The sequence below is a fragment of the Mesorhizobium sp. Pch-S genome (genome assembly GCF_004136315.1).
In the GTDB taxonomy this organism is placed as follows: Bacteria; Pseudomonadota; Alphaproteobacteria; order Rhizobiales; family Rhizobiaceae; genus Mesorhizobium.
On record NZ_CP029562.1, the window covers coordinates 2,386,747 to 2,501,753 of the forward strand.

Below are 115,007 nucleotides of genomic sequence, written 5' to 3' on the forward strand. Positions count from 1 at the left end.
CTCGAAACGACCTACGATCGCAAGTTCGCCATCCTCTTTGCCAGCCTGAGCGTGCTTGTCCTTGCCGGTACGACAATCGTACTGACAGGCGCCTGGTGGCCCTGGGTGTGGATCGCCGCCGAACTTGTGTTGCTGGCTGTGCGGTTCATGTTGATCATACGCTGCGAGCTTGCGCGGCTGCATGGTGAAAACCCGCCTCTCGGTGCACTCATGACGGCGGGAGGTGCCTGGTCAGCCGTCTTTGGCCTCGGCTGCTTCGGCTGCATCGCAAGCGAGAACCTGGTTCTTTCGGTGCTGGCCGGGCTGAACGTTGCCGGCGTTGTCGGTGTCGTCTCCTCACGCAATGCCGCGACACCGCGTTATGCAATCCTTGTCATGCTGCTGGTCAGCCTGCCCTTCATGGTGGGCGCGCTGCTTTCACCGCAACCCGGCATGTGGGTGGTCGGCCTGCAGATGCCATTCTATGTCGCCGGCATCATCGGCGTCCTCGTGCACAACCACGCCATCAGCGTGCGCATGATCCGGGCGGAACTCGACAACCGGGATCTTGCGGTGAGAGACGCCCTGACGGGTCTGCCCAACCGCATCCTCATGCAGGAGGAGCTGCATCGGATGTGCAATCAGCTGGCCGTACAGGCAGCCAATGGCGGCAAGCCGTTCGTCGTGCTCAGCATGGATCTCGACGGCTTCAAATACGTCAACGACAACCATGGCCACACCGCTGGCGACCGGCTGCTGCGCCTCGTTGGAGACAGGCTGAGAAAGACCTTCCGTTCCACCGACATGGTGTTCCGCATCGGTGGCGATGAATTCGTCGTACTCTTGCCCGCAACATCGGAAATCGAAGCCGCCCATCTCGCCAAACGGGCGATCGACACGATTTCCGAGCCTTTCGACATCGATGTTGCTGCCGCGGCCTATATCGGCCTCAGCGTCGGCAGCGCGCGTGCACCCGTGGATGGCGACACAGCGGAGCAGCTGCTGACCTGTTCCGATCTGGCGCTCTACGAAGCCAAGCGCGCCGGAAAAGGCCGGCACCGGGCACATCTGCCCAGCGCATCCTGAAAGAGCGGCTAGGCCTGCTCGATCGTGCTGGCCGCCAATTTCGGCGACCCCTGGCCCCGCTCTTCCGCTTCCCTCACCAGAGCGGCTATGCGCTCGACCAAGGGCGCCCGCACGCCGCTTCTTGCGGCAAGCCGCAGGATCGCGCCCTGCAACTCGTCGATTTCGGTCCTGCGACCCTGCTGCAGATCCTCCCACATCGACGAGCGCGCCTGCGGATCGATCGCCAGCATCCGCCTGGCCAGACGCAGGAAAACGAAGTTCGGCAATCTCAGGATCGTCGGCAGCAGCGCTGACGGTGGACCGGCAACGCGACCCGGCCTGATGCCCGCTGCCTTCATCGCCGTGAGCGCCTCATCGATCTGCCTGGCCAGAAGCAAGCGCCATCGACGGTCCGCAAGTTCGGTCGACAGAGGCAGATCGGACAGTGCCACAAGCGCGTTGTTGAGATTGAAGAGCAGCTTGCCCCATTGCACCGAGCGCATGTCGGCATGCGTGGCCGTTGCGAAGCCTTCAACATCCAGCAGGGTCGAAATTCCCGGTGCACCGCTCTCGACCAGGACGGTTCCCTCGCTGGCGCGGTGCACCCGGAATGGGGTCTCACCCTCCTGCTGCACGACATTGAAAGGCACCATGCCCGCCAACACCCGTCGGCCGTCCACGGTCGCGGCCAGGCGGGCGGCATTGTCGACACCGTTCTGCAGGCTGACAACGATCGCGTGGGTGGGTGCGTACGCCGCAATCTGCCTGCCGATCTCTTCCGTCGCGCCGCTCTTGGTGGTGACGAGCACGATGTCCGCACCGTTGAGGGCCGCTTCGGCACGCGTCTCGACGGCGAAAGCTGCCTGGCTGAGCCGCCTGTCGCGCTTTTCGAGATCAGTGACACGCAGGCCGCCGCGCAACAGGGCCTGCTCTATTCGCGGCCGGACCAGCAGCGTCACCTTGCGTCCCGCCAGTGCCAGGCACCCACCGGCGTAGCAGCCAATGCTGCCGGCGCCGGCGACAACAACGGACGCGTCACGCAATGTCATCGCAATCTCCGAGCAAGGCACAACAGCTAGGTGGCTATCGGCCTATTGTTGACCAGATCAAGCAGGCTTGCCAAGAACCGCAGGCCCTGCCGCTTCAAGGGCCGTGACACGATCCCATCTTTCGAATAACGCTGCGCACATGACCCTGCCGACCGATCCTGCCCAGAATCTCGCCGCCCTCATTCGTTGCCCGTCGGTGACGCCGGCAGAGGGTGGCGCCTTGTCGTCTCTGGAAGCCATGCTGAAGCCGCTCGGCTTCGCCATCGAGCGCCCGGTTTTCAAGGAAGACGGCACGCCCGACGTCGAGAACCTCTATGCACGGCGTTCCGGCAATGGCCCGCATCTGATGTTCGCCGGTCACACCGATGTGGTGCCCGTCGGTGACGAGGCGGCGTGGACACATCCGCCCTTTTCGGCGGCGATCGCCAACGGTGAGATGTATGGCCGCGGTGCGGTCGACATGAAGGGCGGCATCGCCTGTTTCATTGCCGCGCTCGCCCGCCATATCGCGGAGAAAGGCGCTCCCAAGGGCTCGGTTTCGTTGCTGATCACCGGCGATGAGGAAGGCCCCTCGATCAATGGCACGGTGAAGCTTCTGGAATGGGCCGCCGCCAAAGGCGAAACCTGGGATGCCTCGATCGTTGGCGAGCCCACCAACCCGGACGTGCTCGGCGACATGATCAAGATCGGTCGCCGCGGCTCGCTGTCGGGAACAGTGACCGTCAACGGCCGCCAGGGCCACGTCGCTTATCCACACCTCGCGGACAATCCGGTGCGCGGCCTGATGACGCTCACCGACGCGCTGCTGAATCCCGTCTTTGACAAGGGCACGAAGGATTTCCAGCCGACCAATCTCGAAGTCACGTCGATCGACGTCGGCAACCCTGCCACCAACGTCATCCCGGCCAAGGCAAGCGCCACCTTCAACATTCGTTTCAATGACACCTGGGATGCGGAAACGGTGCAGGCCGAAATCCACAACAGGCTCGACACCGCCAGCGGTCGCAAGAAGTACCGCAAGGGTCGCAAGGAACCGATCGAGTTCGAACTCGTGTGGAAGGATCGGCCGAGCCATGTCTTCCTGACACGCGACGACAAGCTGATCGACACACTGAGCGGCTCGATTGCCGCCGTCACCGGCCGCAAGCCGCAGCTGTCGACGTCAGGGGGCACATCCGATGCCCGCTTCATCAAGGACTATTGCCCGGTGGTCGAATTCGGCCTGGTCGGCCAGACCATGCATATGGTGGACGAGCGCGTGGCACTGGACGATCTCGAAACGCTGACCGTGATCTATCAGCGTTTCATCGAGGACTGGTTCGGGTAGGCAGGCCGAGCATGCTTTCAGCCGATGAAATCCAATCGTCGCTGAACGGAGCCTGGCGTATGATGCTGGGCAAGGCCGACGGGCTGCGCCTGCTCGACCTGTCAGCGGACGGGTTCTGGAATTCCTTCTTTGCCATTGCGGTGGCCATGCCCGCCTTGATCGTAGGCTGGGTCGGCGTTTCCAATGCGATCGGGGAAACCGCCGCCGACCGGTTCGAATTGTTGCTTAAACTGGCGCTCGTCGACATTGGCACCTGGGTACTGCCTCTGCTGGCGCTGGCCGCTGTAGCGCCGCGCGCAGGGCTGAGCAGTCGCTTCGTGCATTATGTGGTGGCAGGCAACTGGACTGGCGCCATCATCGCCTGGCTGATGTTGCCGGGTGCACTTTTGCGCATGCTTTTTCCTGCGGCGGACCAGGCGAGCGGCCTGCTTTCATTGCTGCTCTTCCTGGTTTCGCTGGTGTTCAGCTGGCGCATGACCAACATCGCGATCGGCAAAGGCGCCGCAATGGCCACCGCGGTATTTGCCGGCATGTTCGCCGTCTCGCTGATCCTGCTGTTCATGCTGGAGAAGCTGCTCGACATACCCAGGCTTGGGGCCTAGGGCCTTCTCCGAGTTCTTCGAACGCGGGACCGCTTCAGTCTTTTGTTTCTACCGGTGCGGTCCGCCAACTTCCGCCCGCCACGGCTATCAACATCAGAACAAGTGCCGCGAAAGCAGCAAACGCAAATCCCCGTGACGCATAGAGCGGACCAAAGCCGGTCGTTCCGGCAAACACGGCAAGATAAGTGACGGCGCTGTTCAGGCCCATGATGGTACCGCGGCGTGAAGGGTCGATCGCTGCCAGCCGCATGATCAGCACATTCAAGCCGAAGTGATTGGTAAGGCCCCACAGGAAGGTGAGCCCCAGCACCGCAAGGAAGCTGTCGCCCGCCAGCGCGAAACCGAGGTAGACCGCACCGACTGCCAGGAAAGCAAACGGCATCACGCGCCGAGGGCCCAACCGGTCGACGATGCCGTCGAGAAGAGCTGCCGCACCAAAACCGATGCCGTAGACCAGCGCCACGATGCCATTGGCGCTGACCGGCTCGCCGAGACCGTTGTGCAGATGATCGCCCAGATAGCCATAGATCCCGTAGAAGGCGCTCATGAACGCCGCGCAGGCGACGAGCAGCGGCTTGACACCGGCGATGCGCAGCGCAGCCAGCGGCTGAGGTACGGGACCGGTCGCAGGCACGTCGCGTAGCGACTGACCTTCAAGGTGAGCGACGCGACAAGTGCAAGCATTGCCACGACCGCATAGACGGCACGCCAGTGCACATAGTCGGCCACCACCGCCGACAGCGAAACACCGGCGACCATGCTCAACGTCCAGCCAGTCAGGACCAGGCCGATGGTGCGGCTCTCGCGTCCGGGCGGCGCCACCGCTGCGGCGCTGGCATAGATTGCCGGCAAAGCGATGCCGGAGGCGATGCCAGCCACCAGTTGCGCACCGACCAGCGCCGGCACGACGGGTGAAAGCGCGCTCAAGGCCAGTGCCAGCGCCAGTCCGAGAAGCGCCCACAGCAGCATGCGCCTTGCACCAAACCTGTCGACATGGCGCGCCATCAGAAGTGCACTCGCGGCCGTACCCAGCCCGAAGGCAGCCGACGCCGACATGACCAGCGCAACGCTCGAGCCGAATGTCCGCGCCACCTCCGGTGCGATCGGCCCAAGCACCAGCGAATTGGATCCAATGACCGCAATGCAGAAAGTCAGCACATAGGCGACAGCCGGCAACCGCTCGACAGGTTCAGCAAACAAGGGTGATGATTGATCGGTCTTCGTCATGGATGCATGATGACGGAATGACATTCCGCAACAAGAGGAATTTCGACGATGAAGCAAGAAACAGATGACGTTCGGCAAAACAGCGTTCCGGAGCGGGACCTGGACGATATGGACCGAAAGCTATTAGGCGCGCTCTGCGAGGATGCCACCGTCAGCTATGCCGAACTCGGCGAGAAGGTCGGGCTTTCGGCACCGGCCGCGCATGAACGCGTGAAGCGGCTGCGGCGCAGCCGCGCGATCCGCAGCACTTCGGTGCTGATCGATCCCGTAGCCGTCAACAAGCCGTTGCTCGCCTTCGTCCATGTCGACACGCGCGGCTGGGGCAAGACGCCGGAGTTGATGGCGATCTCCGCCTATCCGGAAGTGGAAGAGATCCACTCGGTCGCCGGCGACGCCTGCATGCTGCTGAAGGTTCGCGCCAGGGATACGCGCGCGCTGGAGGGGTTGCTGGCCAGGCTCTATGACACGCCGGGTGTCGTGACCACACGCAGTTATGTGGTCTTGTCGACTTACCTGGAACGACCGGTGCAACCCGGCTCGACCAGTGTCTGGCCGATGCCGAGCCACATGGCACAACCGATCGAGCACCGGCGCAGCATCGATGCGATAGCCAGGAGCGAGTAGAGACGGATCAGGATGCGGGGTAGTCGACGCCAGTGAGGAACAGACCGTCGGGCGGAGCGACCTGGCCACAGGCCGCACGGTCCCGCGCTTCCAGGGCAGCCTTGAGATCGCCGGCGGTCCATGCGCCTTCGCCGACGCGCTTCAGCGAACCGACCATCGAGCGGACCTGATTGTGCAGGAACGAGCGCGCCGAGGTGCGGACTTCGATCGTCTCGTCCTGCCGCGTGACATCGAGCCGCTCCAGCGTGCGCAACGGGCTGTTGGCCTGACATTGCGTGGAACGGAAGGTGGTGAAATCGTGCCGGCCCAGCAGAACCTTCGCCGCCTCATGCATGGCTTCGGCATCGAGCCGCTTCGGCACCCACCATACCTTGCCCATGTCCAGCGCCGGCGGGGCGCGACGATTGGCTATGCGGTAGAGATAGTGCCGGCCGACTGCCGAGAAACGCGCATCGAAATCATCCGACACCGCAGTCGCGCCCAATATGGCGACCCGCTCCCCGGCTCGCTGCAGATAGGCGTTGACGGCGTCGCGCACCGTATCGGCCGGCCATGCCTTGCTCAGATCCGCATGCGCGACCTGCGCCGTGGCGTGCACGCCAGCATCGGTACGGCCAGCGCCCCGGATGGAGATCGCATCGCCGCAGAAACGTTCGATCGCCTGTTCGATCGCGGCCTGCACCGAATGCTGGCCGGCAGCCTGCCGCTGCCAGCCTGAATAGGGCCCGCCGTCATACTCGATGTCGAGGCGATAGCGGGGCACGTCTTGACGCTACGCTGCCAGCGCGGTGCCGAAAGCCGAAGCGTAGACCAGCTCGCCGTTCCGGGGCGCCTCGCCCCAGGCCTGGGCCTGCAGCGCTTCGCCCTGATACTCGCTGGCAAAGCCGGCCGCACGCTCGTGGCTGTAACCGAAGCGGCCGTAATAAGCCGGGTCACCCAGCACGATGGCCAGATTCTCGCCGGCATCCTTCAGGCGGATATGGGCCTCGCGCACCAGCGCGCCGCCGATACCCGTGCCGTGGAAATCGGGCTCAACGGCGAGCGGCGCCAGCGCAACCGCCGGGAACTGCCTGCCTGCGTTCTCGACATAGAGGCGCGAGAACAGGATATGGCCGACAACCTGGCCCTCTTCTTCAGCGACCAGTTCCAGGACCGCGTCGCCTTGCGCGACGATCGCATCGACGAGACCGGCTTCGGTCTGCTGGCCGAAAGCATGTTCTTCGACGAGGCGGATGGCCTCGCGATCCCGCGGCGTCGCCGCGCGTATCGACATCATGCTCATGACAGTTTCATTCCTTCTTCCAACTTTGCCCCGCGCAGGAACTCCTGTGCGGTAGCGGGCTTGCCGCCCGCACGCTGCACTTCGACCAGCCTGACCGCGCCTGACCCACAGGCGACCGTCAGCCGGTCGTCGAGAATTCCTCCCGGTTCCCCCATGCCATCGGCTACAGTCGAACGAAGCAACTTCAGTCGTTCGATACGGCCGCCGATCGTGGCCTCGCACCATCCGCCGGGGAAAGGCGAAAGGCCGCGAACATGATTGTGGACCACATCCGCTGGACGGGCCCAGTCGATCCGGGTCTCCGTCTTATCGATCTTCGCGGCATAGGTCACGCCCTCGGCGGCCTGTTCCACAAAGCTCAGTGTGCCGGCCTCAAGCCTCGACAAGGCTTCGACCATCAGTCCGGCGCCCGCCACCATCAGCCGGTCATGCAGATCGCCGGCCGTCATATCGGGATCGACCGCCAGTTTTTCAACCAGTCCGACCGGACCTGTATCCAGCCCCTGCTCCATCTTCATGACCATCATGCCGGTTTCGGCATCACCGGCCATGATGGCGCGCTGGATCGGTGCTGCACCACGCCAACGTGGCAAAAGCGAGGCGTGACCGTTGAGGCAGCCAAGACGCGGCGCATCGAGAACCGGCTTTGGCAGCAGAAGACCATAGGCGACAACAACCGCGACATCGGCGTCCAGAGCCCGAAACGCAGCCTGTTCGGCCTCACCCTTCAACGAGACCGGCGTATGCACGACGATGCCGAGCCGCTCAGCCTCGCGCTGCACTGGCGAAGGTGTCAGTTCCAGGCCGCGCCGGCCGGCCGCCCGCGGCGGCTGGGTATAGACGGCAACAACATCATGCCCGGCCCCGGCCAGCGCGCGCAGCGTCGCGACCGAGAAATCGGGCGTGCCCATGAAGACCACGCGAAGCGTCATGAATGTGTCCCGGGTCAGCCCACCAGGCGGCTTGGCGCCTTGTCGCGGGCAAGCTTCTTGAACTTCTTGACCACCATGTCGCGCTTCAGCTTCGAGATGTGGTCGATGAACAGCACACCGTTCAGATGATCGATCTCGTGCTGCAGGCAGGTGGCCATCAGTCCATCGGCCTCGATCTCCTGCAGACGGCCGTCGCGATCCAGGTAGCGGACCCGGACGGTGGCCGGCCGCTCGACCTCGGCATAATAGTCAGGGATGGAGAGGCAGCCTTCCTCATAGACCGAGCGCTCGGAACCGCTTTCGAGAACATCCGGATTGATGAAGACATGCGGAGCAGGCGGCTCGCCCTCCTTGGCCAGATCGATCACCAGCATGCGCAGAGGCTCACCGATCTGGATCGCAGCCAGACCGATGCCGGGAGCGTCGTACATCGTCTCCAGCATATCGTCGGCCAGCTTGAGCAAAGGCTCGTCGATACGCTCGACCGGCTTGGAAACCTGGCGCAGGACGGGATCGGGAAGAATGATGAGCGGCTTGATCGACATATCGCTCACCTAAAACCTTGCAGGGAAAGCGTCAACTACACTGCCGCCAACGTGTTCACGGTTTGATCTTTTCCTGTCACAAGAATCGTTTATGCTGGGCCGATGAACAACCTCAGCTCCATCCTTTCAGAACCCGTCGCACGTCTCGGAGCGACCACCATCACGCTAGGCCAGGCGCTGGGCTTCGTCGTGTTTCTCGTCCTTGTCCTGTTCATCGCGCTGATCGTGGCGTTGTGGCGTGCCGCCAAGGCGCGCAGCGTTGCCGCGGCCGAGGCTGCCGACCACGCGCGTGACGCCGAGGCCCGCATGGCCGGCATTCTGCAGAGCCAGGCCGAAATGCAGGGGCGCATGGGAGCACTGGCGGAGGTCTTCGGCGCACGCCAGGCCGAACTGACCCAGTCGATCGGCCAGAGGCTCGATGCCATGACCGGCCGTATCGGCCAGACCATGACCGAGCAGACCAAGTCGACGCATGAAAGCCTGGCCAGGCTACAGGAGCGACTGGCCGTGATCGACACCGCGCAGGGCAACATCCAGTCGCTCGCCGGACAGGTCGTGCAGTTGCAGGCGATCCTCTCCAACAAGCAGACGCGCGGTGCCTTCGGCCAGTCACGCATGGAAGCGATCGTCGCCGACGGCCTGCCGCACGGCTCCTATGAATTCCAGGCAACGCTCACCAACGGCAGCCGGCCGGATTGCCTGGTGAAAATGCCGAACGCGGCGCCATCGCTGGTGGTCGACGCCAAATTCCCGCTCGAGGCCTGGAACGCAATCCGAGCAGCCGAAAGTCCAGAGTTGCAAAAGGTGGCGGCGCAGGCTTTTCGGCGGGATATCGAGGTGCACATCCGCGACATCGCCGAGAAATACCTGATCCAGGGCGAGACCCAGGACACCGCCTTCATGTTCGTTCCCTCGGAATCGGTGTTTGCCGAGATCCACGAAAATTTCGAGGCCCTAGTGCAGCGCGCCCATCGCGCCCGCGTCGTCATCGTCTCGCCGTCGCTGCTGATGCTGTCGATCCAGGTCATCCAGGCGATCCTCAAGGATGCACGCATGCGCGAGCAGGCCCATCTGATCCAGGGTGAGGTGATCCGGCTGATGGAGGACGTCTCGCGTCTCGATGAAAGGGTGCGCAAGCTGCAGACCCATTTCGGCCAGGCTTCGAAGGATATCGACGATATCCTCGTCTCCTCTTCCAAGGTCACCAAGCGCGGCCAGAAGATCGAGGCACTGGAATTCGGCGCGACGGAGGGCACGGACGACGCGACCGCCGGTCAACGCAAGGCCGACGCCGCGCCCCGAACGGCCGATTCCAAGACCGGACAACTCAGGTTGCGCGTCGTCGACCCCGACGACGCCTGACTGTCTCCGGAAGTATCCTGATGCTTATTGCCCTTCGATCGTCGTCTCGACGCTCTCGAAGCGCGGCATCCAGCCAAGCGCCGAGCCATGGAACTTTTCCAAGCGCGGCACGAGGTCCTGCCGCTGGCGAGCGGTACCGGTTCTGATACCGTATATCTTCGGCCCGTCACCGGCGCCGACGACATAGAGATGTGAGCCGCAATCGCCGCAGAAGGCTTGCAGGCGCTTGGCACCGCTGCTGCCGGTCTTCTCAAAGATTTTCGGCTCGCCTTTGGTAAGCCGGAACTGCGCCTCCGGCGTGGGAAGAGAGACGCGAAACGCCGTGCCTGTAAGTTGCTGGCAATCGGTGCAGTGGCAAATCAACGTTGCGTTAGGGTCGACCTCGGCCTCATAGGCAATCGCGCCACAGTAGCAGCTGCCGTCGATCTTCATGGTCTTTCTCCCGATGTTTCCGGCAATCTAGCGCTGTCAGTCGGCAGGACAATGCCTGTTTGCTGCTGGCATCATCAGTGAGTGCAGGTGCCTTGCTCTTTGCAAGATCTGTTGTTTCATTGGTTCCTGTCCCAACGGAGGAGCGAATCATGGCTAAAGGTTCGATGAGACCGGGCAAGGAAGCCCGCAAACCCAAGAAAGACGCCAAGAAGCCCGCGGCGGCACCGGCGATAAAGGCACCGCCGGTACAGGCGACGCGCATCAAGGACAAGTGAGGTTGCGGTCACGCAACCAGAGCCTATAGCCGGCGCGAAGGTGTGCACCGGCTATAGGCGTGATCGTTCGGAAACGAGGGTCACACCTCGCGCAATCCCCGCCGGAACGCGGCCATGAACGGTTCCATCAAATAGGCGAGCACTGTCCGTTTCCCGGTCACGATGAGCACCTCGGCGGGCATACCAGGCATCATGACGATGCCTTCATCCAGGGCTTCCAGTTCGCTTTGCGGCACCTCGACCCTGGCAAGATAATAGGACTGGCCGGTTGTTTCGTCGGTCACCCTGTCGGCAGACACCGATTTGACCGTACCTGTGACACGTGGCATGCCACGGCTGGAATACGCCGTCAGGTGAACGGTTGCCTGAAGACCGGCGGCCACGACATCGATGTCGCTCGGCGAAACCCGCGCGTCGATCAGCAGTTCCTCATTGGTCGGCACGATGTCGAGGATGGCCTGACCCGGCCCAATCACGCCGCCTGAGGTCTTGAACTTGAGGTTGGCTATCTTGCCTGTGACCGGGGCGGTGATGATCGTGCGGTCAAGGACATCCTTGCTGGCATTCAGCCGTTCAGCCGCATCGATATATCCTGCCCTCGCCTTCTCCAGCTGATCGGCAATATCGGCCGACTGCGTGGCTTTCAGCGACATGCTTTGCGTGTCCAGTTCGCCGATCTTCTGCTCGACTTCGGCGATCTGCCCTATGAAGCTGCCGCGATCTCCATCCAGTGCCGCCTTTGACCGCTCCAGCTTCAGCGTCTCGGAGCGGGCCAGCAGTGCCTTGTCGACCAGGCTCTTCTTGACGCTGTGTTCCTGTTCGGTCAGCGCGAGCTGCGCGTCGACGCTGACCACCTGCGCCCGCAGACCCTGCAACTGCTCTTCGAACTGGCGCTTGCGAACATCGAGTATCTGCAATTGCGCCTCGAGCGACGAACGACGCTGGTTGAACAGCAGTGTCTGGCCGGCGATGATCTTCCTGGCCCGCTCGTCGGCGCTGGCCAGAAGGTCAGGCGGAAAGCTGATCTCGCTTTTATCCTCCTGCTCGGCACTCAGGCGCGCCTGCGTCGCCTCCAGTGTGCGGGCCTGTTCGAGATAGAGATCATAGAGGGCTGCCGCTTGCGTGCTTTGCAAGACGACCAGCCGATCGCCCGCACGAACCAGGTCGCCGTCACGCACCTGCAATTCCTTGATGATGCCGCCCTCGAGATGCTGAACGGTACGCCGGCTTCCATCCGGGCTGACGATGCCGGTCGCCGTCGCTCCCTCCGCCATCGGCGCCAGCGCCGACCAGACAATTCCGCCGACCATGAACAGATAGGCGAGAGCCATGCCATAGCGGGCCGGCATGCGGACAACCTCCTGCAATCCGACCGGTTCGATCCTTGCATCGATGACGTTCGGCGAGCCTTTGACGAGCGCCTGCGACTTACCGGACTGAAGCTCTGCCATCCCACTCTCCCTCTGCACGCATCTCACACATGGCAACCCACCTCGTTCAGGCGATCTGTTCGATCTGAGGCGCCGTTGGCCCGATCTTCTGCTGCTGTTTGGAATCCCCACCCTCATCTGCCTGTGTCTCGTCAGAAACCCGGATGACATGTAGCGGTGTGCGTTCCCCTTCCCTGGCGATTGAGCGCAGGCGGACCAGAACTTCGTCGCGCGGCCCGAACAGATGCAGGCGGCCATCGCGCAGGAAGAGTACCTTGTCGGCCTGGGCGAGCGTCGACGGGCGATGGCCGACAATGATCAGCGTCGTACCTTGCGCCTTCAGCTCGGCAATCGCAGCAGCCAGCGCGGATTCGCCGACCTGATCGAGATTTGCGTTGGGTTCGTCGAGCACAACGACCCTGGGCGATCCGAACACGGCGCGGGCAAGGCCGATGCGCTGGCGCTGACCACCTGACAGGCGCGAACCCGCGTCGCCGATCGGTGTCTCGTAGCCCTGCGGCAGGCGCTGGATCATATCATGGGCATGCGACAGCATCGCCGCATCGACCACAGCCTGATCCTCAGCCTTGGCCATGCGCGAAATGTTGTCGCGCACACTGCCGGAAAACAGTTCGACATCTTGGGGCAGGTAACCCATCGCCTCGCCAAGTTGCTCGCTGTTCCAGTGCTGGACATCGGTGCCGTCGAGGCGGACGGTTCCGGACGTCGGCAAGACGATGCCGGCGATCAGTCGGCACAAGGTACTCTTGCCGCCGGCGGAAGGACCGATGATGGCGACAGCCTCGCCGGGCTGGAACGCAACGCTCAGGTTGTCGATGATGGCGGGCCGGCCGGGTTGGGCGAAATAGGATACGTTTTCAAGCGTGATGCGCCCATCCGGCTCCGGCAGTCGAATGCGGTACGGCTCCGCGCTGACGTTCTGCAGGCGCTCTGTCAGCCTCGCATAGGCGATGCGGGTCTGGCCGAGATTGCGCCAGATCGCCATCAGATGCTCGACGGGAGCCAGGGCACGACCGAGCAGGATCGACGACGCAATCATCACGCCGCCCGTGGCGCCGCCCTGCAGCAGAAGATAGGCACCAAGACCAAGCGTTGCCGATTGCACGAACAACCGCACGAACTTGGTGATCCCGACAATGGTTGCACCGCGTCGCGAGGCCACATCGGATGCACCAAGGAAGGCATCGTTGCTGGCTCGGAAGCGATCCAGCAGGCCCGGCAGCATCCCCATCGCCCGGACCACCTCGGCGTTGCGGATCGCCATGTCGGCTTGCTGCAGCGCCTGGATCTGCGAAGTGCTCGCCAGCAGGGAGGACTTGCGCGTCACCACCTCGTTGAGCACGCCGAGAAGGACCAGGAGGATCGTTGCGGCGAGCGCGAACGCCCCCAGCGCCGGATGCAGCAACCAGATCAACAGCAGAAAGACCGGTGTCCACGGCAGGTCGAACAATGCAGTCGACGCTTGCGACGACAGGAAGGACTGCACCTGGCCGAGATCGCGCAGCGGCTGGGTGCCCGCCTGGTCACCGAGCAAGCGAGCGCGGACGCTGCCGGCAATAATGACGGGGCTCAGGCGATCGCTGAGCCAGTTCGCGGCGCGCGCCATGATGATGTTGCGCAGCATGTCGAGCAGGCCGAGCACGAGCAGCGCCACGCCGGCCATGATCGTCAGCAGCACCAGCGTTTCCAGATGACCGGTGACCAGGACGCGGTCATAGACCTGCAGCATGTAGATGGGCGATGCCAACATCAGGATATTGATAACGAGGCTGAAAACCGCAACGATGATCATCGCAGACTTCACCTGCCCCATCGCATCGTCGAGCTCCGTCTTTCTCGCCTTGCGGGCTCGTGAACCGACGATCGCCATCACATCACTCCGTTTTCAGTTCACTCAGGCCAGAAGCGCGGGATCGACGAAAAGGTCGTGCGAAACGAAGCTGCTGAACGCGTTGGTTATGGCGGCATCCGGATTCGTGGTCGTGCGCTCGCCGAGCACGACGAAGGTCGAGCTCTCCATGCCGGGCGCCGTGCTGGCGACCCGCGCGACCCAGTAGGCGAGGCCGCTGACCGTCAGCGAAGCCAGGGAGGCCGAGACGGCTCCCGGATTGGAGCGGACAAAGACATCCTCGCCCGCCTGGTAGTCGAATATCAGGTTGTTGGTACCGCCCAGAACACGGAACGTGTCCTGGCCCGCCAAACCGCCGTCCGAAACACCGTCGCCGAACACAGTCTTGGTGCCGGTACCCGTGATCGAGAGGATGTCCGCACCGCTACCGCCACGCATCTGGTCGTTGCCGCTGCCGCTGACCAGCCGGTCATTGCCGCCGGCGCCTACAAGCGTGTTGGTCAGCGCATTGCCGACGAGCAGATCGTTGAAACCCGACCCGGTCAGGTTTTCGATGCCGCTCAACTGATCGCCCTGCGCATGACCGCCGACGCCGGTCGCCGCACCGGTGTTGTCGAGTTGCACGAAGACACCTGCCGTGGAACTGGAATAGGACGCGGTATCGACACCGTCGCCGCCGATCAGCACATCGGCCCCATTGCCGCCATTGAGGATATCGTTGCCGGCGCCTCCTTCGAGGCGATTTGCACCCGAGGCGCCCAAGAGTTCGTCATTGAACGCCGAACCAACGATGTTCTCGACTGCGACCAGCACGTCGTTCTGGGCATCGCCACCACTCGACAGCACGCCGGACGTCGGGTTGTCGGAGAGAACGGCGCGAACCGCTGCCGGGGACGTCGAGTAGTCGGCAGTGTCGATGCCGTCACCACCGATGAGGAATTCGGTGCCGGCATTGGCGCCGCCACGCAGGAAATCATTGCCGGCGCCGCCATCGAGACGATTGGTCGAGCCGTCGCCGACAAGGGTATCGTCGAAAGCGGAACCGATCAGGTTTTCGATGCCGCTCAGGATATCGCCTGCCGCATCGCCGCCGCTGGCCGCCGCGCCGGCGAGATTGACCGATACGGCTGCCGCCGAGGTCGAGTACTCTGCGGTGTCGCTGGTGCCCAGGCCGCCATCAATGCGATCGGCACCGGCGCCACCGACAAAGATGTCGTTCAGTTCGCCGCCCATCAGAATGTCCTCAAAGGCCGAGCCGACGATACGCTCGATCAATTGCAGCTGATCGCCTTCGGCGTCGCCACCGACGCCCGTGCCGACCGCCAGGGGATCGGCGACGGTGGTGTTGAGATGGATCGTTATCGCCGCCGCCGAAGTGGCATAGTCGGCCGTGTCGACGCCACCCTGACCGATCAAGGTGTCGGCGCCGCCATTGCCGGTAAAGGTGTTGGGATTGGCATCGCCAACCAGAATGTCGTTCTGCCCGGAGCCGATGATGTTCTCGATGCCGATCAGTTGGTCGCCCGCAGCAGCGCCGCTGACGGAGCCTGTGGCCAGGTTGATGCCGACGGCACCGCCTTGCGAATAGTCCACCGTGTCGACGCCTGAACCCCCATCCATGTAGTCGGCACCTGCGTCACCCTGCAGCATGTCGTTGCCGGCGCCGCCGAGCAGACGATCGTCGCCGGACGAGCCGACCAGCCGGTCATTGCCATCGCCGCCGTCGACCAGATCATTGCCGTCGCCGGCCTGCAGATCATCGTCGCCGCCTTCGCCGAACAGCTGGTCGTCGCCGATGGACGCGGTGAGGAAATCATTGCCGTCGCCACCATGCATGACATCGTCGCCCAGGCTGCCGATCAGCTCGTCATTGCCGCTGCCGCCATCCATGACGTCGTTGCCGTCACCACCGGTCAGCAGATCGTCGCCTGAACCGCCATAGAGCGTGTCATTGCCGAAGCCGCCGATCAGCGTGTCGTTGCCGCTGCCGCCGAACAGGCGATCGTCACCAAAGCCGCCGTCGAGCGTGTCATTGCCGCCCCCGGGTGCATCGATGCCATCCGGAATGCCGTCACCGTCGAGATCGTCGGCAATGCCGTCCTGGTTGGCGTCATTGGCGCCGTCACCGATCAGAACATCGTTGCCATCCATGCCGCGCAGCAGATCGTCGCCGGCATTGCCGATGAGCTGATTGTCGAGCTTGTTTCCGGTCAGCGTGTCGTTGAAAGCCGAGCCGGTGATATTTTCGATGCCGCTCAACACATCCAGCGCAGCGTCTCCGCCGGAGCCTCGCGCCGTGCGCTGAGGGTCCAGGGGCAGTGCCACCATCACTTTCAGGCTGGAGGTCGAATAGTCGGCCGTGTCGATGCCGTCGCCGCCATTCAGCGTGTCAGCGCCAGCACCGCCGCGCAGCAGGTCGTTGCCGGCACCGCCGTTGAGGATGTCGTTGCCGTCGCCGCCGTCGAGTACATCGTCGGTGGCAGCGGCATTCAGCGTGTCATTGCCGGCGCCACCGTCCAGATAGTCGCCGCCGGGAGAGGCCGCCGCGACCGAAATGATATCGTTCCCGCCGAGGCCTTCGATGCGATAGCTGCCATCTGCAACCTGCGTGAAGTTGTCGGCATTGCTGGAGAGCTGGATCAGCACGAAGGGATCCGCAGCCAATGCGGCCAGTCCCGCTGATATGCGCGCGGCCGCCGGTGCCGTCGAAGGCGTGGGGGCTGATGCGGCCTCATTGGCCGCAGCAGTGATCTTCTGGCTGCCGATCTGACGGGATATCGATATCTTGCGCATCTGAACCTCTCTCCGTCTGCCCTTTGCGCAGACAGGATTTCTGCAAGGGCACCCGATTGGAGATTAGCGGTGATGGGGCGGCGGCGGCACAACGCTTAGGTGGAGTTACACTTCAGGCGTAGACGGCGACCTCTTTGGTAGGATCGTCCGGCTTTTCCTGCGGCTGGCCAGAGGCCCATGAAAAAAGGCCCCGCGCGAAGCGGAGCCTTTTTCGGTCGGGCTGCAGCGATGGGAGGACGCGCCGCAGTCGACTGCGGAGGTCATCAGCCAGCAGCTGCGTAGCCAGTTGCCGTGATGCTCGACCATTCGTTTTCCTGAACCGCAACGACGAGATTGAGGTCGGTTGCAGTGTCATGGCCATAGGCCTGGACGTCGATCGCAAACGTGGCTTCGTTGCCGTTGATGTCGACGCAGACGTCGATGTCGTGATTGACGTCGAGGTTGCTGTCGATATCCGAATAGAGGTCGAAGTCGACATCGATGTTGGAATCGAAATCGTACGAGGCATCCAGGTTCACGTCAGACGGATCACAGTAGAAAGTCATGTCACTCTCCTTGTCGCTTTGATGATGTCCGGCAATCTTGTCCGGCACATTCGAAGTCTAGGCCTCATCGTTGCGATCATCAAATATTCAAGTGGCGTAATTTCTCTCTCTTGCAGAGTAATACTTTTGGTTTATTTGAGTTCACGGATCATAACTTTGAATAAAAAAGGCATCCACCCCTTGAGGATGGATGCCAAAAGTATCAAGTTCGGCTATTCAGCCAAAGACGGCCAGAAGATCCCCCAGCTGGAAGGTAAGTTGTGTATCCGTCAGAGCCGGATTGATATCGGCATCCACGGCTATGGCATGCATGATCGTGGCTGTCTGCTGCGTGCTGAACGCTCCGCGCATCGGCATCGCGCCGAATTCGGGATTGTTGGCGAAGAATTCGTCCAGGGTGAGCGTCGAACGTTCCCCTTCCAGGCGCAGCGTGACGACAAGGTCATCCCGGTCACCCCGGTCTCGTTCCATCGAAATGGCCCGCGAACCGGCGCGGATCAATGCCTCGAGATCTTCGATGGCAAGCCGGTCACCGCCACTGATTGAGAAATCGGCGATGGTATCGTCGTCGAACGCTCCAGCGACGAGATAGGTGTCGGCACCCGCGCCTCCCCTCATCAGATCGTCGCCATCGCCGGAGGAGAGGCCCAATCGGAAGACATCGTTGCCGGCGCCACCCAAGATCTCGTCGCGGCCATCGCCTCCGTCGAGCAGATCGTTGCCGCCACCGCCTGTGATCAGGTCCTTGCCATCACCACCGACGATCAGATCATTGCCGGCGTCCCCGGACAGTGTGTCGTTGCCATCGCCACCAAACAACCAGTCGTCGCCGTCACCGCCACCCAGACGGTCGCGGCCATCGCCGCCAAAGGCCGTATCGTTGCCGCCGCCGCCACTGATGCGGTCATCGCCTTTGCCGCCAAACAGCCAGTCTTCGCCATCGCCTGCGCGGATGACATCGTCGCCGCGGTCTCCGCGCACCAGCGAGTCACCATTGCCAGTGACGATGGTATCGCCCCATCTGGTGCCGGAATATTCGGTGTAGACGATCTCGGCATCGACCGCCGAAATGGCCGAAACGACGCTCGAGGAATATTGATCGTCCAGGGCGATGGCATCGGCTTGAAGATCGACGAAACTGTTCTCGCCGTGAGCGGTAACATGCGCCTCAAAGGTTGCCAGATTGCCTTGAAGCGAGCCGACTCCCGATCGGCAGGCCTCCACCGTGACGTCATTGATCTGGTGGGCAGGGGCCAGGTCCGTTTCAAAAGCAAAACTGGCGCCGATAGCCGACACAACGGTCTGCTGGCTCATCCCGTGCATGTCCGTGCTGGTGACGGTCCTGCTGTTGCTGACCGAAATATCGGCGTCGGTCATCGCGACCACGGCCGAAGTCATGGCGAATGGCGATTGATCACCGTAGGCTCGGGACGCTGCCTCGGCGCCCAACACAGCGATGGCGAAGGATGCCAGACCGCGATCGATCGTGGTCAAGTGGACCTGGGTGCTGGAAAACGTCGATTGACCGAAGGCATCCGCGCTTGCCTGTGCGGAAACGCCGATCGCGCTTTGCGCCGTCACCGTGCGCACCTGCACGGTCTGCTGCGGATGGTTGCCACAGCCGTGCTGGTGGCCTTTGCTTGAATTTGGCGTGCCCATGGCAAACTCCTTCATTGCGCGACAAGCATAGTCTGCAAAGAGGCTCCGGAAACGGCTTCATAGCGCTGATCGCCTTGATTGCAGACCTACGCCTTCCGGTTGAGCACCGTTGGAGCGGATGGTGCACCTAAGGCAGGTCCTGTACCTTGGTCGACAGGGTAAGCCTTGGAAGTCCAAGGGAATTCGGCGGTTCGTTCGGCATTCACGACAGGCACTTTCGACGAGCAGCCGATGCATGTGAAGCGCCTCACATCGGAGGTGCTCTCATTGCGATACGACTGGAGCAATTCCAGCAAAAGTGCGCATCGGTCTTGCGTCCGGAATTACGCAAAACAATGAGTTCGGATGTTTCCGTAAAAACCGGAAATGCTCGAGATGAAACTGATCGGAAAGAGGGTTCCGGTGGCGCACAGGCAAGCGCCCACAAAACCGAGGAGACTGAAATGACTGGGGATGCACAAAAGGCGGTTGTGCTGGTAGTTGACACTCTGGCGCTGAGATGCGCCGGCATTACGACCTTGATCAACGAATGGGTCAGCCCTCTAGGCAAATCGGCCCATGCGATAGAGCCGGAAAACATCGGTTTCTATTCTCAACCAGGCAACATCGTTTCACTTATTGTCCTGAATGTTGGCGGCTCATCGTTGCATGATCTGCAGACGCGGACGGTTTTACAAAATGTAAGGGAGCAATTCCCGACAACACCCTGCGCCATTCTTTCGGACCGGACGGAAGCGGAAGAGGCTGTCGGTGCCGTGACCTTCGGCTTCCAGGCCTTCATTTCGACCACCACGCCCTTGGCCGTGGTGCACCAGGCACTTGCCTTCATCATGAACGGCGGCGCGTATTTCCCTCGGGAAGCCCTGCTGGAGATTGCGGACGGCAGAGACCGTGCCCGCCATCATTCGGGCGCCGCGACGGGCAACGGCCTGCTGACACCGAGGCAGAATCAGGTTCTCGACCGGCTCCGCTCCGGCAAGTCCAACAAGCTTATCGCGCGTGAACTCGACATGCAGGAATCGACCGTCAAGGTCCATGTCCGGCAGATCATGAGCAAGCTTGGAGCGACAAACCGCACCCAGGTGGCGATCATGGCCCTGATGAAGGGCGATCTTGCTGCCGGTGGCCAGGAGCCGGCCATGGCCTAGGCGGCTGAGCCAAGCGCCGGCAAGAAACAAATCCGCTTCCCGTCCGCTATCCAAGCCACGCTGCCGCGCGTAGACTTTCCCACAGACAAGGCAACGAACGAAGTTCAGAACAGACAAAAACAGAATCTCACTTGAACTGAGATCACGTTGGGGGCACCGATGTTGATGACCAGTCCGGATCAGGAACCTAAACACACACTGGCGAAGTTCGCGCATTATGATCGCGACCTGCTGGACAGGATGTTTGGCGACGCCAAGCCTGAAAAATACCCTGCGGGTCGGCTGCTTTTTCTCCAGGACGATCCATCCGACCGTGTCTACGGTCTGCTCGCCGGTTCGGTCGAGATTTCGATCTTTTCAGCCGAAGGCGACAAACTTGTCGCCAACCTGCAATTCCCGCCGAGCCTGATCGGCGAAATCGGGGTGCTGGATGGTGGCCGCAGGACGGCGACAGCCATCTGCAGGTCTGAATGTTCCATCGTGTCGCTGACGCGCAAGCAGGTGCTTGACCGCATCGAGCGGGACCCTTTGCTCGGTCGAGCCATCATTGAATTGCTGTGCAAGCGATTGAGGTGGATCAGCGAAGAGCTCGGTGACCATACCTTCCTTGCCATTGAGGCCAGGCTCGCCAAGCGGCTGCTGCATCTCAGCGAGCTGCTTTCCGATGCCGCGGGCTGGATCGCGATCTCGCAATCGGAACTCGCCCAGACGCTCGGCGCGACGCGGGAATCCGTCAATAAACTTCTCAACGACTGGCGCGGCCGCGGCCTGATCGCGACAAAACGTGGACACGTCAAGGTCAACGATCCGGCCCGCCTGCGACGCGTCAGTTCCGAGTGAGTTGCCTCCGGTCGGCTATGCTTGCCGATCAGAAGCCTGATCTCGATCATCGGCACTCACTCAGCTGGCGGCCAGACGCCAGTGCAGGAACTGCAACGCTGCACGGCTCGGCATGAAGAAATAACCTCCGCCACGCGTCGTTATGAACGACGGCAGGGTCGTCAGTTCCACCGCCCCTTCCCATCGCGGGATGGTGAAGCGTCCCCTCGGCGCCTCGGCGGTGCCAGGCTGCCTACCGATCAGCGGATCCTTTTCACCGCGCAAGCCGTGGAAATTCTGTGCCGACATCCAGGTCTGCTGGATGAATTCATATTGCCGTTCGAAGCTCGCATTGAAGCAGATGAACAGCAGCCCTTTTTCCGTCTTGCCATCGCGGTCCAGAACATAGCTCCGGCCCGCCCGCAAGATGCGATGCCGCTTCGAGATGCGCAGTTGGGTGTCGATGTCGGTGCCGAGGGAATCACGGGGATTGGAACGCCTGATGTGGGCGCCCAGCGGGCAATGCAGTCCCTGCGGATCTTCGGCGCCGTAGGTGAACTGATTGTCGAGTTCACGCCCAGGTCCGTCCGGATTCCTGGTCAGCGACGAGCCGTTTTTCCATCGCCCGACAATGCGGGCACCGATCCACTCTTCATCCACCGCTTCAAAGTCATACGTACCGCTGCCACGCAGATTGGCGGCCTCCTCACGGCAGTAGTCGTTGAAACGTTCAACATGCTGCTCGAGCTGGCGGATGACGACGAACGAACCGTTGCGGCCAAAATCATGTGTGGCAGCCCTGCCATCGACTGGTTGGCCATCAGCGTCGATCGCCAGCAGGCGCCCTTCAGCGTCGAACTCCGCGGGCGTCGTCGGGCTGGGCGGGTAGAAGCCGTGCTCGTCTCGATAGCCGAACAGGAATTCGCCGGCGGCGATCTGGTGAATGGGACTTGAATTGTGGTTGCGCCGGCGCCGCGTACCCTTGATCACCGGCTGGGACACACCGTCGACGAAACCGAAATGCTCCCGCGCCGGGCGTTTCTCCTCATCACCCTCCCCGATGGGTTTTGCCGGACATCTGGCACTGCTGCGATCGATCACGAGCGGAACGACTGCCCTGGAGATCAACCCGGTTCTTTTGGCAAGGTTGCCTATGTCGAGCACCATTCCATCGAGCTTTGCCCTGTCGGCGGCATAGCAGATCATTGCGAGGTCGACCGGCGTCGTCTTGGAACCCCAGGACCAGTTTTCAGGTGCACTGTCGCCCTGATCGTCGAGGATGCGGCTGCGATAGTCGTTCGCCATGCCTTGCCTGAAGGTTGGCGGAAAACTGCCCAGCGCATCGCTGTCTGGATTACCGGCGAAGCCCAGTTTGGTCAGGCCCTGAGGACCAAAGACACAGAACATCGCACGCGACTGCGGTTTGCTGTCCCCGAAACTCGTGTGTTTCAAAAGATGCGCCAGCACCTCTTGTCGTTGCGCTGCAGAACTCCCGTCACCGACTTCGAACGCAAACATGACGGCATGTTCGAGATTGCCGAGCGGTCCGAATATGAGGGATTGTATTTCGCCGCTTTCCAGACTCTCGACCGAAGTCTCGCCGGCCTGATTCAGAAGCATCCGCGCCAGCGACGGTTTGATGCCATCCTGCCGAGGCAAAGACGTGAACAGGCTCAACCAGTCGCGTGCCTGGCTCGCGCGCGCGGCCTGGAAGCCCTGTCTGATGCGCGAGTTCTTGCGGATTATCGTGGTGTTCAGATCTGGATAGGCGGAATACCAGAAAGAGGTCGGGATCTGCTCGGCGCGCGCCCAGCGCTTGAAGCGGTCGCCGTCGCGGCTGCCGTCCAGGAACAGAAAACGTGTTCTGGGAAACCCTCTGGTGTTGCTCCAGATGCCGGTCAGGCCGGCCGAAGCCTTGGTGACGAAATCCTCCAGGTAGCTTTCCCAGCTGCCACCGTAATTGCTGAAGAAAACGAGGCGGTCGGTCCGTGGAATCCTGACCCAGCGCGCAAAATGGATTGTACTTATGTCGCCGAGATATCCTGGCCTGTATGCGCGCCGGGCTGCGATCGAGATGACATAGAACGAAAACCGCAGCAGGACGCGCCGAAGCACACCAGGTTTCAACCACCATCCCGGCTTGATGACGGAAACAGCGGTCATGTGGTTCTGGACGTAGCCTTCCTTGTCCTCGCGCTCCTGAAGCTTCGCCAGATTGTCGAGCTTTATTCCGGCGGTTCTGATCTCCTCGCGTTGCTCGATATGCCGCAACCGCAGGGCCACGGCTATGAGCAGCATGGCGATCGCCAGGATCAGTCCGCCGACAGCCAGAATGAAGGAATCTCCAAGACGTGCCACGGTGCGGAACCAGTGCACGCCTTTATCGAATTGCAGGTAGTAGGTCAGCCAGGTGAAAACCCCGACCAGGACGACCAACGGTATTGCGGTGCGCAGGTTGAAGATGCTGTGCACCGTTGCCGACAGAAGCGTGCCGCCCGGCTTTTCCAGAAGACTTTGCGCGGGCGAGAACGCCCAGTCGAAATGCGATTCTTTCTCCAGCTCCTCGCGCACGTCTTTCAATATTTCTCCCGCCGAGGAGCTGTCCGATATCACCGCAGTGGATGGCGGAGCGAGCAGGGTCTGTTGTTCGACAAGCTCTGCAAGCCTGTTTGCCAGCAACTGTTCGGCCTTGATCCGCGCAACGGAATGTCCCGGCGTGCCAGCGAACACCAGCCCCGACATTTCACCGAACTGCGGCGAGACATCGATCGCGTGTTTGAGCAGGAAAGCCTCCAGCGGGCCTTTGAGCGAATCGGCCGCGAAGCGCTCGAATATCGGTTGCAGTTGCGTCTTCGTGGCGGCGACAAATGCCTCGATCACCGCGCGTTTGCTGCCGTCGCCCGACAGTTCGAGCACGAGATGGAAGCCATCCCCAGTCTTCTTTCCGGCATCGCTTGTCGCTATGGCCGCGAGACTGGCGAAGTGGATGATGCCGGTCTGGTTCAAAGCCGTCCGGATTGCATCCGCTGCGGGATTGCCGAGGAGATCGACTTCCTTCTGGAGCTGTTTCGCATCAGCCCCGGCGCGCACCGGCACACACACGGTGACCAGTGCCTGTTCGACAAGACGGTTCTCGGCCGGCGCATCGAACTCCACCATCAGCCTGTCCGGATAAGGACCGATGCGCGTAAGTTTGCCCTCCTTGCCGCGAGCCCGTCGAAAGCCCGGCTTCCTGAACAAGGCACGGAAAGCTTCGGCAACCTGTACGCTGGCGATCGAAGCACCGATGCAGCGGTGAATGCCGACCCCGAAAACCATGTTCTCGCTCAAGCTGCGGTCCGGATTGAACGTCCAGGGGTCTCGCACTGCCGATGCATCAAACATGGCCGAGCGCGTGGCGGGTAGAACCGACACGTTGGCCGGGATCTTGTACGGGCGCGATCGGCCGACGCCGATCGTCTTCTCCTCGCGCGTGTAGCGCCAGGGCCAGATCCAATGCGGCTTGAAGCGCATGGCCTCGAGCACCGCCTTGTCCAGGCGTGCGTTGTCCTCTTCGTCGACGGACTTCTTGATGTAGTCGAATATCTCCGGCCGGCTCAGAACGGCATCGAGGCAGTTGATGCCCCCAAGCAGGTTTGTCGGCGCAAACCCGACGACCATGCCGATCATGATTGCGCGTACCTCCTGCCGACCCGCAACCTGGCCCCCGTCTTTCGACATCTGGACGAGCCGCCCGAGCGGATTGTCGACCATCTCGCCCCGGTCGATTGCCGCCTGGGCAATATCGATGGAACGGTCAACGGTGGCGAACATGTTCTTGGCTGCCGCCACGGCCAGCTCGCGCGTGACGGGGTCCGCATTCCAATCTCCGAACAGGATATGGTTTATGGAGATGGCCCAGTCGCCGAATTGCCGATCGTCCTCGATATCCAGGCCGTAATATTCCCGGCAGATACGGATCGGCACAATGCGCATCAAATCGGTGGCTGCGTCGAATTTCTCGCCGGCATGACGCACGATCTCCTGCGAATGCGTGGCCGCTATCTCCCGCACCCGCTGTTCGACTTCGCTGGGCGGAAAGGCACTCAGGACCACGGACTTCTGCGTGCGGTAGAGCTTGCCGTCCTTGAGGCTGAGAAGAAAATCAAGCCCTCCGGAAAACTCCCGCAGTTCGGGACCGTAAGGTGTTTCGAATTCGGATTCGCGTTCGAGGACCTCGCGTACGTCCTCAAAACGCGTCAGAAAAACGACCTTGCCCACGCGCACGCGTGGAACGAGATGCCGGGCGATCCTGAGCCACCAATCAGGATTTTCAAGGAACCAGCCAATGGCCCGTCCGACAAGGGTCGACTTGCGCTTGCGCTCGAAGTCGAAAGGCGGTGTTTCGCTGCCAAGCGGCAGGTCGGCCTGACCCTTGAGAACCCCTTCATAATATTTGGTTGAGAAGCCCATTCCGACGATCCCCCGGAAAACGCAAAGACGTGCAGGCTATGCTATGAACCGGCCTCCGCCGGGTAAGTGATCCGCTTCACATTGCTGCCGTGCGGAGCGGCATAAACTCGAGCCTCGGCCAGACTCAGCCGGCGGCGTCGAAATTGTCCAGAAGGCGCTGGTTGATGGAGCCGTCCGCGAACGGGATCCAGTCGATCCAGCTGCGGCTGAACCGCGGATGCCTGGCTTCGAACAGAACGCGCTCGGCGCGCGCCTCCCCGACTTGCCCACTGCGCACGAGCGCGCCGATCTTGAGGAATCGCGGATAGAAATAGTCCTGGGCAAAGGACAGCGAGCGCTCAGCGGTCGTTATGACCGCCGGCCAATCCTCCAGCAGCGTGTACGCCGCCGCCAGCTCGCCCAGCGTGTGAAAGCGATAGTTCTCGAAAGGCGACAGACGATCAGCCCGCTTCAGAACGGTGATCGCTTCCTGCGGACGCGATGCCATGAGCCGGGCGCTGCCCATGGCCTGGTAAGCCAGCACGAAACTTGGGTTGTAGTGAAGCGCCTGCTGCAGGAAATCCTGCGCAACAAGCGGGCGGCGTCGCAGCACTTCGATGGAGCCGAGAAACGCATATGGACGGGCATCCTGACTGTCCACCAGCAGGGCCCGCTGGGACAACTCGGCAACGCGGGCAAGATCGTCGGGTTCGCCGCGGTTCAACCAGCCGCGCCACAGATACCACCAGGCCAGTTCGCTGAGCACCGTTCCGGAGTTGGGGTCTTCGTCATAGGCTTGCTGGAACAGCTTGAGCGCCGCATCCATGTCCGCGCGCGTGCGTCGTTGCATATGCCAGCGGCCACGGCGCACCAGTTGCCAGGTTTGCAGCCGCTCCCACGGAATCTGGAAGGTGCGCACCTGTTCGACCCGATCGACCTCACGCTCGAGGGTGGACACGATTTCTCCACCGAGATCGTCCTGGAGCTGGATGAGTTCCTCGAGCCCGCGCTCGAACCGGCCGGACCAGACCACACGGCCGTTGCTGCTGTCCGTGAGCGACGCGCTCAACCGGATGTGTTTGTCGAAACTGGCAACCGAGCCTGTCACCAGATAGCGCGCGCCGAGAAGATTGCCGATCGCAGCGGTTCCCAGCCACTGATCGCGGAACTGGAAACTGGAGTCGCGTGCGATCACCGGGAGCGAACGTGTCGCCGCAAGCCCATGGATGATGTCGTCGACGATGCCGTCCGCCAGATAGTCCGTGGATCGGTCGGGGCTGCTGTTCTGAAAGGGGAGCACCGCAATGGCCGGCTGATTGTCCCTGGCATCGGTGTTGCCGGGCTGTACGATGGACGAGCGAACCGCGGCGAACGCCATGGACTTGGTCTGGCCGGAAGCGGGAGCCGTTACCAATATCCTGACGGGAAGGGCGATGTTCTTGAGCTGCATCGGGCCGAGATCGGTGAACTCGACCGAAAACCTGCCGCTGACGTGTTCATGCGTAGTGCCGGTGATGGCAACGCCCCCGGGCGGCGAGAACTCCTGCAGCCGTGCCGATATGTTCACGCAGTCGCCGAAGGTTCCATCCTCGCTCTGGATGACCACGCCCGTCGCGACGCCGATGCGGAACGGCATGCGCAGGTTTTCAGCCGCCGTCGCGTTGAGCTTGTCGAGGCGCAGCTGGGCTTCCAGAACGGCACGCAGCGCCTCGATGGGGCTGCCGAACTCCGCCATCAGACTGTCGCCCGCCGCTCCGAAGATGCGGCCACCGAACTCGCCGACCGTTTCAGAAATCAGGTTTCGCCGCTCATGGAAGATTCTGACCGCCGTTTCCTGGTTTTCGTTCATCAGGCGCGAAAAGCCGACTGCGTCGATGGCGCAGATGGTGGAAAGCTGCCGGATCGCCTGCTGATCAACCATTCATGTTGATCTCAAAACCTCGTTAGCCGTCAGGCCGACACAAGCCCGAACCGGCCGTCTCAAGGCCGATGGCAGATACTTTGAATCGCAAAACGATTTGAAGTACTTCGCCATTGTCCCCACTTGGGCAAAGCCAAGGGAACGCTAGCACGGATTTGGATACCCGCAAATCATTAGAGTACAAACAACTACGGACTCGCCGCTTAATTTTGGCCGAGGCCAACATCTGCGCGCAACATGCCGATAGATGAAACGCTCCGCAGCGAAATCGCCGCGGAGCGCGCCGAAGCCTACTCGCCGATATCGACGCTTTCAAAACGATGCGAACCGAGCGGGTCCATGACGTAACCCGTGATCTTTTTCGACATCGGCAGCGATACGGTCGAATGGTCGAGCGTAGCCCAGGGTGCCTGTTCTTTGAACAGCACCTGAAGCTCATGATACATCCTGGTGCGCTCTGCCTGATCGGAGGTTACACGCGCCTTCTGCATCAGGTCTTCGACCGGCTTGTAGCACCAGTTGGCGAAATTAGCGCCACCGACACCCGAACAGGCGAAGAAGTAGCTGATCAGATTGTCGGGATCGCCATTGTCACTGGTCGCGCCCAGGATGATGGCGCCGTCGCGATCCTTGTCGCGGGCGCGCTTCACATACTCGCCCCACTCGTAGGACACGATCTCCACCGTAACGCCGACCTTGGCGAAGTCCGCCTGGATCAGCTCCGCGGTACGCTGCGCGTTCGGCATGTAGGGGCGGCTGACCGGCATGGCCCAGATCTTCATCTTGAGATCCTTGACGCCGGCCGCTTCCAGCATCTTCCTGGCGGCTTCCGGATCATATTTGTCGTCAGCCACCGCATCGTTGTAGCCCCACATGCCCGGCGGCAGAGGGTTCTTGGCGACCTGGCCCGTTCCCTGGAAGATGGCGTCAATGATCGCCTGCTTGTTCATGGCCATGTTGAGCGCGCGGCGCACTTCGGCCTTGTCGAAGGGCGGCATCAGCGTGTTGTAGGCAAGATAGGCCACGTTCAGGCCCGGCTTTTCCATCACCGTCAGGTTGGGATCGGCCTTGAGTTCCGCGATGTCGGCAGGCGCCGGATAGGGCGCCATCTGGCATTCTCCGGCGCGCAGCCGCTGGATGCGCGCGGTCGGATCGACGGTAATCGCGAAGACCAGTTCGTCGAGTTTCGGCTTCTCGCCGAAATAATCGGGATTGGCCTGGAAGCGGATAACCGCATCCTGCTGATAGTCGACGAAGCGGAAGGGTCCGGTGCCGATCGGCTGCTGATTGAGTTTTTCCTTGGTGCCGTCGGCCAGGAGCTTGTCGGCATATTCCTTCGACAGAACCGAGCCGAAATCCATCGCCAGCATAGCCAGCAGCGATGCGGACGGCTGGTTGAGGACAATCTTCACCGTGTTGTCGTTTACCCTGGAGATATCCTTGATGAGGTTCTGCATCTCCATGCCTTCGAAGATCTCCCAGCTCGAGCCGGCGACATAGCCGAACCAGGGATTGTCCTTCAGACGCTGGCGATCCAGCGAGAAGATCACGTCATCGGCGGTCAGCTCGCGGCTCGGCGTGAAATAGTCGGTGGTCTGGAACTTGACGCCCTTGCGCAGTTTGAAAGTGTATTCGAGCTTGTCGTCCGAAATCGTCCAGCTTTCCGCGAGGCCAGGGACCACATTGGTCGTGCCCTGCTCGAACTCGACCAGCCGGCTGTAGATCGGCTTGGATGAGGCATCCCAGGTGGAATTGGTGGAGTAGAGCGCCGGATCGAAGCCTTCGGGTGCGCTTTCCGAACAATAGACCAGGCTCTTGGCCAGTGCCTGACTGGCAAAGAGGCCGGAGAGAACAGCAACGGCAACGCCTGTGGCGAGCCTTGCCGCCAGGCGGCCGCGTTGTGGAACAGTCATGATCTTCCCCTTTTTCTGGTTGTTGTTGGCAGTCATTCGATGGCCAGCCCCTCACGGTGCGGACCATCGCCGCATTACGACTATTCGGCCCGGCCGCCTGTGGTCTCCAGACCGCGGCCGGCGCGCCAGACCGGATCCGGCCGCGTCCACAGGATGTCCGAGGCGATGAGGTTGGCGACCTCGCGGGCATGCAGGGCCAGGAACTTCTCGCCTTTTTCGGCAGTGCCCTTGCTGGGGAAGCCCCAGGTGCCGGTCTTCGGTGCGCGTTCGGAGAAAGAGTAGAAGCGCGAGGCGCCATGCGGCGCCTCGTTCTGGCCAGCCTGCAGAGCCTCCGCTTCCTTGAACTTGTCGGTTTTGACGATATCGCCGGCGATTGCCAGCATGACCGAGGCCTCGCCCTCGCAAGCGTGCTTCGGACCATCGTCGGATTCGAACAGCGCCGAGGTTTCCTCCTGCGCCAGGAACCATGGCGTCGTCGCCACGATCGGCATGTCGAACTCCACCGCCAGTTCACGCACGGCAACGGCCAGCGGATCGACATTGCCGCCATGGCCATTGACGATGAGCAGGCGGGTGAAGCCGATCGCCTTCAGCGAACGGGCGATCGAGCGCAGCACACCGTGATAGGCGGCATAGTCGAGAGTGATCGTGCCGCCGAACGGCAGATGATGCTCACTCATGCCGAGCCAGAGACCAGGCAGGACGGCGAGCGGCACTTCCTCGGAAACCAGCCGCGCGCCGCGTATCGCCGCGGCCGCCGCGCTTGCGGTGTCTGTGATGACGGGCAGATGCGGACCGTGCTGCTCCAGTGAACCGACCGGCAGGATGGCGAGCGCATTGCCACGCTCGGCGATCGCACGCAGTTCCGGCGCCGTCATGCGCGCCCATTCGACTTCCCGAGCCATGATTTCCTCCTCGGCAGAAATTCCGTTTTCTAATTCGCTAAATGATTTTCCTTGTTGCCGATATTGTCAACGGCTATCGTCCCGTCATCGAACTGGACCAACGACTGGGGATTGATGGCCAAGCACCCGAAACTCGGAGCGAACCTCAAGGCGCTGCGCCAGAGGCATGGCTGGAAGCTGAGCGACGTCAGCAGCAAGACAGGCGTGGCGATCTCGACGCTGTCCAAGGTCGAAAACGACCAGATGTCGCTCTCCTATGACAAGCTGCTGCAGATCGGCGAGGGGCTCGGCCTGTCGATGGCCGAACTGGTCGCTGAACCCGAAATCTCCGGCCATCCGCTGACCCGGCGTTCCGTCAACCTGCAGGGCGACGGGTTGCAGCAGAAAACCCAGAACTACGACTATCTCTACCTCAGCACGGACATCACCAGGAAACGCATGGTGCCGGTGCTGACCCGCATCACCACCCGCTCGCTGGAAGAGTTCGGCCCGCTGATCAAACATGCCGGCGAGGAGTTCCTCTACGTGCTCGAAGGCATCATCGAGGTGCACACCGAGCACTATGCGCCAATTCGCCTCGGGAAGGGCGAGAGCATCTACATCGACAGCACCATGGGCCACGCCTATCTCGCCGTCGGCGATGGCGATGGGCTCGTGCTTGCGGTCTGTTCGAGCGCGCAGCCGGATTTCCAGTCGGCCCTGATCGAAATGCTGGACCACTAGGGCAGCTCTGGCGCGCAAAGGCGTCTGGCCTCGTCATGGTCCGCACTACCCTTCGGAGCGCGGTGCCGATTCGAGATCCCCTGCCAGGCTACGCTTGACGGCGTTTTCAAATTTTGAAAATGTTTAGCGTATAAGAAAGAAATACCTGCCATGCAGATCGCTGGCACGAAGGATCGACCATGACAACGCAAGAGCCGGTGAAAGCCGATGTCCTGATCATCGGCGGCGGCATCGCCGGTGCATCCGTCGGCTACTGGTTGGCGCCGCACGTGAAGACGGTGCTGCTCGAACGCGAAAGCCAGCCGGGCTATCATTCGACCGGCCGCTCCGCCGCGCTGTTCAGCGAAACCTACGGCACGCGCCAGGTGTGCGCCCTGACGGCTGCAAGCCGCGCTTTCCTCGAAACCCCACCGGCAGGTTTCGCCGAGCACCCGATCCTGACCCCGCGCGGCATGCTGGTCGTTGCCTCGAGCGAGCAGGAGCACCTGCTTTCGGAACATCAGGATGCCGTCCGCTCGATCGGGCTGCCCGGAGAGCGACTCGATTTCGAAGGCGCCAGGGCCTGGGTGCCGGTTCTGCGGCCGGAGAGCGTTGTCGGCGCCGTCTACAATCCCAATGCCGAAGATATCGACGTGCATTCCCTGCATCAGGGCTATCTGCGTGGTCTGAAACGCTCCGGCGGCACCGTGATCGGCAATGCCGACGTCACCACAGCGGAACGGACCGGCGCCGACTGGCGTGTCGTGGCATCAGGCAAGGAGTATATCGCGCCGATCGTGATCAACGCGGCAGGCGCCTGGGGTGACGAGATCGGCGCGCTGTTCGGCGCCCGCCCGCTCGGACTGGAGCCGCGCCGGCGGACGGCTTTCGTCTTTGCGCCGCCGGCCGGTCACGACGTCACCCGCTGGCCGATGTTCATCACCGCCGACGAGAGCTGCTACATCAAGCCCGATGCCGGTCTGCTTCTCGGCTCGCCGGCCAATGCCGACGTGATGCCGCCGCAGGACGTCCAGCCCGAAATGGAGGACATCGCGCTGGGCATTCACCGCATCGAGGAACTGACCACGCTTTCCGTCGGTCGCCCCAACCGCGTCTGGGCGGGGCTGCGCTCATTTGTCGGCGATGGCGATCTGGTCGGCGGCTTCGACGGCTCGGTGCCAGGCCTGTTCTGGCTGGTCGCGCAAGGCGGATACGGCATCCAGACATCCGCGGCCATGGGCGAAGCCTGTGCCGCCCTGGTGCGCGGTCAGCCGCTGCCGTCGCGCATCGCCGATTTCGGGCTCGACAGCGCCATGCTCAGCCCGGCACGGCTCGGCAGATAGCAAGACCGGAAGCAATCCGGCGACAGACCGCTTTGCGGCAAATGCAAAAAGCCCGCTTCACCTTATGTGAGGCGGGCTATTCTTTCTTGCTGCTCTGGCAATCAGCGTGCCGAGAAGCCAGGAGGGGTGCGGCCGACCCGCGCCTTGCGGGCGGCGTAGCGCGCGTCACGCTTGGCCTTGCGCTCGGCCTCGTCCGCCAGAACGCGCGAGATGCGGTCGTTTTCTTCCGCCTCACGGGCAGTAGCTTCCTCGCGCGCCTTCGCTTCGGCTTCGAGCCTTGCTGCTTCAGCCGCGGCTTCGCGTTCTGCCTTTTCCGCAGCTTCGCGGGCCAAGCGCTCCTGCTTCAGCCGAGCCTTCTCGGCTTCCCGGATAGCACGGGCCTCGAGGATCGCCTTGCGTTCCGCCTGGCGGGCCAGCACTGCCGGATCGTCCGCTGCCGGTTTTGCCTTGAAGCGCTCCAGGAGCGCCTTCTTTGCCTCGTTCGCGGCATTGCGCCGCTCGAAAATGTCTTTTTCCCTGTAGATAGCCAAGTCCAGTTCCCTGAAATCCATGTGCGGGGCTTACATACGCGCGCGAAAGCAGAGATCAAGCACCAATTCGGTATGCCAGCCATGAATAGAACGCGTATGTTGCAGCGCAACGACACATAATCGACTGGCCCAATCCCTAAATTTGGCATGTAGCTAACGTCACCCTATATGCGGTCGGACCAGCCAGCGGGACACGCTCATGACCGATCTTTCCGTTCTCGACCTCTCGCCCGTCGGCGAGGGCAGCACACCAGGGCAGTCCCTTGCCAATTCGCTGGACCTCGCCCGCCATGCCGAGCGGCTGGGCTACAAACGCTACTGGCTGGCCGAGCACCACAACATGCCAGGCATCGCCAGCGCCGCCACCGCCGTCGTCATCGCCCATGTCGCGGCAGGCACCAAGACCATTCGGGTCGGCGCCGGCGGCATCATGCTGCCCAATCACGCTCCACTGGTGATCGCCGAACAGTTCGGCACACTGGCTGCCCTGCATCCCGGCCGCATCGATCTCGGCCTCGGCCGAGCCCCAGGCACCGATATGATGACGGCACGCGCGTTGCGCCGGAACCTCGACGCCGCCGTCGACAACTTCCCGCGCGACGTCGTCGAGCTGATGGCCTATTTCGAACCCGCGGAAGAGGGCCAGCGCATCCGGGCGGTGCCGGGCGAAGGTGAAAACGTACCGGTCTGGATCCTCGGCTCCAGCCTCTATGGCGCGCAGCTGGCCGCCATGCTCGGCCTGCCCTATGCCTTCGCCTCGCATTTCGCGCCGGCGGAACTCGACCATGCACTGGAAGTCTACCGCACGCGATTCGAACCTTCGCAACAGCTCGACAAGCCGCGTGTCATGCTCGGCATCAACGTGATCGTGGCACCGACCGACGCGGAAGCGCGGCTGCTGTTCACATCGCTGCAGCAGGCCTTCGTGAACCTGCGCAGCGGGCGGCCAGGCCGACTGCCGCCACCGGTCGAGAATTTCGACCGTGATCTCGATCCGGTTGCGCGCACCATGCTGAACCAGGCGCTGTCCTGTGCAGTGGTCGGCTCGCCAGAAACGGTTAAGCAAGGCGTCGAGGCCTTCATCGCGCGCACCGGCGCCGACGAGTTGATGGTGACGGCGCAGGTCTTCGACCACGCCGCGCGCGTACGTTCCTTCGAGATGCTGGCCGACATCCATCGTGGCATGTCGAAGGCTGCCTAGGGCAAGGGCTGTGCGCTATTTGACCGCCTGCACCAGTTCCGCATCGGGATAGCAGGTCGCGGCGCGGCCATTTTTCGCCTGCCACTCGCCGATCGAGCGCCGGGTCTTGAACCCTGGCAGGCCATCGGCACTGCCGACGTCGTAGCCCTTCTTTTCGAGAACCCGCTGCAAGGCGGCGATGTCCGATCGATATAGTCCGCCCACCGCGCCCCATTCCGCCGAAAAGCGGTGGTCTCCGCGCGCGATGCGATCGGCACCAAGGCCGATGAACAGCGCGTAGAGGTCGGAGGTGTTGTATTCCTTGAGCACATAGAAGTTCGGCGTCACCAGGAATGCCGGACCATGCCGCCCAGCCGGCATCATCAGGAATGCCTCGGCTGCATTTTCGCCGGATGGGAACGGCTTGCCGTCAACCCGCCTGACGCCGAGCTTGCTCCACGCGGAGACCGGCTTGCCGCGGTCCGGCCCTTCCAGCGAGCAGGATAGCGTGTCGGGCGCGGTGACTTCGTAGCCCCAGCCGCGCCCTTTCACCCAGCCGTAATGGACCAGATAATTGGCGATCGATCCCATGACGTCCGGTACCGAATTCCAGATATCGGTCTTGCCGTCGCCGTCGAAATCGACTGCGTGCTTGAGGAACGAGGTCGGCATGAACTGCGGTTGCCCGAGCGCGCCAGCCCAGGAGGATTTCATCGCTCCGACCGGAGCAAGGCCACGCTGGACAATCTCGAGCGCTGCCAGCAATTCCTGGCGGAACATATCCTTGCGCGTTGCCAGGAAGGCCTTGGTGCCGAGCACCTCGAAGGCATCGTAAGGAATCTTCGCCGTACCGAAGCCGCTTTCGCGGCCCCAGATCGCCAGAACCACCGAGCCCGGCACGCCGTAGCGCTTCTCGATCTGGCGCAGCGTTGCGGCGTATTGTCCGGCGCGGGCGCGGCCGCCATTGGAAACCGCTGCCACGATCTTCTCGGCAAAATAGGCGCCGGGCGAACCGAACTCGGCCTGGTGTTGTTTCTTCGGCGTCTTCGGCTTTTCCCCCGGCAGCACCAGATCGGGCAGCTTGAGATTGGGCCTCACGCCGTCGAAGGCGGCGCTGAACGTGGCCTGCGAAATGCCTTTCGACTTGGCCTCGGGCCAGAGATCGTTCTGCAGCCAAGTCCGAAACTGATCATCGATGGTCGCGGCGGAAGCGGAACCCGCGAAGCTCGCAACAAGGGCAGCAAGCAAAAATAGCGCCTTCAACGAGGAGAGCAGAAAGCGGCCAGAGAAGCGATCCATTCCGTCTCCTCGAGAAATCTCTTAGAAGGTCGTGCGCGACTTCAGCGCCGCCGCCAGCGTGCCTTCGTCGAGATAGTCGAGTTCACCACCGACCGGAACGCCATGCGCGAGCCTTGTCACTTTCACGTCGAAGCTGGAGAGCTGGTCGGTAAGGTAGTGTGCCGTCGTCTGCCCCTCGACCGTGGCATTGACCGCGAGGATGACTTCCTTGACCGTGCCGGCAGCGACGCGATCCACAAGCGAGCGGATGTTCAACTGGTCGGGACCGATGCCGTCCAGCGGCGACAGCGTACCCCCGAGCACATGGTAGCGGACATTCATGGCTGCCGCCCGCTCCAGCGCCCAGAGATCGGAAACGTCTTCGACGACGATCAGCGTGGCATCATCACGGCGCGGGTCAGTGCAGATCATGCAGGGATCCGCGGTGTCGACATTGCCGCAGGTCGAACAGATGCGCACCTTCTCGACCGCCTCGCCCATGGCATTGGCCAAGGGTGCCAGCAGCTGATCCTTTTTCTTGATGAGGTGCAGGGCCGCGCGGCGCGCCGAACGCGGGCCCAGGCCTGGCACCTTGGCCAGAAGCTGGATCAGGCGTTCGATTTCAGGGCCGGCGATTCGCTTGGACATCGCACCGATGTAGGATTTTTCCAGCCACTTTGGAACCGAGCTGCCGCTGGTTCAGGTGCTGCTCCGGACAGAAGCCGCCGGCTGCAAGCCGCATACGGCTCAGGCTGCGAGGCAAATCACTGCAGCGGCCGGCTTTCGGAGACGATCAACGCGCCGATGGCATCGGTGTTTTCCGGCGTCGACTGGAACGACATCACGACGTCAGGCTCGGATGTCGTCGCCGAGGCCAGAACGGGCTGCGGCCTTTCGCTTGGCACCGCCGAAGCGGTCTTGAACGGAAGCTGAGCCGGTTCGGCCGAGGCCACCATCACCGGTGCGACGGCCATGGCGGGCGCCGGCTTCGTCGAAACAAAGGCCGTCGTCGGGATCGTGGCAGCCGAGGCGACGGCAACGGTCTCAACCGGAGCAATCGGCGCCGCCGAAGCCATCATGGTGGCGCCTTCTTCCGGCAGCGGCTGCCAGTTGCGGCCTCGCTTCTCGTAGAAGGCGTTGCCGCCAGCGACCAGCACGTAGTGCATGTTCTTGTATGGGAACTTGAGGCCGGCCGTATGGAAGAACATCGAGTTCTTGGCCTTGGTCGAGCGTTCGCCCTTGAGCACCGCCTCGGCGGCATCCATGACATCAGGCAAGGCCTTGGAGTTCATGCGACGGGTCATCACGCCCGGTGCGAACTGGCCAGGCTGACCAACAACGCTGCAGATGTTGTCGCCATACTTGCCCGAGCGCAGGCGGTTCATCACCACCGTGCCGACGGCGACCATGCCGTCGCGGCTGGAGCGATTCGATTCGAAGAACATCGCACGCGCCAGGCATTCCTTGTCGCGGCTGGTGTAGCGGTAAGCGCCGACCTTGGAGCTGGGGGCAACGGAATCGGAGAGCTTGGCAACGGACAGGCCGTGACTGCCGGTGGTCTGGCTGCAGGCAGCCAGGAAGAGCGGGCCCAGGACAACCGTCCCGAGGGCGATCAGCTTTTTCCAACGCGTGGCGATCAACAAACGTCCCTCATTCTTGCTGCCGCCTTGTCCCCAGGATATGCGGCAAGAATGAGACACTTTCAGGCAAAAAGATGGCCAAAGCCTTACTTTGCCGAACAAGGTGAACAATTCGTGGATTTAACGAAGTCGTTACCGAGTGGTTAAACGCAGGATATAACGCAATATTTCATCCTGTAACAAAAACGGAGCAAGAGAAACGCGACCGATATTCTAAGTGATTTCTCTTGCTGCCTTTGGAAATACTTATTCTTTCAAATTAAAACGGCAACTTCATGCCGGGCGGCAGAGGCAAGCCGGCAGTCAAAGCCTTGGTTTTTTCCTGCATGATCTGTTCGACCTTGACCTTGGCATCGTTGTGGGCGGCCAGAATAAGGTCTTCCAGGATTTCGACCTCGTCTTCCTTGAAGAGGGATGGATCGATCTTCAGCACCTTCATCTCGAACTTGCCGGTCAGCGTCACATTGACCAGCCCGCCGCCGGCCTGGCCGGTAGCTTCGAGATTCGCGATCTCCTCCTGCATGGACTGGAACTTGGCTTGCATTTCCTTTGCCTTGCCCATCAGGCCGAGCAGATCTTTCATCGTCTGGTCCTTCTCAAAAATCGATGTCGCATCCGAAGCCGGTTCTATCGGCTGGTCGGCATCTTCGCTTTCTTCATTCGGTGCATCGGGAATGCGCACGTCGATGATCTTCGCGCCGGGAAAACGGGCGAGAATGGCCGCAACCGCCGGATCGGCGCGCGCATCCGAGAAGGCTATCTCGCGACGCGTCGTCTCGACCTCGGCCATCGTCTGGCCGCCCTCTTCCTTCGACAATGACACCAGCCAGCTGCGGCCCGTCCAGGCGCGCAACTTCGAGGTCATCTCGTTGAGCAGCATCTTCGGCGCGTCTTCGGTCAACGTCACATCGATGCGACCCGGCTCGAAGCTCACCGGGCGAACGTAGCGCTTGATCTGGACCTTGAAGGCGATGTCGCGATTCTGATCCGCGAGAGCGATGATGTCGGCCAAGGATTTGACCGGTACCGACTGCTGCTCCTGTGCCGGTTCCGGGGCCGGCACGAAGGCGGGAGACTGGACCGGTTCGACCAGACGCATGGTCTGTCCGCCGCCGGGCGTGACCGGCATGCGGACCGAGGCGGTGGCCATGGCTGCGCCGCCATTTCCACCGCCAGCAGGGGCGCCATTCGCACGCACCGCTGCGCCAGGCGCCGGCTGCCCGTTTTCCAGCGACTTCAGCGCTTCATCGAGCGTCGGCAGGTCGGCTGCATGGGCGAGCCGGATCAATACCATCTCGGCAGCGCTGACCGGGCGGTTGGAACTTTGCACTTCCGGAATGCCCTTGAGCAGCATCTGCCAGGCACGGGACAGTACCCGTACAGACAGGGTGCGCGAGAACTCGAGGCCGCGTGTCCGTTCATCCTCGCTGAGCGCTGCATCGTCAGCCGCACCCGGCACGAAACGCAGGCGTGTGACGAGATGAGTGAATTCGGCCAGGTCGGTCAGGACGGCAGCGGGATCGGCGCCGACATCGTAGAGAGCCCGGAGGCCCTGCAGTGCCGAGGCGATATCGCCTCTCATGATGTGTTCGAACAGATCGACGATGCGGGCTCGGTCGGCGAGACCGAGCATGGCGCGCACGGCTTCCGCGGTGACATTGCCGGCGCTGTGCGCGATGGCCTGATCGAAGATCGACTGGGCATCGCGCATCGAGCCTTCGGCAGCGCGAGCGACCATGGCAAGCGCGTCGTCTTCAGCCTCGATCTGTTCGAGGCCGGCGATCCGCTTCAGATCCGCCTTGATCATGGCAGCATCGATACGACGAAGGTCAAAGCGCTGACAGCGCGACAGCACCGTGATCGGAACCTTGCGGATCTCGGTGGTGGCGAAGATGAACTTCACATGCGGCGGCGGCTCTTCAAGCGTCTTGAGCAGGCCGTTGAAGGCCTGCGTGGACAGCATGTGCACCTCGTCGATGATGTAGACCTTGTAACGCGCGGAGACAGGCGCGTAGCGGACACGGTCGATGATGTCGCGGATATCATCGATGCCGGTGTGCGAGGCAGCGTCCATCTCGATGACATCGACGTGGCGGCCTTCCATGATCGCCTGGCAATGCTCGCCCGGCACGGAAAGATCGACGGAAGGGCGGTCAATCTCGGCAGTCTTGTAGTTGAGCGCTCGCGCCAGAATGCGCGCAGTGGTTGTCTTGCCAACACCGCGTACGCCGGTCAGCATCCACGCCTGCGCGACACGTCCGGTGGAAAAGGCGTTGGTGAGCGTCCGCACCATCGGCTCCTGGCCGATCAGTTCGGAGAAATTCGACGGGCGGTATTTGCGCGCCAGCACGCGATAACCGCCACGGGCCTTTTCCGGTGCGGGATTGTTTCCGGCTTCGCTCATCCGCCCTGACTGCTCCCTGGAGCCTGTTTCCGCAAATAAGTTTCGCCCGCCAAGCTGCGCGCCATCAATGTTCGCGACAGAAGGACCGCGGGAGAAGAGCGAAGAGGCGGGAGGCTGGAACAATGACCCGTTCCGGGCTCGTTAGGGCTGCTTCCTTCCGGACCTGACCCGGTTGGCGAGTGGATCGTCCACCACCAACCTCCCAACCCCCATATCGGCAATTTGACGCCAGAATGCAAGGGTCAAGCAATGGCGCGCAACAGCCATCGCTTGTTGGGGCAGACCGAATGAAGGGCTTGCGACGAAACCGGCGCCGTTTTAGCCTCCTGCCAAATCTCTGGGGGAATGCCGATGCTGCCTGGCCTCAAGGCCGGATTTTCGCTGGACGCCCGGTTGGAGGCAGACAGCGAACAATTGCTGTGGCTCGGCCTGTGCGAACTGCGCATCATGAACGATAGCCGCTGGCCCTGGCTGATCCTGGTGCCACAGCGGCCCGGCATCGAAGAATTGCACGACCTGACCCCGCTGGACCAGGCGATGCTGACCTTCGAGACCAACATGGTCGGGCAGGCGCTGAAGCAAGCCACCGGCTGCACCAAGATCAACACTGCCGCCCTCGGCAACATCGTGCGCCAGCTGCATGTCCATGTCATCGCCCGCAACGAAGGCGACACGGCCTGGCCGGGGCCGGTCTGGGGCCAGGGACCGCGCGAGCCCTACAAACGTTCCGATCTCTACCGGTTTGCCGAACTGATCAAGGCGGCGCTATAAATCGCCGACAAATCCGCCGAGCCCCTGAGTCTCCCCATGACCTTTCGCCTGTTCGACGCGCCGTTGCGCGAGCCCAGCCAATTCGTCGGCTTTGCCGGCAACCGCATCGACCGTCAGTCCGAGAACCGCTCCGACGATTGCGTGGAAATCGCGCTCAAGGATCCTGCAGCGCGCATCCTGCCGATGCGCGACGGCCGCCTCTACCTGAAGCTGAAGGACAATGGCGCCTTTGATCCCTGGTTCGACCTGGCCGAGAGTGACGGCGTCGAAACCGTGCTTTCAGAGGCAATCCTGCTGGGATACGCCGATGGGCAGCCGATCCTTGCGGCGCCCGCGGCCATGGCCTCGGAAGCACTGCCTGAGACCATCAAGGCCATCGATCACCGTTCGGTCTACATCCAGAGGCTGATCGACGAAGCGGCGCTCGGCGCGCTGGCACAAGGCGCGGCACTGCTGTCCTGGAACGCCAGCCATCGTTTCTGCTCGAAATGCGGAAACCCGTCCGAAATGCGCGCCGGCGGCTACAAACGGCATTGCCCGGCCTGCGGCAGCGATCATTTCCCGCGCACTGACCCGGTGGTGATCATGCTGACAGTCTCGCGCGAGCGATGCCTGCTGGGCCGTGGCCCGCATTTCGCGCCTGGCATGTATTCTTCGCTCGCAGGATTCGTCGAACCCGGCGAAACGATCGAGGCGGCAGTGCGACGCGAGACTTTGGAAGAGGCCGGCATCCGGCTTGGCCGCGTCGTCTACCATGCCAGCCAGCCTTGGCCGTTCCCCTATTCGCTGATGATCGGCTGTTTCGGCGAAGCGCTGAACGAGGACATTCAGGCCGACCTCAGTGAGCTGGAGGACTGCCGCTGGTTTTCGCGCGACGAGACGCGGCTGATGCTGGAGCGGCGGCATCCGGAAGGGCTGATGACGCCCCCGCCGGGCGCCATTGCGCATCACCTGATCAAGGCCTGGGTGGACAGCGAAGGCTGAGCGGGTCGGTCTGGAAACGGCGGCTGGTCGCTCCGATATGACGACTTCCATGCAGACCCGTGTGGAAGTCGTTACGCTTGCAGCAGGAGCCATCCTTTGATCCGACGCCAGACACTCAACCCCGCCGGCCTGTTCGACAGCCAGCGGTATGGTTTCAGCCAGGCAATGGTCGTCGAAGGCGGGCGCAGGATGCTCCTGTCCGGGCAGGTCGGCGTCGATGAGAATGAAAAAACCGTCGCAGGCGGCATGGGTCCGCAGACGGCCAAGGCGCTCGACAACATCGACTATCTGCTGAAACAGGCCGGCGGCGACCTTTCGCATGTGGTGATGCTGCGCATCTACATCGCGCAAGCAGCCCAAGACGACCAGGGGCCGATCGCAGAGGCCTTGCGCCGTTATTTCCCCGCCAACCCGCCGCCTTCGTCCTGGATCATCGTCACCGGCCTGTCGCTGCCGGAATGGCTGATCGAGATCGAAGCGGAAGCGGTATTGCCCTAAAGCATTCTGGGGCCAGGTGGAATCACTTGGCGTTACAAGATGCGACGAAAACAAAAGCTTAGAGCGTTTTCCGCGGTTCCGTGAAAAAAACGGAACCGCTCTAGTCCGCAACTTTCCACTGTTCGCGCGAATCGCTGGCCGGATAGACGCCGAGGATGCGCACTTCCTTGGAGAAGAAGCGCAATTCCTCGAGCGCGTTCTTGACGCCCGGATCCTCCGGATGGCCCTCGATGTCGGCGTAGAACAGCGTCGCGGTGAACGCGCCGAGCTGATAGCTCTCCAGCTTGGTCATGTTGACGCCGTTGGTGGCGAAGCCGCCCATTGCCTTGTAGAGCGCGGCCGGCACGTTGCGCACGCGGAAGATGAAGGTGGTCATCATCCGGGTGTCGGGCGAAGTGCGCTCCACCCAGTGCTTTGATTTGGTCAGCACGACGAAGCGGGTGACGTTGGAATCGGTATCCTCGACATTTTCTTCCAGGATATCGAGGCCGTAGAGCGAAGCGGCAAGCCGTGGCGCCAGGGAGGCCATCGTCCGGTCCTTCTCGGCGGCCACGAATTTCGCCGAACCGGCGGTGTCACCCGCCACAACCGGCTTCCAGCCATTCTTGCGAATGTATTTCCGGCACTGGCCGAGCGCGTGGATATGGCTGTGCACCGTCTTGATTTCGGAGCGCTGCACGCCTGGCAGTACCATCAGCTGGAAATGAATCGGCAGGAAGTACTCGCCGATGATGTGCAGCTTCGATTCCGGCAGAAGATGATGGATGTCGGCCACCCGACCCGCGATGGTGTTCTCGATCGGGATCATGGCGAGATCGGCCTTGCCGGTCTCCACCGCGTTGAAGGCATCCTCGAATGTCGGGCAGGGCAACGGCTCCATCGTCGGAAACATGTTGCGGCTGGCGGTGTCGGAATTGGCGCCGGGTTCGCCCTGGAACGAGATGCGGTTGGTGGGGGCAGGAGACATTCTTGGCTGGGCCTTCGTCAGTGAGACAGGATTTCGCGCGCCCGCTCCAGATCCTCGGGCGTGTCGACGCCGAGCGGCACCGAGCGAACGATTTCGGCATCGATGCGCATGCCGGCTTCCAGCGCGCGCAGTTGCTCGAGGCTTTCACGGCGTTCCAGAACGGACTGCTTCAGCGCCACGAAACGGTCGAGCGCGGTGCGGCGATAGGCATACAACCCGACATGATGGTAGAGTGGACCTTCACCCCAGGGGGCGGTTGCACGCGTGAAGTAAAGCGCCCGCAGCCGCGTCTCGGACAGCGGCGAGCCGACGATCTTGACCACGTTCGGGTTGGTCTTCTCTTCCGGACGCACGATCTCGACGCCGAGCGTGGCGATGTCGACGGCCCTGTCTTCGAACGGCTTCAGCGCCGCGCGAATGATGGCCGGTTCAACGGTCGGCAGATCACCCTGGACATTGACGATCGTCTCGATCTCGCCTTTCGGGTCGAAAGCCCCGAGCGCCTCGAAAATGCGGTCCGAGCCGGACTGATGGTCGGCGCGGGTCATCACCGCCTCAAACCCGTGTGCGCGCACCGCTTCGGCCACCGCCTCGGTGTCGGTCGCCACCGCGACACGGCCGAGATCGGCTTCGGCGGCGCGGGCGGCAACATGCACGATCATCGGCTTGCCGGCGATATCGGCGAGCGGCTTGCCGGGCAGCCGGGTGGAGGCCATGCGGGCGGGAATCAGGATCAATGTCGACATGATTGGCGCGGAACGGAACGGGCAGGGCGAAAAGTGGCAAAAGGTCTCACAGGAAGCGCCCTTATAGGTGTTGCAACCGAATAGCAAAAGACCTAGTTTCCGCCCGATTTGACCCCCTCGACGGGGAGGGTCTCGATACCGACAGCCGGAAGGACGGAACGGTCTGCCGGAAAAGGGAGCTGGGGTTTATGGATTCCAACGAAGTCAACAAGGTACTGGCCGGTCTGCTCGGAACCGTGTTCGTGGTTTTTTCGGTCGGCATCGTATCCGACTCGCTGTTCGCTTCGCCAAAGCCCGAGAAGCCCGGCTTCACGATCGAGGCAGCGGAAGCAGAAGCCGGCGGTGGCGGCGGCAAGGAAGCCAAGGCCGCAACGCCGGTTGCCGATCTGCTGGCGGCAGGCAAGGCGGAAGCCGGTGCCACCGTTTTCAAGAAGTGCCAGGCCTGCCACAGCGGCGAGAAGGGTGGCCCCAACAAGATCGGCCCGGATCTGTGGGACATCGTCAACCGCCCGGTCGCGCATCATGAAGGCTTCGCCTATTCAGCCGGCATGAAGGATTTCGCCAAAGGCGACAACAAATGGACCTTCGAGAACCTGAACCATTTCCTGACTTCGCCCAAGGGCCTCGTGAAGGGCACCGCCATGGGCTTCGCCGGCCTGCCCAAGGACGAGGACCGCGGTAACCTGCTCGCTTATCTGCGCACGCTGTCCGACAGTCCGGCACCGCTGCCGGAAGCCGGTGCTGCGCCTGCAGCCACACCGGCTGCTGCACCAGCCGACGCCAAGCCGGCAGAGGCCAAGCCCGCGAACTGACGGATTTGTCATTCCAAAGACCACGAAAAAGCCGGGTTTGACCCGGCTTTTTTGTTGCGCGCGGGCAAAATAGGCAGCTTCTGCCGGTTTTCGCCGGCTGCGAATAAGCTAAAGTGCAGGTTCAGTCCAGCAACAGGCAGAAGGATCAGGAATGCAGCGTTTCCGGCTCGGGATGCCCTTGAAGTTGCTGGCGGCAAGCGCCGCCCTTGCCATCAGCATCCATGCGGCATCAGCCGATGAATGGCGCACCACCTCCTCGCTCATTGGCGAATCGAAATATGGCGAAAATTTCCAGCGCTACGACTATGTGAACCCGGACGCTCCGAAGGGTGGAACGCTCAATTCGACGGTCGTCGGCACCTTCGACAGCTTCAACTCCTATATCGTACAGGGTTCGCCAGCTGCCGGGTTCGTCCCGTATGGCGGAGGCCTGCTATATGAAACGCTGATGGAGCAGGCCATCGATGAAGGCAGCGTCAGCCACCCGCTGATCGCCGACGCCTATAAATATCCTGCCGATTATTCGTCAGCCACCTACCGCCTCGATCCACGGGCGAAATGGCATGACGGCAAGCCGATCACCGTCGACGATGTGATCTGGTCGTTCAATGTGCTGAAGGCCAATAGCCCGATGTACAATCGCTACTTCGCCAACGTCACCGAGGCAGTGGCGGTCGGCGAGCGCGAGGTGGAGTTCCGCTTCGACCAGAAGGGCAACCGTGAACTGCCGAAGATCATTGGTGACCTCGCCATTTTGCCCAAACATTGGTGGGAAGGTACCGACGCCAAGGGCAACAAGCGCGACATAACCAAGCCGACCCTGGAAATTCCGCTCGGCTCGGCCGCCTACAAGATAAAGAGCTTCAAGCCGGGAACGGAGATCGTCTGGGAGCGCGTGCCGGACTATTGGGGCGCCAAGCTGCCGGTGAAGATCGGTCGCGAGAATTTCGACACCAAACGTTATGTCTATTTCCTCGACGATAGCGCCGCATGGCTCGCCTTCACCAAGGGTGGCCTGGAAGATATCAATGCCGAGAACAGCGGGCGCGGCTGGAAGACGCGGTACGATTTTCCGGCCGTCAAGGCCGGCGATGTCATCAAGAAGGAATTCAAGGCCACCTCTCGCGCCACCTATCAGGGTTTCATGATGAACACCCGTCGAGCACAGTTTCAGGATCGGCATGTGCGGCAGGCGCTGGCCTATCTGTATGATTTCGACGCTGTCAACCGCATGTCTTTCGGCCTCAATACCCGCCTAACCAGCTATTTCATGGGCAGCGAGGACCTCGCCTCCAGCGGCCTGCCGCAGGGCAAGGAGCTGGAGATCCTCAATCAGTACAAAGACAAACTGCCGCCGGAACTCTTTACCCAGCAATTCGCGATACCGGCATTCGACAATCCCCAGGCGGAACGCAAAATCCTGAAGATGGCGGTCGACCTGTTCGCGGAGGCCGGATGGGCGATCAAGGGCGGCAAGATGGTCAACTCCAAGACCGGCCAGCCTTTTGCCTTCGAGATTCTCGATTTCCGGCAAGGTGCTGAAGCGACGCTCAACCCCTATGTCGACATGCTGCGAAAGATCGGCATTGCCGCCACGCTACGGTTCGTCGACAGCAGCCAGTACGTCAACCGCGTCAACAACTTCGACTACGACATGATCACGCAGGTGCTGCCGCAGTCGGATTCGCCAGGTAACGAGCAGCGCGATTTCTGGTCGTCCAAGGCCGCCGACACACCAGGATCCCGCAACTTCGCCGGCATCAAGGATCCGGTCGTCGACGCATTGGTCGACCGCGTCATTTTTTCGACCGACCGCGACGATCTCAGTGCCGCTGCCCGTGCTCTCGACCGCGTGCTGCTGTGGAACTACTACTCGGTACCACAGTTCACGCGACCCGACGTGTGGCTGGCCTATTGGAACAAGTTCGGCATTCCTGACAAGCAGCCGACCTATCTCGGGCCGGACATCGATTCCTGGTGGATCGACACCGACAAGGAAAAGGCGCTGGCCGCCAAGTACAAAGGCCTCAATTGATGGCAACCCGTCGCGATGTGCTGGTGCTCGGTACGGCCGCGGCGGCCGTCGCGCTTTTGCCAAGCCGGGTCTTTGCCGCCAGCCCGACCGAAACGCCGCTGCACGGACTGTCCGCCTTCGGTGACCTGAAATACCCAGCCGGTTTCACGCATTTCGACTATGTGAACCCGGATGCCCCCAAGGGCGGCACGTTCAATTTCGCGCCCTTCACCTGGGTGTTCAACCAGAACCCGCAGACCTTCAACACGCTCAACTCCTTCATCCTGAAGGGCGATGCGCCGCCGCGCATGGAGATGTGTTTCGACGCGCTGATGGCGTCGGCGCTGGACGAACCTGATTCGATGTACGGGCTGGTCGCCGAAACCGTGACGATCGCACCCGACCGCAACAGCTTCATCTTCAAGCTGCGGCCCGAAGCTCGGTTCCATGACGGCTCGCCACTCACTGCCGAGGATGCCGCTTTTTCCTACAAGCTTCTGAAAAGCGACGGCGCTCCGGATTTTTCCATCCCCCTGGCGCGCCTCACTGAAGCCGTTGCCGACGATAAGCAGACGCTGCGGCTGGTCTTCGACGGCAAGCAGAGCGAGCGGCTCATCCTGTCGATCATCGGGTTTCCGATCCTGTCCAGAGCCGATATCGAAGCCAACGGCTTCAAGGGCGGCATGCGGCCGCTGCTTGGTTCCGGCGCCTACAAGGTTGGCCGCGTCTCTCCCGGCCAGACCATCGAATATGAACGCGCCGCCGACTACTGGGCACGCGATCTCAACGTCAATCGTGGCCAGAACAATTTCGATCGCCTGCGCATCTACTTCTATCTGGATCGGCGTGCCGCTTTCGAAGCCGTGAAGAAGGGAGATACCTTCTACCGGGAAGAATCCGTCTCGCGCAGTTGGGCGCTCGACTATGATTTTCCATCGCTTCGTGACGGCAAGGTCATCAAGCACGAGTTTTCAGCCGAGAAGCGCCCCATGATGCAGGCGATGGCGCTCAATCATCGCCGCGAGCGCCTGAACGACCTCAAGGTGCGGGAGGCCGTGGGGCTCTGCTTCGATTTCGAATGGGCACGACGCAACTTCTTCTACGATCTCTATGATCGCTCGCAGTCCATGTTCGAGCTTTCCGACTATCGTGCAGAAGGCAAGCCGAGCGCCGAAGAGCTCGCATTGCTGGAACCGCTGCGCGGCAAGATCCCCGACGAGGCCTTCGGCGAAGCTGTCCTGCAACCGGTCTCCGATGGCTCTGGCCGCGATCGCAAGCTGCTCGGCAAGGCCTCGAAACTGCTGGCCGACGCGGGCTGGAAACGCAACGGTTCCTTCGTCGAGAACACCAAGGGCGAAAGACTGACACTCGAGATGCTGAGCGACGAGGAAGTCCTGTCGCAGCGTTTCTCGCCTTTTATCGAGAACATGCGCGCCGTCGGCATCGACGCCACCTCCCGCATCGTCGACACGCCGCAATACCAGCGCCGGCTCTCGGACTATGACTTCGATGTCGTCATAGCGGCATTCCTGTTCTCGCCATCGCCGACACAGGACGAAATGGAGCAGTTCTTCCATTCGCGCAGCGCTGCGATGCCGGGAACCCGCAATTATGCCGGTATTTCCGATCCGGCCGTCGACGTGCTGGTCGACGCTGTCGGCGCCGCCAAGGACCGGCAAAGCCTGATCATCGCCATGCGTGCTCTCGACCGGGTCTTGCGCGCACGGCACGACTGGATTCCAAACTATCACAAAGCGAATCACTGGGTAGCGTTCTGGGACATGTTCGGCTTCAAGGAGCCCAAACCCGACTATGCCTTCCCGATTGAAGCGCTGTGGTGGTTCGACAAGGACAAGGCGGCAAAGATTGGCAAGGCCTGACGGGGTGCGCGGCATCCAACATCATACGCATCGGCTCTCCTGCCTACCGGAAGGCATGGCCTGATGGGCGCCTATATCCTCCGCCGCCTGCTGCTGATGATTCCGACGCTGCTCGGCATCATGGCGATTTCATTCGTGGTGGTGCAGTTCGCGCCAGGCGGCCCGGTGGAACAGGTCATCGCCAAGCTGACCAACCAGGGCGGCAGTGCGTCTGACCGCCTCGGTGGCGGTGGCGGCAACGATCTCGCCGGCGGCAACAACTTCGATCCGGCCGGCAACGTCAACTCCAAGTACCGTGGCGCGCAGGGGCTCGACCCCGAATTCATCGCCAAGCTGGAAAAGCAGTTCGGTTTCGACAAGCCGCCGCTCGAGCGCTTCGGGCTGATGCTGTGGAACTACGCGCGCTTCGACTTCGGCGACAGCTATTTCCGCGACATTTCGGTGGTGAACCTGATCCTGGAAAAGATGCCGGTTTCGATCTCGATCGGCCTGTGGATCACGCTGCTGTCCTACCTGATCTCGATCCCGCTCGGCATCCGCAAGGCGGTGAAGGACGGTTCTTCCTTCGACACCTGGACCAGCGCCATCGTCATCATCGGCTACGCCATTCCAGGATTCCTGTTCGGCATCCTGCTGATGATCCTGTTCGCCGGCGGCTCGTTCTGGGACTGGTTCCCGCTGCGCGGACTTACGTCCGATAACTGGGACCAGCTGTCGTGGCCGCAGCGCATCCTCGACTATTTCTGGCATCTTGCGCTGCCGCTGACGGCCATGGTGCTGTCGGCCTTCGCCACCTCGACGCTGCTGACCAAGAACTCATTCCTGGAAGAGATCCGCAAGCAATATGTGGTGACGGCGCGGGCCAAGGGGCTGTCCGAACGGCAGGTGCTGTATGGGCACGTCTTCCGCAACGCGATGCTGATCGTCATCGCCGGCTTCCCCGGCGCTTTCATTTCCGCCTTCTTCTCCGGCTCACTGCTGATCGAGAACATCTTCTCGCTCGACGGGCTTGGCCTGCTCGGCTTCAAATCCGTGGTCGATCGCGACTATCCCGTCGTCTTTGCCAATCTCTACATCATGTCGCTGATTGGCCTGTTCGTCAGCCTGATCTCCGACCTCACCTACACCTGGATCGATCCGCGCATCGACTTTGAGCGGAGAGACGTGTGATGGCGGATGTCGCAGGCAACCCTGTCGCCGATGCAGCACCCGTCGGACGGCCAAAGGTCTCTCCCCTCAACCAGCGCCGCTGGGCAAATTTCAAAGCCAACCGCCGCGGTTACTGGTCGTTGTGGATATTCCTGGTGCTTTTCGTGCTGTCGCTGGGGTCGGAATTCATCGCCAACGACAAGCCGATCGTCGCGTCCTACAAGGGCGAGATCCTGTTCCCGGTGCTCGTCGCCTATCCGGAAGAGAAATTCGGTGGTTTCTACGCCGTCACCGACTATCGCGACCCGGTGATCCGCGACGAGATCAATGCCAATGGCTGGATGATCTGGCCACCGATCCGCTACTCCTTCCGCTCCGTGAACAATGCCGTGCCGGAGCCGGCACCCTCCAAGCCTTCCTGGATGTACGATGTGGAAAAGCGCTGCGCGCAATATCCGCAGCAAACGGCTGATCCCGACTGCATCGTCGGCAACTGGAACTGGCTGGGCACCGACGACCAGGCGCGCGACGTGCTGGCGCGCGTGATCTACGGCTTCCGCATTTCCGTGCTGTTCGGCCTGATCCTGACACTCGGTTCGGCACTGATCGGCGTGTCCGCCGGCGCGATCCAGGGTTATTTCGGCGGCTGGACCGATCTCCTGTTCCAACGTTTCATCGAGATCTGGTCGGCGATCCCGGTGCTTTATCTGCTGCTCATCGTTGCCGCCGTGTTGCCGCCGGGCTTCTTCATCCTGCTCGGACTGATGCTGCTGTTCTCCTGGGTCGCTTTTGTCGGCGTGGTGCGGGCGGAATTCCTGCGCGCCCGCAACTTCGAATATGTCAACGCGGCCCGCGCGCTCGGCGTGCCGAACGGCACGATCATCTTCCGCCACCTGTTGCCCAACGCGATGGTGGCGACGCTGACCTTCCTGCCGTTCATCCTGAACGGGTCGATCTCGACGCTGACGTCGCTCGACTTCCTCGGCTTTGGCCTGCCGCCCGGTTCGGCTTCGCTCGGCGAGCTGCTGAAACAGGGGCAGCGCAATCTCAATGCACCCTGGCTCGGCCTGTCCGGCTTCGTCGTCATTTCGGTGATGCTGTCTCTGCTGATCTTCATCGGTGAAGCCACTCGTGACGCCTTCGACCCGAGGAAGACCTTCAAGTGAGCGAGACGCCTCTTCTCTCCGTCCGCGATCTTTCGGTTGCCTTCCTGCAGGGTGGTAAGGTCTCGACCGCCGTCGACCATATCTCCTTCGATATCGCCAAGGGCGAGACGGTGGCGCTGGTGGGCGAGTCCGGCTCCGGCAAGTCGGTTTCGGCGCTTTCGGTGCTCAAGCTCCTGCCCTATCCGCCGGCAAGCCATCCTTCGGGCCAAATTCTGTTCGGCGGCCAGGATCTGCTCAAGCTGGATGAGCGGCAATTGCGCAGCGTGCGCGGCAACAAGATCACCATGATCTTCCAGGAGCCGATGACGTCGCTGAACCCGCTGCACACGATCGAGCGGCAGATCGGCGAAATCCTGCGGCTGCACCAGGGCATGGGCGAGGCGCAGGCACGCAAGCGTACCGTCGAATTGCTCAACGAGGTCGGCATCCGGGAACCGGAAAAGCGGCTAGATGCCTATCCGCACCAGCTGTCCGGCGGCCAACGCCAGCGCGTCATGATCGCCATGGCGCTGGCCAACGAACCCGAGCTGTTGATTGCCGACGAGCCGACCACCGCACTCGACGTAACGGTGCAGGCACAGATCCTGGAGCTGCTCGCCAAGCTCAAAAAGAAGAACGGCATGTCGATGCTGTTCATCACCCATGACCTCGGCATCGTGCGCAAGATCGCCGACCGGGTGTGCGTGATGACCAAGGGCAAGATCGTCGAGACCGGCCCGACCAGGGATATCTTCGCCAATCCGCAACATGCCTATACGCGCCATCTGCTTGCCGCCGAGCCGAAAGGCCGACCGCCAACCGCCGATGCAAACGCCAAGGCAGTGATGCGCGGCGACGACATCAAGGTCTGGTTCCCTATCAAGCAGGGCTTCTTCCGGCGGGTGGTCGACCACGTGAAGGCCGTGGACGGCATCGACGTGACCGTGCGTGCCGGCCAGACACTGGGCGTCGTCGGCGAATCCGGTTCAGGCAAGACGACACTGGGCCTGGCGCTGTCGCGCATGATCTCTTCGACGGGAGCGATCCAGTTCGACGGACGCGACATCAACAAGCTTTCGTTCAGCGCGATGCGGCCGCTGCGCAGCGAGCTGCAAATCGTCTTCCAGGATCCGTTCGGGTCACTCAGTCCGCGTATGTCGATCGCCGAGATCATCGAGGAAGGGCTGAAGATTCATGAGCCGAAGCTCACGGCCGACGCGCGCGACCAGCGTGTCGTCGATGTTCTGACCGAAGTCGGGCTCGATCCTTCCACCCGCTTCCGTTATCCGCATGAATTCTCCGGCGGCCAGCGCCAGCGCGTGGCGATTGCACGCGCCATGGTGCTGAAGCCCCGTTTCGTCATGCTGGACGAGCCGACCTCGGCGCTCGACATGAGCGTGCAGGCACAGGTGGTGGACCTTCTGCGCAACCTGCAGTCCAAGCACAACCTGGCCTATCTGTTCATCAGCCACGATCTCAAGGTGATCCGGGCCCTTGCCAATGACGTCATCGTCATGCGCAACGGCAAGGTCGTCGAGGCTGGACCATCCGAACAAATTTTCGAGCGGCCGCAGACCGAGTATACTCGGGCCTTGATCTCGGCAGCTTTCCGCATCGAGACAGCGCCGCTCGGCGCGGTCAGCGAGTAGAGCAATTCCAGGAAAAGTGCGTAGCGGTTTTCCGTCCGGAATTGCGTAGAAACAAATGCTAGAGCGTTTCCGCGTTTCCATAAAAACGGAAACGCTCTAGCGGAATCATAACCCTCGGGGGAAGAAAGAAGAATGTCCGTTCTGGAAAAGGGCCGCGTCCTGCTGTCGGTCACCGGATTTCATCCGCAGCGCTGGCACGAACTGCTTTCCGCCGAGCGCGAGGTGGTGACGGAGCCCGCCGGAAAGGACGATCCTTCGATCGCCTATGCGGTGGTCTGGAAACACAAGCCCAACCTGCTTTCCAGCCTGCCGAACCTGCGCGCCATCTTTTCGATCGGTGCCGGCGTCGATCATATCTTCAACGATCCCGGCCTGCCCAATGTGCCGATCGTCAAGGTCGTCGCCGACAACCTCACCCAGTACATGACCGAATATGTGGTGTGGCGCGTGCTCGATCATCATCGCCAGGGTTCGCTCTATCGCCATCAGCAGCAGAAGAAGACGTGGCACGAGCCCCAGCAGCGGCCGGCCAGCGACATCTCCGTCGGCATCATGGGGCTCGGCACACTGGGCAGAGCCGCAGCCTCGGTGCTTTTGTCCCTGGGCTTCTGTGTCAATGGCTGGTCACGCAATGTGCGGCCGATGGAAGGCGTGACCACCTATGCCGGCGACAGCGGCCTGATCCCTTTCCTCAATGCCACCGACATCCTGGTGGTGCTGCTGCCGCTGACGCCGACGACGCAAGGCATCATCAACTACGGACTGCTCAAGGAGTTGCGGCGCAGGAACGGGCTCGGCGGCGCCGTGCTGATCAATGCCGGCCGCGGCCGGCTGCAGAAGGACGACGACATCGTTCGCGCGCTGGACGAAGGCATCCTGAAGGAAGCCAGCCTCGACGTGTTCGAAGTGGAGCCTTTGCCCAAGACCAGCCCGCTGTGGAGCCATCCGAAGGTCTATGTGACGCCGCATGCGGCGGCGACATCCGATCCCAACCACCTCGTGCCGATCATGCTGGCACAGATGTCGGCCCTTGAACGCGGCGAACTCTTGCAGAACACGGTCGATCGTAACGCAGGTTACTGATTGGCGAGTGCTGTCGCGCTCGCCCTGCCCGTTGGATCAGGCAGCAGGCTTGGGAATGCACTGACGCCTGATCAGCGACCGGTTCATGGCGTCGACCTGGCCGGCGGCTTGGTCCGCCGACTGCTTTTTCGCCGTGCGGATATCCGGCAAAACCGGACCAAGTCCCAGCGGGGTTTCAGCAAACACCGGCTTGGCGTCTGTGGCGACGCCACCGGCGCTTGCGACGGCGTTGCGCTGGGCGATCAACTTCTTGCACTCGATCTTGTCGTACTGGATCGATGTCTGCACGGCGGCATCCTGGCGCGATACCAGCGAGGCATCACCAGCGCAGCCGGCCAGCAACAGCAGGAACAGGAAGGCGGGTGATCTCGGCGCCATCGGCGAATCTCCTAGGGCATTTTGCAGCCAAGCCTCTTGGCGTCGCAAAAATGTGGGCGAAAACAAAAACCTGGAGCGTTTCCGCGTTCCGTAAGACGGAAACGCTCCAAGGTCAGGCGACCCATTTCGCACGGCTGCGGCTATACCCGCAACCGTGCTTGGAGAACCTTTGGAACGAGGCTTATGCCAATCGTGTCCTATCCGCGCAGTTCGCGCCGCAGGATCTTGCCGACATTGGTCTTCGGCAGCTCCGTGCGGAACTCGATGTATTTCGGCCGCTTGTAGCCGGTGAGGTTCTGCTTGCAATATTCCAGCAGCGCCTCGGCGGTGAGATCCGGATCCTTCCTGACGACAAAGAGCTTCGGTATCTCGCCTGACTTCTCGTCAGGAACGCCGATCGCCGCGACTTCCAGAACGCCGGGGTGCTGGGCGACGACTTCCTCGAGCTCGTTTGGATAGACGTTGAAGCCGGAGACCAGGATCATGTCCTTCTTGCGGTCGACGATCTTGGTGTAGCCCTTGTCGTCCATGAAGCCCATGTCGCCGGATTTGAAGTAGCCGTCGTCCGTCATCACCTTGGCGGTCTCGTCGGGCCGGTTCCAGTAGCCTGCCATGACCTGCGGGCCCTTGATGCAGATTTCGCCGACTTCGCCGAGCGGCACCGGATTGCCGTCCTCGTCGCGGATGGAGATTTCGGTCGACGGAATCGGCAGGCCGATCGTGCCGGTGAACTCGTCGGCGTCGAAGCGGTTCGCCGTCGCGACCGGCGAGGTCTCCGACAGGCCGTAGCCCTCCGAGATGTTGACGCCGGTGAGCTGCTTCCAGCGTTCGGCGACTGGTCGCTGCGCCGCCATGCCGCCGGCGAAGACCAGCAGCAGCGGCTTGAAGTCGAGCTTGCGGAAGTCCTCGTTGTTGAGCAGTGCGTTGAACAGCGTGTTGAGCCCGGGGAAGACGTTGACCGGATACTTTTGAAGTTCCTTCACGAAACCGGGAATATCGCGCGGGTTCGGGATCAGGATGTTCTGCGCGCCCTGCTGCATGCCCATCAGCGCGTTCACCGTCAGAGCGTAGATATGATAGAGCGGCAGCGCGCACACAAAGATCAGGCGATCGGGCCGTGACCGTTTGACGAAGGCCGTTTCCTGCCACAGGCGGTTCTGCTCGACATTGGCCAGCACATTGCTGTGCAGCAGGGTGGCGCCCTTGGAAATGCCGGTGGTGCCGCCGGTATATTGCAGGAAGGCGACGTCGTTGCGCGTGACGGCGACCGGCTTGAAGGCCTTGCCCGCCCCCTCGCGCAGAGCTGCCGGGAATTTGACATGCCCCGGCAGCGACCAAGCCGGGACCAGTTTCTTGACCTTGCGCACGACCAGATTGACGATCATGCCCTTGAGGCCGCCCAGCATGTCGCCCATGGAAGCGACGATGACATGCTTGACCGGCGTGCGGGCGATGACGGCCTGCAGCGTGGTGGCGAAATTCTCCAGGATGATGATCGCTTCCGCGCCGGAATCCTTGAGCTGGTGCTCGAGTTCGCGCGGCGTGTAGAGCGGATTGACGTTGACCACCGTGTAACCGGCCCGCAGGACAGCCATCATCGCGACCGGATATTGCAGCACATTCGGCATCATGATGGCGACCCGCGCGCCCTTGGCCAGCCCCTTCGACTGCAGATAGGCCGCGAAGGCGGTCGAATGCCGCTCCAGCTCGCCATAGGTCATGGTCTTGTCCATGCAGGTATAGGCTGGGAACGACGCGAACTTCTTGCAGGCCGTGACCAGGAGATCGCCGATGGATTCTGCCGGCAAGCCGGCGATTTCCGCCGGAACCACGCTTGCGTAGCTCGCAAGCCACGGTTTCGCCGGCTGACCTGCGGCGAGCGAAGCGATAGCCTTGGGAAGGGCGGCTGGTTTGGCTGCCGCAGGCTTTGGCGCATTGGCCGGCTTGCTCGGCTTGGCTGGAGCCTTCTTCGCGGCAGCAGCAGTCGATTTCGCGATCGCGGCCGGTTTGGCAGCAGGCTTGGCCGCCGCGGCCTTCGGCCTGTCGGGAGATGAGGCGGTCTTTGCCGCAGCGGGCTTCGCTGCCTTGGCTTTCTCGATCGGCTTTGACGCGACCACCTTGCCGGAAGGCGCGGTTGCCTTTGCAGGGGACTTGGCCGCCTGCGCTTTTGGTTTGGCTGCTTTGGCGGCCGGAGCGGGGTTGGCTTTTGCAGCCGCAGCCTTGGGAGCCGCTGCCTGCTTCGAGGCGGCCAGCTTTGCGGCTCCGGGTTTCGAAGCTGCAGGCTTCGCAGCAGCCTTGGTCGCTGGCGCTGCACTGGCTGCAGCCGACTTGCCGGCCGCCGGCGTTCTACCACCGGCCTGGGCCGGCTTTGCCGCCGCAGGTTTTGTTGCGGCCGGCGCCTTTGCCTTGGCCGTTGGCTTCACGGATACTGCTGTCTTCGTTGCCTTCGCCACTTGTTCCTCCCTCGACGATATGGGTCGGCTCGACCCCTCTTGGGCGGGGGCTGCTGCGCCGTGCGACTGGCGCTGTTCGCGCCGAAAAACCCTGCTGCCGACTATGTATTGCGACTATTCGTTCGCGTGCAAGTCTTGCCCCAACGGCAGCTTGGCCGGAATTTGCAACAGGGTGCCGACAACCCACTGGGCGCGTCCTTTTCTGTCGCAAATAGCTGTAGGAGGTTTTTGCACTTCAACGAAAGATACGGGCCTTCATATTCTCGTGATGAGCTGTTGAAGCAATAATGTTGTCAGTGACTTGGCTATTTGTAGAATTTTATTTCCATAACAGGATGGGTGACAGACAGGTAGTTCCAATGCCGCAAAAACGGTGCTTATATGCGCGCTTCGCGAGCCTAGAGGGGCTTGGCAGAACACCAGGGAGTGCTCAATGAAAACGAAACTGACTTTTGCGGCCGCGTTGCTGGCCGCAACCGTCATGGGTGGGATGGCGAACGCCAAGCAGTTGGTTTACTGCTCGGAAGCGTCGCCAGCGGGTTTCGACCCTTCGCCGTGGAGCGGCGGCAATGACTTCGACGCGTCATCGCGTACCATCTATTCCCGTCTGGTCGAATTCGACCACGGCAAGACCACCATCTCGCCCGGCCTCGCCGAGAGCTGGACCGTGTCCGACGATGGCAAGGAATACACCTTCAAGCTGCGCAAGGGCGTGAAGTTCCAGACCACCGACTGGTTCACCCCGACCCGCGAGCTCACTGCTGAAGACGTGAAGTTCTCCTTCGAGCGCCAGTGGAAGAAGGAAAGCCCGTGGTACAGCTACCTGGCCGGCACCGGCTGGGAATACTTCGCCGGCATGGGTTTCCCGGATCTGCTCAAGGAAATCGTCGTGGTCGATGACCACACCGTCAAGTTCGTGCTGAACAAGCCGGAAGTGGCCTTCCTGCCGGATCTCGGCATGGACTTCGCCTCGATCGTGTCGAAGGAATATGCCGATCAGCTCGAGAAGGCCGGCACCCTGCCGCAGTTCTCGCAGAAGCCGGTCGGTACCGGCCCCTACCAGTTCGTCGACTACCAGGTTGACGCTGTCATCCGCTATCAGGCCTGGGACGGTTATTTCGGCGGCCGCCAGAAGATCGACGACCTGATCTTCGCCATCACCCCGGATGCAGCCGTGCGTGCGCAGAAGCTGAAGGCCGGCGAATGCGATATCATGTCCTATCCGGCCCCGGCGGATATCGCCGGCCTGAAGGCTGACACCAACCTCAACGTCGCCGAGCAGGAGGGCCTGAACGTCGGCTACATGGCCTACAACACGACCGTAGCGCCGTTCGACAAGGTCGAGGTCCGCAAGGCCCTCAACATGGCCGTCAACAAGCAGGCGATCATCGACGCAGTCTATCAGGGCGCCGGCCAGGTGGCCGTCAACCCGATCCCGCCGACGATGTGGTCCTACAACAAGAACATCAAGGACGATCCGTACGATCCCGAAGCGGCCAAGAAGATGCTCGCCGATGCGGGCGTGAAGGATCTCTCGATGAAGATCTGGGCCATGCCGGTGTCGCGTCCGTACAATCCGGGCGCGCAGCGCGTCGCCGAGATGATCCAGGCCGACTACGCCAAGGTTGGCGTCAAGGCCGAGATCGTTTCCTACGAGTGGACCGAATATCGTGAACGCGGCAAGGCCAAGGATCGTGACGGCGCCTTCCAGCTCGGCTGGACCGGCGACAACGGCGACCCGGACAACTTCCTGTTCCTGCTCGGCTGCTCGGCCATCGGTCAGTCCAACTACGCGATCTGGTGCAACAAGGAGTTCGAGGACCTGCTCCAGGCGGGCAAGGCCACCACGGACGTCGCCAAGCGCACCGAGATCTACGAGAAGGCCCAGGAAGTGTTCAAGCGTGAGGCCCCGTGGCTGACGATCGCTCACTCCAAGGTGTTCATGCCGATGAACAAGAAAGTCGTCGGTTTTGCCATGGATCCGCTCGGTATTCACCGTTTCGACGGTGTTGACGTCACCGAATAAGGCTTTCAACGCGAAATAGGGAACGGCGGCGCTGGACTTTCGGCGCCGCCGTTTTATTAAGGCCCATGTTCCGCTATCTACTCCACAAGCTGGCACTGATTGTGCCAACCATCTTCGGCATCTCGCTGGCGGCGTTCGCGTTTGTGCGCCTGCTTCCAGGAGACCCGATCCTCGCTATGGCTGGCGAGCGCGGCGTGAGCCCCGAACGCTATGCCGAACTGATTGAACGGTTCGGTTTCAACCGACCCTACATCGTCCAGTACTACGACTACATCGTCCGTGTTCTTGGTGGTGATTTCGGCATCTCGCTTTCCACCAAGCGGCCGGTTTTCGGCGAATTCATGACGCTGTTCCCGGCGACGCTCGAGCTTGCGCTCGTTGCCATGATCATCGCCATCCTGATCGGCATTCCCGCCGGCATCTTTGCCGCCGTCAAGCGCGGCTCCTGGTTCGACCAGGCCACCATGGGCGTGGCACTGACCGGCTATTCGATGCCGATCTTCTGGTGGGGCCTGCTGCTCATCATCTTCTTCTCCGGCTATCTCGGCTGGACACCTGTCTCTGGCCGCATCGGCCTGCAGTTCTTCTTCAAACCCGTCACCGGCTTCATGTTGATCGACAGTCTGATCTCCGGCCGGCCCGGCGCCTTCTGGTCCGCGCTCAGCCATCTGATCCTGCCTTCGATCGTGCTCGCCACCATTCCACTCGCCGTCATCGCGCGACAAACGCGATCCGCGATGCTGGAAGTGCTGGGCGAGGACTATGTGCGCACTGCGCGCGCCAAGGGCCTGTCGCCGCGTCGCGTCATCGGCCTGCACGCTTTCCGCAACGCGCTCATCCCGGTCATCACCACGATCGGCCTGCAGGTCGGCACACTGATGGCCGGCGCCATCCTGACCGAGACGATCTTTTCCTGGCCGGGCATCGGCAAGTGGATGATCGACGCCATCGGCAAGCGCGACTATGCCGTCGTGCAGAGCGGGCTGCTTATCATCGCCCTCATCGTCATGGCCGTGAATCTCGTCGTCGACGTGCTCTATGCCGTCATCAACCCACGTATCCGGGTGCAGTGACATGACAGATCAAACCGCAGGCGAGACCACCGCCGCCACGGTGCCATCCGGCCCCAAGCAGCGCGCATTCGCCGAATTCTGGCACTACTATTCCATGAACACCGGCGCCGTCATCGGCCTGGTGGTGTTCACCCTCCTCGTCCTGGTGGCCATATTCGCGCCGCTGGTGGCGCCGCACATGCCGGACGAACAATACCGCGATGCCTTGCTCACTCCGCCGGCCTGGCAGGAAGGCGGCAAGTCGATGTTCATCCTGGGCACCGACGCCGTCGGTCGAGACATCCTCTCGCGCCTGATCTTCGGGGCGCGCTACTCGCTGTTCATCGGCCTCATCGTCGTCGTCTTCGCACTGTCCTCGGGCATCGTGCTGGGCGTGCTGGCCGGTTATTTCCGCGGCTGGGTCGACACGCTGATCATGCGTGTCATGGACATCATCCTCGCCTTCCCGTCTCTGCTGCTGGCGCTCGTGCTGGTGGCGATCCTCGGGCCTGGCCTGTTCAACGCCATGCTGGCCATCGCGCTGGTGCTGCAGCCGCACTTCGCACGCCTGACCCGCGCAGCGGTGATGGCCGAGAAGAATCGCGAATATGTCGTCTCGGCCAAGGTCGCCGGTGCCAGCCATTGGCGAATGATGGTGGTGACGATCCTGCCGAACTGCGTGGCGCCACTGATCGTCCAGGCAACGATGTCCTTCTCCAACGCCATCCTGGAAGCCGCCGCGCTCGGCTTCCTTGGCATGGGTGCGCAGCCGCCGACGCCGGAATGGGGCACGATGCTCGCTTCCGCGCGCGAGTTCATCCTGCGTGCGCCATGGGTCGTCACCTTCCCCGGCCTCGCCATCCTGATCACCGTGCTCGCCATCAACCTGATCGGCGACGGTCTGCGCGATGCGCTCGACCCCAAGCTGAAGAGGTCGTGACATGGCGTTGCTAGAGATCAAGAACCTGACGGTTTCGTTCGATACCTCGAGCGGGCCGTTCATGGCGGTGAAAGGCATCGACCTGTCGATCGAGCCACGCGAAGTGCTGGCGATCGTCGGCGAATCCGGTTCCGGCAAGTCGGTGTCGATGCTGGCGGTGATGGGCCTTCTGCCGCCCTCGGCGACGGTGAAGGCCGACCGCATGAGCTTCAACGGCATCGACCTTCTGGCGCTCGATCCGGCGGAACGGCGCAAGATCATCGGCAAGGACATCTCGATGATCTTCCAGGAACCGATCGCCAGCCTCAATCCGTGTTTCACGGCGGGCTACCAGATCGAGGAAGTGCTGCGCGTGCATATGGGCATGGACAAGGCCCAGCGTCGCGCCCGCGCCATCGAGCTGTTCAAGCTCGTCGGCATTCCCGAACCGGAGGAGCGGCTCAATTCCTTCCCGCACCAGATGTCGGGCGGCCAGTGCCAGCGCGTCATGATCGCCATGGCGATTGCCTGCAACCCGAAGCTGCTGATCGCCGACGAGCCCACCACCGCGCTCGACGTGACGATCCAGAAGCAGATCCTCGATCTCCTGATGAAGCTGCAGGCCGAACACGGCATGGGCCTCATCATGATCACCCACAACATGGGCGTGGTCGCCGAAACGGCCGATCGCGTCGTCGTGCAGTACAAGGGCACGAAGATGGAAGAAGCCGACGTGCTGTCGCTGTTCGAGAATCCGAAGAGCAACTATACGCGCGCGCTGCTTGCGGCCTTGCCGGACAATGCCACCGGCGACCGGCTGCCGACCGTCTCCGACATGCTGTTCGAGCCCGCAGTTTCGGGAGCCGCGTCATGACTGTCGTCGTCGAAGGAAAAGACATCAAGCGCGACTACCATGTCGGCGGCGGCATGTTCCGGCCGGCGCGCACGGTGCATGCGGTGAAGGGTGTTTCCTTCTCGGTCGAGAAGGGCAAGACACTGGCCATCGTCGGTGAATCCGGCTGCGGCAAGTCGACCCTTGCGCGCATCATCACGCTGATCGACGCTCCGAGCGCCGGCGAGTTGTTGATCGACGGCAAGAAGGTCGATATCGCCCGGGACGGTCTCTCCAAGGAGATGCGCCGCAAGGTGCAGATCGTGTTCCAGAACCCTTACGGCTCGCTCAACCCGCGCCAGAAGATCGGCGACATCCTGGGTGAGCCGCTGGTGATCAACACCGACGTTCCCGCCTCTGAGCGCCGCGAACGCGCCATGGCGATGCTGAAGAAGGTCGGCCTGGGACCGGAGCACTACAACCGCTATCCGCACATGTTCTCGGGCGGCCAGCGTCAGCGCATTGCGATCGCGCGCGCCTTGATGCTCAACCCGAGCCTGCTGGTGCTGGACGAGCCGGTTTCGGCGCTCGACCTTTCGGTTCAGGCACAGGTGCTCAACCTGCTTGCCGACCTGCAGGACGAGTTCCAGCTGACATACGTCTTCATCAGCCACGACCTGTCGGTGGTGCGCTACATCGCCGACGATGTCATGGTGATGTATTTCGGCGAGGCCGTCGAGTACGGCCCGCGCGACGAGGTTTTCGCCAACCCGCAGCACAGCTATACCAAGACGCTGTTCGCCGCCACGCCGCGCGCCGACGTCGACAGCATCAAGGCGAGGCTTGCCCGCAAGAAGGCGGCCTAGGCCGCCTTCCATGTCTCTCGTCTCGGCCCCTGAAGCGCGCGTTCAGCGCTCGCAGGCATCCGCCTGATGCGCCCGCCACGCCTGCCTGATCTGCCCGTTACCGCCGTATTGCCTGCGCTGGCTGCGGCGCTGGACAGTGGCAACAGCGTCGTGCTGGTCGCACCGCCGGGAGCAGGCAAGACGACGCTGGTACCGCTCGCCCTGCTCGATGCCTCCTGGTTGGGCTCCGGAAAGATCGTGCTGCTCGAACCGCGCCGGCTTGCCGCCCGCGCGGCCGCCAGGCGCATGGCCACCCTGCTCGGCGAGGAGCCCGGCGGCACGGTTGGCTACGCCATGCGCATGGAGAACCGTACTTCGGCCAGGACACGCATCCTGGTCGTCACCGAAGGCGTTCTGGCGCGCATGATCCTCGATGACCCGGAGCTGCCGGGCGTGTCGGCGGTGATCTTCGACGAATTTCACGAACGCTCGCTGGATGGCGATTTCGGACTGGCGCTGGCCCTCGATGTGCAAGGCGCGCTGCGGCCGGACCTGCGCCTTCTGGTGATGTCGGCGACACTCGATGGCGCCCGTGTGGCGAAACTTCTGTCCGATGCCCCTGTCATCGAAAGCGAGGGCCGCAGCTTCCCCGTCGAGATCCGCTATGACGAGCGCCCCTCCGGCATGCCTGTCGAAGAAGCGATGGCCAAGGCGGTGCGAACGGCACTGGCGGATGAACCCGGCAGCGTCCTCGCCTTCCTGCCCGGACAGCGCGAGATCGAGCGCACGGCGGCACATCTCGAAGGTCGCGTTGGCGCCGACACCGATGTCGTTCCCCTGTACGGCCAACTCGACGGCAAGGCGCAGGACGCAGCCATCCGCCCGGCAGCGGAAGGTCGGCGCAAGGTTGTGCTGGCGACCGCGATCGCCGAAACCTCGATCACCATCGACGGCGTGCGCGTCGTCATCGATTCCGGGCTGTCGCGACTGCCGAAATATGAACCGGCGAGCGGCCTGACGCGGTTGGAAACAGTGCGCGCCTCGCGCGCCTCCGCCGAACAGCGAGCCGGCCGCGCCGGGCGCACCCAGCCGGGCGTTGCCATCCGGCTCTGGCGCGCCGAACAGACCGCAGCACTGCCAGCCTTCACCCCGCCCGAGATTCTCGAAGCCGATCTTTCCGGGCTGATGCTGGACTGCGCCGCTTTCGGCGTCGCGAATCCTGCCAGCCTTTGCTTCCTGGATGCCCCGCCAGCGCCCGCATTGTCCGAAGCGCGCGCCCTGCTGAAGGCCTTGCATGCGATCGACGACGCCGGACGACTGACCGACGCTGGTTCCGCCATGCGCAAGCTCGCGCTGCCGGTGCGGCTGGCCCATATGGTGGCCGAGGCGGCCGACCACGGCCGTGCAGCAGACGCGGCACGGCTGGCGGTGCTTCTGACCGAGCGTGGACTGGGTGGCGACAGCGCCGACCTGGAACGGCGGCTGATGCGTTTTTCTTCAGATCGTTCGCCCCGCGCCAACGCCGCGCGGCAATTGGCCGACAGGCTGGCGCGCGCTGTTTCTTCCGCGGCGCCCGAAGCGACCAGCACGGGGGCGCTTCTTCTCAATGCCTGGCCCGACCGTGTCGCCAAGGCGCGTGGCGAGCGCGGGCGTTTTGTGCTCGCCAATGGGTCCGGCGCGATGCTGGATGCGGCCGATGCGCTCGCCGGCGAGACATTTCTGGTCGTCGCCGACCTGCAGGGCAGGGCGCAGAACGCCCGCATCACCGCAGCAGCACCGGTGAGCGAGCCGGAAATCCGCGCAGCGCTTTCCGACTGCATCGAGACACGCCGCGAAACCAGTTTCGATCGCGAAAGGCGCTCGGTGCGCGTGCGCGAGACGGTCCGCCTCGGCGCCATCGTGCTGGCCGAACGGATGCTGCCTGCTCCGGCGGGAGCGGATGCAGACAATGCCGTGATCGAAGCGATCCGCGAACACGGCCTTGCCCTGCTGCCATGGAGCAGGGAAGCGGAAAGCCTGCGCAACCGCCTTGCCTGGCTGCATCGCGGCCTTGGTGCGCCATGGCCCGACATGAGCGACGATGCGTTGACCGAGCGGCTCGACGACTGGCTGGCGCCCTTCCTGACCGGCGAGGCCTCACTCAACGCCATCTCGGGCGGCACATTGACAAGTGGCCTGATCGCGCTGGTACCACATGACCTTCAGCGCAGGATCGACGCGCTCGCCCCGACCCATTTCGACGCACCGTCCGGCAGCCATGTGCCTGTGCGCTATGATGGTGAAGCACCCGTGCTGGCCATTCGCGTGCAGGAGCTGTTCGGCCTTGATCGCCATCCGTCAATCGCCAACGGCACCGTGCCACTGACCCTGGAACTGCTGTCGCCTGCGCATCGGCCAATCCAGACGACACGTGACCTGCCCGGCTTCTGGCGTGGCTCCTGGGCCGACGTGCGCTCCGACATGCGCGGCCGCTATCCGAAACATGTCTGGCCGGAAAATCCGCTCGAGGCCGCGGCCACCAGCCGCGCCAAGCCACGCGGCACCTGATTTTTGCCAACAGCAATTCCAGCAAAAATGTCTGGCGGTTTGCGTAGAAACAAAACTCAGAGCGTTCTGCGTTACCGCAAAAAGCAGAACCGCCGCAGGCCGACGAAACTGGCGCCATCAACCCGCCCGCGATAGAAGACCTGATGATCAAGATTCAGCGCTCTCCCGACTTCCAGCCAACGGACCGGCTGCGGCTCAACACATTGATCTGGCTGCGCTGGCTGGCCATCGTCGGCCAGAGCATCACCGTTCTGGTCGTCGCCTATGTGCTGAAATTCCCGCTGCCGGTGAGCTTCTGCTTCACGCTGATCGCCTGTTCGGCCTGGATGAACCTGTTCCTGGCCTTCCGCTACCCCGCCGCGCACCGGCTGGCACCGCCGGCCGCCTTCGGCATCCTGGTGTTCGACAGTCTCCAGCTTTCTGGCCTGCTCTACCTGACAGGCGGCCTCACCAACCCGTTCGCGCTGCTGCTCACCGTACCGGTGGTCATCTCGGCGACGTCGTTGCCACAGCGGCTCACGGCAGTTCTCGGTGTACTGGTCGTGGCTGCGGCAACGCTGCTGGTGTTCTTCCACGAACCCCTGCCGTGGTACGAAACCATAACGCTGGTCATGCCCGTTCCTTATGTGGCGGGTGTTTGGGTTGCGGTGCTGTGTTCCATCGCGTTCACCGGCATCTATGCCTTCCGCGTCGCCAAGGAAGCACGTCAGCTGGCCAATGCGCTTGCCGCCACCGAGCTGGTGCTGCAGCGCGAACAGCACCTTTCGGCACTCGACGGCCTGGCCGCCGCGGCCGCACACGAACTCGGAACCCCGCTCGCAACCATCACGCTGGTGGTGCGCGAGATGGAAAAGTCGCTGGGCAAGGATCCGAAGTACCGCGAGGACGTGTCGCTGCTGCGCACACAGAGCGAGCGCTGCCGCGAGATCCTGAAACGCCTGACCAACCTTTCCTCGGAAGGCGAGCCGCTGCTTGCCCAGCTGTCGCTGACTTCGCTGGTGGAGGAAGTGGTGACCCCGCATCGCGACTTCGGCATCAAGATCGACCTGCAGCCAGGCGAGTGCATCGGCACCGAGCCGGTAAGCCGCCGCAATCCCGGCGTGCTCTATGGGCTCGGCAATCTGGTCGAGAACGCGGTCGACTTCGCCCGCTCTTCGATCACCGTGCGTTGGGGATGGAACGATCAGCGCGTGACGCTGTCGATCACCGACGACGGCAGCGGCTTCCCGCCGGAGATCATCGACCGCATCGGCGAGCCCTACATGTCCACCAGGCAAGGAACCGAACGCGGCGGCGGCGGGCTCGGGCTCGGCCTTTTCATCGCCAAGACGCTGATCGAACGTTCGGGCGCGAACATCGAGTTCCAGAATTCGGGCGGCCCCGGCGAAGGAGCCGTGGTGCGCATCGACTGGCCGCGCGAGGTGTTCGTCAATGCAGCGGCGATGCATCCTGCTGGTTTCGATGCGGCGGAATAGCGCAGAAAGCCCTCAAAACCGGGCTGAAAACCGCTCAAAATTGGACAATTACGGCTCAGTCGCTATATCTGGGCCGAAAAAATAAAAAAGAAGGACAAGGACCATCATGAGCGGTGAAGATGCCCAAGGCAGCATGGTGACGGGCGACGATACCTCGCTGTTGATCGTCGAGGACGACAAGCCGTTTCTCACCCGCCTGGCACGCGCCATGGAAGGACGCGGTTTCGTGGTAGAGACCGCTGAAAGCGTCGAGGAAGCGCTGGTGAAGGCGCGCGCCAATCCGCCAGCCTATGCTGTCGTCGACATGCGCCTTGGTGACGGCAGCGGGCTCGACGTGGTTGCCGCCATCCGCGAGAAACGCGCTGATGCGCGCGCCATCATCCTGACAGGCTACGGCAACATCGCCACTGCGGTGACGGCGGTGAAACTCGGCGCCATCGACTATCTTTCCAAGCCGGCCGACGCTGACGATATCTTTGCGGCGCTGACGCGGACCGGCGCCGAACGCGTCGTGCCACCAGAAAATCCGATGTCGGCCGACCGCGTGCGCTGGGAACATATCCAGCGTGTCTATGAAATGTGCGAACGCAACGTTTCGGAGACCGCGCGCCGGCTGAACATGCACCGCCGCACGCTGCAGCGCATCCTGGCCAAACGAGCCCCGCGCTGATTTTTCCGCGAAAATCCTTCTGAACCTGCCATTATTGTCGCAGGCGACGCGGCTTTGCTTGCCGCATCGCCTTGCCTTCGGCATCATTGGTCCAGCCACAACCCGATCCAGAGCATTTCCGTTTTCGCGGAACGGTGGAAACGCTCTAACTTTTTGTTTTACGCAATTCCGGACGCAAAACCGCTACGCATCTTTTGCTGGAATTGGTCAAGGAGCAGACATGGCGAATGACAACCCGCGTCCGATCTCGGTTTTCCGCGAATTCCTGGACGGCGAGGCCGCGGGCGGCATCATCCTCATCGCGGCAGCGGCACTTGCGCTGATCGTTGCCAATTCGCCTTTGGCGGAAACCTATTTCGCTGCACTGCATGCCTATCTCGGCCCGCTCAGCGTGCTGCACTGGGTGAACGACGCTCTGATGGCAGTCTTCTTCCTGCTCGTCGGCCTGGAAATCAAACGCGAGATGCTGGATGGCCAGCTGTCGACCTGGCCGCGCCGCATGCTGCCTGGCATCGCGGCGGCTGGCGGCATGGTCGTACCGGCGCTGGTCTATATCATCATAAACCGGGACAATGCCGCGGCTCTGCCTGGCTGGGCGATCCCGACCGCCACCGACATCGCCTTCGCGCTTGGCGTGCTTTCCCTGCTCGGCAACCGCGTTCCGGCCTCGCTCAAGGTGTTCCTGACGGCGCTCGCCATCATCGACGATCTCGGCGCCGTCATCATCATCGCGCTGTTTTACACCAGCGGGCTGTCGCTCGCTTATCTCGCGGCCGCGCTCGCCGTCATCGTCGTGCTGATCGTGCTCAACCGCATGGGCGTGTTGTCGCTCGTGCCGTATCTCGTGCTCGGTGCGGTACTGTGGGTGCTGGTGCTGAAATCGGGCGTACACGCCACCCTGGCAGGCGTCGCGCTGGCGCTGACCATTCCGCTCAGGGCAACGCCCGGCATCGCGCACGACCTCGAGCATTCGCCGCTGCACCGGCTGGAGCACGCACTGCACCGTTTCGTGCCGCTGATCATCATCCCTATCTTCGGCTTTGCCAATGCCGGGGTTTCGCTCGCCGGCTTCACTCCTGCGACATTGGTCGAGCCACTGACGCTCGGCGTCGCCGCCGGCCTGGTCGTCGGCAAGCTGGTCGGCGTGCTCGGCGCGTCGGCACTGGCGATCAAGCTCGGACTGGCCGACCTGCCGGTGCGGGCCGGCTGGATGCAGATGACAGGCATCGCGCTTTTGTGCGGCATCGGCTTCACGATGAGCCTGTTCATCGGACTGCTGGCCTTTGCCGACAACCCGGCGCTGCAGGATGCGGTCAAGGTCGGCATCCTCGCCGGCTCGCTGGTCGCGGCGCTGGCTGGGGCGGCCCTGCTTCTTGCAGCACCGAGCGTCGCGGATCACGGCGAAGACGAATAAACGCAGAGAAGCCGGCGCTTCATGACGAAGACGCCGGCTTTTCTGAAATCTCTCGTTTCCTTGACCGCGTGGTCGACCTGCTTTGCCGGATTCCGGTCTGGAACCGAGTGCCTAGGCCGGTGCGGTTTCCAGCAACACCGCAACCAGCATGCCGGCCGCCATGAGGGCGAGCACAATCTTCTTCATCAGGTTCATTCGCTTCTCCTTGTTGTAGGCCCTAAGTGGGGCCTGCACAGGCATCCGTCCAGAGGCATGGATGCCGCAGGAATCACAGCTTCAGTGTGCGCAATCTCAGCGAATTGGCAATGACCGACACCGAAGACAGGCTCATCGCCGCCGCCGCCAGCATCGGCGACAGCAGCGCGCCGAACACCGGGTAGAGCACACCGGCCGCCACCGGGACGCCGGCGACATTGTACAGGAACGCGAAGAACAGGTTCTGGCGGATGTTGGCGAGCGTGCCCCTGGCGAGCTTGCGTGCCCGCACGATGCCGGTGAGATCGCCCTTCACCAGGGTGATGCCGGCGCTTTCCATCGCCACGTCGGCGCCCGTGCCCATGGCGATGCCGACATCCGAAGCAGCCAGCGCCGGCGCGTCATTGACGCCGTCGCCCGCCATGGCGACGATGCCGCCGCGACTGCGCAGCTCCTCGATCAGCGCGCTCTTGTGCTCGGGCAGCATGTTGGCGCGTACCTGGTCGATGCCGAGCCGCTTGGCGATCGCCTTTGCTGTCCGTTCATTGTCGCCGGTCGCCATGACCACGGTGATGTTCTCGTCATGCAGGGCGCGGATCGCCTCCGCAGCGGTCGCCTTGATCGGATCGGCAACCGCGACGATGCCAGCCAGCCTACCGTCGATCGCCACATACATCGCCGTCTTGCCTTCGGTCTGCAGCGCCCCGGCACGATCGGCGAAGGCGCCGGCATCCAGGCCGAGTTCCGTCATCATGGCCAGGTTGCCGAGCGCCACCTTGCGGCCGGACACGGTGCCGGAGACGCCCTTGCCGGTGACGGCTTCGAAATCGGCGGCGACTGCGATCTTCAGGCCGCGTTCCTCGGCGCCGCCGACGATCGCCTCGGCGAGCGGATGCTCGGAACCCTTCTCCAGCGCTGCCGCCAGTCCAAGGAGTTCCTCTTCGGACACGCCGTGCGCCGCGATGACATCCGTGAGTTTCGGCTTGCCTTCGGTCAGCGTGCCGGTCTTGTCGACCACCAGCGTGTTGACCGAGGCGAAACGTTCCAGCGCTGCGGCATCCTTGATCAGCACGCCGGCCTGCGCGCCGCGCCCGGTGGCGGTCATGATCGACATCGGCGTCGCAAGTCCCAGCGCACAGGGACAGGCGATGATGAGCACCGACACCGCCGCGACGATGGCGAACACCAGGCTGGGCTCCGGCCCAAACACCGCCCAGGCAATGAAGGCGACAATGGCGACCAGCACGACAGCAGGCACGAAGTAGAAGGACACCCGGTCGGCCAGGCTCTGGATCGGAGCGCGGCTGCGCTGCGCCTTTGCAACCAGCTCGACGATACGGGCAAGCGTCGTCTCCGACCCGACCTTTTCGGCCAGCACGATCAACGAGCCATTCTTGTTGAGCGTGCCGCCGGTCAGCGCATCGCCCTCGATCTTCTCGACCGGCACCGGTTCGCCGGTGATCATCGATTCATCGACGGAGGAACGGCCTTCCAGCACGATGCCGTCCACCGGCACCGCTTCGCCCGGCCGAACGCGCAGGCGGTCGCCGCCCTTGACCTGGTCGAGCGGCACGTCCTTCTCGGAACCATCGGCGCCGAGAAGCCGCGCCGTCTTCGGCGCGAGATCGAGTAATGCCCTGATTGCAGAGCCGGTCTTTTCGCGAGCGCGCAATTCCAGCACCTGACCGAGGAAGACCAGCGCGATGATGACGGCTGCGGCCTCGAAATAGACCGGAACCGCACCACCGTGGCCACGGAACTGATGCGGGAAGATGTCCGGGAACAGCGTTGCGACGACGCTGTAGATATAGGCTGCACCAACGCCGAGCGAGATCAGCGTCCACATGTTCGGGCTACGGTTGACGATCGAGGCCCAGCCACGCTCGAAGAAGGGCAGTGCCGCCCACAGCACCACCGGCGTCGCCAGGACAAGCTCCACCCAGACCGCAGCCTGTTCGCCCAGCCAGTCGCGCAGGAACGGCAGGCCGACCATCGGCCCCATGGTGATGACCAGCAACGGAATGGAGAGTACCGCGCTCACCCAGAAGCGACGGGTAAAGTCGACCAGCTCCGGATTGGGACCTTCCTCGCCCGTCGGCATCATCGGTTCCAGCGCCATGCCGCAGATCGGGCAGGAGCCAGGCTTGTCACGGATGATCTCGGGATGCATCGGACAGGTGTATTGGGTACCCGTGGGCAGCGGCGCGGGCGCCGGCCGGTCGCCGAGATAGGCCTTGGGATCGGTCTCGAATTTCTTCTGGCAGTTTTCCGAGCAGAAATAGAACTTCTCGCCTTCATGGCGCAGGAAATGCCTGGCACTGGCCCGGTCCACATCCATGCCGCAGACCGGGTCCTTGGCGGTGATGAACTCCTCGGGATGCGCTGCGAACTTGCCGCGGCAGCCTTCCGAGCAGAAGTGGAAAAGACGCCCGCCATGCTCCAGGGTCGGCTTGCCGGCTTCGGGTTGACCTCCATGCCGCAGACCGGATCGCGCAGCACAGCGTCGCTCGCAGGTTTGGCGCCCGAACAGCACGACCCATCGCTGGCGTGTTGATGGTGGCTGTGGTCGTGATGCCCTTCATGCGCCTTCGTCATGGCCGAATCCCTTAATTCTTCCGCTTTTGACTGCAGATAGGGCTTCCAGTAACTGGAAGGTCAAGAGCCGAATGATGCGTCGCTTTCAGACCGGCGCGTGCCCATACCCATAGCCGTCAAAACAGGCTATAGACGCCGCCGGAAAGGCGCTGCTGAAGGCCAATGGCGAAGATTCCCCTCAAGCTCGACGAGATCATCGACGGCAGGCAGCTGCGCGAGGAACTGTCGGCGCTGACCGCCGAGACAGGCGGTGACGGCTCGGGCGCGACGGTGCGTACGGCCGTGCTGAAGCTGCTCAAGACCAGGATGGCAGAAGGCCGCAAGGCGGCCGAGCGCATGCTGATGGACGATGGTGGCGGCACTGCCTGCGCAGCACGGCTCTCCCATCTGATGGACGAGATCATCGCCGCGCTCTACGATTTCGCCGTCGGCCATGTCTATCGCGCCAAGAACCCGTCCGCGGCCGAGCGCATGGCGATCGTCGCCGTCGGCGGTTACGGACGCGGCACGCTGGCGCCGGGCTCCGACATCGACCTGCTTTTCCTGCTGCCTTACAAGCAGACCCCCTGGGGCGAGCAGATCGTCGAATACATGCTCTACATGTTGTGGGACATGGGGCTGAAGGTCGGCCACGCCACCCGCAACATCGAGGAATGCCTCAGGCTGTCGCGATCGGACATGACGATCCGTACCGCGGTGCTGGAAGCCCGCTTCGTCTGGGGTGAGAAAGCACTTTGCGACGAGCTGATCACACGCTTCGACCGCGAAGTGGTGCGCAACACAGGCGCCGAATACGCACAGGCCAAGCTGGCCGAGCGCGACGAACGGCATCGCAAGGGTGGCGAGAGCCGCTATCTGGTCGAACCCAACATCAAGGACGGCAAAGGCGGCCTGCGTGACCTGCAGACGCTGTTCTGGATCGGCAAATATTTCTACCGCGAGCGCACGGTGGAGGAACTGGTTGCCCAGGGCGTGTTCACGCGCGACGAGTTCGCCCAGTTCCAGAAGGCCGAAGACTTCCTCTGGGCCGTGCGCTGCCACATGCATTTCCTGACCGGCAAGGCCGAGGAGCGGCTGCATTTCGATATCCAGCGCGATATCGCCGAACGGCTCGGCTACAAGAGCCATCCCGGCCTTTCGGCCGTCGAGCGCTTCATGAAACACTACTTCCTGGTCGCCAAGGACGTCGGCGACCTGACCCGCATCTTCTGCGCGGCGCTGGAGGAAGAGCAGGCGAGCCACGTCTCCGGCTTCAACCGCCTGTTTCTGACCTTCTCGCGCCGCCGCCGCAAGCTGGCCGGGACCGCCGATTTCATCGTCGACAACGATCGCATCAACATTGCCGACAGCAAGGTTTTCGACCGCGATCCGGTGAACCTGTTGCGGCTGTTCTGGTTTGCCGACCGGCACGCGCTGGAGTACCACCCGGATGCGCTGAAGCTTGTGACCCGCTCGCTCAAGCTGGTCGACCGCAACCTGCGCCGCGATCCCGAGGCGAACCGGCTGTTCCTCGACATCCTGACCTCGGACCGCCAGCCGGAACTCAACCTGCGCCGCATGAACGAGGCCGGTCTGCTCGGCAGGCTGATCCCGGATTTCGGCAAGATCGTCGCCATGATGCAGTTCAACATGTACCACCACTACACGGTGGACGAGCATCTGTTGCGCTGCATCGACGTGCTGTCCGAGATCGAACGGGGCGGCGGCGAGAAGATCCATCCGCTCTCGCACAAGCTGATCGGTGAATTGAAGAACCAGCGTGAGGCGCTTTACGTCGCCGTGCTGCTGCACGACATCGCCAAGGGCCGGCCGGAGGACCACTCCGAAGCCGGTGCGAAAATCGCCCGCCGTCTGTGCCCGCATATGGGCCTTTCCGCCACCGACACTGGAACCGTTGCATGGCTGGTGGAAAACCATCTGATCATGTCGATGACGGCACAGACGCGCGACCTCAACGACCGCAAGACAATCGAGGATTTCGCCAATGTCGTGCAGTCGGTGGAGCGGCTAAAAATGCTGCTCATCCTCACCGTATGCGACATCCGCGGCGTCGGCCCCGGTGTCTGGAACGGCTGGAAGGGCCAGCTTCTGCGTACGCTCTATTACGAAACGGAGCTGCTCCTGACCGGCGGTTTCTCCGAAATGTCGCGCGCCGAACGCACGGCTGCGGCGCGCGAGCGGCTGGAGGATGCCTTGTCCGACTGGCCGCAGGAAGAGCGCAAGCGTCTCGTCGGCCTGCATTATGAAAACTATCTGCTCACCGTCGACCTGAAGGATCAGCTGCGTCACGCCGCCTTCGTGCGCGAGGCCGACGCTGCCGGCAAAAAACTCGCCACCATGGTCAAGACGCACGAGTTCGAGGCAGTCACCGAAGTAACGGTGCTGGCGCAGGACCACCCGCGCCTGCTTTCGGTCATCGCAGGAGCATGCGCGGCTGCCGGCGGCAACATCGTCGATGCGCAGATCTTCACCACCGCCGATGGCCGCGCCCTGGACACGATCCTGATCAACCGGGAATTCGACCGCGACGAAGACGAGCGCAGACGCGGGGAACGCGTCGGCAAGCTGATCGAAGACGTCCTGTCCGGCCGCGCCTGGCTGCCGGAGATGATCGAGAAGCGCACCAAGCCGAAACGCGGTGCCAAGACGTTCCGTATCCAGCCGCGCGCCGAAATCCGCAACACGCTGTCCAATCGCTTTTCGGTGATCGAGGTCGAGGGACTGGACCGGCCCGGCCTGCTCTCCGAGATCACCGGCACACTTTCTGACCTGTCGCTCGATATCGCCTCGGCGCACATCACCACCTTCGGCGAGAAGGTGATCGACACCTTCTATGTCACCGATCTGACCAACCAGAAGATCGAGAGCCCGAACCGGTTGAAAACCATCCGCGAGCGGCTGATCGCGACGCTGGAGGGAAATCACGGCGCGCGCGGTAAGACCAAGGCCGCGGCGGAATAACGGTAGAACCCATGCCTCATCGTTTCTTCACCAGTGCCTGGCACAGGACCGCTGCATGAGCCTCGTCAAGAAATTCGCGACAGTTGCCTCGGGCACGCTGATGAGCCGCATCCTTGGCTTCACGCGCGAGATGTTCATGGCCGCCGCACTCGGCACCGGCCCCGTGGCGGACGCGTTCAACGCCGCATTCCAGCTGCCCAACACCTTCCGCCGCCTGTTTGCCGAGGGCGCCTTCAACGCAGCCTTCGTGCCGCTGTTTTCCAAGGAGATCGAGGCTAACGGCATCGACGGCGCCAAGCGCTTCTCCGAGGAAGTCTTCGGCGTACTGTTTTCGGTGCTGTTGGTGCTGACGATCGCCATGGAACTGGCGATGCCGCTGATCGTACGCTACCTGGTGGCGCCAGGCTTCGCCGATATTCCCGGCAAGTTCGACGTGACGGTGCGGCTCGCTACCATCATGTTCCCCTATCTCATCTGCATGTCGCTCGGCGCCATGATGGCGGGCATGCTGAATTCGCTGCGCCGCTATTTCGCGGCCGCGGTGGCGCCGGTGTTCCTCAACATCATCCTCATCGCCGTGCTTGCCTATGCCTGGTACGAAGGCAAGGACGCGCATTATGTCGGTTACGGACTGGCCTGGGGCGTGCTGGCGGCGGGTATCGTGCAACTGGCGATCGTCTGGATTGCGGTTCGCAATGCCGGTATGCGCATCGGCTTCCGGCGACCGCACATGACGCCGAACGTGAAACGGTTGCTGTGGCTGGCGCTGCCGGCGGCAATCACCGGCGGTATCACCCAGATCAACCAGCTGATCGGCACGGCGATCGCGTCCGGCCAGAACAGTGCCGTTTCGTCGCTTGCCTATGCCGACCGTGTCTACCAACTGCCGCTCGGCGTGGTTGGTATCGCGGTTGCGATCGTGCTGCTGCCGGAGCTGTCACGCGCGCTGAAGTCGGGCAACATGGTCGAGGCCGCCAACCTGCAGAACCGCTCGGTCGAATTCACGCTGTTCATGACGCTGCCGGCGGCGGCGGCCTTGCTGGTGCTGTCCGATCCGATCGTACGGCTGCTCTACGAGCGTGGTGCCTTCGCCGCCAACAACTCGACGCCGACGGTGGCCGCAATCCTTGCAATCTTCGGCCTTGGCCTGCCGGCCTTCGTGCTGATCAAGGCCTTCACACCCGGCTATTTCGCGCGTGAGGATACGCGCACGCCGATGATCTTCGCAGCCATTTCAGTGGTGGTGAACGTCGCCTTCGCGCTGACCCTGTTTCCGTCGATGGGCGCGCCGGGCATAGCGGTGGCATCGGCAGTGGCCGGCTGGCTCAACGCCGTCATGCTGCTTGCCGTGCTGATCAGGCGCGGTCACTGGGGGCGTGACATCCCGCTGCTCAAGCGCATCCCGCGATTGGTACTGGCAGCGGTGCTGATGGGTATCGCGCTCTACTTCGGCGAACGCTGGTTCGCCACGGAACTGTCGTCGGCCTCTCATCTGGCCACCAAGGCGCTCGCATTGACCACCCTGTGTGCAGCCGGCGCAGTCATCTATTTCGCGGTCGCGTTCGCCATCGGCGGCGCCGATCTCGGCATGATCCGTCGCAACATCAAGCGCGGCGGCGCCAAGACACCAGCCGCACCGGCCGACATGGAGTGAGACGACCAGCCGATTTTTTAAGGTTTCCCGCATAAGAAGAGCGGGATCGGCCGAGGCACCACAGCCTCGCGCAAAGAGAGCGCGGGCCCATGCAGGACACCAGGCTTCACTATATCGACTGGCTGCGCGTCTCGGCCTTCGGCCTGCTGATCCTCTATCATTCGTCGGCGGCGTTTCTCTATGATCTCGACTGGCTGTTCAACAGCCCGGAGAAGAGCCAGGCGCTGTCGCTGGTGACGCTGTTTCCCCGGGCATGGCGGCTGGCGCTGCTGTTCTTCGTCTCCGGCATGGGTACCTGGTTCGCGTTCCGCTCGCAGACGGCGGTCGAGTTCCTGAAAGGCCGCCTGGTGCGGCTGTTCGTGCCGCTGATCTTCGCCATGTGCGTGATCATCGTGCCGCAGGTCTGGTACGAGCGCCTGCTTGATGGACGCTTCCAGGGTTCGCTGCTGGAATTCTGGGTCCTGCGCTACTTCACCGAGGGCCGTTATCCCACCGGCAATTTTTCCTGGGCACATATGTGGTTCGTCGCCTACCTGCTGGTGATGACCGCGATCTGCACGCCGATCTTCTGGTTCCTCACCCATTCCTCGGGCCGTGGGTTGGCGGACTGGTTCGAACGGACGGCCCGTACGCCGGCCATCTACCTGTTCGTGCTGCTGCCGCTGGTGTTGCATCTGATCTTCCTGCCGTTCTTCCCGCGCGAAACCAACGTTCTCTACAATGACGGTGCCTGGTTCGCGGTCTGGGCAAGCTGGTTCGGCCTGGGTTTCCTGGTCGCCAAGCACCATCAGGCCGTAGTACCGACCGTCGTGGCGAAACGCTGGATCAGCCTTGTCCTCGCCGCTGCCTTGACCGCTCTGCTCTGGCGCTATTCCTGGGTGAGCAAGGCCGCTGGCATCGGCGGCGAAACCGGCGGCATGCAGATGGTGCTCTACAAGGCGCTGACCTTCTCGCTGGCCTGGACGGTGATCCTTGCCGCCATCGGCTTTGCGGCACTCCACCTGAACCGCAGGAGTGCCGCGCTCTCCTGGCTGAATGCCAGGATCTTCCCGCTCTACATCGTCCACCAGACCTTCGTGGTGATGGGGCTGTACTACGTGCTGCCGCTCGACCTGTCGCTGTGGAGCAAACTTGGCCTGGTGGTCGCGATCACCGCCGGCTGGTCGCTGCTTGCGGCCATGCTCGCCGACCTCTGGCCCGCGCCCTATCGTGTTCTGGTCGGCCTGCCGGACCATCGCAAAGCCGGTGCCGGTCGCCGGCGGACGGCAATGGTCGAAGGTTAGCTTTCGTCCCGGGACAGTTCCGCCAAACACCGCCTCTTGAACGCGGAGCGCGCTTCGTCCATAACGCGCCGTCCGAAATTTCGCCGCGCGCGAAACGGCCCTCCACAAGCCAAGGAAATCTCCATGACCGCCTTCAAACCGCTTATCTTTTCCGGTGTGCAGCCGACCGGCAATCTGCACCTCGGCAACTATCTCGGCGCGATCCGCAAGTTCGTCGCCCTGCAGGACACGATGGATTGCATCTACTGCGTCGTCGACCTGCATTCGCTGACCGCACAGCTGGTGCATGAGGACCTCAAGGACCAGACCCGGCAGATCACCGCCGCTTTCCTTGCCGCCGGCATCGACCCGGAAAGACACATCGTCTTCAACCAGAGCCGCGTGATGCAGCACGCCGAACTCGCCTGGGTGTTCAACTGCGTGGCGCGCATCGGCTGGATGAACCGCATGACGCAGTTCAAGGACAAGGCCGGCAAGGACCGCGAGAACGCCTCGCTCGGCCTGCTTGCCTATCCGAGCCTGATGGCTGCCGACATCCTGGTCTACCGCGCCACCCATGTGCCGGTGGGAGACGACCAGAAGCAGCATCTGGAGCTCACCCGTGATATCGCCCAGAAGTTCAACAACGATTTCTCGCACCGCATCGCCGAGCTCGGCGTCGGCGTGGAGATCCAGATGGGCGATGAAACGGTGAATGGCTTCTTCCCGCTGACCGAGCCGGTCATCGGCGGACCGGCCGCGCGCATCATGAGCCTGCGTGACGGATCCAAGAAAATGTCGAAATCCGATCCATCCGACCTGTCGCGCATCAACCTGACCGACGATGCCGATACGATCTCGAAGAAGATCAAGAAGGCGAAGACAGACCCGGAAGCGCTGCCTTCCGAAATTGCCGGTCTGGCCGGGCGGCCGGAAGCGGAAAACCTAGTCGGCATCTATGCCGGACTGGCCGACACCAGCAAGGAAGCGGTGTTGAAGGAATATGGCGGCCAGCAGTTCTCGGTGTTCAAGCCGGCGCTCGCCGACCTCGCGGTCGAGAAGATGGCGCCGATCGCCGGCGAGATGCGTCGCCTCATGGCCGATCCCGGCCATATTGATGGCGTGCTGCGCAACGGCGGCGAACGCGCCGGCGTTCTGGCAGAGGCCAACATGAAGACGGTGCGCGACATCATCGGCTTGCTGCAGGGCTGAAAAGCCATTGATCCAAATTTTTCAAAGGCGGCCGGGAAACGGTCGCCTTTGTCTTTTGAGCAACTGTATCCGCGCGGCTCTTTCGCCTGACCGAATGGCGGGGCCGCTTGCAAGGGACCCCGCGTGGATGGCAGATTGCCGCCGAAGCTGGAGCGTTTCCATTTTCCGGAAACGCTCAGACTCTTTAGTTTTGCGCAGTTCCGGACGGAAAACCGCTACGCACTTTTCCTGGAATTGCCCTATCGAACAGGACAGCCATGGTCTCCAAACGCCTCAGCCGTGAAGCCGGCCACCGCCGCAAATTCCTGGCGGTCATCGACGACACGCCGGAATGCGAGCGTGCCGTGGCCTATGCCTCGAAGCGAGCGCAGAGTACGGGTGGCGTGCTGGTGCTGCTCTATGTCATCGAACCGGACGACTTCCAGCATTGGCTTGGCGTGGAAAAGATCATGCGCGAGGAAGCCAACACCACGGCTCGCTCCGCGCTCGACGCCTATGCCGGCAAGGTGCGGCAGAAGGTCGGCATCGAACCCGAACTGGTCGTCCGCGAAGGCAAGCGCGCCGAAGAGATTCACAAGCTGATCGAGGAAGACCAGGACATCGCCATCCTGGTTCTGGCGGCGGGCGCCGGCAAGGAAGGGCCCGGACCGCTGGTTGCCTCCATCGCAGGCAAGGGCGCGGCCTTTCCGATCCCGGTCACCGTCGTGCCGCAAAACCTTTCCGACGACGACATCGAAAGCCTGGCCTAAGCGTCCTATATTAGGATTCGACAGCCTTGCTGGCTTTTGCTTGAATGCCGGCCGGATTGGGCTTATTTAGAACCATTCCAAACTATCGCCCGCACGATGCGGGCCGGAGACCGCCATGTTCATCCAGACCGAGTCGACGCCCAATCCGGCGACACTGAAGTTCCTGCCGGGCAAGGAAGTGCTGCGCGAAGGCACCGCCGACTTCCGCGACGCCGACGCCGCGCGCGAAGCCTCGCCCTTGGCTGGCCGCCTGTTCGACATTCCGGGCGTGACCGGCGTGTTCTTCGGCTACGACTTCATCACCGTGACCAAGGACGGTCCCGACTGGCAGCATCTGAAACCGGCGATCCTCGGCGCCATCATGGAGCATTTCATGTCCGGCCAGCCGGTCATGGCCAGCACCGCTCCATCCACCACCGCCGACGATGAAGGCGAGTTCTACGACAAGGAAGACGCAGAAATCGTCGTCACCATCAAGGAACTGCTCGACACGCGGGTACGGCCAGCGGTGGCGCAGGACGGCGGCGACATCACCTTCCGTGGTTACGAGAAGGGTACCGTGTTCCTGCATATGAAGGGCGCCTGTGCCGGCTGCCCGTCCTCGACCGCCACGCTGAAGCACGGCATCCAGAACCTGCTTCGTCACTTCGTGCCCGAAGTGGAGCATGTCGAACAGGTATCGTAAGCGCCGACATCTTCGACGTACAAACCCCGGACACCATCTCGGGGTTTTCCTTTTCGAGACCCATCAACAAAAAACCGGGCATCATGCCCGGTTTTCTGTTTGGGACGTCCGTGTTGCCTAGACGGTCCGCGTACGAAACTTGCTTTGCGCCTTCCTTCGGGGGCAGGCGCTTACATCACATCACGATGACCTTGGCGCCGACTTCAGCGCGGTTGTAGAGGTCGATAATGTCCTGGTTCATCAGCCGGATGCAGCCCGACGACATCGCCTTGCCGATCGACCACCATTCCGGGGTGCCGTGCAGGCGGTAACCGGTGTCACCCTTGTTGAACAGATAGAGGGCGCGTGCGCCGAGCGGGTTCTTCAACCCAGGATCCATGCCGTTGCGGAACTGTGCCAGTTCTGGCTGGCGCTTGATCATCTGCGAAGGAGGTGTCCAGGTCGGCCACTCGCGCTTGATGGCGACACGGGCCGTGCCGTTCCACTCGAACCCTTCGCGGCCGACGCCGATGCCGTAGCGCACCGCTTCGCCTTCCGGCAGCACGAAATACAGGAACTTGTTGCCGGTATCGACGACAATCGTGCCCGGCTTCTCGTTGGTGTCGTAGGCGACGATCTGGCGATGGAACCTTTGCGGTACCTTTTCGATCGGGATGCGCGGCAGCTGATAGCCCGCGTCGCTGACGCCGCCATAGTCGTTGGAGAAAAGCCGCATCTGGCCGATGGTGCTACAGCCGGCAAGCGAGGCGGCGAGCGCCGCGACGACAATGGCAGATTTCAAGCGCATGAACAGTTTCTACGCTCCGTCCCGTTGATCCGCGGCGATTCGATAAAAATCGTTAACGCATTCATGCTGGCATTTCTTTTGCTTGCCAAGCAGCCGATGCTTATATGGAGGGGTGTGTCTGCCGGTAAGGCACCGGCTATGGCATTTCGGCAACATCTGCCAAGGGATTATCAAGCAAAAACAAAGGAAGCGGCCTCAAAAACATTCCAACACGGGCCGCCAGAGGACGAGATCATGAATATCGGCGATGCTGCCCGTCACTCCGGACTGCCGGCCAAGACCATCCGCTACTATGAAGAAATCGGACTGATCTCTCCCGAGCGTTCGGACAACAGCTATCGCGACTATTCGAGCGACGACGTGCACCGGCTCGCATTCCTGAAGCGGGCTCGCAATCTCGGCTTTTCCATCGACGACTGCCGCCAGCTGATGGCGCTGTACCAGGACCGCGAGCGCGCCAGCCAGGATGTGCGCGCGATCGCCTCGGCGCATGTCTCGGCGATCGAGGAAAAGGTGCGCGAATTGCAATCCATGCGGGCGACCCTGAACAAGCTGATCCACGCCTGCCACGGCGACGATCGCCCGGACTGCCCGATCCTGGAAGAGATGGCAGGAGAGTTGGAGACGGTGGACTGAAGGGTTCAAACCGTGAACGGAATCGGGCATGATGGATCATGCCCATCGTTTCACCGTTCTCCCAGAATCCGCTGATCGACGGTCGCCAGTCGGAGCGCGCCATGCTGGTGCGGCGCGGCGTGCAGCGGCTGCTTACCCAGATGGGCGCGCATGTCCTGCCTGAACTGTCGCTGGCGACCGGGCGGCGCGCCGACCTCGTCGCGCTCACCCGCCAGGGCGACATCTGGATCATCGAGGTCAAATCCTCGATCGAGGACTTTCGTGTCGACCGCAAATGGCCGGACTACCGGCTGCATTGCGACCGCTTCTTCTTCGCCACGCACCCAGCCGTGCCGGCCGAGATCTTTCCCGAGGAGTGCGGGTTCATCCTGTCGGACGGCTATGGTGCCGAAATGCTGCGCGACGCACCGGAACACCGTATCGCCGCGGCCACCCGCAAGGCGCTGATGCTGAGGATCGCGCGGGCCGGGGCTGCCAGGCTGCTGGCCGCCGAACTCGCCGGCGTTTCCGTGCCGGCGCTGGATGGTGAGAGCGAATAGCGTCCGCCAGCCCTTCCTGAAAGACCGCTGATTTCCGGTTCCTCTTGTGCCCAATCTTGACTCTCGTACTCTCTCGTAACATATAAAGTTGCATGAAACGCGACAGTCGACTCTCGGGCGTTCTGCACGTCCTGCTCCACATGGCCGAAGAAAACCGGCCGATGACCTCGGAACAGCTCTCCAGGACGCTGAGCACCAATCCCGTGGTGATCCGGCGCATCATGGCGGGCCTGCGTGACATGGGCATCGTGCAATCCGAACGCGGCCATGGCGGCGGCTGGACGATCAGCCGCGACCTCGCCAGCGTCTCGCTGCGCGACGTCTATACCGCGCTCGGCGAGCCGATGGTCTTTGCGCTCGGCAATCGCCAGGAAATGCCGGACTGCCTGGTGGAGCAGGCGGTCAACGCAGCGCTGGATGACGCGTTCCACGAGGCGGAAGCATTGCTGATCCAGCGCCTTGGCGAGGTGACGCTGGCCGATCTGGCTGCCGATTTCCACGAGCGCTGGCAGCAAAACAGGACAAGGAAGGCCAACCCCCATGCAGCCTGACGTGCAGATGTTTGCAAAACCCTTCGATGCGGTCGTGATCGGCGGCTCCTATGCCGGCCTCTCCGCCGCCATGCAGCTCGCGCGCGGACGCCGCAACGTTGCCGTCATCGATGCCGGCAAGCCACGCAACCGCTTCGCCACCGCCTCGCACGGCTTCTTCGGCCAGGATGGCGCCGAGCCGGCACGCATGATCGCTGCCGCGCGCGAAAAACTCGCCGCCTACCCCAATGTCTATTTCATCGCGGACGAAGCGGTGGATGCCGGCGGACAGGAGGGTGCTTTTGCCGTCACGCTCGCATCGGGGCCGGTGCTCGAGGCTTCACGCCTGGTCCTGGCCACCGGCATCACCGACATCCTGCCCGCCATGCCCGGGCTGGCCGAGCGCTGGGGCGTCAGCGTGCTGCATTGTCCCTATTGCCACGGCTACGAATTCGGTGGCGCGCCGCTCGGCGTGCTAGCAACCACGCCGCATTGCGCCGAAAAGGCATTGATGATCACCGAGTGGGGTCCGACGACACTGTTCCTCAACGGCCAGCCAATGCCCGATGCAGATGTGCTGGCAAAGCTCGCGCGACGCGGCGTCACCATCGAACCGTCACGAATCGATCTCCTGGAAGGCAAGGGGCGGACGCTGCAGGCAGTCGTGCTCGCCGATGGCCGCCGGGTCGCCACGACGGCCCTGTACCTGACCCCGCGCACGGTCATGGCCAGCCCGCTGGCCGAACGGCTGGGCTGCAGCTTCGAAGACGGCTTCTTCGGTCCGATCATCGTGACCGACGGCAAGAAAGCGACGAACGTGGCCGGCGTCTTTGCAGCCGGCGATGCGGCGCGCGGCATGCACAATGCCACCTGGGCCTCAGCCGATGGCGTCACAGCGGGTGCCGCCGTTCACCACAGCCTGATCTTCGAAGGTCTGGACGCGGCCTGAACCGACATCTGGACCATCAGGCGCCGGCGACGCCGAGCCGTTTGCGGATGGTCGTCATCGCGCGGGAAAACGTCGCGGGATCGTCAAAGGCCCGCGCCAGCGTAAGCGCGCCCTGAATGCCGGCGACACATTCTTCGGCCAGTCGCCGGGCTTCTGTCTCCGGCCGGCCCGCTCGCCGTAACGCGCCGGCCAGGTCCGTCACCCAACGCCCGAAGTAGGATCTGATCTCGGCGGCGAAACGGTCTCGTGCATCGTCCAGTGCAAAGGCACCGACCAGGCAGACGCGGCTGCCCGAACGAAAGTAGGCATCCGTCGCCGCAAGCATGCGGTCGATGCCTTCCAACGGGTCCTTCGCTTCGCGCAATGGCGAGAAAACCTCGTCTTCGAACCAGCGATCGATATGCGCCAGCACAGCGGTCGCCATCTCGTCCTTGCCGCCCGGGAAGAAGTTGTAGAGGCTGCCCTTGCCGAGCCCCGTCGCCTCGGTGATCAGCGACAGGCTGGCGCCGGCGTAGCCATGCGCGCGAAACACTTCGGCAATCGCCGCGATCAGCTCATGCCGGCCAGCCACACCCTTGCGCATTCAAAGCATGATCCCGAAACGTTGCAGACTTTTCGGATAATGATCATGCAACAAACAAAGAGATAGAGTGGGCTTCATCCTGATCGTATCCCGCTCTAGAGCCCGAGATCGCTGAGACCCGGATGATCATCGGGCCTGCGGCCAAGCGGCCAGTGGAACTTGCGCTCCGCCTCGGTGATCGGCAGATCGTTGATCGATGCGACGCGCCGGCGCATCAGGCCAGCCTCATCGAACTCCCAGTTCTCGTTGCCGTAGGAGCGGAACCAGTGACCGCTGTCGTCGCGCCATTCATAAGCGAACCGTACGGCGATGCGGTTCTCGTTCCAGGTCCAGACCTCCTTGATCAGACGATATTCCAGTTCGCGCGCCCATTTGCGCGCAAGGAAGGCAACGATCTCAGGCCGCCCCCTGACGAATTCGGCGCGGTTCCGCCAGAGGCTGTCCTCGGTATAGGCCAGCGACACCTTCTCGGGATCGCGGCTGTTCCAGGCGTCCTCGGCCTTGCGCGCCTTCTCGGCAGCGGTCTCGGCGTTGAAAGGCGGCAGTGGCGGACGACTCATCATGATCTCCATCGGCTCGTTGTCAGGTGTTCTGCGATACTTGTACCGATCGGTACAAAACAAGTCAACGGCTCTGGAACTGATTGGCACGCATGAGTCCTTTACGCGTCCCGCATTTTGCGCAATCTCACTGTCGTTCCGGGGAGGGCGGCTGTTCCATGTTCAATGTCTTGAAACTCACTCCCAAATGGATGGCAGCGGCCATTGTCGGGATTCTGACGGTGACGTCTGCCACGGAGGGAAATGCCGCGCCTGCCTGCGGTGATCTGACCTTGGCGGGCGAGCGGGCCAGGATGGCCAAACTCCTTGCGGCGACCGGCTATTCCAGTGAACAGACCTCATTCCTGACACGCGGCTATCGCGCTGCATTTCATCCTTTTCCCGCCGCATCGATGACACCTGAAGCCAAGACATGCGGGCGAACGGCCATTCAGGCCTTGGTGCTCAACTGCACCGGCAGCATGTTGAAATCGTCGCTTGCGGAGACATCCGACCCGGACGCGATGAAGACGGCCAGCCATTGGGGCCGAAAGAAGCTCGCGGTGCGCGAACTGCTCTTCATCGGACTTTTTCATAGCTGCCAGGCCGCCGCTCGCGAACGGTTCGAGAGACGGTGATCCCTCGCCTCGTGCGGTGGCCAGAGCATTTTGTAGCCAAGTGGAATCACTTGGCGTTACAAAAATGCGGCGAAAACAAAACTTAGAGCGTTTCCGCGTTTCCGTGAAAAACGAAAACGCTCCAGGTACCGGATATCAGGGCCTGATCACCGCCGCACCTATGACCTTGCGGCCCTCCAGGTCATGATGGGCGGTCACGATATCGTCCAACGCGTAAGTGCGGCTCGGACCGACATCGAGAATGCCGCTGGCGATCGCCTCAAAGAGTTCGTCGGTACTGCGTTCGCGATCGACGCGTCGGGCGGTGTAGACGGGCCGGATCGGCCAGGTCACGTACAGTCCCTTCGGCGCCAGCAGGAACGGATCGATCGCCGGCGGGTTGCCGGAAGCCTTGCCGAAGGCGACAAGCGCACCGCGCGGGCGCAGGCTCTCCAGCGATTTCAGGAACGTGTCCTGGCCGACGGAATCGAACACGGCGGCAACACCTTCACCACCGGTGATCGCCTTGACCTGCTCGACGAAGTCTTGCGCGCGATAGTCGATCGTCTCGATGCAGCCGGCAGCGCGCGCGGCGGCTGCCTTTTCGGCGCTTGATACAGTGCCGATGACGCGGATGCCAAGTGCCTTTGCCCATTGCGCGAACAGCAGGCCGACGCCTCCGGCTGCGCCATGGTAGAGCACGGTGTCGCCCGGATGGAGGGGAACGACATCCTTGAGCAGCATGCGTGCAGTGACGCCGCGCAGGAAGGAAGCGGCAGCCTGCTCGTCGCTGACGGCTGCTGGAATGCGCACGAGCTGGTCGGCGGGATAGAGACGCACCGTCGCATACGCGCCGATCGGACTGTCGGCGTAGACGACGCGATCGCCAACCGCCACGTCTTCGACGCCAGGGCCTATCGCCTCGACGATACCAGCGCCCTCATTGCCCAACACGGCCGGTAACACAGGCATCTGAAAGGTGCCGCGCCGGAAATAGACCTCGACGAAATTCAGTCCGATCGCCGTATGGCGCACCAGTGCCTCGCCGGGACCCGGCACAGGCACCTCGATTGGCTCAATCTGCAAAACTTCCGGCGGTCCATACTGGTAAATGCGTGCGGCTCGTTCCATCTCTTGCCTGCGGCTTTGGTTTCGATCGCAGACTTCTGGACGACGTCGCCGCCGGAATGCGACCGGCAAGATGACGCCCGGCCGGCGGATTGCCGGGGAAAGGACAATGGGATGGATCTCGCGACACCAGATCTCGACGACATCGACCGGCAGCTGGTCACGCTGCTCAGGCGTGACAGCCGCCAGCCGGTGCTGGGCCTGGCACGCGCGGTCGGGCTTTCCCGCAGCGCCGTGCAGGATCGCCTGGCACGGCTGAAGCGCCAGGGCGTGATCAAGCGCTTCACCATCGACACGACCGGCCCGGTGGAGCCAGGTGGAGCCCGCGCTTTCTTTTTCGTGCGCACCGACGGGCGCCCTTGCGGCCGGCTGATCCCGATGGTCGCCGGCTTTCCGGAGGTCGAGAGCTGCGATCATGTCTCCGGGCCGATGGACATGGTGTTGAGCGTGCGGGGGCGTGACCTGGCTGCGCTGAGCGCATTGCGCGAACGCATGGTCGCCATTCCAGGCATCGCCACCGTCACCGTCGCCCCCGTGCTGAAAAACCATCTCGACAGCCGCGCGATGCTGGCCGAGGCGTCCTGAGCAGTTACCTTCAATTTGGCAGCACCATGGACAGACCATGCAGCTCAAGCATCTGAAGACATTCGTCGCCGTTGCTTCCGATCTCAACATCACGCGAGCGGCCGAGCGCATCCACCTTGCCCAGTCGAGCGTGAGCGAACAGATCCAGGCGCTGGAGGCCGATCTGAATGCCACGCTTTTCGACCGCATCGGACGCAAGCTCAAACTGACCGAGGCGGGTCAACGCCTGCTCGAGCACGCCCCCGACCTTCTGGCCCGCACCGATGAAGCGCGGGCCGCGGTGGCAACGGCCGCAAACACGGCGGCAGGCACGCTGGCGATCGGCGGGCTGGAAACGCTCTGCGCAAGTTATCTGCCGTCGCTGCTGGCGCATTTCGGTGCCCAGAATCCGGCGGTACGGTTGCAATTGAAGAGCGCCGGCAGTGGTGAGCTGCGCGCGGGCTTGAAGAGCGGCGCCCTCGATGTTTCCTTCGCGTTTGGCGAACCACCCGAAACGTCGGATCTCAAACATGAAGTGATCGCCGAAGAAGAGCTCGTCGTCGCCGTGCCGGCCAGCCACCGGCTCGCCGGGCAAGCCGCGGCGACCGCCGACGATCTGCGCGACGAGCCCTTCCTGGTGACCGAGCGGGGATGTGTCTACCGCCAGATGTTCGAAACCGCTTTCGCACGGGATGTGGCACGACCGCGCATCGCCGTCGAACTCGGCTCGATCGCGGCGATCCAGAAACTCGTGGCGGAAGGTACCGGACTGGCGCTCATCCCGCGCGTTGCCGTTATGGCCGGCGACGAGCGGATTGTGACCCTGCCATGGACCGGCAAGAGCTCGTTGGTCCCCGTTTCCATGATCTGGCATGGGCGGCGCGGCAAACGGCCGGCGGTTCGTCTCTTCCTGGAAGCTTCGCGCCGGCAGTTCAAACCAGGCGATGCCCGCCTTCGGCGTGCAACACCGTCCCGCTGACGAAGCCGTTTCGCATCAGGAAACGGATTGCGTCGGCGATGTCTTCCGGCCTGCCGATGCGGCCGACCGGCAGGCGAGCGGCCATGGCATCGAGCGTCGCCGCCCTGGTGTCGCCGGCGACCTGCTGCCAGATAGGGGTGTCGACCCAGCCTGGAGAGACGGCATTGACACGGATCGGCCCGAGTTCGACGGCGAGCGCGCGCACCAGTGGAGCAAGCGCGCCGTTCATGGCCGCTGTCACCGAGCCGCGTGCCGCTGGCCGATAGGCGTTGATGCCCGATGTGAAGGTGATCGACCCTGTCCGGGACAAGACCGGAACGCCATGCTTGGCCAGCAGCAGCGGCCCGAAGAACTTCGAATCGACCACCCGGCGCGCTTCGGCAAGGTCGAGATCCGGCAGCAGCCGGTAGGAGGCGCCGATGTCGGCAGCGGTCGAGACGATGTGATCCAACCGGCCGGCATCGGCAAAAAGCCTGCTGACCTCATCTTCCCTGGCAATGTCGGCGACGGCGAGGCGCAACAAAGAAGGATTGCCCAGGCTCGCACCCGCCGCATCCAGCCTTGCCTGCGAGCGCCCGACGATCGTTACTTCGGCTCCCTCCGACAGGAGCAACCCCGCGAGCGCCAGCCCCATGCCGGAGCTGCCACCGGCGATGAGGATGCGCTCGGCCTTGTTTTCAGTTGTCGTATCCATGAGATCTCCGCTTTGGCCAGCCTTCGTTCGGTGGCCTGGAGGAGTTGTCTGCTCGCAGGAAAGCAAAGGGAAACGGGAAGGTACGAATGTCTCCATCGGAAACTCCGATGGCAGCATTCATCCTCGCACCGATTGCGCTTATGCAAGAGCGCAATATGGTGTTCTCGTCCGCGCCGGCGCGCGGCCTGTTCCGCTCAACCAAGGACGAAACGATGACCCTTTCGGGGTTCCTGGCTTATTCCGGTGCGCTGGCGATCGCTGCCGCCATTCCCGGCCCGCAGATCGTCGCCATCGTCGCGCAGGCGATGAAAAGCGGCTACCGGCAGGCGGTGTGGATGACGCTCGGCATGGTGATAGGCGACGTTCTCTACCTCGTCGCGGTGCTGGCCGGCCTCGCCTATATTGCAGAGAGCTTCACGCTCGCACTGATCGTCATCAAATGGGCGGGTGTCGCCTATCTGGTCTGGCTGGCCTACCAGTACTGGACCGCCGATTTCGACATCAGGACCGAAGGCACACAAACTGACGCCGGCAACCAGTGGCGCGCGCTGGCCTCCGGCGTGCTGGTGACCTTCGGCAACCCGAAATCGATCCTGTTCTATATCGCCATCCTGCCGACCATCATCGACCTGAACGCGATCACGCTCGTGGACGTCTCCGTGCTGGTGGCGCTGACCGCAGCGATCCTGACGCTGGCGCAGCTGCCCTTCGTTCTGGCCGGCGCCAAGGCGCGCCATGCGCTCAAGTCGCCGCGTGCCATGCGCCTGATGAACCGCGGCGCGGCCGTACTGATGGGCGGCGCAGCGGCAACCATTGCCACGCGGCAATAGGGTTTCTCGAAGGCGAAAGCGCGTTCACCCGGCGCTGCGCGCCACCATGGCCAGGATGGTCTGATGAAGTTCGTCGCGGGCCTCGTCCGCGGTGATCTCTCCCGAAGCGGCAGCCGCGGACAGACCGGAAGCCGCTCCCAGCATGCCGCACAGGCGCGCCGTGGTAACACCGCTCGCAAACGGCGCCAGAGCTGCCCGGCACTTGTCGAGGAAGGCAGCCTCATGCTCGTGCTTCATGGTCGCCAGTTCCGGCGTGCCGACAAGGGCGGCCACCACGCCGGGGATCTCGCGACCCTGCTCCAGCACGCAATCGACATAAGACGAAGCGATCACCGAGGCCCGGCCGTCGAGTGTCGGTTCGCTTGCCGCCAGCGCCGCATCGATGACCAGGTTCTGGCGCTCATCGAATTCCTGGTAGAGCGCAGCCAGCAGAGCCGAACGTGTAGCGAAATGATCGTAGACGACAGGTTTGGTCACCGCCGCCCGCTCAGACAGCCGACCGAGCGTCAATGCCTCGGTGCCTTCCTCACGCGCAATGCGCCAGGCGACATCGAGGAGCTGTCGATGTCGTTCTTCGCGCAACAGGCGCTGACGGCGCGGGCGCGCATTGTTCGCATGGTCGCTTGACATCGCTATATACCAAAAGTAACTTACTAAAAGTATATAAGCTGATCCACTTCTCCGCAACACCCTCCAGGGAGCCCCGTCATGCACGCGCTCATCGTCGTCGCGCATCCCGATGCCAAGTCGCTCACCCACAAGATCGCAGCCAGCGTCGCCGAAGGAGTTGCCGCATCCGGCAACAGTTTCGAGATCGCCGACCTGGCCGCCGAAGGCTTCGATCCCCGCTTCAACGCAAGTGACATCGCCACCTTTCAAGGCAAGGCGCCTGCTGCCGATGACATTGCGGCAGAGCAGGCGCGTATCGACCGTTCCGATACGCTGGTGCTGGTCTATCCGGTCTACTGGTGGTCGATGCCTGGATTGCTCAAGGGCTGGATCGACCGTGTGTTCATGAACGGCTGGGCCTATGACGAGCCCCCGGGCGGCAAGCTGACCAAGAAGCTGCAGCGGCTGAACGTGCATCTCGTCGCGATCGGCGGGGCCAGCCAGCGCACCTATGCCAGACACGGCTATTTCGGTGCGATGAAGACGCAGATCGACCACGGCATTTTTGATTATTGCGGCGCCAAGGTGGTGACGTCCGAACTGCTGCTTTTCCCGGAAATGCAGGATCATACGCAGCTTCCCGCCGAGGCTCATGCGATAGGCAACCGGCTGTTCCTGAAACAGCAGCGCGCCGCGGCATAAAACTCCCTGCCGCACGAGACCTCTGAAGGAAGCTCTCGTGCGGCAAGGACCGTCGACCTTGCAAACGGACCTGTTTTTCTCCCTGACCGCATGCAGCTTGCCTTTCGATTTTGTTATGTTACAACGTAACAATCTCGTTGGTGACCTCTTCCCGAATTTGGTCGCTCCTCCCAAGGCGGACCACTCCAGGTTCACCTCACTACAGCCTCTGGAAAGCAGTCATGCCCACGCACAATCGAAGGCGTCTTCCCGTAACCGTCCTTTCCGGATTCCTGGGCGCCGGCAAGACCACACTTCTCAACCACATCCTTCACAATCGCGACGGACGCCGGGTTGCCGTCATCGTCAACGACATGAGCGAGGTCAACATCGACGCCGCGCTGGTACGCGACGGGGGTGCCAATCTGTCCCGGACCGATGAGCAACTGGTCGAGATGACCAATGGCTGCATCTGCTGCACGTTGCGTGACGACCTCCTTGCGGAAGTGCGCCGGCTCGCCGAACAGGACAGGTTCGACTACCTGCTGATCGAGTCGACAGGCATTTCGGAACCTCTGCCGGTTGCCTCGACCTTCGAGTTTCGCGACGAAGCAGGCAACAGCCTTGCCGACGTCTCCCGTCTCGACACCATGGTGACGGTCGTCGATGCCGCGAACCTGCTGCGAGATTATTCGTCGTCGGATTTCCTGCGCGACCGCGGCGAGGCACTCGGCGCTTCGGATGAACGCGTGCTCGTCGATCTCCTGGTCGAACAGATCGAGTTTGCCGATGTCATCGTGCTCAACAAGGTTTCCGATACGCCCGCAAAGGATCTCGACCTGGCCCGCAAGATCATCCGTTCGCTCAACCCGCAGGCCGAGCTCGTCGAGACGGATTTCAGCCGCGTGCCGCTCGACAAGGTGCTCGACACAGGCCGTTTCGATTTCGAGCAGGCCGAACAGCATCCGCTCTGGTTCAAGGAACTGAACGGCTTCAAGGACCACGTCCCCGAGACAGAGGAATACGGCATCCGTTCCTTCGTCTACCGCGAGCGCCGCCCGTTCGACCCCTTCAAGCTGCAGGCATTCGTCGGGCGGCCATGGCCAGGTGTGGTGCGCGCCAAGGGTTTCTTCTGGCTGGCGACACGCCCCGACCATGTTGGGGAATTGAGCCAGGCCGGCGCTCTGGTACGGACCGGCAAACGCGGGCTCTGGTGGGCAGCGGTCCCCCGAAAGCGATGGCCCGACAACCCGGCATGGCGGGAAGCCATGCAACCCTATTTCGATCCGATGTGGGGCGACCGCCGCCAGGAACTGGTCTTCATCGGCTGCGACCCGATGGACGAAAGCCGAATTCGTGCCGAACTCGACGCCTGCCTGGTCGATGAGCCCGTCTTCGCGCCGCAGCTGTGGCGCGATCTTCCGGACCCGTTTCCGAGCTGGAGCGGGCAGGCCGCATGATCGTCAAATCGCTGATTTCCCTGTTCAAGGGCCGCCACCAGGACTGCGACTGCCACCCGCGGCGCGCCCGCTACATTCCGCCAGAGGAGCGGCGCGCCACCGCAGGTCCCGGACACGAATCGCCATTGCCAGGCGGCAGCGGTCACAATAGGGTCCCCGGCGATGGTGCCTCGAATCGAAAGGTCCGGGGTGAAAAGGGAATACGGTGAAGCCCGCGAGGGCCCAGACCGTGGCTGCCCCCGCAACTGTAAGCGGTAGCAAAGTCCGAGAACGCCACTGGCCAAGGTGCCGGGAAGGCAGGACAGCGCAACGATCCGCGAGCCAGGAGACCTGCCATCGCAGTGAGTTGACCGGACGGGGTGTGCCGGGAGGACGCTACAAGGACGGCACAGCCCGTCATTCTGGCCATCCTTCCGCACCTGATCGATGAGGGATCAGTTGGAAGGGTTTGCCGTTTTTCAGCGTGATGGGGCGACGCGTCCTTTCGACGGCGCAACGCAACGCGCCGCAGAAGCTGCTTTCACGAGCGCTGTTGTCCTGCAGGCGCGCGACCTTTGCTATCGGCCGGAAAAAGGCATCACCCTGGTCGACAGTGTCGGTCTCGACGTGCGCGCCGGCGAAAGGCTCGCCATCATCGGTCCAAACGGCGCCGGCAAGACGACGCTGATGCGCATGCTGTGCGGCATGCTCAAACCTGTCGGCGGCATGGTCAGTCTCGACGGCGAACCGCTCGACCGCCTGCCGATGGCGGAACGGGCCCGCCGCATCGCCGTGGTCGGCCAATCCGATCAGCCGGATGCCCAGCTAGCTGTCCACGACTATGTCGGGCTCGGCCGTATCCCCCATGCCGGACTTCGTCGTCGCAGCGACGACCGCAATGTCGTGATCGACGCGCTGGAGCGAACCGGCCTGCTTGCCCTGCGCGACCGCCGCATGGGCTCGCTTTCCGGTGGCGAGCGCCAACGCGCGCAGCTGGCGCGGGCGATCGCGCAGCAGCCGCACGTGCTGTTCCTTGACGAGCCGACAAACCATCTCGACCCGCGCGCCCGCGGCGAATTGCTGGAGTTCGTCGCCAGGTTGGGCATCGCAGTCGTCACGGTGCTGCACGATCTGCCGCTGGTTGCACCCTTCGCCACCCACGTTGCCGTAATGAGCAGGGCGCGCCTCGTCGCGCTCGGCACGCCGCGCGAAACGCTCACGGCAGAGCTGGTGCGCGAGGTCTTTGGCATCGACGTGCTCAGACTGCCTCATCCGGACGAACAGGATCGCGAACTGACGGTCTTCGACGTGCCGATACGCCTTTCCCGCTGAACCGATCCATCCGGAGCCGCCATGAAACGCCTCGCTTTCTGCCTTGCCGCCACGCTTCTTTCGTCTGCTGCCTTTGCCTTCCCGGTCACCGTCGACAGCTGCGGCATTCCGGTGACTTTCGACGCCGCCCCGAAACGCGCGGTGATCAACGATCTCAACATGTCGGAAATGGCCTTTGCGCTCGGCCTGCAACCGGAGATCGTCGGCCTGACCGGCATCACCGGCTGGTACAAGGTCGACGACGCCTTCAAGAAGGCGCAAGGCTCGATCCCGGAACTCGCACCCAAATATCCGACGCTGGAGAACCTGCTGGCGGTCGAGCCCGACTTCTTCTTTGCCGGCTGGTACTACGGCATGAAGCCCGGCGGCGACGTGACGCCCGACACGCTGGCGCCACACGGGATCAAGACGCTGGTGCTCAGCGAAAGCTGCGTCCACCTCGACAAGAACCGGCCGGCGGCTTCGATGGATCTGCTGTACGGCGACGTTGAGAAGCTCGGCAAGATCTTCGGCAAGGAGAGCGAGGCCCACGCACTGGTTGCCGGATGGAAGGAAAGGCTCGCCGCCATCACCGCCAAGGTCGGCAGCCGCAGCGGCACACGTGTGTTCCTCTACGATTCCGGCGAGGACAAACCTTTCACTGCCGGCAAATTCGCGATCCCCACGGCAATGATCGAGGCGGCCGGCGGCAGGAACATCATGGACGACCTGCCCACCAACTGGGGCAACACGGACTGGGAAACCGTCGCTACCCGCAACCCCGAATTCCTGGTGCTGCTCGACTACCAGGATGACGCCGGCTACCGGAAGCTGCTGAACTTCCTGAAGACGCATCCGGCGATGAAAGAAACCGACGCCGTCAAGAACGAGCGTTTCGTTGCCCTGCGCTATGCGGAGCTGACGCCCGGCCCGGCCAACATCGAGGCCATCGACAAGATCGCCAAGGCGATGCACCCGGAGGCCTTCTGAGCGTGCCCAGCCGATCCTACGGCTTGGCCATCGGCACGGGTCTGGCGCTTGTCATCCTGCTGGCGCTCCTCTCCATCGCCTATGGCTCGACCGTCATTCCGCTCGGTGACGTCATCGCAGCACTCGCCCATGCCGTTGGCCTGGACGCTGGCGGCGTGACTGCACCGGTGGAGAAGATCATCGTCGACCTCAGGCTCCCGCGCGCCATCCTCGCCATCTGTGTCGGCGCCGGCCTTGCCGTGGTCGGCGCGCTTCTGCAGACGGTGACGCGCAACGACCTCGCCGATCCGTTCCTGTTCGGCCTGTCCTCGGGTGCCGCTGCCGGTGCAGTTTCGGTGATCACGGTGTTCGGCGACCGCCTGGGTGTGTGGACGCTTCCGATCGCCGCTTTCGTCGGCGGCATCCTCACCGCCTTCGTCGTGCTGCTGCTTGTCAACCGCATACGCGGCCAGGGCCCGGAGCGATTGATCCTTGCCGGTCTTGCCGTCTCCTTCCTGTTCACGGCGCTGACCAACTATCTGGTCTTCGCCGGTGACCAGCGCGCCGCCCATTCAGTGCTGTTCTGGACGATGGGCGGGCTGGGCCTCGCCCGCTGGGGCAATATCGGCCTGGCGGTCGCCGGGGCAGCCGTCATTCTCGTTTTCGCGCTGCGCTATCATCGCTGGCTTGACGCTTTCCTGGCCGGCGAGAACACCGCGGAAAGCCTCGGCGTTCCGGTGGTGCGCTTCCGGACGCTGACCTTTCTCGCCGCGGCGCTGTCGACGGCGATCCTGGTTTCCGTTGCCGGTGTCATCGGCTTCGTGGGATTGATGATCCCGCATGTCGCGCGCCGCTTCGCCGGCCCGTTGCATCTGCGACTGGCCATTGCCTGCGCCGTCTTCGGCGCGGTGCTCCTGCTTGCCAGCGACCTGCTGGCACGCACGCTCCTGCCGCCGCAGGAATTGCCGATCGGCATCATCACCAGCTCGATTGGCGCGCTGTTCGTGGTCGCCACCCTGCTGCGCAAGCGGTTCTGAACCGGAAGCCATTCCACCGCCTTGGAATAGCGCCACACTTGTTACTCACACTGTTCGGCCTCCGAAGGCACACTGCCCGACACCAGCACCGGGTGATGAGCGACGACGCTTCCGACCTCGGGCACGGCATCGCCCTGACAAGGAGGTTCAGAACAATGACCACATCCGCCGAAAACAAACGCGACGAAATCCTGGCTGCCCTGCACAGGCCGCCGGTGGTCACACCGGAAGCGTGGGAGCAGGCGCGTCAGCAGCTGCTCGTGAAGGAGAAGGCCCACACGCGCGCCCGCGATGCACTGGCCGCGGAGCGCCGCCGCATGCCGTGGGTGGAAGTGACCAAGGACTATGTCTTCGAGACCCCGAACGGCAAGGCAAGCCTGCATGACCTGTTCGCGGGCCGCCGGCAGCTCATCCTTTACCGCGCCTTCTTCGAGCCCGGCGTGTATGGCTGGCCTGACCATGCCTGCCGGGGCTGCTCGATGGTGGCCGACCAGGTCGCCCATGTCTCGCATCTCAATGCCCGCGACACCACGCTGGTCTTTGCCTCGCGCGCACCGCAGGCGGACATCCTGCGTGTGAAGGCCCGGATGGGCTGGGACCGCATTCCCTGGGTCACCATCGTCGACAGTTTCGACGTCGATTTCGGCGTGGACGAATGGCACGGCCACAACGTCTTCCTGCGCGACGGCGATCGCATCTTCCGCACCTATTTCATCGCCGATCGTGCCGACGAACAGATGGGCGGCACCTGGAACTATCTCGACATCACACCGCTCGGCCGCCAGGAAGTCTGGGAGGATTCGCCCGAGGGCTATCCGCAGACCCCGACCTATAAATGGTGGAACTGGAACGACAGCTACGTTACCGAAGCAGAGCCGGACAAGGGATGGGTCGCGATTTCAGACGCCGGCGAAGAAGCGATGCGCGCCAAAGCAACGAGTGCGAAATCATGAGCCGCTCGTGCTGCTCCATCTGGGCCGACGAGGAAACCCCTCGCCGGACCAGTGCCCGCACCGGCGACAGCGTGAAGCCCGTCGGCCATGCGGCAGCGCCAACCGCAACGGACGGTACTGCGCTCGACCATGCACCCGCGCTGGCGGCGTCGGACTGGCTGGCACTGGCGGCTTCGCCGACTTTTGCCGCCATGGCCTTGCTGACCGGCATCACGGGTGGACCAGCCGAGATGCTGTGCTCATCCGCGACGGGAATGCCGCTCGGTGGCATGGTGGTGATGTATCTGCTGATGAGCGCCTTCCATCTGGCGCCATGGCTGAGGCTGGTACGGGCGGGTCGTTCGGCGGATCACTGAGGACAGGGGCATGACCGAGCCTGCATGACCCAGCGTCCGGTGATCTGCGACGCTGTCCTTCGAGGACGTCAAAGCTGTCGTGCGATCGAGGCCTTGTCGATGATCGACCAGACCTTTTCGATCCTGCCGCCGGCGAATTCGTAGAATACGTTCTCATCGAACTGAACCCGCCTGCCGTTGACGGGCAGGTCGAACAAGGTGCCGGTCGGCGTGCAGTCGAACCGCAGGCGGCTGGCGATATGCGGCGGATCGGCGATCAGCCGTTCGATCCGAAAATGAAGATCCGGGATCGCACGAAAGTCGCCCTCGAGCATCTTACGGTAGCCGGAAAGCCCGACTTCGATACCATTGTAGCGGACATCGTCATGAACGAACCGCCGGAGTTCGTTCCAATCCTGCCGGTTCAGGCAGCCAATATAGGCCCGATAGGCGGAGACCAGCATCTCACGTGTCATTGTGTATCCCTGGGCGCATCCCTGGACGTATCCCTGGTGGGTTCGTCGATGAACAATGCGGTCAAAGGGATCCGGTTGCCTGCGTTCCCTTTATTGACTTCTCCGCCGCTGCTTCGCGCAGCACCTTGATCACCGCGCTGGGTTCTTCGGCACTGAACCCGGCATCCCTTGCGCGCCGAAAGACGCCGGCAGCGAAATCCGGAAACTGCGCGCCTATCCCGAGATCGCGTGACGTCTCGGCAAGCAAGCCGACATCGGAACTGATGATCCGGATCGTGGCCTCCGCATCGCCAAAACGATCCTCGGCGATGACGCGCCCCATATGGCGCATATCTTCGCTGAAGAACGCGGCCATCCCCGCCATCATCTCGCCGAACATGGCAGTGTCGATGCCTTCCGCCTCACAGACGGCGGCGCCATGGCTGAAACCGATCCAGTGCGCGGCAAAATAGGCCAGTCCGGCATTCGACAAGGTTTTGGCGTGACCGAAATCGGGGCCCATGTAGCTGAGACCACCGCCCAGCAGCTTCAGAAGAGGTTCGGCGGCTGCAAACACGTCTTCCTTGCCGACAATGAGGAGCCCGGCCTCGGGACTGCCGATCTGCCTGGGCCATGCACCGATGGCGCCGTCGAGATAGCTGCCGCCTTGGGAGACGACCCAGGCCCCAAACGCACGCGCCTGATGGGGTGTCCCCGAACTCAGCTGCACGATCAAGCGACCATCGAGCTTTTCGGCCAGGTCGTCGATGCGGAACATGCCGGACGTCGCCTCGTAATCGGACAGGCAGATCACCACCGTCGGACTGGCCGTGACGGCGTCAGCCATACTGGACGCACGGTTGGCCCCCGATCGTACCAGCGCCGAGGCCTTGGCCAGCGTCCGGTTCCAGACGGTGACAGACTTTCCGCCTGCCAGAAAGGCTCGGGCCAGCGCGCTGCCCATCTCGCCAAGGCCAATCACGGTTACATCGCTCATGGAGACATCCTCGCTTGATTTTGATTCCTACAAAATGTAACTTACAAAATGTAGAAATCAAGCGAGAGACTCATCCCCTGGTCAAGCTGCCGAAAGACCAACGCCGCGAACAGCTGCTCGATGCCGCCATGGCGATCGTTCGCGAGGATGGCGCCGACGCGCTGTCGCTGGTCACCCTTGCGGTCAAGGCGGGGGTGAGCCGGCCGGTCACCTACGATCATTTTTCGACGCGAGCAGGGCTGCTTGTCGCGCTCTTCCAGCGCCTGGAAGACCAGTATGTACAGGCGCTTCGAAATGCGCTGGACGTCGCCCCACACGAACTCGGCACCACCGCCGATCTCATGAGCAGGGCTTATTTCAATTGCCTTGCCGATCTCGGACCGGAGGCTCCGGCCATTTCGGCTGCGCTCCAGGGCAGCGAAGAAATGGCCCTGCAGCAACGCGCCATGGTCGGCGAATACATCGCGATCATGTGCAAGGCGCTGCAGCCCTTCACGGACATGGACATCGCATCGTTGCGCCTCACCTGCATCGGCCTGCTGGGCGCAGCGGAAGCGATTGCACGCGAGCAGCAGGAAGGGCGCATCCCCGAGGCAGCGGCAATCGCCGCCTTCTCATCGCTGATCGCCAGAGGCGTCGGTCGCTAAGCCGGCAAATACCGGCAGACCCTTCGTTTCATTTCGGACAGGGGCCGATCGTATTTAACCATCGACGCTATCAGAATATTAGCGATTGCTTGGCAACGTCTTGACGCCGACGGTCGTCAGCCTGGATCCGCAACAATCCGAGCAGCGATCGTCCTGACATAATGGCGCCGGGGGCGTTGTATGCGTGTCGTCTCATGCTTGGTCACGGAGCATAACCCGTGGCTCGTGCTGCTTGCCGTGTTCGTCTGCATCGCCGGCAGCTGGGTGACGTTCAGGCTTTTCCGACAGGCCGAGGCGCGCAACGGCTGGCAGCGGGCCGGCTGGATCTTCCTGGCGGCGCAGGCAGCCGGCTCCTCGATCTGGTGTACGCATTTCATCGCCGTCATCGCCTATGAACATGAGGCGCCTGTCACCTTCGATCCCGCCTTTACGATGGTTTCGCTGCTGATCGCGGTTGCCGGCTGTGCCTATGGCTTCTGGCTGTCGATCAGCTTCCGCTTTCCCCTGGCCGCCGAGGTCGGCGGTGGTGTCGTCGGCATCGCGATCTCGGCAATGCACTACAGCGGCATGATGGCCTACCGCGTCGACGGGCTGATCGACTGGAACCTGGACTATGTACTCGCCTCGGTGGCGCTGTCGGTTCTGTTTGCCGGCGTTTCCCTCAGGCAGGCGATCAAGCCATGGCTGGGCGAGACCCGATATCTGCCGGTTGGTCTGTTTGTTCTTGCCGTGGCATCCCTGCATTTCACCGGAATGACTGCTATCTCGGTGACGCCGTTTTCAACCGCGGCAGACAGCACCACCTCATCGACCCTGGCTGCCTTTGCCGTTGTCGGCGTTGGCATGCTGGTCCTGGGAGCCGGTGTCATCAGCTATCTCATCGATGAGCAGACCTCACAGGAAGCATTCGATCGCCTGCAGAAGCTGGCGATGACCGATTCCCTTACAGGACTGCCCAACCGGACCAGCGCCATCGAGCACCTGGATCAGGAGATGGAGCGGGCGCGCTACACGATCGCAAAGGTCGCCATCATCGGTATCGATCTCGATCGCTTCAAGGAAATCAACGACCTGCGCGGGCACCAGGCCGGCGACGCCACACTGGCGACGATCGGCCATCGTCTTGGCGACCTTCTCCAGCACGACGAGTTTGCAGCGCGCATCGGTGGCGACGAGTTCATGTGTGTCAAAGTTTTCATCGAACGCCGTCAACTCGATGATTTCCTGAAGCGTCTCGAACAGGTCTTTTCGGAGCCACTTCACATCGGCAATGTCGACCTGGCGGCGGGTGCGAGCCTGGGCGTCGCGCTGTATCCCGACGACGGCCACGACCGGCAGGTGCTCATCAGCAATGCCGACCTTGCCATGTATCGCGCAAAGGCCGACATCACCCGAGCCATATGTTTCTATGAACCGCAGATGGACAAGGCAGCGCGCGAGCATCATGCCCTGGCGTCCGATCTCAGCCACGCGCTGGAACTCGGCCAGCTCGAGCTCCACTACCAGGTGCAGAAATCCGTCCAGTCCGGCGATGTACTCGGCTATGAAGCGCTGCTGCGCTGGAGACATCCCACGAGAGGGCCGATTTCACCTTCGGTCTTCATCCCTATCGCGGAGGAAACCGGCCTCATCCTCGCGATCGGCGAATGGGTCTTGCGCACGGCCTGTGCGGAGGCAGGCCGGTTGGCTAGGCCCTACAAGATCGCCGTCAATCTCTCGCCGGTCCAGTTCGCCCACAACGATCTCGCCGGCCTGATACGCGACATCCTTGTCGAGACAGGATTGTCCCCGAACCGGCTGGAGCTGGAAATCACCGAATCGACCTTCATTGCCGACAAGAGCAGGGCCCTGCACATCCTGCGGCAGATCAAGGCATTGGGCGTGAAGATATCGATCGACGACTTCGGCGTCGGCTATTCGTCGTTCGATACGCTGCGCAGCTTTCCCTTCGACAAGATCAAGCTGGACGGGTCCTTCACACGCGAGATGGAGCGAAACACCCATGCCATGGCCATTGTCCGCTCGGTTCTTGCACTAGGGCAGAGCCTCGGGATCCCGGTCCTGGCCGAAGGCGTCGAGACTGCCTCCCAGTTTCAGATCCTGCGCATCGAAGGCTGCCATGAGGCACAGGGTTACTACCTTGGGCGCCCCGGGCCGAGGGAAAGCATTTTGCCGGCTTCCCCGGAACAGCCACGACAGGCCATCGCGAATCTCGGCGACGATCTGGCCCTCTCGACCGGATGAGGGCAGGCAACGACCTGTGAAAAACCCCGGCCGTCAACCGGGGTTTTTCGTTCCATCAGGCCCAGCGCCTGACCCAGACACGTTCACGCCAGCACCGGACATGCCAGCGGCCGCGACGGTAGACGCGGCGGCAGACCCGCCGCCAGCGGGGGCGACCCGGGGGCCGGTGATGCCTCGGGCGACGATGCCAGGAACGATGGTTGATCAGCTCGACATCAGCCTCGGCGCCGTCATCGAGGACGGTCATCTCCGCGTCGGACTTTTCCAGTTCATCCAATATGCCGCCGCCGGTCGTGGGCACACCTGCGACCGCCTGGCCCGGACGTATTGCCGTCATGACGACTGCGGCACCTGCAACGCCGAGTATTCCCGTCAGAAATAACCGTCGATCCATTGGTTCCTCCAATCTGCGCTCCCCGCGCAGGGGACACCATAGCGATATCTGAGTGGCTGCTGAACGTTTTTTAATGGTCCAACTGCCATCGGCAGATGCATTGGCGTGATGAACCAACGGGCGCACCGGCTGGCGTCATTCAGATGTTGGGCTGGATCAGGTCTGAGGCGGGACCTCGACCGCAGATCCCGAACCCTCACCGATCCATCAGCCCTTTCAGCCGATAGATCGCTTCCAGCGCCTCGCGTGGCGTCATTTCGTCGGGGCTGATGGCGGCCAGCGCCTCGCCGAGTGCATCGGTCTTCGCAGGTTTGGGCGCCTCGCGCTTCACCGCCACGGAAAACAGCGGCAGGTCGTCGACCAGCCGGTCGGCCTTGCCGGAGGTCTCGCCTTCTTCCAGCTGGTGCAGCACCTGCTTGGCGCGCGCCACCACCGCTTCGGGCAAGCCGGCAAGCCGCGCCACCTGCACGCCGTAGCTGCGGTCGGCCGCACCCTTGCCGACCTCGTGCAGGAAAACGACGTCGCCCTCCCACTCCTTCACCCGCATAGTGACGTTGTGCAGCCGGCCAAGCTTGTTGCTCAGCGCCGTCATCTCATGGAAATGCGTGGCGAAGATCGAGCGGCAGCGGTTCTTCTCATGCAGATACTCGACAGCCGCCCAGGCGATCGAGAGACCATCGAAGGTGGCGGTACCGCGGCCGATCTCGTCGAGGATGACCAGCGCGCGCTCCCCGGCCTGATTGAGGATCGCGGCGGTTTCGACCATCTCGACCATGAAGGTCGAACGGCCGCGTGCAAGATCGTCGGACGCGCCGACGCGCGAAAACAGGCGATCTACCACACCGATATGCGCGCTTGCCGCCGGCACGAAGGAACCACTCTGGGCCAGAATGGCGATCAGCGCATTCTGGCGCAGGAACGTCGACTTACCGCCCATGTTCGGGCCGGTGAGCAACCAGATGGCGCCATTCCTGGCATCGCCTTCGGGAGAGAGGTCGCAATCATTGGCGACGAACGGACCTTCCCCGGTACGGCGCAGCGCCTGTTCCACCACCGGATGGCGGCCACCGACAATTTCGAAGGCGAGCGAGGCATCGACCTGCGGCCGGCACCAGTTCTCGCTCACCGACAGGGCGGCGAACGCAGCCGACACGTCGAGCACCGCCAGCGCGTCGGCTCCGGCCCGGATGGCGTCCGCCTCGGCGACGACTTCAGCAAGCAGACGATCGAAGGCGGCGAGCTCGATGGCCAGCGCCCGGTCGGCGGCGTTGGCAATCCTGGTTTCAAGTCCTGCCAGTTCCGTCGTGGTGAAGCGCATGGCATTGGCCATGGTCTGACGGTGAATGAAGCGTGCCTTTGCCTCATCGGTGCCTGTCATGATCGCCTGATGGTTGACCGTCACCTCGATGTAATAGCCGAGCACATTGTTGTGCCGGATCTTGAGCGAGCGGATGCCGGTTTCTTCGATCAGGTCGCGCTCCATGCCGGCAATGACCTTGCGCGTCTCGTCGCGCAGCGCGCGCATCTCGTCGAGTTCGGCATCGTAGCCGCTGCGCAGGAAACCACCGTCGCGTTTCAGCAACGGCAATTCGTCGGCAAGTGCTCCGGCGAGATGTTCGGCCAGTGCTTTCGGCAGGGCGCCGATCGCGGCCAGTGCCGCGGACAATTCGGCCGGTGGCGCGACGCGCGCAAAGACCTGCGCGATATCGCCGGCGGCGAGGAAGCCGGCGCGCAGCGCACCGAGGTCGCGCGGGCCGCCGCGGTTCAGCGCCAGTCGCGACAAGGCGCGCGGCATGTCGGCGACACCCTTGAGCGCCAGCCGCAACGCTTCAGCCAGGCGCGTCTCGTCGCGGAAGAAGGAAACCGAATCCAGCCGCGCGCCGATGGCGGCGGCATCGGTCAGTGGTGCCATCAGCCGGTCGGCCAGCAGCCGCGCGCCGCCCCCGGTGACTGTGCGATCGATGGCCTTGAACAGCGAGCCTTCGCGGCTGCCGGAAAGCGTGCGCAGCAGTTCCAGGTTGGCGCGTGTCGCCGGGTCGATGAACAGCGTGGCACCGTTTTCCTCGCGCTCCGGCCGTGACAGCGGCGGGCGCTCTGCCTTCTGCGTCTTCTCGACATAGGCGATCGCGCCGGAAATGGCGGAAAGCTCGGCGCGGCTGAATGTACCGAAGGCATCCGGCGTCGCGACATTGAAGAAACGGGCGATGCGCGCCGTTGCCGAGGCGGAGTCGAACAGGCTGGCCGGCTGCGGGCTGGCGACACGGCCGAGCACGTCGAAAACAGGCTTCAGCTCGGGATCATAGAACACCGGTTCGGCGACGATCAGCTCACGCGGGTCGACACGGAAGATGTCGGCCAGCAGGCGCTCGGCATTGGTCTCGGCGACGCGGAAAACACCGGTGGAGATCTCGATCCAGGCCAGCGCGAAGTTCTGCTCGGCGCCCCCCTTGATCCGGCCGAGCGTCATCAGGAAGCTCGATTCCGACGGCGCCAGCAGCTTGTCTTCGGTGATGGTGCCCGGCGTGACGAGGCGGACGACCTCGCGCTTGACCACCGATTTCGAGCCGCGCTTCTTGGCCTCGGCCGGGTCCTCGATCTGCTCGCAGACGGCGACGCGGAATCCGAGTCCGATCAGCTTTTGCAGGTAGTCGTCGGCGGATGCACAGGCACGCCGCACATCGGGATTTCGGCGCCCTGGTGCTTGCCGCGCTTGGTGAGCACGATGCCCAGCGCCTGGCTCGCCTTCTCGGCGTCGTCGAAGAACAGCTCGTAGAAATCGCCCATGCGGTAGAACAGCAGTGAATCCGCATTCGCCGCCTTGATCTCCAGATACTGCTCCATCATCGGCGTCGCGCCGGCCGTGGAAGGCACTGGCGCGGCATCGCTTGCCAGTGGCGCGCTGTCTTCCGTCGCGATGGGGGTTTCGTCGTTCAAGAAACTGTTTCCAAAAAATCCGAAGGCAATTGCTTGGCGCTTTACTCACCTGAAGTGTAGCCTTAATCCCGAACGCTCCACAAAGAAATTGAGTGCGCCTCAGGCACGCCGAAGGGGAAGAAACAAAAGCATGGCCCGCAGGAATGGACAGGACGGACAAGGCCCTTCGGTGAGCGCCGAGGAGGCGCTGGAATTCCACGCCATGGGGCGTCCCGGCAAGCTGGAGATCGTGCCCACCAAGCCGATGGCGACGCAGCGCGACCTCAGCCTGGCCTATTCGCCGGGCGTCGCGGTACCGGTGAAGGCCATCGCGGAAGACCCGTCGCGCGCCTTCGACTACACAACCCGCGGCAACATGGTGGCCGTCATTTCCAACGGTACAGCCATCCTTGGACTCGGCAATCTCGGCGCGCTCGCATCCAAGCCGGTGATGGAAGGCAAGTCGGTGCTGTTCAAGCGCTTCGCCGACGTCGATTCCATCGACCTCGAAGTGGCGACCGAAGACGCCGACGAATTCATCAACTGCGTCAAGTTCCTCGGACCATCCTTCGGCGGCATCAACCTGGAGGACATCAAGGCGCCGGAGTGCTTCATCATCGAGCAGCGCCTGCGTGAGCTGATGGACATCCCGGTCTTCCACGACGACCAGCACGGCACCGCCATCATCGCAGCCGCCGGCCTGATCAACGCATTGGCGATCACCGGCCGCGACATGAAGACGACGAAACTCGTCTGCAACGGTGCCGGCGCTGCCGGCATCGCCTGCATCGAGCTGGTCAAGTCGATGGGCTTTTCACCTGAAAACGTCATCCTGTGCGACACCAAGGGCGTCGTCTACCAGGGCCGTACCGAAGGCATGAATCAGTGGAAGTCGGCGCATGCGGTGAAGACCGAAGCGCGCTCGCTGGCCGATGCTCTGGACGGCGCCGACGTGTTCTTCGGCCTTTCCGCCAAGGGAGCGCTGACGACGACCATGGTGCAATCCATGGCCAAGAACCCGATCATCTTCGCCATGGCCAATCCGGACCCGGAGATCACGCCGGAGGAAGTGGCCGAGATCCGCACCGACGCCATCATGGCCACCGGCCGTTCGGACTATCCGAACCAGGTCAACAACGTGCTGGGCTTCCCCTACATCTTCCGCGGCGCGCTGGATGTGCGCGCCACCACCATCAACGATGCCATGAAGGTGGCGGCCGCCCAGGCACTGGCCGAACTTGCCCGCAAGGACGTGCCGGACGACGTCGCCGCCGCCTATCAGGGCAACCGGCCGAAGTTCGGTCCCAACTACATCATTCCAGTGCCGTTCGATCCGCGGCTGATCTCGGCGATCCCGATCGCGGTGGCGAAAGCGGCGATGGAAAGCGGTGTCGCGCGCAAGCCGATCCTCGACCTCGACCGCTACGAGCAGGAATTGTCGGCACGCCGCGACCCGATCGCCTCGACGCTGCAGCGCATCTATGACCGCGTGCGGCGCCAGCCCAAGCGCATCGTGTTCGCCGAGGGCGAAGAAGAACAGGTGATGCGTGCCGCGGTCGCTTATGTGAACCAGAAACTCGGCACCGCCATCCTTCTAGGCCGCGACGACATCATCAAGGAAAATGCCCGCCATGCCGGCATCGAGTTGGACAAGCCGGGCCTGGAGATCATCAACGCGCGGCTGTCGCGCAAGAACGCCATCTATGCCGACTATCTCTACGAGCGCATGCAGCGCAAAGGTTATCTGTTCCGCGACTGCCAGCGGCTGATCAACAACGACCGCAACCATTTTGCAGCCTGCATGGTGGCGCTGGGCGACGCCGACGGCATCGTGACGGGCGTGACGCGCAACTATTCGACGGCGCTTGACGATGTGCGCCGCGTCATCGACGCCAAGCCCGGCCACCGCGTCATCGGCGTGTCGATCGTGCTGGCAAGAGGACGCACCGTGCTGGTCGCCGACACTGCCGTGCACGACATGCCGAATGCCGAGCAGATCGCGGACATCGCCGAGGAGGCCGCCAATTTCGCCCGCCGCATGGGCTATGAGCCCCGCGTGGCGATGCTTGCCTATTCCACCTTCGGCCACCCGCAGGGCGAACGCTCCGAGCGCGTTCAGGAAGCGGTGCGCATCCTCGACAAGCGCCGCGTCGATTTCGAATATGACGGTGAAATGGCCGCCGACGTTGCGTTGAATCCGCGCGTGATGGCGCAATATCCGTTCTGCCGGCTGACCGGGCCGGCCAACGTTCTGGTGATGCCGGCGTTCCACTCGGCCTCGATCTCGACCAAGATGCTGCAGGAGCTGGGCGGCTCGACCGTCATCGGCCCGCTGCTGGTCGGCCTCAACAAGCCGGTGCAGATCGTCGGCCTCAACGCCAAGGACAGTGATATCGTCAATATGGCAGCGATTGCGGCGTATTCGGCTGGAACCTGAGGCTTTACCGTACCCTTCAAATCCGTGTTTCCACGGCCATGACCGACGAACCCATCGTCATCGAGATGAAACGCACCGACCAGATCTCCGTCTTCATCGCGACGGTGATCGGGGGCGGCGCGTTCGTAGCCTTCCTGCCGGATCTTGCCGGCTGGCTGCTGCAACTGCCGTGGGTGCCATGGGAAGAGCCGCTCAGGTTTGCAGCGACGATCGACCAGAAACTGTCGCCTTGGGCGCTCGCCATCATCGGTGGCCTGCTCGGCATCGGTGGCGGTTTCCTTATCGTCCATGACGAACCGACAGTGAGTGTGTCGACTGACGAGTTGATCGTACAGAAAGGTGACAAGCGCCACCGCTTCGCACGCTCGCAGGTGCATACGGCGATGATCATGGGCAAGCATCTTACCGTGCGCGACCGCGACGATGTCGAACTGCTCCACCTCAAGCTCGACACGCGCCGGGAAGTCGCTGCCGCCCTGCGTGAAAAGGGATGGACGGCTGCTTAATCAGGCTTCGGCAACTTCAGCCACCACCTCTTCTCCCGCCTTCCGGCCCATGAACAGGAACACCACGACCGCGGTGATGAGGGTGACGACGGTCAGCACGACCAGCAGGCTGGAGAAAGCCAGGCCATACTGCGCCACCAGCTGGTCGTGACCGCTCTCCGGCAGCAGCTGCTGCGCCGCCGCGAGATCGCCGGTGACGAGGCGCTGCGCGGCAGCCACCCGGCTCTCGGACGGGCCAAGCCCGGCACCGGCGAGATGCCCCACCGTCAGGGCTGACAGCACTGCGCCGACCACCGCCAGGGCCAGCCCCTCACCGGCAACACGCGTGGTGTTGAAGATGCCGGTCGCCATCCCGGCGCGCTCGGTTGGCACCACCGAAACGGCGAGCCCGTCCATCAGCCCCCATGGCAAGCTGATGCCGATGCCGATGGTCAGCATGGGCAGGACCAGCGCCGTGGCGGGGGCACCTGCCGGCACGCCGGACAACCAGAACAGGCCGGCGGCGGAAACGACGAGGCCACCGGCGCACAGAACCGACGCCGGCAGCCAGCGCGTGAGCCAGCCGGCAACCAGTGGCAGCACCAGCAGCGGCGCCGACAGCGCGATCATCAGACGGCCGGCGGCGATCTCGCCCATGCCCTCGACCCCGACGAAGCGGACCGGGAGCAAAACCAGCAGCACCACGAAGGCATAGGCCGGTGCTGCTGCCAGCAACTGCACGCCGACGAAACGCGGATAGCGGAACAGGGAAAGGTCCAGCATCGGGCGTGCCGCCCTGCGCTCGACGATGCCGAAGACGGTGAAGAACAGCACGGCACCGGCGAGCAGGCCGACCACAGCCGGATCGCTCCAACCGGCTTCCGGCGCCTTGAGGAACCCGTAGGTGAGCAAGGCGAGTGCGGCGGTGAAGCTTGCCGCGCCCGGCCAGTCGAGACCGGTTGCGGCAGGATCGCGGCTTTCGCGCATGAAGCGGGCGGCAATCCCGAAAGAAAGTGCCGCGGCGGCGACGACCGGCAGGAAGATCGAGGTCCAGCCGAAGGCATCGATCAGAAGACCCGAGGTGATCGGACCGAACGAGAGACCGATGCCGAAGGAAGTGCCGAGCATGGAAAAGGCACGCATGCGCCCCGGGCCCTCGAATTCCTGCGCCAGGGCCGCCGCACCGCCGGCAAAGGCAAGCGCCGCCGCCAGGCCTTGTGCAGCCCGCGCAAGATCGAGCCAGAAGATCGAAGGCGACACCGAGGCGAGCGCGGAAAACAGGCCGAAGGCGGCCACGCCGGTCAGGAACATGCGTTTGCGGCCATAGGCGTCAGCCAGCGCACCGGCCGCCATCAGCGAGGAACCGAAGGTCAGCATGAAGGCGTTGGTCACCCAGTAAAGCGCGATCGGGCTGCCGCCAAGCGACCGGCCGATTGCCGGAAGCGCCACGGCCGGCCCGGTGAAGGTGAGCGGCATGGAGAGCGCCGCCAGGCACACCGCGACGAGGACAAGCGCTTTTTCGGCCGCGCCCCGGGCCTTCTTCGGATTTGCCATGATGTCCACGGAGGTTTCCGCAGCGGCCGCCTTGCGCGAACCAGCCAACGGGCTTGTTGAAAGACCCGTTCATGATAGACTTGCGCCAATCGGAGCAGAATATGGCTCTTACTCCACATATAATGGAGAAAAACGCTCGAATGGATCGTTCTCTGGATCGGCTTAGTGGGCTCGCTGCTTTTGTGCGCACCGCCGATCTCGGCAGCTTCGTCGCCGCCGGGCGGGTGCTGCGGCTGTCACCCTCGGCGGTCGGCAAGGCGGTGACCAAGCTGGAGGAGCAGCTCGGGGTGCGCCTGCTGCAGCGCTCGACGCGCAGCCTGCGGCTGACCGAGGAGGGGCGCCTGTTCCATGAACGTTGCCGGCGCGTCCTGGACGATCTCGACGATGCCCAAGCGATGCTGGCCGAGGCCATCGAGACGCCGCGTGGACGGCTGAGGGTGAGCGCACCGGTGGTCAGCTATCATCTCTTCCTGCCGGTGCTGCCGGAGTTCGCCTCGCGTTATCCAGAGGTCGAACTCGACCTCGATTTCAACGACCGCATCGTTGACCTGATCGACGAAGGCGTCGATGTCGCGCTGCGCAGTGGCGACCTGCCGGATTCCCGGCTGATGACGCGCGCGTTGAGGCCCTTCCAGCAATTGCTGTGCGCTTCACCCTCCTATCTGGAGCGCCACGGCACACCGGCCTGCCCGCGCGATCTCGACCGCCATCTCTCGGTGCGTTTCCGCTTCCCCAACAGCGGCAAGCTCTATGACTGGCCGCTCGTCCTGCCGGCAGGCGAGATGGAACCACGCCCGAAGATCGTGCTGACCTGCAACAATATGGAAGCGCTGCGCGGCGCCACTTTGGCCGGGCTCGGTATCGGCTGCATGCCGGATTTCCTGGTGCGCGGGCCGCTTGCCAAAGGCGAACTGGTGACGCTGCTCGATCGCTATCTCGACGCGCCTGGCCAGTTTCGGCTGCTCTGGCCATCCAACCGGCAATTGTCGCCCAAGGTCAGGGTGTTCGTGGACTTCCTGTCGGAACGGCTGTTCGCCGATCGCTGCGAGACGCTCGTGCGCCCGGAGCCTGCTGTTTCCTAGAGTGTTTCGGCTTCCCCGGAAACGCGGAAAAGCTCCAACTCCTGTTTACGCAATTCCGGTCGCAAAACCGTCCCGCGACGGATCAGGTCCGGTTCCAGCGACGCACCACCGGTTCGCTCATGTCGTGTTCGTAGCCGAGAACGGAGACGCTGGCAGTGTCGAGCACGAACAGCGCCCCTTGCGATGCCGGCAGGCCGAGCCAGCGAGCGGTGAGCGTGCGCAGGAAGTGCGAAGAGGAGAACAGCAGTATATTGCCGCCCGCTTCGCGCAGCGCCGCCACGACGCGGTCGGCGCGGGCGCCGGCCTGAATTACGCTCTCGCCATCCGGGCAGCCATCGCGAAACAGGCTCCAGCCGGGGCGTTCGACCAGGATTTCCCTGGTCTTCAGGCCCTCATAGGCGCCGTAATCCCACTCGGCGAGATCGGGCCTGACTTCAGCCGTAGCGAAACCGGCCAGCTCCGCGGTGCGGCGGGCGCGTGAGGATGGACTTGACCAGATCGCGCTGAAGGTTTTGTCCTGCAGCCGCTCACCGAGTTTGCGGGCGGCGTCCTCGCCTTTGGCAGTCAGTGGGATGTCGCTGCGGCCGGTATGTTTGCCGGTGGCGCTCCATTCGGTCTCGCCATGCCGCACCAGGGTGATTTCGGGGTAGGGGCTGGTCATGACCTGATCCTTGCTGGTCAAGCAATTCCAGGAAAAGTGCGTGGCGGTTTTCCGTCCGGAATTGCAGAACAAAGAGTTGGAGCGTTTCCGACAAACCCGGAAACGCTCTGGTTTTAACCCAGCCCTGCCTGTTCGGCTTCGTGCTTGAGGTTCTGGCGCGGACGCGGTCCGATCTGCTGGATGACCAGGCCTGCAGCGAGCGAACCGAGGTCACCGCAGGTCTTGAGATCGCGGCCCTGGGTATAGCCATGCAGGAAGCCCGCGGCGTAGAGATCGCCAGCGCCGGTGGTATCGACCAGCTCGTTGATCCTGGTGGCCTCGATGACGAAGGTGTCGTCGCCGTTGACGATGACCGAGCCCTTTTCCGACCGGGTCACGGCGGCGATGCGGCAATCCTTGCGGATCTGCGCCAGCGCCTCATCAAACGAGGAGGTCTGGTACAGCGACTTGATCTCGTGGCTGTTGGCAAAAATGATGTCGACCGTGCGCGAGCGCATGAGCTCGAGGAATTCCGCCCGGTAGCGGTCGACGCAGAAACTGTCCGACAGAGACATCGAAACCTGGCGGCCGGCGGCATGCGCATGCTGCGCTGTGAGCCGGATGGCTTCCTTGGCGCGCGGCGGATCCCACAGATAGCCTTCGAAATAGGTCACCGCGGCACCGGCCGCCTTGTCGGCCTCGACATCCTCCGGGCCGAGCTCGACGCAGGCGCCGAGATAGGTGTTCATCGAACGCTCACCATCCGGCGTGACGAAGATCATCGAGCGCGCCGTGGGTGGCATGCCGATCAGCGGTTTTGTGTCGAAGGCAACGCCCTGGGCCTGGATATCATGCGTGAAGATATCGCCGAGATGGTCCTTGGAGACCTTGCCGAAATAGGCGGAACGGCCGCCGAGGCTGGCGATACCCGCCGCGGTGTTGCCGGCGCTGCCACCGGAAGCTTCCAGGGCCGGACCCATGCGGCGATAAAGCAGCTCGGCGCGCTCGGCGTCGATCAGGTTCATCGCGCCCTTGATGATGCCGTTGTCGGCGAGGAAAGCTTCATCGCACTGGGCGATGATGTCGACAATGGCATTGCCAATGCACAGAACGTCGTAATCCGGCATTCAGGTCTCCGTGCGGCCCCAAATTAAAGTTCTGGAGCGACCTTCGCGCGTCCTTGCGGAGGCGCGCCGCTCCAGCAGCCCAAAACCCCGGCTTTCTGCCACGCCGGCCGGGCGCGGGTCTAGCGGAATGCCGATTTTTTGCAAGTTATTGCTTTGAGTGGGCTGGGCGGCAGTGCCGCTCAGAACATCGGCGCGAAGTTGAGCTTCAGTTCGCGCCAGCGCTCATAAGGGATACGGGTGCGTTTCATGCTGCGGAACGGAGCGCAACGTTCGACAGCGCGCACGGCGCTGGCCGCGAGCAGTTTGGCTTCCTTGGCCTTGGGCGGATTTTCGACCGTCGGCCTGGCGGCCAGGGAGCCGTCGCGCTTGAGGCGAACCTTGACGATGATCGGCGCCGGCTTGGTGCCTTTCATATCAGGCGGCATCCAGCAGCCGGCGATCTCGTTGTGCAGCGCCTCGACAAGCACGGCAAACTCGCCCTTCTCATCGGCGAGCGCCGCTGGGCCGAAGCCGACGGACAGCGCGGCGGCGATCAACACGGCACGTATCGCAACATTCATCGCAGCAGGAACCCTCGGCCAGGCGCGTCGTCGACGATAGCGCAGCCTTTATAGTAGGCGCGGCCGCAGCCCTCCGCAATGTTCGCGCATGCGATCCCGTGTGGGCGAACTCATCCTTGATCCGACGCAAACAGGTCGGTCATCTTCCTGTAGGTCATGCTGTTGGCCCGGTTGAAGGTGAAGGACCCGACATCCAGCATTTCGCGACTTGCCCGTTCGAGAGCACTGAAGGCCGTACAGGCGAGCTGCGAACCGACCGAGATGCGCTTGGCGCCGGCTCCAGCCAGCGCTGGAACCGTGAAATCGGCGGTCGACAGCACATTGACCGGCTTTTCGAGCGCCTGGCAGACGGCGCGCACCGAAGCGATATCGGAGAGACCCGGGGCATAAAGCACGTCGGCACCCGCCTTCTGATAGGCCTGGAGCCGCCGGATGGTGTCGTCGAGATCGGGACGGCCGTGCAGGAAATTCTCGGCGCGCGCGGTGAAGACGAAATCGTGCTTCAGGGCCCGCGCAGCTTCCGCTGCTGCGGCGACACGCTCCACGGCCTGGGTGAAATCGTAGATCGGCTTGTCGGTGTCGCCGGTATGATCCTCTATCGAGCACCCGGCCAGCCCCGCCGCTTCGGCGGCAAAAATGGTCTCGCCAGCGCTTTCTGCGCTGTCGCCCTTGCCCTTTTCCAGATCGGCCGAAACCGGCAGGCCGGTGGCACCGACGATCTCGCGGCAATGCTGGATCATCTCCTCGAAGCCGATCGCACCGTCCGGCAGGCCGCGCGAGAAGGCGTAACCGGCGCTGGTCGTAGCCAGCGCCTTGAAGCCCAGCGAGGAGAGCAGCTTGGCCGAACCAACATCCCACGGATTGGGGATGACGAAGGTTTCGGCGTGCAGGTTCCGAAAAATCTTGCCCTTATCCATCGAAGTCTCTCCGCAAAAGACGCGCTGGCCGCAGCTTTGAAATCTAAAAGACAAGCTGTGGCGAATTTCAGGAGAGGGACACTAGCCAGACTGCCCGGATGCGGCAAACGAATGCGATTGGTTCAGGCAGCCTGCGTGGAACACTCCTGCCAAAACGCCGGCAGCATGTGGGACGGAACGATCATAAAACCGTGAGGACTGCTCAGCGCAGCGGGATCAACCCGGGCAAGTCGCGCATGTCGGCAAAGAGGATGCCGCCCGCCCTTTCCAGCCCTTCGGGATCGGAGTGCGGATCGCCATGGTAGGAGAACACCCGCATGCCGGCGGCGATACCGGCCTTGGTGCCGGCCACCGAGTCCTCGATGACGATGCAATCGGCCGGTTCGACACCCATTTCCCGGGCAGCATGCAGGAACAGGTCCGGGAACGGTTTTGAGCGACCAACCATGGTGGAACTGAACATGGCGTGTTCAAAGAAGGGCAGCAGCCCGGTTACACCCAGGGTGATGTGCATCTTGGAAACGCGTGCCGAGGAGGCGACACAATAGGGGATGTCGGCCACGCGCACGGCATCGATCACACCGCGCACATAGGGGATTTCGTCGACGCCTTTGGCAAAAAGCTCCGGTAGGCCGATGTTCCAGCGATCGGCGAAATCCTCGCCGAGATCGATGCCTGCCACTTCGAGGATCTCGTTGCGTACGGAGATCATCGAACGGCCGGAAAAGTGCTTGCGGCAATAGTTGAAATCGACGGGATAGCCGGCTTCGGTGAGCCACAGCGCCAGGCGCTCATTGGCCATGTTCTCGGTATCGACCAGGATACCGTCACAGTCGAAGATGACGAGCCCTGGTAGCGCCATCAGGCAGTTCCGGTCGATCCGAAACCACCGCCGCCGCGGTCGGTGCCGCCGGCGAGGCTACGTTCCTCGGAGCGGACCTGCACGACGGGCGCGAAGATGATCTGGGCGATGCGCATGCCGCGCTCGACGTAGAACTCTTCGTCGCCATGGTTGATCAGCAGCACCTTGACCTCGCCGCGGTAGTCGCTGTCGACCGTGCCGGGCGTGTTGAGGCAGGTGATGCCATGTTTCAGCGCGAGGCCGGAACGCGGGCGAACCTGGCCTTCGAGGCCTTCGGGGATTTCCATCACCAGCCCGGTCGGCACCAAAGCGCGGCGGCCGGGCAGGATGAGCAGCGGCCGATCCTCGGGAACGGCAGCCCTTAGGTCCATGCCGGCGGCGCCGGCGCTTTCATAGGCCGGCAGCGCCAGCCCCTCGCCATGCGGCAGGCGGACGAATCCGACCGTCTGGCCGAAGACGGATTGATTTTGAGGTGTCGGGTGCATGGCGCGATCCTATCGGGCGAGCCGTGCGGTTAGTCAACCGGTTACCGGTGTTTCAACGCGAATCTTTCATCGACTGACGGGCTTCGACAGCCGGGCTCGAAAGCACAGCAGGCCAGCAAGCGTCACAAGCGCAAAGGCGGCGCCTGCCAGGAAGGTGGCCTGCGGTCCGATCTGGTCCCAGAGGAAACCGGCCACCACGCTGGCGACGAGCAGGGCGATGCCCGTGATCAGGTTGAACACGCCGAAGGCGGTGCCACGCAACTCGGCCGGTGCCGCATCGGCAATCAGCGTAGCCAGCAGGCCTTGGGTGAAGCCCATGTGCAGTCCCCACAGAACGACACCGATGAGGAGACCCGCCATATCGGGCACCAGAGCAAGCACGAGATCGGCGACCACCAGAAGCAGGAGGCCGACGGCCAGAAGCATAGGCCGGCTGACGCGGTCGGCAAGCACGCCGACCGGATAGGCCGACAGCGAATAGGCTAGGTTCATCACCACCAGAACGATCGGCACCAGTGCCAGCGACAGCCCGATCGATTGCGCACGCAGGATCAGGAAGGCCTCGCTGAAACGCGCGAGCGTGAAGACCGTCGCCACGGTCACCACCAGCCAGAAGGTCGCGCTGAGGAAGCGCAGCTCCGAGCACCTGAGCGGCATGCGAACCTTGCGTTGGCCGGTCGGCCGTGCGGGCTCCTTTACCGCAAAGACGATGAGAAAAACGGCGACAAAGGCCGGGATGACGGCGATCCAGAAAACCGCCTGGAAATGATCCGCTGTTGCCCACATCAGCGCGATGGCCAGCAGCGGGCCGACGAAAGCGCCGATGGTGTCCAGCGACTGCCGCAGGCCGAAGCCGGCGCCACGCTGTTCCGGCGGCGTGATGTCGGCGATCAGCGCGTCGCGCGGAGCACCGCGAATGCCCTTGCCGATGCGATCGATGAAACGTGCGGCGACGAGCCAGCCGATCGACGGCGCCAGCGGAAAGATCGGCTTGGTGACGGCGGCAAGCCCATAACCGAGCGCCGCCAGCATCTTGCGCTTGCCCAGCCAGTCGCTGAGCGCTCCCGAAAACACCTTGGTGATCGACGCGGTTGCCTCGGCGATGCCTTCGATGATGCCGACGGTCAGGCTCGACGTGCCAAGCACCGCCACCATGTAGACGGGCAGCAGCGCATGGATCATTTCCGAGGATATGTCCATGAACATCGACACGAAACCGAGCGCCCAGACACCCGCAGGAAGATGACGGCGGGTTGCCGGGCCGGCGGCATTGTCGGCAGCGTTCATCTCAGCGGTTCTCGTCATGGGCCTCGAAGACACGCTTGGCGTAGCTGTCCAGCAGGGCCTCGCAGGCGCGCAGGCGTTCCGCTGCCTCTTCGGCCAGCGGCGCTGCGTAGAAGTCGAGTTTGCGGATCTTCTCCAGCCACCCCTGCAGCTTCCTGAGGTCGGCGTCTTCCTCATCAAGCTCGGCGTAGGTGAACTTGTTGATGGCAACTTCCTTGGCGATCTCGGTTTCGAAATCCGCGCAGCGACCGAGGAATTCGCGATACTGGTCATCCCGATCGGCGCGGAAACGCTGCACGACCTTGTCTTCCTGCGCGCGATCCAGTGCGACGGTCTCCAGGATCACCGACTCGCCCGCCATTTCGAGGATGTCGTTCTCGA

101 protein-coding genes, 1 other RNA gene, 4 pseudogenes and 1 riboswitch (2 of these 107 only partly in view) are annotated in these 115,007 nt (G+C 62.9%); of the genes and pseudogenes, 56 read left to right on the top strand and 50 right to left on the bottom strand.

Annotated features, from left to right (window positions below; translation table 11 throughout):
• On the top strand, window positions 1-1,065 hold the 3' portion of the coding sequence (locus C1M53_RS10950) for a GGDEF domain-containing protein (protein ID WP_129412281.1). It extends 159 nt beyond the left edge of the window; the window shows 1,065 of its 1,224 coding nt (coding positions 160-1,224); its start codon lies beyond the left edge, outside the window; its stop codon occupies window positions 1,063-1,065.
• 8 nt (window positions 1,066-1,073) lie between these two features.
• On the opposite strand, the gene C1M53_RS10955 is transcribed toward C1M53_RS10950, so the two are convergent.
• Window positions 1,074-2,093 carry a 2-dehydropantoate 2-reductase gene (locus C1M53_RS10955; RefSeq protein WP_129412282.1) on the bottom strand — a complete coding sequence of 340 codons (1,020 nt, stop codon included), beginning with the start codon at window positions 2,091-2,093 and terminating at the stop codon, window positions 1,074-1,076.
• Between the two features lie 139 nt (window positions 2,094-2,232).
• Here C1M53_RS10955 and dapE point away from each other — a divergent pair, with 139 nt between their 5' ends.
• Entirely contained in the window at window positions 2,233-3,420 is a 1,188-nt protein-coding gene (dapE, locus tag C1M53_RS10960; protein WP_129412283.1) for a succinyl-diaminopimelate desuccinylase, read from the top strand.
• An 11-nt stretch (window positions 3,421-3,431) separates the two neighbouring features.
• On the top strand, window positions 3,432-4,022 hold the full coding sequence (locus C1M53_RS10965) for a transporter (RefSeq protein WP_129412284.1): 591 nt from the start codon (window positions 3,432-3,434) through the stop codon (window positions 4,020-4,022).
• A 34-nt stretch (window positions 4,023-4,056) separates the two neighbouring features.
• Here the strand turns inward: C1M53_RS10965 and C1M53_RS32480 are convergent, their stop codons facing one another.
• Both C1M53_RS32480 and C1M53_RS32485 read right to left on the bottom strand, forming a co-directional pair.
• A complete protein-coding gene (locus C1M53_RS32480; RefSeq protein ID WP_348630039.1) occupies window positions 4,057-4,656 on the bottom strand; it encodes an MFS transporter in 600 nt (199 codons plus the stop codon).
• Window positions 4,566-5,249, bottom strand: a complete 684-nt coding sequence (locus C1M53_RS32485) for an MFS transporter (RefSeq protein WP_348630040.1) — start codon at window positions 5,247-5,249, stop codon at window positions 4,566-4,568. The genes C1M53_RS32480 and C1M53_RS32485 overlap by 91 nt, the downstream gene beginning before the upstream one ends.
• A gap of 48 nt (window positions 5,250-5,297) precedes the next feature.
• On the opposite strand from C1M53_RS32485, the gene C1M53_RS10975 reads away from it, so the two are divergent.
• Window positions 5,298-5,873 (top strand): Lrp/AsnC family transcriptional regulator, encoded by a 576-nt coding sequence (locus C1M53_RS10975; protein ID WP_129412285.1) that lies wholly within the window; start codon window positions 5,298-5,300, stop codon window positions 5,871-5,873.
• A gap of 7 nt (window positions 5,874-5,880) precedes the next feature.
• Here C1M53_RS10975 and truA read toward each other — a convergent pair whose 3' ends face one another.
• Genes truA through def form a run of 4 tightly spaced genes read right to left on the bottom strand, consistent with a single transcriptional unit; the run spans window position 5,881 to window position 8,632 of the window.
• The gene (truA, locus tag C1M53_RS10980; RefSeq protein WP_129412286.1) at window positions 5,881-6,636 is read right to left on the bottom strand and encodes a tRNA pseudouridine(38-40) synthase TruA; all 756 of its coding nucleotides are present in this window, start codon (window positions 6,634-6,636) and stop codon (window positions 5,881-5,883) included.
• A 9-nt stretch (window positions 6,637-6,645) separates the two neighbouring features.
• Window positions 6,646-7,155, bottom strand: a complete 510-nt coding sequence (locus C1M53_RS10985) for an N-acetyltransferase (protein WP_129412287.1) — start codon at window positions 7,153-7,155, stop codon at window positions 6,646-6,648.
• Window positions 7,152-8,087, bottom strand: a complete 936-nt coding sequence (gene fmt, locus C1M53_RS10990; RefSeq protein WP_129412288.1) for a methionyl-tRNA formyltransferase — start codon at window positions 8,085-8,087, stop codon at window positions 7,152-7,154. The genes C1M53_RS10985 and fmt overlap by 4 nt, the downstream gene beginning before the upstream one ends.
• 14 nt (window positions 8,088-8,101) lie before the next feature.
• The gene (def, locus tag C1M53_RS10995; RefSeq protein WP_129412289.1) at window positions 8,102-8,632 is read right to left on the bottom strand and encodes a peptide deformylase; all 531 of its coding nucleotides are present in this window, start codon (window positions 8,630-8,632) and stop codon (window positions 8,102-8,104) included.
• 102 nt (window positions 8,633-8,734) lie between these two features.
• On the opposite strand from def, the gene C1M53_RS11000 reads away from it, so the two are divergent.
• Complete coding sequence (locus C1M53_RS11000; RefSeq protein WP_129412290.1) at window positions 8,735-9,994, top strand: DNA recombination protein RmuC; 1,260 nt, start codon at window positions 8,735-8,737, stop codon at window positions 9,992-9,994.
• Between the two features lie 24 nt (window positions 9,995-10,018).
• Here the strand turns inward: C1M53_RS11000 and C1M53_RS11005 are convergent, their stop codons facing one another.
• Window positions 10,019-10,426 carry a GFA family protein gene (locus tag C1M53_RS11005; protein ID WP_129412291.1) on the bottom strand — a complete coding sequence of 136 codons (408 nt, stop codon included), beginning with the start codon at window positions 10,424-10,426 and terminating at the stop codon, window positions 10,019-10,021.
• Between the two features lie 149 nt (window positions 10,427-10,575).
• On the opposite strand from C1M53_RS11005, the gene C1M53_RS32340 reads away from it, so the two are divergent.
• Window positions 10,576-10,701 carry a hypothetical protein gene (locus C1M53_RS32340; RefSeq protein ID WP_129412292.1) on the top strand — a complete coding sequence of 42 codons (126 nt, stop codon included), beginning with the start codon at window positions 10,576-10,578 and terminating at the stop codon, window positions 10,699-10,701.
• Window positions 10,702-10,781: 80 nt separating this feature from the next.
• Here the strand turns inward: C1M53_RS32340 and C1M53_RS11015 are convergent, their stop codons facing one another.
• The 5 genes from C1M53_RS11015 to C1M53_RS11035 all read right to left on the bottom strand — a co-directional run bounded on the left by C1M53_RS11015 (window position 10,782) and on the right by C1M53_RS11035 (window position 18,998).
• A complete protein-coding gene (locus tag C1M53_RS11015; protein ID WP_245488519.1) occupies window positions 10,782-12,152 on the bottom strand; it encodes an HlyD family type I secretion periplasmic adaptor subunit in 1,371 nt (456 codons plus the stop codon).
• A gap of 46 nt (window positions 12,153-12,198) precedes the next feature.
• Window positions 12,199-14,022, bottom strand: a complete 1,824-nt coding sequence (locus tag C1M53_RS11020; RefSeq protein WP_129412293.1) for a type I secretion system permease/ATPase — start codon at window positions 14,020-14,022, stop codon at window positions 12,199-12,201.
• A 24-nt stretch (window positions 14,023-14,046) separates the two neighbouring features.
• The gene (locus tag C1M53_RS11025) at window positions 14,047-16,794 is read right to left on the bottom strand and encodes a calcium-binding protein (RefSeq protein ID WP_129412294.1); all 2,748 of its coding nucleotides are present in this window, start codon (window positions 16,792-16,794) and stop codon (window positions 14,047-14,049) included.
• Window positions 16,795-17,057: 263 nt separating this feature from the next.
• Window positions 17,058-17,339: a hypothetical protein gene (locus tag C1M53_RS11030; protein WP_129412295.1), complete on the bottom strand. Its 282-nt coding sequence runs from the start codon at window positions 17,337-17,339 to the stop codon at window positions 17,058-17,060.
• Window positions 17,340-17,555: 216 nt separating this feature from the next.
• A complete protein-coding gene (locus C1M53_RS11035; RefSeq protein WP_165358120.1) occupies window positions 17,556-18,998 on the bottom strand; it encodes a calcium-binding protein in 1,443 nt (480 codons plus the stop codon).
• A 335-nt stretch (window positions 18,999-19,333) separates the two neighbouring features.
• Between C1M53_RS11035 and C1M53_RS11040 the strand changes: the two genes are divergently transcribed.
• Together C1M53_RS11040 and C1M53_RS11045 are read left to right on the top strand one after the other, a co-directional pair.
• Entirely contained in the window at window positions 19,334-20,146 is an 813-nt protein-coding gene (locus tag C1M53_RS11040) for a response regulator transcription factor (protein WP_245488520.1), read from the top strand.
• Between the two features lie 159 nt (window positions 20,147-20,305).
• A complete protein-coding gene (locus tag C1M53_RS11045; RefSeq protein WP_245488521.1) occupies window positions 20,306-20,986 on the top strand; it encodes a Crp/Fnr family transcriptional regulator in 681 nt (226 codons plus the stop codon).
• Window positions 20,987-21,046: 60 nt separating this feature from the next.
• On the opposite strand, the gene C1M53_RS11050 is transcribed toward C1M53_RS11045, so the two are convergent.
• The 4 genes from C1M53_RS11050 to C1M53_RS11065 all read right to left on the bottom strand — a co-directional run bounded on the left by C1M53_RS11050 (window position 21,047) and on the right by C1M53_RS11065 (window position 30,135).
• Window positions 21,047-25,417, bottom strand: a complete 4,371-nt coding sequence (locus C1M53_RS11050) for a cytochrome P450 (RefSeq protein ID WP_129412297.1) — start codon at window positions 25,415-25,417, stop codon at window positions 21,047-21,049.
• Between the two features lie 124 nt (window positions 25,418-25,541).
• Window positions 25,542-27,317: an adenylate/guanylate cyclase domain-containing protein gene (locus C1M53_RS11055; protein ID WP_129412298.1), complete on the bottom strand. Its 1,776-nt coding sequence runs from the start codon at window positions 27,315-27,317 to the stop codon at window positions 25,542-25,544.
• A 290-nt stretch (window positions 27,318-27,607) separates the two neighbouring features.
• Window positions 27,608-29,230 carry an ABC transporter substrate-binding protein gene (locus C1M53_RS11060; protein ID WP_129412299.1) on the bottom strand — a complete coding sequence of 541 codons (1,623 nt, stop codon included), beginning with the start codon at window positions 29,228-29,230 and terminating at the stop codon, window positions 27,608-27,610.
• Between the two features lie 80 nt (window positions 29,231-29,310).
• Window positions 29,311-30,135 carry a creatininase family protein gene (locus C1M53_RS11065; protein ID WP_129412300.1) on the bottom strand — a complete coding sequence of 275 codons (825 nt, stop codon included), beginning with the start codon at window positions 30,133-30,135 and terminating at the stop codon, window positions 29,311-29,313.
• A 54-nt stretch (window positions 30,136-30,189) separates the two neighbouring features.
• Between C1M53_RS11065 and C1M53_RS11070 the strand changes: the two genes are divergently transcribed.
• On the top strand, window positions 30,190-30,858 hold the full coding sequence (locus C1M53_RS11070; RefSeq protein WP_245488522.1) for an XRE family transcriptional regulator: 669 nt from the start codon (window positions 30,190-30,192) through the stop codon (window positions 30,856-30,858).
• Window positions 30,859-31,037: 179 nt separating this feature from the next.
• Window positions 31,038-32,180 carry an FAD-binding oxidoreductase gene (locus C1M53_RS11075; RefSeq protein ID WP_129412301.1) on the top strand — a complete coding sequence of 381 codons (1,143 nt, stop codon included), beginning with the start codon at window positions 31,038-31,040 and terminating at the stop codon, window positions 32,178-32,180.
• Window positions 32,181-32,281: 101 nt separating this feature from the next.
• On the opposite strand, the gene C1M53_RS11080 is transcribed toward C1M53_RS11075, so the two are convergent.
• On the bottom strand, window positions 32,282-32,710 hold the full coding sequence (locus C1M53_RS11080) for a DUF6481 family protein (protein WP_129412302.1): 429 nt from the start codon (window positions 32,708-32,710) through the stop codon (window positions 32,282-32,284).
• Between the two features lie 199 nt (window positions 32,711-32,909).
• Between C1M53_RS11080 and C1M53_RS11085 the strand changes: the two genes are divergently transcribed.
• On the top strand, window positions 32,910-33,911 hold the full coding sequence (locus C1M53_RS11085; RefSeq protein WP_129412303.1) for an LLM class flavin-dependent oxidoreductase: 1,002 nt from the start codon (window positions 32,910-32,912) through the stop codon (window positions 33,909-33,911).
• Between the two features lie 15 nt (window positions 33,912-33,926).
• On the opposite strand, the gene C1M53_RS11090 is transcribed toward C1M53_RS11085, so the two are convergent.
• The 6 genes and pseudogenes from C1M53_RS11090 to ffs form a co-directional block, all read right to left on the bottom strand.
• Window positions 33,927-35,189, bottom strand: coding sequence for a lytic murein transglycosylase (locus C1M53_RS11090; protein ID WP_129412304.1), 1,263 nt, complete (start codon window positions 35,187-35,189; stop codon window positions 33,927-33,929).
• Between the two features lie 21 nt (window positions 35,190-35,210).
• Window positions 35,211-35,816, bottom strand: coding sequence for a recombination mediator RecR (recR, locus tag C1M53_RS11095; protein ID WP_129412305.1), 606 nt, complete (start codon window positions 35,814-35,816; stop codon window positions 35,211-35,213).
• Between the two features lie 116 nt (window positions 35,817-35,932).
• The gene (locus tag C1M53_RS11100; RefSeq protein WP_245488523.1) at window positions 35,933-36,808 is read right to left on the bottom strand and encodes a cell wall hydrolase; all 876 of its coding nucleotides are present in this window, start codon (window positions 36,806-36,808) and stop codon (window positions 35,933-35,935) included.
• A gap of 259 nt (window positions 36,809-37,067) precedes the next feature.
• Window positions 37,068-37,391, bottom strand: coding sequence for a YbaB/EbfC family nucleoid-associated protein (locus tag C1M53_RS32085; RefSeq protein WP_054311855.1), 324 nt, complete (start codon window positions 37,389-37,391; stop codon window positions 37,068-37,070).
• Window positions 37,392-37,421: 30 nt separating this feature from the next.
• Window positions 37,422-39,212: pseudogene (locus tag C1M53_RS11105) on the bottom strand (DNA polymerase III subunit gamma/tau); the annotation flags it as partial.
• A gap of 106 nt (window positions 39,213-39,318) precedes the next feature.
• Window positions 39,319-39,415, bottom strand: an RNA gene (gene ffs, locus C1M53_RS11110) — signal recognition particle sRNA small type.
• Window positions 39,416-39,563: 148 nt separating this feature from the next.
• On the opposite strand from ffs, the gene C1M53_RS11115 reads away from it, so the two are divergent.
• The 3 genes from C1M53_RS11115 to C1M53_RS11125 all read left to right on the top strand — a co-directional run bounded on the left by C1M53_RS11115 (window position 39,564) and on the right by C1M53_RS11125 (window position 41,465).
• The gene (locus C1M53_RS11115) at window positions 39,564-39,983 is read left to right on the top strand and encodes an HIT family protein (RefSeq protein WP_129412307.1); all 420 of its coding nucleotides are present in this window, start codon (window positions 39,564-39,566) and stop codon (window positions 39,981-39,983) included.
• Between the two features lie 36 nt (window positions 39,984-40,019).
• Window positions 40,020-40,967: an NAD(+) diphosphatase gene (gene nudC, locus C1M53_RS11120; RefSeq protein WP_129412308.1), complete on the top strand. Its 948-nt coding sequence runs from the start codon at window positions 40,020-40,022 to the stop codon at window positions 40,965-40,967.
• 96 nt (window positions 40,968-41,063) lie between these two features.
• Window positions 41,064-41,465, top strand: coding sequence for a RidA family protein (locus C1M53_RS11125; protein ID WP_207213095.1), 402 nt, complete (start codon window positions 41,064-41,066; stop codon window positions 41,463-41,465).
• A gap of 100 nt (window positions 41,466-41,565) precedes the next feature.
• On the opposite strand, the gene C1M53_RS11130 is transcribed toward C1M53_RS11125, so the two are convergent.
• Both C1M53_RS11130 and C1M53_RS11135 read right to left on the bottom strand, forming a co-directional pair.
• A complete protein-coding gene (locus tag C1M53_RS11130) occupies window positions 41,566-42,432 on the bottom strand; it encodes a prephenate dehydratase (protein ID WP_129412309.1) in 867 nt (288 codons plus the stop codon).
• Window positions 42,433-42,449: 17 nt separating this feature from the next.
• A complete protein-coding gene (locus tag C1M53_RS11135) occupies window positions 42,450-43,178 on the bottom strand; it encodes a 3-deoxy-manno-octulosonate cytidylyltransferase (RefSeq protein WP_129412310.1) in 729 nt (242 codons plus the stop codon).
• Between the two features lie 188 nt (window positions 43,179-43,366).
• Here C1M53_RS11135 and C1M53_RS11140 point away from each other — a divergent pair, with 188 nt between their 5' ends.
• The 7 genes from C1M53_RS11140 to C1M53_RS11170 all read left to right on the top strand — a co-directional run bounded on the left by C1M53_RS11140 (window position 43,367) and on the right by C1M53_RS11170 (window position 52,910).
• Window positions 43,367-43,990 (top strand): cytochrome c family protein, encoded by a 624-nt coding sequence (locus C1M53_RS11140; protein WP_129412311.1) that lies wholly within the window; start codon window positions 43,367-43,369, stop codon window positions 43,988-43,990.
• Between the two features lie 172 nt (window positions 43,991-44,162).
• Window positions 44,163-46,025, top strand: coding sequence for an extracellular solute-binding protein (locus C1M53_RS11145; RefSeq protein WP_245488587.1), 1,863 nt, complete (start codon window positions 44,163-44,165; stop codon window positions 46,023-46,025).
• Window positions 46,025-47,884, top strand: a complete 1,860-nt coding sequence (locus C1M53_RS11150) for an extracellular solute-binding protein (protein WP_129412313.1) — start codon at window positions 46,025-46,027, stop codon at window positions 47,882-47,884. Before C1M53_RS11145 ends, C1M53_RS11150 begins: the two co-directional genes overlap by 1 nt.
• Before the next feature lie 63 nt (window positions 47,885-47,947).
• A complete protein-coding gene (locus C1M53_RS11155; protein WP_129412314.1) occupies window positions 47,948-49,054 on the top strand; it encodes a microcin C ABC transporter permease YejB in 1,107 nt (368 codons plus the stop codon).
• A complete protein-coding gene (locus C1M53_RS11160) occupies window positions 49,054-50,199 on the top strand; it encodes an ABC transporter permease (protein ID WP_129412315.1) in 1,146 nt (381 codons plus the stop codon). The genes C1M53_RS11155 and C1M53_RS11160 overlap by 1 nt, the downstream gene beginning before the upstream one ends.
• Complete coding sequence (locus tag C1M53_RS11165) at window positions 50,196-51,827, top strand: ABC transporter ATP-binding protein (protein ID WP_129412316.1); 1,632 nt, start codon at window positions 50,196-50,198, stop codon at window positions 51,825-51,827. The genes C1M53_RS11160 and C1M53_RS11165 overlap by 4 nt, the downstream gene beginning before the upstream one ends.
• Window positions 51,828-51,968: 141 nt before the next feature.
• A complete protein-coding gene (locus tag C1M53_RS11170; protein ID WP_129416120.1) occupies window positions 51,969-52,910 on the top strand; it encodes a glyoxylate/hydroxypyruvate reductase A in 942 nt (313 codons plus the stop codon).
• A gap of 36 nt (window positions 52,911-52,946) precedes the next feature.
• Here the strand turns inward: C1M53_RS11170 and C1M53_RS11175 are convergent, their stop codons facing one another.
• Both C1M53_RS11175 and C1M53_RS11180 read right to left on the bottom strand, forming a co-directional pair.
• Window positions 52,947-53,288 (bottom strand): hypothetical protein, encoded by a 342-nt coding sequence (locus C1M53_RS11175; RefSeq protein ID WP_129412317.1) that lies wholly within the window; start codon window positions 53,286-53,288, stop codon window positions 52,947-52,949.
• A gap of 197 nt (window positions 53,289-53,485) precedes the next feature.
• Entirely contained in the window at window positions 53,486-55,741 is a 2,256-nt protein-coding gene (locus tag C1M53_RS11180) for a long-chain fatty acid--CoA ligase (protein WP_348630041.1), read from the bottom strand.
• A 433-nt stretch (window positions 55,742-56,174) separates the two neighbouring features.
• Here C1M53_RS11180 and C1M53_RS11185 point away from each other — a divergent pair, with 433 nt between their 5' ends.
• The 9 genes from C1M53_RS11185 (at window position 56,175) to nhaA (ending at window position 67,521) form a co-directional block, all read left to right on the top strand.
• The gene (locus C1M53_RS11185) at window positions 56,175-57,767 is read left to right on the top strand and encodes an ABC transporter substrate-binding protein (RefSeq protein ID WP_129412318.1); all 1,593 of its coding nucleotides are present in this window, start codon (window positions 56,175-56,177) and stop codon (window positions 57,765-57,767) included.
• A 65-nt stretch (window positions 57,768-57,832) separates the two neighbouring features.
• Window positions 57,833-58,840: an ABC transporter permease subunit gene (locus C1M53_RS11190; RefSeq protein WP_129412319.1), complete on the top strand. Its 1,008-nt coding sequence runs from the start codon at window positions 57,833-57,835 to the stop codon at window positions 58,838-58,840.
• Window position 58,841: 1 nt separating this feature from the next.
• On the top strand, window positions 58,842-59,759 hold the full coding sequence (locus C1M53_RS11195; RefSeq protein WP_129412320.1) for an ABC transporter permease subunit: 918 nt from the start codon (window positions 58,842-58,844) through the stop codon (window positions 59,757-59,759).
• A 1-nt stretch (window position 59,760) separates the two neighbouring features.
• Entirely contained in the window at window positions 59,761-60,612 is an 852-nt protein-coding gene (locus tag C1M53_RS11200; protein WP_129412321.1) for an ABC transporter ATP-binding protein, read from the top strand.
• On the top strand, window positions 60,609-61,436 hold the full coding sequence (locus C1M53_RS11205) for a dipeptide ABC transporter ATP-binding protein (protein ID WP_129412322.1): 828 nt from the start codon (window positions 60,609-60,611) through the stop codon (window positions 61,434-61,436). Before C1M53_RS11200 ends, C1M53_RS11205 begins: the two co-directional genes overlap by 4 nt.
• Window positions 61,437-61,502: 66 nt before the next feature.
• Window positions 61,503-63,962 carry an ATP-dependent helicase HrpB gene (gene hrpB, locus C1M53_RS11210; RefSeq protein ID WP_129412323.1) on the top strand — a complete coding sequence of 820 codons (2,460 nt, stop codon included), beginning with the start codon at window positions 61,503-61,505 and terminating at the stop codon, window positions 63,960-63,962.
• A 143-nt stretch (window positions 63,963-64,105) separates the two neighbouring features.
• Window positions 64,106-65,437, top strand: coding sequence for an ActS/PrrB/RegB family redox-sensitive histidine kinase (locus C1M53_RS11215; protein ID WP_129412324.1), 1,332 nt, complete (start codon window positions 64,106-64,108; stop codon window positions 65,435-65,437).
• A gap of 106 nt (window positions 65,438-65,543) precedes the next feature.
• Window positions 65,544-66,107 carry an ActR/PrrA/RegA family redox response regulator transcription factor gene (locus C1M53_RS11220; RefSeq protein ID WP_129412325.1) on the top strand — a complete coding sequence of 188 codons (564 nt, stop codon included), beginning with the start codon at window positions 65,544-65,546 and terminating at the stop codon, window positions 66,105-66,107.
• 220 nt (window positions 66,108-66,327) lie between these two features.
• Entirely contained in the window at window positions 66,328-67,521 is a 1,194-nt protein-coding gene (nhaA, locus tag C1M53_RS11225) for a Na+/H+ antiporter NhaA (protein ID WP_129412326.1), read from the top strand.
• Between the two features lie 111 nt (window positions 67,522-67,632).
• Here nhaA and C1M53_RS32345 read toward each other — a convergent pair whose 3' ends face one another.
• Window positions 67,633-67,755: a hypothetical protein gene (locus tag C1M53_RS32345; protein ID WP_281040925.1), complete on the bottom strand. Its 123-nt coding sequence runs from the start codon at window positions 67,753-67,755 to the stop codon at window positions 67,633-67,635.
• Window positions 67,756-67,789: 34 nt separating this feature from the next.
• Window positions 67,790-70,311 (bottom strand): annotated as a pseudogene (locus C1M53_RS11235) (heavy metal translocating P-type ATPase).
• A 162-nt stretch (window positions 70,312-70,473) separates the two neighbouring features.
• Here C1M53_RS11235 and C1M53_RS11240 point away from each other — a divergent pair.
• From C1M53_RS11240 to C1M53_RS11265, 6 genes are all read left to right on the top strand, one after another.
• Entirely contained in the window at window positions 70,474-73,272 is a 2,799-nt protein-coding gene (locus C1M53_RS11240; RefSeq protein WP_129412327.1) for a [protein-PII] uridylyltransferase, read from the top strand.
• A 55-nt stretch (window positions 73,273-73,327) separates the two neighbouring features.
• Window positions 73,328-74,926 (top strand): murein biosynthesis integral membrane protein MurJ, encoded by a 1,599-nt coding sequence (murJ, locus tag C1M53_RS11245; RefSeq protein WP_129412328.1) that lies wholly within the window; start codon window positions 73,328-73,330, stop codon window positions 74,924-74,926.
• Window positions 74,927-75,015: 89 nt separating this feature from the next.
• A complete protein-coding gene (locus C1M53_RS11250) occupies window positions 75,016-76,209 on the top strand; it encodes an acyltransferase family protein (RefSeq protein WP_129412329.1) in 1,194 nt (397 codons plus the stop codon).
• A gap of 123 nt (window positions 76,210-76,332) precedes the next feature.
• Window positions 76,333-77,400 (top strand): tryptophan--tRNA ligase, encoded by a 1,068-nt coding sequence (gene trpS, locus C1M53_RS11255; RefSeq protein ID WP_129412330.1) that lies wholly within the window; start codon window positions 76,333-76,335, stop codon window positions 77,398-77,400.
• A 257-nt stretch (window positions 77,401-77,657) separates the two neighbouring features.
• Window positions 77,658-78,149 carry a universal stress protein gene (locus tag C1M53_RS11260; protein ID WP_129412331.1) on the top strand — a complete coding sequence of 164 codons (492 nt, stop codon included), beginning with the start codon at window positions 77,658-77,660 and terminating at the stop codon, window positions 78,147-78,149.
• A 115-nt stretch (window positions 78,150-78,264) separates the two neighbouring features.
• Window positions 78,265-78,834, top strand: a complete 570-nt coding sequence (locus C1M53_RS11265; RefSeq protein WP_129412332.1) for a NifU family protein — start codon at window positions 78,265-78,267, stop codon at window positions 78,832-78,834.
• A 175-nt stretch (window positions 78,835-79,009) separates the two neighbouring features.
• Here C1M53_RS11265 and C1M53_RS11270 read toward each other — a convergent pair whose 3' ends face one another.
• Window positions 79,010-79,621, bottom strand: a complete 612-nt coding sequence (locus tag C1M53_RS11270) for a L,D-transpeptidase (protein WP_129412333.1) — start codon at window positions 79,619-79,621, stop codon at window positions 79,010-79,012.
• 234 nt (window positions 79,622-79,855) lie between these two features.
• On the opposite strand from C1M53_RS11270, the gene cueR reads away from it, so the two are divergent.
• The 4 genes from cueR (at window position 79,856) to C1M53_RS11290 (ending at window position 82,275) form a co-directional block, all read left to right on the top strand.
• Complete coding sequence (gene cueR, locus C1M53_RS11275) at window positions 79,856-80,257, top strand: Cu(I)-responsive transcriptional regulator (RefSeq protein WP_129412334.1); 402 nt, start codon at window positions 79,856-79,858, stop codon at window positions 80,255-80,257.
• A 38-nt stretch (window positions 80,258-80,295) separates the two neighbouring features.
• Window positions 80,296-80,796, top strand: coding sequence for an MmcB family DNA repair protein (locus C1M53_RS11280; RefSeq protein WP_129412335.1), 501 nt, complete (start codon window positions 80,296-80,298; stop codon window positions 80,794-80,796).
• A 92-nt stretch (window positions 80,797-80,888) separates the two neighbouring features.
• Window positions 80,889-81,347, top strand: coding sequence for an Rrf2 family transcriptional regulator (locus C1M53_RS11285; protein WP_129412336.1), 459 nt, complete (start codon window positions 80,889-80,891; stop codon window positions 81,345-81,347).
• Entirely contained in the window at window positions 81,337-82,275 is a 939-nt protein-coding gene (locus C1M53_RS11290) for an NAD(P)/FAD-dependent oxidoreductase (protein WP_245488524.1), read from the top strand. The genes C1M53_RS11285 and C1M53_RS11290 overlap by 11 nt, the downstream gene beginning before the upstream one ends.
• A gap of 16 nt (window positions 82,276-82,291) precedes the next feature.
• On the opposite strand, the gene C1M53_RS11295 is transcribed toward C1M53_RS11290, so the two are convergent.
• Both C1M53_RS11295 and C1M53_RS11300 read right to left on the bottom strand, forming a co-directional pair.
• Complete coding sequence (locus C1M53_RS11295; protein ID WP_129412337.1) at window positions 82,292-82,858, bottom strand: TetR/AcrR family transcriptional regulator; 567 nt, start codon at window positions 82,856-82,858, stop codon at window positions 82,292-82,294.
• A gap of 95 nt (window positions 82,859-82,953) precedes the next feature.
• Window positions 82,954-83,418 carry a nuclear transport factor 2 family protein gene (locus tag C1M53_RS11300; RefSeq protein WP_165358327.1) on the bottom strand — a complete coding sequence of 155 codons (465 nt, stop codon included), beginning with the start codon at window positions 83,416-83,418 and terminating at the stop codon, window positions 82,954-82,956.
• A 158-nt stretch (window positions 83,419-83,576) separates the two neighbouring features.
• Here C1M53_RS11300 and C1M53_RS11305 point away from each other — a divergent pair, with 158 nt between their 5' ends.
• Window positions 83,577-84,035, top strand: coding sequence for a hypothetical protein (locus C1M53_RS11305; RefSeq protein ID WP_129412338.1), 459 nt, complete (start codon window positions 83,577-83,579; stop codon window positions 84,033-84,035).
• 135 nt (window positions 84,036-84,170) lie between these two features.
• Here C1M53_RS11305 and C1M53_RS11310 read toward each other — a convergent pair whose 3' ends face one another.
• Entirely contained in the window at window positions 84,171-85,100 is a 930-nt protein-coding gene (locus C1M53_RS11310) for a quinone oxidoreductase (RefSeq protein ID WP_348630042.1), read from the bottom strand.
• A 156-nt stretch (window positions 85,101-85,256) separates the two neighbouring features.
• Between C1M53_RS11310 and C1M53_RS11315 the strand changes: the two genes are divergently transcribed.
• Both C1M53_RS11315 and C1M53_RS11320 read left to right on the top strand, forming a co-directional pair.
• Window positions 85,257-85,727, top strand: a complete 471-nt coding sequence (locus C1M53_RS11315; protein ID WP_129412340.1) for an Lrp/AsnC family transcriptional regulator — start codon at window positions 85,257-85,259, stop codon at window positions 85,725-85,727.
• 37 nt (window positions 85,728-85,764) lie between these two features.
• Window positions 85,765-86,685 carry a LysR family transcriptional regulator gene (locus tag C1M53_RS11320; protein ID WP_129412341.1) on the top strand — a complete coding sequence of 307 codons (921 nt, stop codon included), beginning with the start codon at window positions 85,765-85,767 and terminating at the stop codon, window positions 86,683-86,685.
• Here the strand turns inward: C1M53_RS11320 and C1M53_RS11325 are convergent.
• Window positions 86,639-87,379 (bottom strand): SDR family oxidoreductase, encoded by a 741-nt coding sequence (locus C1M53_RS11325; protein ID WP_129412342.1) that lies wholly within the window; start codon window positions 87,377-87,379, stop codon window positions 86,639-86,641. The two genes, C1M53_RS11320 and C1M53_RS11325, sit on opposite strands and share 47 nt — an antisense overlap.
• Window positions 87,380-87,486: 107 nt before the next feature.
• On the opposite strand from C1M53_RS11325, the gene C1M53_RS11330 reads away from it, so the two are divergent.
• On the top strand, window positions 87,487-88,209 hold the full coding sequence (locus C1M53_RS11330) for a LysE family translocator (RefSeq protein ID WP_245488525.1): 723 nt from the start codon (window positions 87,487-87,489) through the stop codon (window positions 88,207-88,209).
• 24 nt (window positions 88,210-88,233) lie between these two features.
• Here the strand turns inward: C1M53_RS11330 and C1M53_RS11335 are convergent, their stop codons facing one another.
• Complete coding sequence (locus C1M53_RS11335; protein WP_129412343.1) at window positions 88,234-88,839, bottom strand: helix-turn-helix domain-containing protein; 606 nt, start codon at window positions 88,837-88,839, stop codon at window positions 88,234-88,236.
• A gap of 78 nt (window positions 88,840-88,917) precedes the next feature.
• On the opposite strand from C1M53_RS11335, the gene C1M53_RS11340 reads away from it, so the two are divergent.
• The 7 genes from C1M53_RS11340 (at window position 88,918) to C1M53_RS32490 (ending at window position 95,564) form a co-directional block, all read left to right on the top strand.
• Window positions 88,918-89,520, top strand: a complete 603-nt coding sequence (locus tag C1M53_RS11340; protein ID WP_129412344.1) for an NAD(P)H-dependent oxidoreductase — start codon at window positions 88,918-88,920, stop codon at window positions 89,518-89,520.
• Between the two features lie 221 nt (window positions 89,521-89,741).
• Complete coding sequence (gene zigA / locus C1M53_RS11345; protein WP_129412345.1) at window positions 89,742-90,959, top strand: zinc metallochaperone GTPase ZigA; 1,218 nt, start codon at window positions 89,742-89,744, stop codon at window positions 90,957-90,959.
• A gap of 146 nt (window positions 90,960-91,105) precedes the next feature.
• Window positions 91,106-91,312, top strand: a riboswitch (cobalamin riboswitch).
• A gap of 73 nt (window positions 91,313-91,385) precedes the next feature.
• The gene (locus C1M53_RS11350) at window positions 91,386-92,270 is read left to right on the top strand and encodes an ABC transporter ATP-binding protein (RefSeq protein WP_129412346.1); all 885 of its coding nucleotides are present in this window, start codon (window positions 91,386-91,388) and stop codon (window positions 92,268-92,270) included.
• A gap of 21 nt (window positions 92,271-92,291) precedes the next feature.
• A complete protein-coding gene (locus C1M53_RS11355) occupies window positions 92,292-93,239 on the top strand; it encodes an ABC transporter substrate-binding protein (protein WP_129412347.1) in 948 nt (315 codons plus the stop codon).
• A gap of 2 nt (window positions 93,240-93,241) precedes the next feature.
• The gene (locus tag C1M53_RS11360; protein WP_165358121.1) at window positions 93,242-94,255 is read left to right on the top strand and encodes an iron ABC transporter permease; all 1,014 of its coding nucleotides are present in this window, start codon (window positions 93,242-93,244) and stop codon (window positions 94,253-94,255) included.
• A 155-nt stretch (window positions 94,256-94,410) separates the two neighbouring features.
• Complete coding sequence (locus tag C1M53_RS11365) at window positions 94,411-95,208, top strand: DUF899 domain-containing protein (RefSeq protein WP_129412348.1); 798 nt, start codon at window positions 94,411-94,413, stop codon at window positions 95,206-95,208.
• On the top strand, window positions 95,205-95,564 hold the full coding sequence (locus C1M53_RS32490) for a hypothetical protein (RefSeq protein ID WP_348630043.1): 360 nt from the start codon (window positions 95,205-95,207) through the stop codon (window positions 95,562-95,564). Before C1M53_RS11365 ends, C1M53_RS32490 begins: the two co-directional genes overlap by 4 nt.
• Before the next feature lie 68 nt (window positions 95,565-95,632).
• Here the strand turns inward: C1M53_RS32490 and C1M53_RS11375 are convergent, their stop codons facing one another.
• The 3 genes and pseudogenes from C1M53_RS11375 to C1M53_RS32500 all read right to left on the bottom strand — a co-directional run.
• On the bottom strand, window positions 95,633-96,019 hold the full coding sequence (locus tag C1M53_RS11375) for an ester cyclase (protein WP_129412349.1): 387 nt from the start codon (window positions 96,017-96,019) through the stop codon (window positions 95,633-95,635).
• A gap of 61 nt (window positions 96,020-96,080) precedes the next feature.
• Window positions 96,081-96,521: a hypothetical protein gene (locus C1M53_RS32495; protein ID WP_348630051.1), complete on the bottom strand. Its 441-nt coding sequence runs from the start codon at window positions 96,519-96,521 to the stop codon at window positions 96,081-96,083.
• 12 nt (window positions 96,522-96,533) lie between these two features.
• Window positions 96,534-97,001: pseudogene (locus C1M53_RS32500) on the bottom strand (NAD(P)-binding domain-containing protein); the annotation flags it as partial.
• Window positions 97,002-97,015: 14 nt separating this feature from the next.
• Between C1M53_RS32500 and C1M53_RS11385 the strand changes: the two are divergent.
• Both C1M53_RS11385 and C1M53_RS11390 read left to right on the top strand, forming a co-directional pair.
• The gene (locus C1M53_RS11385; protein ID WP_281040931.1) at window positions 97,016-97,642 is read left to right on the top strand and encodes a TetR/AcrR family transcriptional regulator; all 627 of its coding nucleotides are present in this window, start codon (window positions 97,016-97,018) and stop codon (window positions 97,640-97,642) included.
• Window positions 97,643-97,822: 180 nt separating this feature from the next.
• Window positions 97,823-99,886: a bifunctional diguanylate cyclase/phosphodiesterase gene (locus C1M53_RS11390; RefSeq protein WP_129412351.1), complete on the top strand. Its 2,064-nt coding sequence runs from the start codon at window positions 97,823-97,825 to the stop codon at window positions 99,884-99,886.
• Between the two features lie 55 nt (window positions 99,887-99,941).
• Here the strand turns inward: C1M53_RS11390 and C1M53_RS11395 are convergent, their stop codons facing one another.
• Window positions 99,942-100,280, bottom strand: a complete 339-nt coding sequence (locus C1M53_RS11395) for a protamine-2 (modular protein) (protein ID WP_129412352.1) — start codon at window positions 100,278-100,280, stop codon at window positions 99,942-99,944.
• A 196-nt stretch (window positions 100,281-100,476) separates the two neighbouring features.
• Window positions 100,477-103,124, bottom strand: a pseudogene (mutS, locus tag C1M53_RS11400) (DNA mismatch repair protein MutS).
• 220 nt (window positions 103,125-103,344) lie between these two features.
• On the opposite strand from mutS, the gene C1M53_RS11405 reads away from it, so the two are divergent.
• Together C1M53_RS11405 and C1M53_RS11410 are read left to right on the top strand one after the other, a co-directional pair.
• The gene (locus C1M53_RS11405; protein WP_129412353.1) at window positions 103,345-105,630 is read left to right on the top strand and encodes an NADP-dependent malic enzyme; all 2,286 of its coding nucleotides are present in this window, start codon (window positions 103,345-103,347) and stop codon (window positions 105,628-105,630) included.
• Between the two features lie 38 nt (window positions 105,631-105,668).
• A complete protein-coding gene (locus C1M53_RS11410) occupies window positions 105,669-106,136 on the top strand; it encodes a hypothetical protein (RefSeq protein ID WP_129412354.1) in 468 nt (155 codons plus the stop codon).
• On the opposite strand, the gene C1M53_RS11415 is transcribed toward C1M53_RS11410, so the two are convergent.
• Window positions 106,137-107,669, bottom strand: coding sequence for an MFS transporter (locus C1M53_RS11415; protein WP_129416128.1), 1,533 nt, complete (start codon window positions 107,667-107,669; stop codon window positions 106,137-106,139).
• A gap of 152 nt (window positions 107,670-107,821) precedes the next feature.
• Between C1M53_RS11415 and C1M53_RS11420 the strand changes: the two genes are divergently transcribed.
• The gene (locus C1M53_RS11420; protein ID WP_129416129.1) at window positions 107,822-108,751 is read left to right on the top strand and encodes a LysR family transcriptional regulator; all 930 of its coding nucleotides are present in this window, start codon (window positions 107,822-107,824) and stop codon (window positions 108,749-108,751) included.
• Between the two features lie 82 nt (window positions 108,752-108,833).
• Here C1M53_RS11420 and C1M53_RS11425 read toward each other — a convergent pair whose 3' ends face one another.
• The 8 genes from C1M53_RS11425 to C1M53_RS11460 all read right to left on the bottom strand — a co-directional run.
• Window positions 108,834-109,412 (bottom strand): histidine phosphatase family protein, encoded by a 579-nt coding sequence (locus C1M53_RS11425; protein ID WP_129412355.1) that lies wholly within the window; start codon window positions 109,410-109,412, stop codon window positions 108,834-108,836.
• Between the two features lie 113 nt (window positions 109,413-109,525).
• A complete protein-coding gene (locus C1M53_RS11430; RefSeq protein WP_129412356.1) occupies window positions 109,526-110,518 on the bottom strand; it encodes an adenosine kinase in 993 nt (330 codons plus the stop codon).
• Window positions 110,519-110,697: 179 nt separating this feature from the next.
• Window positions 110,698-111,078 carry a hypothetical protein gene (locus C1M53_RS11435; RefSeq protein ID WP_129412357.1) on the bottom strand — a complete coding sequence of 127 codons (381 nt, stop codon included), beginning with the start codon at window positions 111,076-111,078 and terminating at the stop codon, window positions 110,698-110,700.
• A gap of 110 nt (window positions 111,079-111,188) precedes the next feature.
• A complete protein-coding gene (locus tag C1M53_RS11440; RefSeq protein ID WP_129412358.1) occupies window positions 111,189-111,995 on the bottom strand; it encodes an isocitrate lyase/phosphoenolpyruvate mutase family protein in 807 nt (268 codons plus the stop codon).
• Between the two features lie 202 nt (window positions 111,996-112,197).
• Window positions 112,198-112,857, bottom strand: a complete 660-nt coding sequence (locus C1M53_RS11445; protein WP_129412359.1) for an HAD family phosphatase — start codon at window positions 112,855-112,857, stop codon at window positions 112,198-112,200.
• Window positions 112,857-113,342, bottom strand: coding sequence for a dUTP diphosphatase (gene dut, locus C1M53_RS11450; protein WP_129412360.1), 486 nt, complete (start codon window positions 113,340-113,342; stop codon window positions 112,857-112,859). The genes C1M53_RS11445 and dut overlap by 1 nt, the downstream gene beginning before the upstream one ends.
• Before the next feature lie 66 nt (window positions 113,343-113,408).
• Complete coding sequence (locus C1M53_RS11455) at window positions 113,409-114,629, bottom strand: MFS transporter (RefSeq protein ID WP_245488588.1); 1,221 nt, start codon at window positions 114,627-114,629, stop codon at window positions 113,409-113,411.
• A 1-nt stretch (window position 114,630) separates the two neighbouring features.
• Window positions 114,631-115,007 carry the 3' portion of a Chromate resistance protein ChrB gene (locus tag C1M53_RS11460; RefSeq protein WP_129412362.1) on the bottom strand. 166 nt of this gene lie beyond the right edge of the window, so 377 of the gene's 543 nt are visible here — the last part of the coding sequence; its start codon lies off the right edge, out of view; its stop codon occupies window positions 114,631-114,633.

Bases quoted from the DNA above. Each gene is read 5' to 3' on its own strand.
- C1M53_RS10955 (WP_129412282.1), bottom strand. From the start codon at position 2,093: ATGACATTGCGTGACGCGTCCGTTGTTGTCGCCGGCGCCGGCAGCATT.
- dapE (WP_129412283.1), top strand. From the start codon at position 2,233: ATGACCCTGCCGACCGATCCTGCCCAGAATCTCGCCGCCCTCATTCGT.
- C1M53_RS10965 (WP_129412284.1), top strand. From the start codon at position 3,432: ATGCTTTCAGCCGATGAAATCCAATCGTCGCTGAACGGAGCCTGGCGT.
- C1M53_RS32485 (WP_348630040.1), bottom strand. From the start codon at position 5,249: ATGACGAAGACCGATCAATCATCACCCTTGTTTGCTGAACCTGTCGAG.
- C1M53_RS10975 (WP_129412285.1), top strand. From the start codon at position 5,298: ATGAAGCAAGAAACAGATGACGTTCGGCAAAACAGCGTTCCGGAGCGG.
- C1M53_RS10985 (WP_129412287.1), bottom strand. From the start codon at position 7,155: ATGAGCATGATGTCGATACGCGCGGCGACGCCGCGGGATCGCGAGGCC.
- fmt (WP_129412288.1), bottom strand. From the start codon at position 8,087: ATGACGCTTCGCGTGGTCTTCATGGGCACGCCCGATTTCTCGGTCGCG.
- def (WP_129412289.1), bottom strand. From the start codon at position 8,632: ATGTCGATCAAGCCGCTCATCATTCTTCCCGATCCCGTCCTGCGCCAG.
- C1M53_RS11000 (WP_129412290.1), top strand. From the start codon at position 8,735: ATGAACAACCTCAGCTCCATCCTTTCAGAACCCGTCGCACGTCTCGGA.
- C1M53_RS11005 (WP_129412291.1), bottom strand. From the start codon at position 10,426: ATGAAGATCGACGGCAGCTGCTACTGTGGCGCGATTGCCTATGAGGCC.
- C1M53_RS32340 (WP_129412292.1), top strand. From the start codon at position 10,576: ATGGCTAAAGGTTCGATGAGACCGGGCAAGGAAGCCCGCAAACCCAAG.
- C1M53_RS11015 (WP_245488519.1), bottom strand. From the start codon at position 12,152: ATGGCAGAGCTTCAGTCCGGTAAGTCGCAGGCGCTCGTCAAAGGCTCG.
- C1M53_RS11020 (WP_129412293.1), bottom strand. From the start codon at position 14,022: ATGGCGATCGTCGGTTCACGAGCCCGCAAGGCGAGAAAGACGGAGCTC.
- C1M53_RS11025 (WP_129412294.1), bottom strand. From the start codon at position 16,794: ATGCGCAAGATATCGATATCCCGTCAGATCGGCAGCCAGAAGATCACT.
- C1M53_RS11030 (WP_129412295.1), bottom strand. From the start codon at position 17,339: ATGACTTTCTACTGTGATCCGTCTGACGTGAACCTGGATGCCTCGTAC.
- C1M53_RS11035 (WP_165358120.1), bottom strand. From the start codon at position 18,998: ATGGGCACGCCAAATTCAAGCAAAGGCCACCAGCACGGCTGTGGCAAC.
- C1M53_RS11040 (WP_245488520.1), top strand. From the start codon at position 19,334: ATGAGTTCGGATGTTTCCGTAAAAACCGGAAATGCTCGAGATGAAACT.
- C1M53_RS11045 (WP_245488521.1), top strand. From the start codon at position 20,306: ATGTTGATGACCAGTCCGGATCAGGAACCTAAACACACACTGGCGAAG.
- C1M53_RS11050 (WP_129412297.1), bottom strand. From the start codon at position 25,417: ATGGGCTTCTCAACCAAATATTATGAAGGGGTTCTCAAGGGTCAGGCC.
- C1M53_RS11055 (WP_129412298.1), bottom strand. From the start codon at position 27,317: ATGGTTGATCAGCAGGCGATCCGGCAGCTTTCCACCATCTGCGCCATC.
- C1M53_RS11060 (WP_129412299.1), bottom strand. From the start codon at position 29,230: ATGACTGTTCCACAACGCGGCCGCCTGGCGGCAAGGCTCGCCACAGGC.
- C1M53_RS11065 (WP_129412300.1), bottom strand. From the start codon at position 30,135: ATGGCTCGGGAAGTCGAATGGGCGCGCATGACGGCGCCGGAACTGCGT.
- C1M53_RS11075 (WP_129412301.1), top strand. From the start codon at position 31,038: ATGACAACGCAAGAGCCGGTGAAAGCCGATGTCCTGATCATCGGCGGC.
- C1M53_RS11085 (WP_129412303.1), top strand. From the start codon at position 32,910: ATGACCGATCTTTCCGTTCTCGACCTCTCGCCCGTCGGCGAGGGCAGC.
- C1M53_RS11090 (WP_129412304.1), bottom strand. From the start codon at position 35,189: ATGGATCGCTTCTCTGGCCGCTTTCTGCTCTCCTCGTTGAAGGCGCTA.
- recR (WP_129412305.1), bottom strand. From the start codon at position 35,816: ATGTCCAAGCGAATCGCCGGCCCTGAAATCGAACGCCTGATCCAGCTT.
- C1M53_RS32085 (WP_054311855.1), bottom strand. From the start codon at position 37,391: ATGAAAGATCTGCTCGGCCTGATGGGCAAGGCAAAGGAAATGCAAGCC.
- C1M53_RS11115 (WP_129412307.1), top strand. From the start codon at position 39,564: ATGCTGCCTGGCCTCAAGGCCGGATTTTCGCTGGACGCCCGGTTGGAG.
- nudC (WP_129412308.1), top strand. From the start codon at position 40,020: ATGACCTTTCGCCTGTTCGACGCGCCGTTGCGCGAGCCCAGCCAATTC.
- C1M53_RS11130 (WP_129412309.1), bottom strand. From the start codon at position 42,432: ATGTCTCCTGCCCCCACCAACCGCATCTCGTTCCAGGGCGAACCCGGC.
- C1M53_RS11135 (WP_129412310.1), bottom strand. From the start codon at position 43,178: ATGTCGACATTGATCCTGATTCCCGCCCGCATGGCCTCCACCCGGCTG.
- C1M53_RS11140 (WP_129412311.1), top strand. From the start codon at position 43,367: ATGGATTCCAACGAAGTCAACAAGGTACTGGCCGGTCTGCTCGGAACC.
- C1M53_RS11145 (WP_245488587.1), top strand. From the start codon at position 44,163: ATGCCCTTGAAGTTGCTGGCGGCAAGCGCCGCCCTTGCCATCAGCATC.
- C1M53_RS11150 (WP_129412313.1), top strand. From the start codon at position 46,025: ATGGCAACCCGTCGCGATGTGCTGGTGCTCGGTACGGCCGCGGCGGCC.
- C1M53_RS11155 (WP_129412314.1), top strand. From the start codon at position 47,948: ATGGGCGCCTATATCCTCCGCCGCCTGCTGCTGATGATTCCGACGCTG.
- C1M53_RS11160 (WP_129412315.1), top strand. From the start codon at position 49,054: ATGGCGGATGTCGCAGGCAACCCTGTCGCCGATGCAGCACCCGTCGGA.
- C1M53_RS11175 (WP_129412317.1), bottom strand. From the start codon at position 53,288: ATGGCGCCGAGATCACCCGCCTTCCTGTTCCTGCTGTTGCTGGCCGGC.
- C1M53_RS11185 (WP_129412318.1), top strand. From the start codon at position 56,175: ATGAAAACGAAACTGACTTTTGCGGCCGCGTTGCTGGCCGCAACCGTC.
- C1M53_RS11190 (WP_129412319.1), top strand. From the start codon at position 57,833: ATGTTCCGCTATCTACTCCACAAGCTGGCACTGATTGTGCCAACCATC.
- C1M53_RS11195 (WP_129412320.1), top strand. From the start codon at position 58,842: ATGACAGATCAAACCGCAGGCGAGACCACCGCCGCCACGGTGCCATCC.
- C1M53_RS11200 (WP_129412321.1), top strand. From the start codon at position 59,761: ATGGCGTTGCTAGAGATCAAGAACCTGACGGTTTCGTTCGATACCTCG.
- C1M53_RS11205 (WP_129412322.1), top strand. From the start codon at position 60,609: ATGACTGTCGTCGTCGAAGGAAAAGACATCAAGCGCGACTACCATGTC.
- hrpB (WP_129412323.1), top strand. From the start codon at position 61,503: ATGCGCCCGCCACGCCTGCCTGATCTGCCCGTTACCGCCGTATTGCCT.
- C1M53_RS11215 (WP_129412324.1), top strand. From the start codon at position 64,106: ATGATCAAGATTCAGCGCTCTCCCGACTTCCAGCCAACGGACCGGCTG.
- C1M53_RS11220 (WP_129412325.1), top strand. From the start codon at position 65,544: ATGAGCGGTGAAGATGCCCAAGGCAGCATGGTGACGGGCGACGATACC.
- nhaA (WP_129412326.1), top strand. From the start codon at position 66,328: ATGGCGAATGACAACCCGCGTCCGATCTCGGTTTTCCGCGAATTCCTG.
- C1M53_RS11240 (WP_129412327.1), top strand. From the start codon at position 70,474: ATGGCGAAGATTCCCCTCAAGCTCGACGAGATCATCGACGGCAGGCAG.
- murJ (WP_129412328.1), top strand. From the start codon at position 73,328: ATGAGCCTCGTCAAGAAATTCGCGACAGTTGCCTCGGGCACGCTGATG.
- C1M53_RS11250 (WP_129412329.1), top strand. From the start codon at position 75,016: ATGCAGGACACCAGGCTTCACTATATCGACTGGCTGCGCGTCTCGGCC.
- trpS (WP_129412330.1), top strand. From the start codon at position 76,333: ATGACCGCCTTCAAACCGCTTATCTTTTCCGGTGTGCAGCCGACCGGC.
- C1M53_RS11260 (WP_129412331.1), top strand. From the start codon at position 77,658: ATGGTCTCCAAACGCCTCAGCCGTGAAGCCGGCCACCGCCGCAAATTC.
- C1M53_RS11265 (WP_129412332.1), top strand. From the start codon at position 78,265: ATGTTCATCCAGACCGAGTCGACGCCCAATCCGGCGACACTGAAGTTC.
- C1M53_RS11270 (WP_129412333.1), bottom strand. From the start codon at position 79,621: ATGCGCTTGAAATCTGCCATTGTCGTCGCGGCGCTCGCCGCCTCGCTT.
- cueR (WP_129412334.1), top strand. From the start codon at position 79,856: ATGAATATCGGCGATGCTGCCCGTCACTCCGGACTGCCGGCCAAGACC.
- C1M53_RS11280 (WP_129412335.1), top strand. From the start codon at position 80,296: ATGCCCATCGTTTCACCGTTCTCCCAGAATCCGCTGATCGACGGTCGC.
- C1M53_RS11285 (WP_129412336.1), top strand. From the start codon at position 80,889: ATGAAACGCGACAGTCGACTCTCGGGCGTTCTGCACGTCCTGCTCCAC.
- C1M53_RS11290 (WP_245488524.1), top strand. From the start codon at position 81,337: ATGCAGCCTGACGTGCAGATGTTTGCAAAACCCTTCGATGCGGTCGTG.
- C1M53_RS11295 (WP_129412337.1), bottom strand. From the start codon at position 82,858: ATGCGCAAGGGTGTGGCTGGCCGGCATGAGCTGATCGCGGCGATTGCC.
- C1M53_RS11300 (WP_165358327.1), bottom strand. From the start codon at position 83,418: ATGAGTCGTCCGCCACTGCCGCCTTTCAACGCCGAGACCGCTGCCGAG.
- C1M53_RS11305 (WP_129412338.1), top strand. From the start codon at position 83,577: ATGTTCAATGTCTTGAAACTCACTCCCAAATGGATGGCAGCGGCCATT.
- C1M53_RS11315 (WP_129412340.1), top strand. From the start codon at position 85,257: ATGGATCTCGCGACACCAGATCTCGACGACATCGACCGGCAGCTGGTC.
- C1M53_RS11320 (WP_129412341.1), top strand. From the start codon at position 85,765: ATGCAGCTCAAGCATCTGAAGACATTCGTCGCCGTTGCTTCCGATCTC.
- C1M53_RS11325 (WP_129412342.1), bottom strand. From the start codon at position 87,379: ATGGATACGACAACTGAAAACAAGGCCGAGCGCATCCTCATCGCCGGT.
- C1M53_RS11330 (WP_245488525.1), top strand. From the start codon at position 87,487: ATGGCAGCATTCATCCTCGCACCGATTGCGCTTATGCAAGAGCGCAAT.
- C1M53_RS11335 (WP_129412343.1), bottom strand. From the start codon at position 88,839: ATGTCAAGCGACCATGCGAACAATGCGCGCCCGCGCCGTCAGCGCCTG.
- C1M53_RS11340 (WP_129412344.1), top strand. From the start codon at position 88,918: ATGCACGCGCTCATCGTCGTCGCGCATCCCGATGCCAAGTCGCTCACC.
- zigA (WP_129412345.1), top strand. From the start codon at position 89,742: ATGCCCACGCACAATCGAAGGCGTCTTCCCGTAACCGTCCTTTCCGGA.
- C1M53_RS11350 (WP_129412346.1), top strand. From the start codon at position 91,386: ATGAGGGATCAGTTGGAAGGGTTTGCCGTTTTTCAGCGTGATGGGGCG.
- C1M53_RS11355 (WP_129412347.1), top strand. From the start codon at position 92,292: ATGAAACGCCTCGCTTTCTGCCTTGCCGCCACGCTTCTTTCGTCTGCT.
- C1M53_RS11365 (WP_129412348.1), top strand. From the start codon at position 94,411: ATGACCACATCCGCCGAAAACAAACGCGACGAAATCCTGGCTGCCCTG.
- C1M53_RS32490 (WP_348630043.1), top strand. From the start codon at position 95,205: ATGAGCCGCTCGTGCTGCTCCATCTGGGCCGACGAGGAAACCCCTCGC.
- C1M53_RS11375 (WP_129412349.1), bottom strand. From the start codon at position 96,019: ATGACACGTGAGATGCTGGTCTCCGCCTATCGGGCCTATATTGGCTGC.
- C1M53_RS32495 (WP_348630051.1), bottom strand. From the start codon at position 96,521: ATGGGCCCCGATTTCGGTCACGCCAAAACCTTGTCGAATGCCGGACTG.
- C1M53_RS11390 (WP_129412351.1), top strand. From the start codon at position 97,823: ATGCGTGTCGTCTCATGCTTGGTCACGGAGCATAACCCGTGGCTCGTG.
- C1M53_RS11395 (WP_129412352.1), bottom strand. From the start codon at position 100,280: ATGGATCGACGGTTATTTCTGACGGGAATACTCGGCGTTGCAGGTGCC.
- C1M53_RS11405 (WP_129412353.1), top strand. From the start codon at position 103,345: ATGGCCCGCAGGAATGGACAGGACGGACAAGGCCCTTCGGTGAGCGCC.
- C1M53_RS11410 (WP_129412354.1), top strand. From the start codon at position 105,669: ATGACCGACGAACCCATCGTCATCGAGATGAAACGCACCGACCAGATC.
- C1M53_RS11415 (WP_129416128.1), bottom strand. From the start codon at position 107,669: ATGGCAAATCCGAAGAAGGCCCGGGGCGCGGCCGAAAAAGCGCTTGTC.
- C1M53_RS11425 (WP_129412355.1), bottom strand. From the start codon at position 109,412: ATGACCAGCCCCTACCCCGAAATCACCCTGGTGCGGCATGGCGAGACC.
- C1M53_RS11430 (WP_129412356.1), bottom strand. From the start codon at position 110,518: ATGCCGGATTACGACGTTCTGTGCATTGGCAATGCCATTGTCGACATC.
- C1M53_RS11435 (WP_129412357.1), bottom strand. From the start codon at position 111,078: ATGAATGTTGCGATACGTGCCGTGTTGATCGCCGCCGCGCTGTCCGTC.
- C1M53_RS11440 (WP_129412358.1), bottom strand. From the start codon at position 111,995: ATGGATAAGGGCAAGATTTTTCGGAACCTGCACGCCGAAACCTTCGTC.
- C1M53_RS11445 (WP_129412359.1), bottom strand. From the start codon at position 112,857: ATGGCGCTACCAGGGCTCGTCATCTTCGACTGTGACGGTATCCTGGTC.
- dut (WP_129412360.1), bottom strand. From the start codon at position 113,342: ATGCACCCGACACCTCAAAATCAATCCGTCTTCGGCCAGACGGTCGGA.
- C1M53_RS11455 (WP_245488588.1), bottom strand. From the start codon at position 114,629: ATGAACGCTGCCGACAATGCCGCCGGCCCGGCAACCCGCCGTCATCTT.